The 115,343-nt window shown below is 69.5% G+C and carries 89 protein-coding genes (2 of these 89 only partly in view); 44 read left to right on the top strand and 45 right to left on the bottom strand.

The genetic code is table 11. From position 1 onward, the window contains the following. Positions 1 to 117: the end of an Hsp70 family protein gene (locus tag GTZ93_RS18455; RefSeq protein ID WP_139923015.1), read on the top strand. The gene continues 2,664 nt to the left of window position 1, outside the view; the window shows 117 of its 2,781 coding nt (coding positions 2,665-2,781); its start codon lies off the left edge, out of view; its stop codon occupies positions 115 to 117. 150 nt (positions 118 to 267) lie between these two features. On the opposite strand, the gene GTZ93_RS18450 is transcribed toward GTZ93_RS18455, so the two are convergent. The 3 genes from GTZ93_RS18450 to GTZ93_RS18440 all read right to left on the bottom strand — a co-directional run bounded on the left by GTZ93_RS18450 (position 268) and on the right by GTZ93_RS18440 (position 4,035). After that, entirely contained in the window at positions 268 to 690 is a 423-nt protein-coding gene (locus tag GTZ93_RS18450; RefSeq protein WP_139923017.1) for a hypothetical protein, read from the bottom strand. A 231-nt stretch (positions 691 to 921) separates the two neighbouring features. After that, entirely contained in the window at positions 922 to 2,718 is a 1,797-nt protein-coding gene (locus GTZ93_RS18445) for a bifunctional metallophosphatase/5'-nucleotidase (RefSeq protein WP_161662900.1), read from the bottom strand. Between the two features lie 51 nt (positions 2,719 to 2,769). After that, positions 2,770 to 4,035, bottom strand: a complete 1,266-nt coding sequence (locus GTZ93_RS18440; protein WP_139923556.1) for a myxosortase-dependent phytase-like phosphatase — start codon at positions 4,033 to 4,035, stop codon at positions 2,770 to 2,772. Between the two features lie 139 nt (positions 4,036 to 4,174). On the opposite strand from GTZ93_RS18440, the gene gmd reads away from it, so the two are divergent. Together gmd and GTZ93_RS18430 are read left to right on the top strand one after the other, a co-directional pair. Continuing rightward, positions 4,175 to 5,146: a GDP-mannose 4,6-dehydratase gene (gene gmd / locus GTZ93_RS18435; protein ID WP_120581034.1), complete on the top strand. Its 972-nt coding sequence runs from the start codon at positions 4,175 to 4,177 to the stop codon at positions 5,144 to 5,146. A gap of 1 nt (position 5,147) precedes the next feature. Beyond that, positions 5,148 to 6,071, top strand: a complete 924-nt coding sequence (locus tag GTZ93_RS18430; RefSeq protein WP_139923555.1) for a GDP-mannose 4,6-dehydratase — start codon at positions 5,148 to 5,150, stop codon at positions 6,069 to 6,071. A 17-nt stretch (positions 6,072 to 6,088) separates the two neighbouring features. Here the strand turns inward: GTZ93_RS18430 and GTZ93_RS18425 are convergent, their stop codons facing one another. Continuing rightward, complete coding sequence (locus GTZ93_RS18425; protein ID WP_257979532.1) at positions 6,089 to 6,823, bottom strand: hypothetical protein; 735 nt, start codon at positions 6,821 to 6,823, stop codon at positions 6,089 to 6,091. Positions 6,824 to 6,917: 94 nt separating this feature from the next. On the opposite strand from GTZ93_RS18425, the gene GTZ93_RS18420 reads away from it, so the two are divergent. After that, positions 6,918 to 7,430, top strand: a complete 513-nt coding sequence (locus GTZ93_RS18420) for an NADAR family protein (RefSeq protein WP_120581037.1) — start codon at positions 6,918 to 6,920, stop codon at positions 7,428 to 7,430. On the opposite strand, the gene GTZ93_RS18415 is transcribed toward GTZ93_RS18420, so the two are convergent. Together GTZ93_RS18415 and GTZ93_RS18410 are read right to left on the bottom strand one after the other, a co-directional pair. Further along, a complete protein-coding gene (locus GTZ93_RS18415) occupies positions 7,420 to 7,980 on the bottom strand; it encodes a hypothetical protein (RefSeq protein WP_161662899.1) in 561 nt (186 codons plus the stop codon). The genes GTZ93_RS18420 and GTZ93_RS18415 overlap by 11 nt on opposite strands. Before the next feature lie 43 nt (positions 7,981 to 8,023). After that, a complete protein-coding gene (locus GTZ93_RS18410; RefSeq protein WP_139921490.1) occupies positions 8,024 to 9,133 on the bottom strand; it encodes a glycosyltransferase family 4 protein in 1,110 nt (369 codons plus the stop codon). 30 nt (positions 9,134 to 9,163) lie between these two features. Between GTZ93_RS18410 and GTZ93_RS18405 the strand changes: the two genes are divergently transcribed. From GTZ93_RS18405 to GTZ93_RS18395, 3 genes are read left to right on the top strand one after another with little or no spacing between them, the layout of a single operon-like run. Next, positions 9,164 to 11,401: a glycosyltransferase family 4 protein gene (locus GTZ93_RS18405; protein WP_139921488.1), complete on the top strand. Its 2,238-nt coding sequence runs from the start codon at positions 9,164 to 9,166 to the stop codon at positions 11,399 to 11,401. Beyond that, the gene (locus GTZ93_RS18400) at positions 11,398 to 12,219 is read left to right on the top strand and encodes a hypothetical protein (protein ID WP_139921486.1); all 822 of its coding nucleotides are present in this window, start codon (positions 11,398 to 11,400) and stop codon (positions 12,217 to 12,219) included. Before GTZ93_RS18405 ends, GTZ93_RS18400 begins: the two co-directional genes overlap by 4 nt. A gap of 42 nt (positions 12,220 to 12,261) precedes the next feature. Further along, positions 12,262 to 13,068 carry a hypothetical protein gene (locus tag GTZ93_RS18395; RefSeq protein WP_139921484.1) on the top strand — a complete coding sequence of 269 codons (807 nt, stop codon included), beginning with the start codon at positions 12,262 to 12,264 and terminating at the stop codon, positions 13,066 to 13,068. A 10-nt stretch (positions 13,069 to 13,078) separates the two neighbouring features. Here GTZ93_RS18395 and GTZ93_RS18390 read toward each other — a convergent pair whose 3' ends face one another. After that, positions 13,079 to 14,971: a hypothetical protein gene (locus tag GTZ93_RS18390; RefSeq protein WP_139921482.1), complete on the bottom strand. Its 1,893-nt coding sequence runs from the start codon at positions 14,969 to 14,971 to the stop codon at positions 13,079 to 13,081. 16 nt (positions 14,972 to 14,987) lie between these two features. Continuing rightward, on the bottom strand, positions 14,988 to 15,923 hold the full coding sequence (locus tag GTZ93_RS18385) for a class I SAM-dependent methyltransferase (protein WP_257979408.1): 936 nt from the start codon (positions 15,921 to 15,923) through the stop codon (positions 14,988 to 14,990). 128 nt (positions 15,924 to 16,051) lie between these two features. On the opposite strand from GTZ93_RS18385, the gene GTZ93_RS18380 reads away from it, so the two are divergent. After that, the gene (locus tag GTZ93_RS18380) at positions 16,052 to 19,831 is read left to right on the top strand and encodes an FAD-dependent oxidoreductase (protein WP_139921480.1); all 3,780 of its coding nucleotides are present in this window, start codon (positions 16,052 to 16,054) and stop codon (positions 19,829 to 19,831) included. On the opposite strand, the gene GTZ93_RS18375 is transcribed toward GTZ93_RS18380, so the two are convergent. Then, entirely contained in the window at positions 19,832 to 20,521 is a 690-nt protein-coding gene (locus GTZ93_RS18375; protein WP_121755474.1) for a hypothetical protein, read from the bottom strand. Positions 20,522 to 20,706: 185 nt separating this feature from the next. Here GTZ93_RS18375 and GTZ93_RS18370 point away from each other — a divergent pair, with 185 nt between their 5' ends. Both GTZ93_RS18370 and cyaY read left to right on the top strand, forming a co-directional pair. After that, a complete protein-coding gene (locus GTZ93_RS18370; RefSeq protein WP_120559234.1) occupies positions 20,707 to 21,249 on the top strand; it encodes a SixA phosphatase family protein in 543 nt (180 codons plus the stop codon). A 19-nt stretch (positions 21,250 to 21,268) separates the two neighbouring features. Next, positions 21,269 to 21,601: an iron donor protein CyaY gene (cyaY, locus tag GTZ93_RS18365; protein ID WP_120598242.1), complete on the top strand. Its 333-nt coding sequence runs from the start codon at positions 21,269 to 21,271 to the stop codon at positions 21,599 to 21,601. Between the two features lie 86 nt (positions 21,602 to 21,687). Here cyaY and frr read toward each other — a convergent pair whose 3' ends face one another. From frr to secA, 5 genes are all read right to left on the bottom strand, one after another. Beyond that, a complete protein-coding gene (gene frr / locus GTZ93_RS18360) occupies positions 21,688 to 22,239 on the bottom strand; it encodes a ribosome recycling factor (RefSeq protein ID WP_120581202.1) in 552 nt (183 codons plus the stop codon). Positions 22,240 to 22,291: 52 nt separating this feature from the next. Further along, the gene (pyrH, locus tag GTZ93_RS18355; protein ID WP_120581203.1) at positions 22,292 to 23,035 is read right to left on the bottom strand and encodes a UMP kinase; all 744 of its coding nucleotides are present in this window, start codon (positions 23,033 to 23,035) and stop codon (positions 22,292 to 22,294) included. A gap of 199 nt (positions 23,036 to 23,234) precedes the next feature. Next, positions 23,235 to 23,888 carry a translation elongation factor Ts gene (tsf, locus tag GTZ93_RS18350; protein WP_120581204.1) on the bottom strand — a complete coding sequence of 218 codons (654 nt, stop codon included), beginning with the start codon at positions 23,886 to 23,888 and terminating at the stop codon, positions 23,235 to 23,237. A 179-nt stretch (positions 23,889 to 24,067) separates the two neighbouring features. Beyond that, positions 24,068 to 25,030, bottom strand: coding sequence for a 30S ribosomal protein S2 (rpsB, locus tag GTZ93_RS18345; protein WP_120581205.1), 963 nt, complete (start codon positions 25,028 to 25,030; stop codon positions 24,068 to 24,070). Between the two features lie 338 nt (positions 25,031 to 25,368). Then, complete coding sequence (gene secA / locus GTZ93_RS18340) at positions 25,369 to 28,191, bottom strand: preprotein translocase subunit SecA (RefSeq protein WP_139922947.1); 2,823 nt, start codon at positions 28,189 to 28,191, stop codon at positions 25,369 to 25,371. 485 nt (positions 28,192 to 28,676) lie between these two features. Between secA and rlmM the strand changes: the two genes are divergently transcribed. Together rlmM and GTZ93_RS18330 are read left to right on the top strand one after the other, a co-directional pair. Further along, positions 28,677 to 29,702 carry a 23S rRNA (cytidine(2498)-2'-O)-methyltransferase RlmM gene (gene rlmM / locus GTZ93_RS18335; RefSeq protein ID WP_120580269.1) on the top strand — a complete coding sequence of 342 codons (1,026 nt, stop codon included), beginning with the start codon at positions 28,677 to 28,679 and terminating at the stop codon, positions 29,700 to 29,702. Positions 29,703 to 29,773: 71 nt separating this feature from the next. Further along, positions 29,774 to 30,478 carry a diguanylate cyclase domain-containing protein gene (locus tag GTZ93_RS18330; protein WP_139923999.1) on the top strand — a complete coding sequence of 235 codons (705 nt, stop codon included), beginning with the start codon at positions 29,774 to 29,776 and terminating at the stop codon, positions 30,476 to 30,478. A gap of 36 nt (positions 30,479 to 30,514) precedes the next feature. Here GTZ93_RS18330 and GTZ93_RS18325 read toward each other — a convergent pair whose 3' ends face one another. From GTZ93_RS18325 to GTZ93_RS18310, 4 genes are all read right to left on the bottom strand, one after another. Then, a complete protein-coding gene (locus GTZ93_RS18325) occupies positions 30,515 to 31,432 on the bottom strand; it encodes a M23 family metallopeptidase (RefSeq protein WP_120580267.1) in 918 nt (305 codons plus the stop codon). A gap of 225 nt (positions 31,433 to 31,657) precedes the next feature. Then, entirely contained in the window at positions 31,658 to 32,458 is an 801-nt protein-coding gene (locus tag GTZ93_RS18320; protein ID WP_120580271.1) for a Stp1/IreP family PP2C-type Ser/Thr phosphatase, read from the bottom strand. A gap of 107 nt (positions 32,459 to 32,565) precedes the next feature. Then, the gene (gene recN / locus GTZ93_RS18315) at positions 32,566 to 34,302 is read right to left on the bottom strand and encodes a DNA repair protein RecN (RefSeq protein WP_120580266.1); all 1,737 of its coding nucleotides are present in this window, start codon (positions 34,300 to 34,302) and stop codon (positions 32,566 to 32,568) included. A gap of 157 nt (positions 34,303 to 34,459) precedes the next feature. Then, positions 34,460 to 37,723 carry a DEAD/DEAH box helicase gene (locus tag GTZ93_RS18310; protein WP_167548174.1) on the bottom strand — a complete coding sequence of 1,088 codons (3,264 nt, stop codon included), beginning with the start codon at positions 37,721 to 37,723 and terminating at the stop codon, positions 34,460 to 34,462. A 310-nt stretch (positions 37,724 to 38,033) separates the two neighbouring features. Between GTZ93_RS18310 and GTZ93_RS18305 the strand changes: the two genes are divergently transcribed. From GTZ93_RS18305 to GTZ93_RS18285, 5 genes are all read left to right on the top strand, one after another. Then, positions 38,034 to 38,570 carry an adenine phosphoribosyltransferase gene (locus tag GTZ93_RS18305; RefSeq protein ID WP_139921553.1) on the top strand — a complete coding sequence of 179 codons (537 nt, stop codon included), beginning with the start codon at positions 38,034 to 38,036 and terminating at the stop codon, positions 38,568 to 38,570. Between the two features lie 95 nt (positions 38,571 to 38,665). Then, the gene (locus GTZ93_RS18300; RefSeq protein WP_139921551.1) at positions 38,666 to 39,286 is read left to right on the top strand and encodes a TetR/AcrR family transcriptional regulator; all 621 of its coding nucleotides are present in this window, start codon (positions 38,666 to 38,668) and stop codon (positions 39,284 to 39,286) included. Then, positions 39,286 to 39,783 (top strand): pantetheine-phosphate adenylyltransferase, encoded by a 498-nt coding sequence (gene coaD / locus GTZ93_RS18295; protein WP_139921549.1) that lies wholly within the window; start codon positions 39,286 to 39,288, stop codon positions 39,781 to 39,783. The genes GTZ93_RS18300 and coaD overlap by 1 nt, the downstream gene beginning before the upstream one ends. Then, positions 39,780 to 40,526, top strand: a complete 747-nt coding sequence (locus tag GTZ93_RS18290) for an MBL fold metallo-hydrolase (protein WP_120580263.1) — start codon at positions 39,780 to 39,782, stop codon at positions 40,524 to 40,526. The genes coaD and GTZ93_RS18290 overlap by 4 nt, the downstream gene beginning before the upstream one ends. A gap of 156 nt (positions 40,527 to 40,682) precedes the next feature. Beyond that, complete coding sequence (locus GTZ93_RS18285; RefSeq protein WP_139921547.1) at positions 40,683 to 42,275, top strand: bifunctional metallophosphatase/5'-nucleotidase; 1,593 nt, start codon at positions 40,683 to 40,685, stop codon at positions 42,273 to 42,275. 3 nt (positions 42,276 to 42,278) lie between these two features. Here GTZ93_RS18285 and GTZ93_RS18280 read toward each other — a convergent pair whose 3' ends face one another. The 3 genes from GTZ93_RS18280 to GTZ93_RS18270 form a co-directional block, all read right to left on the bottom strand. Next, the gene (locus tag GTZ93_RS18280; protein WP_139921545.1) at positions 42,279 to 43,058 is read right to left on the bottom strand and encodes a YdcF family protein; all 780 of its coding nucleotides are present in this window, start codon (positions 43,056 to 43,058) and stop codon (positions 42,279 to 42,281) included. A gap of 10 nt (positions 43,059 to 43,068) precedes the next feature. After that, positions 43,069 to 44,907, bottom strand: coding sequence for a serine/threonine protein kinase (locus GTZ93_RS18275; RefSeq protein WP_161662898.1), 1,839 nt, complete (start codon positions 44,905 to 44,907; stop codon positions 43,069 to 43,071). Positions 44,908 to 44,968: 61 nt separating this feature from the next. Further along, a complete protein-coding gene (locus GTZ93_RS18270) occupies positions 44,969 to 45,814 on the bottom strand; it encodes an NAD(+)/NADH kinase (protein WP_120579723.1) in 846 nt (281 codons plus the stop codon). Positions 45,815 to 45,935: 121 nt separating this feature from the next. Between GTZ93_RS18270 and GTZ93_RS18265 the strand changes: the two genes are divergently transcribed. After that, positions 45,936 to 47,273 carry a replication-associated recombination protein A gene (locus GTZ93_RS18265; protein WP_120579724.1) on the top strand — a complete coding sequence of 446 codons (1,338 nt, stop codon included), beginning with the start codon at positions 45,936 to 45,938 and terminating at the stop codon, positions 47,271 to 47,273. A 27-nt stretch (positions 47,274 to 47,300) separates the two neighbouring features. On the opposite strand, the gene GTZ93_RS18260 is transcribed toward GTZ93_RS18265, so the two are convergent. From GTZ93_RS18260 to GTZ93_RS18250, 3 genes are all read right to left on the bottom strand, one after another. Next, entirely contained in the window at positions 47,301 to 48,773 is a 1,473-nt protein-coding gene (locus GTZ93_RS18260) for a sigma-54-dependent transcriptional regulator (protein ID WP_139923311.1), read from the bottom strand. Beyond that, positions 48,770 to 50,350 (bottom strand): ATP-binding protein, encoded by a 1,581-nt coding sequence (locus tag GTZ93_RS18255; RefSeq protein WP_139923309.1) that lies wholly within the window; start codon positions 50,348 to 50,350, stop codon positions 48,770 to 48,772. The genes GTZ93_RS18260 and GTZ93_RS18255 overlap by 4 nt, the downstream gene beginning before the upstream one ends. 167 nt (positions 50,351 to 50,517) lie before the next feature. Beyond that, on the bottom strand, positions 50,518 to 51,468 hold the full coding sequence (locus GTZ93_RS18250; RefSeq protein WP_161662897.1) for a GGDEF domain-containing response regulator: 951 nt from the start codon (positions 51,466 to 51,468) through the stop codon (positions 50,518 to 50,520). Positions 51,469 to 51,605: 137 nt separating this feature from the next. Here GTZ93_RS18250 and GTZ93_RS18245 point away from each other — a divergent pair, with 137 nt between their 5' ends. Together GTZ93_RS18245 and GTZ93_RS18240 are read left to right on the top strand one after the other, a co-directional pair. After that, a complete protein-coding gene (locus tag GTZ93_RS18245) occupies positions 51,606 to 52,394 on the top strand; it encodes a glycosyltransferase family 2 protein (RefSeq protein WP_139924148.1) in 789 nt (262 codons plus the stop codon). Between the two features lie 7 nt (positions 52,395 to 52,401). Further along, entirely contained in the window at positions 52,402 to 53,238 is an 837-nt protein-coding gene (locus tag GTZ93_RS18240) for a ChbG/HpnK family deacetylase (protein ID WP_161662896.1), read from the top strand. A gap of 69 nt (positions 53,239 to 53,307) precedes the next feature. On the opposite strand, the gene GTZ93_RS18235 is transcribed toward GTZ93_RS18240, so the two are convergent. The 5 genes from GTZ93_RS18235 to hemE form a co-directional block, all read right to left on the bottom strand. Next, on the bottom strand, positions 53,308 to 53,967 hold the full coding sequence (locus GTZ93_RS18235) for a class I SAM-dependent methyltransferase (protein ID WP_139922605.1): 660 nt from the start codon (positions 53,965 to 53,967) through the stop codon (positions 53,308 to 53,310). Between the two features lie 58 nt (positions 53,968 to 54,025). After that, positions 54,026 to 55,165, bottom strand: coding sequence for a mannosyltransferase family protein (locus tag GTZ93_RS18230; RefSeq protein WP_257979480.1), 1,140 nt, complete (start codon positions 55,163 to 55,165; stop codon positions 54,026 to 54,028). A gap of 95 nt (positions 55,166 to 55,260) precedes the next feature. Beyond that, positions 55,261 to 57,498 (bottom strand): fatty acid oxidation complex subunit alpha FadJ, encoded by a 2,238-nt coding sequence (gene fadJ / locus GTZ93_RS18225; RefSeq protein ID WP_139922602.1) that lies wholly within the window; start codon positions 57,496 to 57,498, stop codon positions 55,261 to 55,263. Then, a complete protein-coding gene (gene fadI, locus GTZ93_RS18220; RefSeq protein WP_120563823.1) occupies positions 57,498 to 58,799 on the bottom strand; it encodes an acetyl-CoA C-acyltransferase FadI in 1,302 nt (433 codons plus the stop codon). Before fadI ends, fadJ begins: the two co-directional genes overlap by 1 nt. 117 nt (positions 58,800 to 58,916) lie before the next feature. Next, positions 58,917 to 59,960 (bottom strand): uroporphyrinogen decarboxylase, encoded by a 1,044-nt coding sequence (gene hemE, locus GTZ93_RS18215; protein WP_120563822.1) that lies wholly within the window; start codon positions 59,958 to 59,960, stop codon positions 58,917 to 58,919. A 382-nt stretch (positions 59,961 to 60,342) separates the two neighbouring features. Between hemE and GTZ93_RS18210 the strand changes: the two genes are divergently transcribed. Next, on the top strand, positions 60,343 to 60,675 hold the full coding sequence (locus tag GTZ93_RS18210) for a hypothetical protein (RefSeq protein WP_139922578.1): 333 nt from the start codon (positions 60,343 to 60,345) through the stop codon (positions 60,673 to 60,675). Positions 60,676 to 60,679: 4 nt separating this feature from the next. Here GTZ93_RS18210 and GTZ93_RS18205 read toward each other — a convergent pair whose 3' ends face one another. The 4 genes from GTZ93_RS18205 to GTZ93_RS18190 are packed head-to-tail and all read right to left on the bottom strand — an operon-like array spanning position 60,680 to position 64,447. Further along, entirely contained in the window at positions 60,680 to 61,309 is a 630-nt protein-coding gene (locus GTZ93_RS18205) for a carboxypeptidase-like regulatory domain-containing protein (protein WP_139922575.1), read from the bottom strand. Then, complete coding sequence (locus tag GTZ93_RS18200; protein ID WP_161662895.1) at positions 61,309 to 62,994, bottom strand: caspase family protein; 1,686 nt, start codon at positions 62,992 to 62,994, stop codon at positions 61,309 to 61,311. Before GTZ93_RS18200 ends, GTZ93_RS18205 begins: the two co-directional genes overlap by 1 nt. Next, on the bottom strand, positions 62,981 to 63,778 hold the full coding sequence (locus GTZ93_RS18195) for a hypothetical protein (RefSeq protein WP_139920255.1): 798 nt from the start codon (positions 63,776 to 63,778) through the stop codon (positions 62,981 to 62,983). Before GTZ93_RS18195 ends, GTZ93_RS18200 begins: the two co-directional genes overlap by 14 nt. Positions 63,779 to 63,781: 3 nt before the next feature. Continuing rightward, positions 63,782 to 64,447 carry an RNA polymerase sigma factor gene (locus tag GTZ93_RS18190; RefSeq protein WP_257979341.1) on the bottom strand — a complete coding sequence of 222 codons (666 nt, stop codon included), beginning with the start codon at positions 64,445 to 64,447 and terminating at the stop codon, positions 63,782 to 63,784. Between the two features lie 240 nt (positions 64,448 to 64,687). Between GTZ93_RS18190 and GTZ93_RS18185 the strand changes: the two genes are divergently transcribed. Next, positions 64,688 to 65,458 (top strand): putative periplasmic lipoprotein, encoded by a 771-nt coding sequence (locus tag GTZ93_RS18185; protein WP_139920253.1) that lies wholly within the window; start codon positions 64,688 to 64,690, stop codon positions 65,456 to 65,458. Between the two features lie 27 nt (positions 65,459 to 65,485). Here the strand turns inward: GTZ93_RS18185 and uvrA are convergent, their stop codons facing one another. The 3 genes from uvrA to GTZ93_RS18170 form a co-directional block, all read right to left on the bottom strand. Beyond that, complete coding sequence (uvrA, locus tag GTZ93_RS18180; RefSeq protein ID WP_139920251.1) at positions 65,486 to 68,029, bottom strand: excinuclease ABC subunit UvrA; 2,544 nt, start codon at positions 68,027 to 68,029, stop codon at positions 65,486 to 65,488. Positions 68,030 to 68,148: 119 nt separating this feature from the next. Continuing rightward, positions 68,149 to 69,264, bottom strand: coding sequence for a serine hydrolase domain-containing protein (locus GTZ93_RS18175; protein WP_139920249.1), 1,116 nt, complete (start codon positions 69,262 to 69,264; stop codon positions 68,149 to 68,151). A 68-nt stretch (positions 69,265 to 69,332) separates the two neighbouring features. Continuing rightward, positions 69,333 to 69,764, bottom strand: coding sequence for a YciI family protein (locus GTZ93_RS18170; protein WP_120595156.1), 432 nt, complete (start codon positions 69,762 to 69,764; stop codon positions 69,333 to 69,335). A 234-nt stretch (positions 69,765 to 69,998) separates the two neighbouring features. Between GTZ93_RS18170 and GTZ93_RS18165 the strand changes: the two genes are divergently transcribed. The 5 genes from GTZ93_RS18165 to GTZ93_RS18145 all read left to right on the top strand — a co-directional run bounded on the left by GTZ93_RS18165 (position 69,999) and on the right by GTZ93_RS18145 (position 81,312). Further along, positions 69,999 to 70,496, top strand: coding sequence for a hypothetical protein (locus GTZ93_RS18165; protein ID WP_257979340.1), 498 nt, complete (start codon positions 69,999 to 70,001; stop codon positions 70,494 to 70,496). A 90-nt stretch (positions 70,497 to 70,586) separates the two neighbouring features. Then, positions 70,587 to 72,062: an SDR family oxidoreductase gene (locus GTZ93_RS18160; RefSeq protein WP_139920245.1), complete on the top strand. Its 1,476-nt coding sequence runs from the start codon at positions 70,587 to 70,589 to the stop codon at positions 72,060 to 72,062. A gap of 26 nt (positions 72,063 to 72,088) precedes the next feature. Beyond that, the gene (locus GTZ93_RS18155; RefSeq protein ID WP_161662894.1) at positions 72,089 to 78,748 is read left to right on the top strand and encodes a type I polyketide synthase; all 6,660 of its coding nucleotides are present in this window, start codon (positions 72,089 to 72,091) and stop codon (positions 78,746 to 78,748) included. 26 nt (positions 78,749 to 78,774) lie between these two features. Then, positions 78,775 to 79,848: a fatty acid desaturase family protein gene (locus tag GTZ93_RS18150; protein WP_139914874.1), complete on the top strand. Its 1,074-nt coding sequence runs from the start codon at positions 78,775 to 78,777 to the stop codon at positions 79,846 to 79,848. A gap of 120 nt (positions 79,849 to 79,968) precedes the next feature. Beyond that, complete coding sequence (locus tag GTZ93_RS18145) at positions 79,969 to 81,312, top strand: FAD-binding oxidoreductase (RefSeq protein WP_139914875.1); 1,344 nt, start codon at positions 79,969 to 79,971, stop codon at positions 81,310 to 81,312. A 21-nt stretch (positions 81,313 to 81,333) separates the two neighbouring features. Here GTZ93_RS18145 and GTZ93_RS18140 read toward each other — a convergent pair whose 3' ends face one another. The 6 genes from GTZ93_RS18140 to GTZ93_RS18115 all read right to left on the bottom strand — a co-directional run bounded on the left by GTZ93_RS18140 (position 81,334) and on the right by GTZ93_RS18115 (position 87,569). Further along, complete coding sequence (locus tag GTZ93_RS18140; RefSeq protein WP_139914876.1) at positions 81,334 to 82,428, bottom strand: hypothetical protein; 1,095 nt, start codon at positions 82,426 to 82,428, stop codon at positions 81,334 to 81,336. Positions 82,429 to 82,555: 127 nt separating this feature from the next. Continuing rightward, the gene (locus GTZ93_RS18135) at positions 82,556 to 84,181 is read right to left on the bottom strand and encodes a leucine-rich repeat domain-containing protein (RefSeq protein ID WP_139914877.1); all 1,626 of its coding nucleotides are present in this window, start codon (positions 84,179 to 84,181) and stop codon (positions 82,556 to 82,558) included. Between the two features lie 10 nt (positions 84,182 to 84,191). Continuing rightward, positions 84,192 to 84,557: a DUF6285 domain-containing protein gene (locus GTZ93_RS18130; RefSeq protein WP_139914878.1), complete on the bottom strand. Its 366-nt coding sequence runs from the start codon at positions 84,555 to 84,557 to the stop codon at positions 84,192 to 84,194. Continuing rightward, positions 84,550 to 85,572, bottom strand: coding sequence for a phosphotransferase family protein (locus GTZ93_RS18125; RefSeq protein ID WP_257978891.1), 1,023 nt, complete (start codon positions 85,570 to 85,572; stop codon positions 84,550 to 84,552). Before GTZ93_RS18125 ends, GTZ93_RS18130 begins: the two co-directional genes overlap by 8 nt. Beyond that, the gene (locus GTZ93_RS18120; RefSeq protein WP_139914879.1) at positions 85,569 to 86,771 is read right to left on the bottom strand and encodes an acyl-CoA dehydrogenase family protein; all 1,203 of its coding nucleotides are present in this window, start codon (positions 86,769 to 86,771) and stop codon (positions 85,569 to 85,571) included. The genes GTZ93_RS18125 and GTZ93_RS18120 overlap by 4 nt, the downstream gene beginning before the upstream one ends. A 24-nt stretch (positions 86,772 to 86,795) precedes the next feature. Beyond that, complete coding sequence (locus GTZ93_RS18115) at positions 86,796 to 87,569, bottom strand: SDR family NAD(P)-dependent oxidoreductase (RefSeq protein ID WP_139914880.1); 774 nt, start codon at positions 87,567 to 87,569, stop codon at positions 86,796 to 86,798. A gap of 133 nt (positions 87,570 to 87,702) precedes the next feature. Here GTZ93_RS18115 and GTZ93_RS18110 point away from each other — a divergent pair, with 133 nt between their 5' ends. The 9 genes from GTZ93_RS18110 to GTZ93_RS18070 are packed head-to-tail and all read left to right on the top strand — an operon-like array spanning position 87,703 to position 99,124. Then, the gene (locus GTZ93_RS18110; protein ID WP_121751714.1) at positions 87,703 to 88,545 is read left to right on the top strand and encodes an enoyl-CoA hydratase-related protein; all 843 of its coding nucleotides are present in this window, start codon (positions 87,703 to 87,705) and stop codon (positions 88,543 to 88,545) included. Next, positions 88,542 to 89,204 carry a TetR/AcrR family transcriptional regulator gene (locus tag GTZ93_RS18105; RefSeq protein ID WP_120595143.1) on the top strand — a complete coding sequence of 221 codons (663 nt, stop codon included), beginning with the start codon at positions 88,542 to 88,544 and terminating at the stop codon, positions 89,202 to 89,204. Before GTZ93_RS18110 ends, GTZ93_RS18105 begins: the two co-directional genes overlap by 4 nt. 8 nt (positions 89,205 to 89,212) lie before the next feature. Then, positions 89,213 to 90,043, top strand: coding sequence for an SDR family oxidoreductase (locus tag GTZ93_RS18100; RefSeq protein WP_139914881.1), 831 nt, complete (start codon positions 89,213 to 89,215; stop codon positions 90,041 to 90,043). Positions 90,044 to 90,097: 54 nt separating this feature from the next. Continuing rightward, positions 90,098 to 91,936 carry an AMP-dependent synthetase/ligase gene (locus GTZ93_RS18095; RefSeq protein ID WP_139914882.1) on the top strand — a complete coding sequence of 613 codons (1,839 nt, stop codon included), beginning with the start codon at positions 90,098 to 90,100 and terminating at the stop codon, positions 91,934 to 91,936. Positions 91,937 to 91,956: 20 nt separating this feature from the next. Then, positions 91,957 to 93,096 carry an acyl-CoA dehydrogenase family protein gene (locus GTZ93_RS18090; protein ID WP_120578053.1) on the top strand — a complete coding sequence of 380 codons (1,140 nt, stop codon included), beginning with the start codon at positions 91,957 to 91,959 and terminating at the stop codon, positions 93,094 to 93,096. A gap of 12 nt (positions 93,097 to 93,108) precedes the next feature. After that, positions 93,109 to 94,257, top strand: a complete 1,149-nt coding sequence (locus GTZ93_RS18085) for an acyl-CoA dehydrogenase family protein (RefSeq protein WP_139914883.1) — start codon at positions 93,109 to 93,111, stop codon at positions 94,255 to 94,257. Between the two features lie 28 nt (positions 94,258 to 94,285). Continuing rightward, a complete protein-coding gene (locus GTZ93_RS18080) occupies positions 94,286 to 95,497 on the top strand; it encodes an acetyl-CoA C-acetyltransferase (protein WP_121776216.1) in 1,212 nt (403 codons plus the stop codon). 38 nt (positions 95,498 to 95,535) lie between these two features. Then, positions 95,536 to 97,713: a 3-hydroxyacyl-CoA dehydrogenase NAD-binding domain-containing protein gene (locus GTZ93_RS18075; RefSeq protein ID WP_139914884.1), complete on the top strand. Its 2,178-nt coding sequence runs from the start codon at positions 95,536 to 95,538 to the stop codon at positions 97,711 to 97,713. A gap of 28 nt (positions 97,714 to 97,741) precedes the next feature. Next, positions 97,742 to 99,124: an aldehyde dehydrogenase family protein gene (locus tag GTZ93_RS18070; protein WP_139914885.1), complete on the top strand. Its 1,383-nt coding sequence runs from the start codon at positions 97,742 to 97,744 to the stop codon at positions 99,122 to 99,124. A 44-nt stretch (positions 99,125 to 99,168) separates the two neighbouring features. Here GTZ93_RS18070 and roxA read toward each other — a convergent pair whose 3' ends face one another. After that, positions 99,169 to 101,190 (bottom strand): rubber dioxygenase RoxA, encoded by a 2,022-nt coding sequence (roxA, locus tag GTZ93_RS18065; protein ID WP_139914886.1) that lies wholly within the window; start codon positions 101,188 to 101,190, stop codon positions 99,169 to 99,171. A gap of 162 nt (positions 101,191 to 101,352) precedes the next feature. Further along, positions 101,353 to 101,958, bottom strand: a complete 606-nt coding sequence (locus GTZ93_RS18060) for a hypothetical protein (RefSeq protein ID WP_139914887.1) — start codon at positions 101,956 to 101,958, stop codon at positions 101,353 to 101,355. A 233-nt stretch (positions 101,959 to 102,191) separates the two neighbouring features. Between GTZ93_RS18060 and GTZ93_RS18055 the strand changes: the two genes are divergently transcribed. Next, the gene (locus GTZ93_RS18055) at positions 102,192 to 102,995 is read left to right on the top strand and encodes a LytR/AlgR family response regulator transcription factor (RefSeq protein ID WP_139914888.1); all 804 of its coding nucleotides are present in this window, start codon (positions 102,192 to 102,194) and stop codon (positions 102,993 to 102,995) included. 100 nt (positions 102,996 to 103,095) lie between these two features. Beyond that, positions 103,096 to 104,019, top strand: a complete 924-nt coding sequence (locus GTZ93_RS18050; RefSeq protein WP_139914889.1) for a hypothetical protein — start codon at positions 103,096 to 103,098, stop codon at positions 104,017 to 104,019. A gap of 14 nt (positions 104,020 to 104,033) precedes the next feature. Here the strand turns inward: GTZ93_RS18050 and GTZ93_RS18045 are convergent, their stop codons facing one another. After that, complete coding sequence (locus GTZ93_RS18045; protein ID WP_167548170.1) at positions 104,034 to 106,205, bottom strand: ATP-binding protein; 2,172 nt, start codon at positions 106,203 to 106,205, stop codon at positions 104,034 to 104,036. A 169-nt stretch (positions 106,206 to 106,374) separates the two neighbouring features. Here GTZ93_RS18045 and GTZ93_RS18040 point away from each other — a divergent pair, with 169 nt between their 5' ends. The 6 genes from GTZ93_RS18040 to GTZ93_RS18015 form a co-directional block, all read left to right on the top strand. Beyond that, positions 106,375 to 108,246 (top strand): DUF4091 domain-containing protein, encoded by a 1,872-nt coding sequence (locus GTZ93_RS18040; protein WP_139914890.1) that lies wholly within the window; start codon positions 106,375 to 106,377, stop codon positions 108,244 to 108,246. A gap of 81 nt (positions 108,247 to 108,327) precedes the next feature. After that, positions 108,328 to 108,588 (top strand): hypothetical protein, encoded by a 261-nt coding sequence (locus GTZ93_RS18035; RefSeq protein WP_139914891.1) that lies wholly within the window; start codon positions 108,328 to 108,330, stop codon positions 108,586 to 108,588. Between the two features lie 4 nt (positions 108,589 to 108,592). Then, positions 108,593 to 109,369: a hypothetical protein gene (locus GTZ93_RS18030; protein WP_139914892.1), complete on the top strand. Its 777-nt coding sequence runs from the start codon at positions 108,593 to 108,595 to the stop codon at positions 109,367 to 109,369. 110 nt (positions 109,370 to 109,479) lie between these two features. Further along, positions 109,480 to 113,151, top strand: coding sequence for a hypothetical protein (locus tag GTZ93_RS18025; protein ID WP_139914893.1), 3,672 nt, complete (start codon positions 109,480 to 109,482; stop codon positions 113,149 to 113,151). Continuing rightward, the gene (locus GTZ93_RS18020) at positions 113,148 to 113,687 is read left to right on the top strand and encodes a DUF1318 domain-containing protein (protein ID WP_120575226.1); all 540 of its coding nucleotides are present in this window, start codon (positions 113,148 to 113,150) and stop codon (positions 113,685 to 113,687) included. The genes GTZ93_RS18025 and GTZ93_RS18020 overlap by 4 nt, the downstream gene beginning before the upstream one ends. Continuing rightward, positions 113,681 to 115,343, top strand: partial view of a PD40 domain-containing protein gene (locus GTZ93_RS18015; RefSeq protein WP_139914894.1) — the 5' end (the start) only. Its footprint extends 1,814 nt past the window's final position; 1,663 of the gene's 3,477 nt are visible here — the first part of the coding sequence; its start codon is at positions 113,681 to 113,683; the stop codon falls past the right edge of the window. The genes GTZ93_RS18020 and GTZ93_RS18015 overlap by 7 nt, the downstream gene beginning before the upstream one ends.

The following is a 115,343-nucleotide window of genomic DNA, read 5'->3' as shown; positions in this document are numbered from 1 at the left end:
GCCGCGAAGGCCTCCGACACCTGGGTGCGGATGGTGCGCGAGGTGGTGGCCCTGGAGGCGGCGGACGAAGCCCGGGCGCTCGGCGATACGCTGCCGGCGGGCCTGCGGCTGTCCTGAAGCAGGAGGCGGGCCGGCCGGGCGGATCATCGCCCGGCGGGAAGAGACCCGCCTGGGTGCTCGAAGCGAGCGGAGGCTCCGGGCGGATCCGTCACATGCGGGGCGCGAACAGTGCGCGCCCCAGCAGGGCGGATCATCCCGGGCGGTGAATCAGACCAGGGTGGTGGGCGTCGCGTCGGCCGCCGGGGCGTCGACGAGCGTCGGAGCCACGGGCGCGGCGTCGAGCGGCACGGCGGCGACGACCTGGAGCACGGGCTCCGCGGCGGCGACGGCGGGCACCTGGACGGTGGCGGCCTGGGACTCGTCCTTCTTCGGCTTCTTCGTGCCCGCGCCCGAGCGGCAGCCCCGGCACCACGGCTGGTTGCGGATGGCGCCGTCCGCCATCTTCCGCAGCCCGAACTGCGCCAGCGGCTTGAGCGTCTTGCACTTCAGACACATCAGCGAGATCAACACCTCGTGGCCGTCGGCGTCGTAGACGGAGGACTTGCGCCGCTTGCGCGGCTGGCCCGGCTCGCGTGCCTCTTTCTTCTCGGGCACGGCGGGGACCATCATCGGGGTCACTTTGTAGAGCATCTCTTCTGTCCCTCCCACGCACGGGCCCCACCTTGCTCGCGCTGGCTCGGGGCCGCGCCTGCAAGGGAACTCGCGTGCCCTAGAGTAGGGAGGTTTCCCTCCGTTGGAAACTGATCCCAGGCCGAAAATTCGGCCCTGGGCGCCATGTGCTGATCTTCCGCTGGGTTGCGCCGCGATCCAGCCCCAGCGGATCAGCACGGAGGGAAAAATTCCAACGTCGGCCGCGCTTTTTCAGGGCTTCGCGTCCGCGCAGGGCCCCGCCGCCTTCACCAGGTGCACGCGTCCGAGCGCCGGGGGCTTCAGCGCGTTGCCGTGGGCGCGGCCGTACGCGGTGAGCACCTCGCGCAGGTCCTGCGCCTGCAACAGGTGGATACGCTCCTGTGGCAGCGTGGACGTCAGGGGCCCCACCCCGTCACCGCCGCGCAGCAGGAAGTCCGGCACCGCGACCCGGTAGGTCGCCTTCGCCTTCAGCGGCTTGCCTCCTGGCAGCGTCACGCCCTGGAAGCGCTCCGGGCCCGGGCACGCGCGCAGCGTCACCTCCAGCCCGGACACCGCGAAGACGCCCTTGCGGCCGCCGTAGGCCAGCGACAGGAAGCGGCGCAGCTCGTCCGCGCTCAGGTCCAGCACCGCGAGCGTGTTGTCGAAGGGCAGGATTTCGTAGAGCTTCCCGAAGGTGAGCGGCCCCTGTGGCAGGTCCGCCCGGATGCCGCCCGCGTTCATCACCGCCGCGTCGGAGCGGGCCGCCTCCCGCATCGAGTCCGCGATGAGGTTGCCCAGCGCGCTCTCGCCCTCGTACACCAGGGGCATGCGGGCCCGGGTCTCCACGCCCACCGGGCGGCGCTGCTCCTCCTCCACGCGCGCCTCCGCGGGGTCCACCAGCGCCTCCACGCGGGCGTCCGGCGTCACCGGCTGGCCCAGGAACGTGGCCGGCACCAGCCGCACGTCCTTCGCGTCCCGCAGCACCAGCGGATCACAGGACTTCAGCGTGGCGTCCACGGCGCCGCACACCGGGATGGCGGCGTTGATGCGCGTGCGCTCGGGCAGCACGCGGTGGGTCACCGGATCCACGAAGAGGTCCACCACGCCGAACGAGCGCGCGAGCCCCGTCGTCTCGATGACCGGCACGTCGCCGAAGAAGTGCCCCATGACCTGGTGCGTGTGGCCCGCCACCACCGCGTCCACCGCGCCCTTCGGCAGCGCCTCCAGCACCGCGTAGATTTCGCCGTCGTCGCGCTCGCACCCGGACGTGTCGCGCGGGTTCGACACGTCCGTGCACTTGCCGCCCGCGTGCGCGATGGCGACCACCACCTCCGCGCCCTGCTCGCGCAGCGACTTCGCGGCCTGCTTCGCGGAGTCGGCCAGGGACTCGAACCGCAGGCCCGCGACGTTCGCGGGGTTGGTCGTCTGCGGTGTCGACAGCGTGGACAGGCCCAGCAGGCCCACCTTCACGCCCTTCACGGTGACGACCGTGGTGCCGTCGTTGCCCAGCCATGCAAGGGGGCGTCCGTCCTTCTCGCGTACGTTGGAGGACAGGAAGGGGAACCGGGCCTGCGCCACGCGGGCCTTGAGCGCCCCCAACGGGTCCTCGTCCGGACGCGTGGCCACGGGCCCGGGGCCCACCGGCCCGTAGTCGAACTCGTGGTTGCCGATGGCGACCGCCGTGTAGCCCAGCAGGTTGTACACGTCGACGACGATGGCGCCCTCGCCCAGGTTGGACGCCAGCGTTCCCTGGAACAGGTCGCCGCCGTCCACCAGCAGCACGCCGCCCGGGTTGTCCTCACGCAGCCGCGCCACGTAGGACGCGAACAGCGCCGCGCCCCCCTGCTCCACCTTCTGCCCGTCCGGCAGCGTGGCGCGGTGGGGCATCACCCAACCGTGGAAGTCGTTGGTGCCCACCACCGTGAGCCGCACAGGCTCGGCCGGGGCGGGCGCGGGGGGCGGGGTGTTGGCGGGAGCGGGCGTCGGGCCGCCCTTGCAGGCGGAGGCGAGCACCGCGAGCGCGAGGACGGAGGAACGGAAGGAGCGCATGGGGCGCGCACTTCATCCCGCCCCCCTGTCGCTTTCAACCCGCTTCGAGCGTCAGCTCCGGCGCCGGCGGCCCAGGAGCGACATGGCCAGCAGCCCCAGCGTCGCGATGGCCGGCACCGACGTGCTGGTGCACCCACAGCCGCTGTCGTCGTCGGTCCCGCCGCCACCGCCATTGGGGTTGCCGTCGCCCGGATTGACGATGACGCCGCCACCGCCGTCAGTGCCGGTGCCGCCGTCCACACCGCCGTCCGCTGGCGGCTGCTGCGCGATGATGAGCGGCGGCGAGAACGCCCGCGCCACGTTGCCCCACGAGGTGAGCTTGAGGTTGTCGGTCAACGTGCTGCTGCTGACGCCGTCATGCGCGACGAAGAGCCCCTCCGGGAAGGCCGTGCCCAGCGCACCGGACCAGGCCACCAGCCCGCGCGACTGCTCCACCGCGTCCGTGCCGCCGTCCGGCCCCAGCTGGAACGCACCCACCCGGCCCAGCGTGCGCCGGTCGAAGACGACGAAGGTGTTCGCGCTCGGATCCGTCGCCACGAGGTAGCCGTCCACTCCGGACGCCTCGTACAGCGCGATGCGCCCCACGGACGTCAGGCCGCCGTCCCCCAGGCCCACCACCTGCGTGCCCAGGATGCCGGCGTCCGCGTCCGCGCCATAGCGGTAGAGCCCCTGCCCCTGCTGCGCCACGTAGAGCGCGCGGTACGCCGGGTCCACCACCAGCCCCATCACCCCACCCGCCGGGATGTCCCTCACCGGGGTCGCCGTGACGCCGCCGTCGGTGGGCGTCAGCTCGAACTGCCGCAGGCCGCCGGCCGCGAGTCCCCCGAAGGCCTGGATGGTCCCATCCGCCCCTCGGGCCAGCCGCACCGTCCCGTAGCTGACGCCCACGTCCAGCGGGGCCGTCGTGGGTGACAGGCGGGTGAGCCCGCCACCATCCGCCGTGGCATCCATCACGTAGGGAACGAGCCCCGACAGCGTGGGGTTGGCGCTGAGCACCAGCGCCGCGTTCGTACCGCCCGCCAGCGGGAAGCCGCCCAGCACGTCCACGCTCACGGACGTGCCCTCGGTGTTGCCCTGCACCTCCCCGCCGTCCAGGGCGTAGGTGAACAGGCCGTTGTTCTGGTCCGCCGTGATGAGTCGGCTCGCGGCCGGGTCGGCCGGGTTCACCCACAGGGCCACGTCGTTCACGGTGCCGCCCCCGGAGCGCGCTCCGGGCTGGGTCTGCACGGTGTAGGGCACCGCCACGGGAGCCGTCTGGGCCCCCGCCGCCGTGCTCATGAGCACGACCGTCAATGCAGGGAGGGAGAGGTTGCGCATGGGCGGCTCCTGGGCAGGTCGCTCCCTACCTAGGCATAGGCACGTCACTCTTCAAGTTCCCTGAAACCCTGGAACGGTTGGCAGGAGGCGAAAGCCTCGGGTACAACGAACAGCGTCTCCCAGCGAACAGACAAGGGCCATGGCCAAGCGCGCACTCATTACTGGCATCACGGGGCAGGACGGCAGCTATCTGGCGGAGCTGCTCCTCAAGAAGGGCTACGAGGTGCACGGCATGGTGCGCCGCTCTTCCGAGGAGAAGTTCGAGCGCATCGCGCACCTGCAGGGAAAGGTGACGCTGCACCAGGGCGACCTGCTGGATCAGTTCTCGCTCGCGGCGCTCTTGAACCTCACCCAGCCGGACGAGGTCTACAACCTGGCGGCACAGTCCTTCGTGCCCACCAGCTGGAACCAGCCGGTGCTCACCGGTGAGTTCACCGCGCTGGGCGTGACGAAGATGCTGGAGGCCATCCGCCACACCCGCCCGCAGGTGCGCTTCTACCAAGCGTCCTCCAGCGAGATGTTCGGCAAGGTCCTGGAAGTCCCGCAGTCGGAGGACACGCCCTTCTACCCGCGCAGCCCGTACGGCGTGGCGAAGGCGTACGGCCACCACATCACCGTGAACTACCGCGAGTCCTTCAAGCTCTTCGCGGTGAGCGGCATCCTCTTCAACCACGAGTCGCCCCGCCGTGGCCTGGAGTTCGTCACGCGCAAGGTCACGTACAACGTGGCGCGCATCAAGATGGGCCTCCAGGACACGCTGCCCATGGGCAACCTGGACGCCAAGCGCGACTGGGGCTTCGCGGGCGACTACGTGGACGCCATGTGGCGCATGCTCCAGCAGGAGACGCCGGAGGACTTCGTCGTCGCCACCAACGAGACGCACACCGTGCGGGAGCTGGTGGAGATCGCCTTCTCGCGCGTGGGCCTGGACTACCAGAAGCACGTGAAGATCGACCCCGCGTTCGTGCGCCCCGCGGAGGTGGACCTGCTCATCGGCAAGTACGACAAGGCCAAGGAGAAGCTCGGCTGGGAGCCCACGGTGCGCTTCAAGCAGCTCGTGGAGATGATGGTCGACGCGGACCTGGAGCGAGTGAAGGCAGGACAGCGGTAAGATGCGCGTCCTCGTCACGGGAGCGGATGGATTCGTCGGCCGTCATGCGTGCGCTGCCCTTCGGGCGGCCGGCGATGAAGTGGTGGAGGTGCACGGGCCTCGCGGCGAGGGCATCAGCAGCACCGCGTTGCACTTCGACATCGCCGATGAGGCGAAGGTCAAGGCGGCGGTCTCCGAGGTGAAGCCGGACGCGGTGCTGCACCTGGCCGGCTTCAGCTCGGTGGCCAAGAGCCACCAGAACCCCGCGCGCGTCTTCGCGGTGAACACCATGGGCGTGGTGCACCTGCTCACCGCCCTGCGTGAGAGCGCCCCCAAGGCGCGCGTGCTGCTGGTGGGCTCCGGTGAGGTGTACGGCCCGGTCGCGGAAGGAACGCGCGCCGAGGAGTCCCACCGGCACGTGCCGCTCAGCCCCTACGCGGCGTCGAAGTCCTCGGGGGAGCTGGCCGGCGAGCAGTTCTTCCGCAGCTACGGCATGGAGGTCATCCTCGCCCGGCCCTTCAACCACCTGGGCGCGGGGCAGGACCCCACCTTCGTGGTGCCGTCGTTCGCGGCGCAGATCCGCGCCATCGCGCTGGGCACGGTGGACCCCATCCTGCGCACGGGCAACCTGGACGCCATCCGGGACTTCTCCCACGTGAAGGACGTGGTGGACGCGTACCGGCTGCTGCTGCTCAAGGGCGAGGCCGGCCAGGCCTACAACGTGGGCAGCGGCGAGGGCCGCACCATCCGGAGCCTGCTGGAGGAGATGCTCCAGCTGTCCGGCGTGCAGGCGAGCATCGAGCTGGACCCGGCGCGGCTGCGCCCCTCGGACATCCCCAGCCTCGTGGCGGACCCGGGCAAGCTGCGCGCGCTGGGCTGGGCCCCGAAGCTCACCGTCGCGGATGCGCTGCGTGACGTGCTGGGCCCCCGGGTGGGCTCGCACTGACGTACTGCTGGCGCGCCTTACGAAGGGCGCGCCAGCGACTGCCACGCCTCCAGGCGCCGGTCCAACGCGGTGAGGGCCCACAGGTCCGCCGCGTTGCCCGGCTTCACGGCGGCCAGGTCCCGCTGGAGGTACTCGCGGGCCTTCACCTCGCCCCACTCCGACAGGATGCGCAGGGCCATCAGCGACGGCTTGCGCGCGACGAGCCGCAGGAGCACGTCCTGCACGCGGGGGCTCCTCTCCGCATCCGCCAGCCGCTGCACGGCCTCGTGACGGCCCTCCGGCGTGGAGTCCTCCGCCTCCAGGGGCGCGGCCAGCTCCTCGAAGCGCGCCTCGTCCAACAGCGCCGCGGGACGCCGGCTCTCCCAGTGCTCCACCGTCACGGTGGTGCGGCCCCGGGCCACGCACTCGCGGCGGATGCCGTCGTTCTTGAGCACGTCCAGCACCCGCTCCGGCGAGGGCGTGCCGCCCTCCACCGTGCGCAGCGCGCGCTGGGACAGCATGGGGGACTGGCCCAAGAGGTGCGTGCGCAGCACCGTGGCCTCCACCGTCTTCTCGTTGCCGGGCGGCACCCGGTCCCACTTGAGGAACACCTCCGCGATGCCGCGCTCGCGCACGTACCAGCGGTACTCCAGCCACACCGCGCCACCCCGCTCCGCGAAGCGGGGGTCCGAGGGCTCATGGAGGCGAGGCGCACCCTCCCGCGTACCAGTGAAACAGCGGTCCAACAGCTTCTGGGCTTCTTGAAGTCGCATGGGGAGCGGACGGCCATTGTAGGGCCCCCCGTCAGGTTCCTCCATCGCCGCACGTTCGTGTCATTATTACACGAAGATTTCGAGGAGGCCTGGGATGGGTACGACGACGACGGCGCGGTTCACGTTCTTCTGGAAGGAAGATTCCTTCTTCTCGCAGTGGCACCCGTCCGTCTTCACGGTGGACGGCGTGCGCTACACCTGCGCGGAGCAGTACATGATGGCGGGCAAGGCGCGCCTGTTCGGTGACACGCGCGTGCTGGAGCAGATGCTGCGCGCCGCCACGCCCAAGCAGCACAAGGCGCTGGGCCGCAAGGTGACCCCGTTCGACGCGGCCCTCTGGGAGCGTGAGCGTGAGCGCATCGTCTACGAGGGCAACCACGCGAAGTTCACCCAGCATCCGCACCTCCTGGAGGCGCTGCTCGCCACGGCGGGCACGGAGCTGGTGGAGGCCAGTCCCCTGGACCGCATCTGGGGCGTGGGGCTCTCCGCGGAGGACCCGCGCATCCAGGACCCGTCCACGTGGCGGGGGCTGAACCTGCTGGGCAAGGTGCTGACGCGCCTGCGCGAGGACCTCCTCGCGCAGGGCCATGCACCTGTCAGAACTTGAAGTTGGCGGACTGGTCCGGCACGCCGTTGAAGTCCAGGTGGAGCGTGGCGTGGTCGCCATGGCCCTTCTCGCTCCACTCCTGCTTCAGCGTGGACAAGTCAAAGGCCAGTTCCTTGTAGACCATCGCCTTGCACCGGTCGTTGTTCGCGTCGTGGAGCAGCGTGAGCTCCGCGCGCGGCTCGCCCGCCGCCGTCTTGGTGAAGCGCCCGTCCCACGCGAGGCCGTAGCGGTGCTCCTTGCAGCCGCCGCCGTGGCGGACGTTGAGCGTGAGCACGTTGCCCTTCACGCTCTGCGATTCAATGCCGAGCGGGTCGCGGGGCGCGGGCGTCTCCGTGATCTCCAGGGGCATGACGATGGCCGCCTCCTGGTTCTCCGCCTCCGCCGCGGGCGACTCGGCCTTCTTCTCCGGGGGCGTCACGGGGGTGGGCGGCGCCTCCTCCTGCTGGGCGGTGGGGGCCGGCTCCTGGGCCTCGTCCTTGCGCGCCGCGTTCGACCCCGCGCACCCGAGCAGCATTCCGCAGACGATTCCACTCCACACGAGCAGTCGCATGTTCCTCCAGGAGGCCCTTCACGGGCCGGTTGACCACGGGCGCCTACCGGTGGCGCAGCGCCGCATCGTAAGCGGCCCGCATCCCTTCCGCGGTGCGGGCCCAGGTGAACTTCGCGGCCTGACGCTGGCCCGCCTCCGACAGCGCGCGGCGCTCCTCCGGCGAACGCAGCACCCGGTCGATGACCGCCGCCAGGCCTTCCGCGTCGTCTGGATCCACCGCGGGCGCGGCGTCGCCGCACACCTCCGGCAGCGAGCCCGCCGTGGACACCACCGTGGGCGTGCCCAGGCGCATGGCCTCCAGGGGCGGCAGGCCGAAGCCCTCGTAGCGCGACGGGAAGACGAACAGCGCCGCGCGGCGCATCAGCGCGTAGAAGATGGCGGGGGACTGGTAGCCCAGGGGCCGCACGTCCAGGCCCTCCGAGCGCATCCGCTCGATTCGCGTCTCCACCTTGCCGGAGCCGTACCAGGCCTGCCCCGCGAGCACGAGCGTGAAGGGCCGGCCGCGCGCGTGCAGCCGCTCCTGCGCTTCCAGCACCAGCTCCACGTTCTTGCGCACGTCGAGCGAGCCCGCGTACAGCACGTAGTCCTTCGGCAGGTTGAGCGCGTGGAGGAACTCCTCGTCCGCCTCGTTCAGAGGGGACGCGTTCACGTGGTCCACGCCGTTGTGCACCACCACGGTGCGCGGCTCCACCTGGGGGAAGCGGCGCAGCAGGTCCTGGCGCGTGCTCTCGCTGATGCACACCAGCCGGTCCGCGAGCATCAGGCTGCGCGCGAGCCACAGCCGGAACTGCCAGCGGTACGGCGCGGAGACGGTGTGCGGAAAATCCAACGGCACCAGGTCGTGCACGGTGAGCACGTACGCGGTGCCCGGCGTGCGCCGCAGCGGCAGGTTGAAGTTGCTGAGCGCGTGGTAGACGGGCGGCGGTGACGCCTTGAGCAGCCGGGGCAGCGTCGCCAGCGTCCACGACGTTCGCTTCTGGACGCCGCGCGGATGTTCGCCGGACTTGCGCGCGCCCATCCGGTCCAGCCGGACGCCCTGGGCTTCGAGCGCCTCCGCGAGGCAACGGGTGTACAGGCCGATGCCAGTGGTGGGCTCGTCCCACAGGGTGGCGTCGAAGGCGATGGGTCCGGGGGTCGACACGGGCCGCCTCATACCATGCCCGTGTGGTACACACGGCCCTCCATGGCGGTCCATCAGTTGATCCCAAGCTTCGGCCCCGGCGACGCCTCCGGTCAGGCCGCGCTGCACCTGCAACTCCTGCTGCGCCGCATGGGGCACGTGGGAGACATCTACGCGGAAGAGGTCGCCGGAGGGCTGCAGGGCCTGGCCCGCCACGTCTTCACGCTGAAGCCGAAGCCAGACGACCTGGTGCTGTACCACCACGGCATCGCGTCCCCGCTGAGCGGGCGGCTGATGCACATGGACTGCAAGCGCGGCGTGGTGTTCCACAACATCAGCCCCGCGCGCTTCTACCAGGACACGCCGCTGGAGCACGCGCTGGTGGCGGGCCGCGCGCAGGTGGCCGCGATGGCGCCCTTCCTGGACGTGTCCATCGGGGACTCGGACTACAACAGCGCGGAGCTGCGCGTCGCGGGCCACCGCAATGTACACACCGTGCAGCTCTTCATCGAGCAGGAGCGCTTCGCCGCGTCCGTGGCGGATGCGGCGAAGCTCGCGGAGCTGGCCGGGCCCGGCCCCACCCTGGTGTCGGTGAGCCGGGTGATGCCGCACAAGCGCTTCGAGGACCTGCTCGCGCTGCACCGGGAGCTCTTGCGCATCCGGCCCCAGGCGCGCCTGCTGATTGTCGGCGGCTACGAGCCGGGCAGCCGCTACTTCAAGTCGCTCCAGCGCGAGATGAAGGACTTGAGCGGAGTGCACTTCCTGGGGCGCCTGTCGCATCCGGAGCTGGTGGCCGTGTACCGCTCCGCGTCCGTGTTCGTCTCCATGAGCGAGCACGAGGGCTTCAGCGTTCCCATCATCGAGGCCATGGCCTCCGATGTGCCTGTGCTGGCGTACGCGGCGGCGGCGGTGCCGGAGACGCTGGGCGGCGCGGGCATCGCGTTCGACCAGAAGAGCTACGCGTTCCTCGCGGAGCTGGTGGTGGACCTGTGCGAGGACAAGGACCTGCGCAAGTCGGTGCTCGACGGCCAGGCGCGCCGGCTCCAGCACTTCTCCCCCACGGCCGCGCAGGTGTCGCTCACGCGAGCGCTGGAGGGTGTGGTGGCGCCGCCGCCCCGTCCGCGAAAGGCCCCGGCGAAGCGGCCGCGCGTGGCGCTGGTGGTGCAGCGCTTTGGCGAGGTGACGGGCGGAGCGGAGAGCCACGCCGCGCAGGTGGCGGAGCACCTGGCGCCGCACTGGGACGTCACGGTGGTGACGACCTGCGCGAAGAACCACCTGACGTGGGAGAACACCTTCCCGCCCGGCGAGGACCGCTTTGGCCGCACGAAGGTGCTGCGCTTCCCGGTGACGCGCACGCGCAACATCCACGCATTCAACGACATGTCGCGCCACGTGTTCGGGCACGGCAACGAGCGACTGCGTGAAGAGCAGTGGGTGGCCGAGCAGGGCCCGCTGAGCCCCGGGCTGATGGAGCACCTGGCCACCACGCAAGATGCGTACGACGGCTACCTGTTCTTCACGTACCTCTACGCGCCCACGGCGTGGGGGCTGCCGCTGGTGTCGGACCGCGCGCTGCTGGTGCCCACCGCGCATGACGAGCCGCCCATCCGCTTCGGCGTCTACGGCGACGTGTTCAACCGTCCCCGGGTGCTGATGTGCAACACGCCGGAGGAGGTCGAGATGCTCGGGCGCTTCCACCCGAACCATGCGCGGGCGCGCGTGGTGGGCGTGGGCGTGGACGCGCTGCCGGCGGTGCCCGACCGCTTCCGAGCGAAGTACGGCGTGCACGGCCGCTACCTGCTCTACGTGGGCCGGCTGGAGCCGGGCAAGGGCGTGCCGGACCTGCTGAAGTTCCACCGCCAGCTGCGGGAGCGCTACCAGGACGCTCCGGAGCTGGTGCTCGCGGGCGAAGCGCACATGGACGTGAGCGGCGAGGGCGTGCGGCACGTGGGGCGCATCTCCGAGCAGGACAAGCACGACGCGTTGGCGGGAGCGCTGGCGGTGGTGGTGCCGTCGAAGTTCGAGAGCCTGTCGCTCCTGACGCTGGAGGCGTTCGCGCAGGGGACGCCGGTGCTGGTGAACGGGCACTCGGAGGTGCTCGTGGGACAGGTGGAGCGCAGTGGCGCGGGCCGGGTGTACCGGGGGCTTGCGTCGTTCGTGGAAGGGCTGCGCGAGGTGGGCGAGGCCCGGGACGCGATGGGCAAGAGGGCCCGCATCTACGCGCAACGGCACACGTGGCCCCAGGTGGTCGCGGCGTACCGGGAAGAGATGGCGCGCATCGTGGAGGAGACACACCGATGAAGCTGCTCGGACGGGACATTCCCACGAGGGCCCTGGTGGCCCGCATCGAGGAGCGGCTGCGCGTACGCGGGCTGCCCACGTCGGAACCGGCGGAGGTGCCGGAGGACGGCGTGGAGCCGCGCGTGGATCCGCTGAGTTTCAACATGCACGCGCTGGAGGAGAACGCGGACACGACGCGGGCCCTGCCGCTGCACACGCACCGCGCCGGCATGGGGCAGGCGGTGCTGCTGGCCAAGTGGGCCTTCCGCAAGACGTGCCAGGTGTTGATCAACGAGACCCTGGGTCGGCAGCGCGTGTTCAACGGGCTGGTGCGCGACTCCTACGCCCAGCTCTCCGCGGAGGTCCTCCGGCTGCGCAAGGAAGTGGACACGCTGAGGGCCCAGGCCGCGAAGGCACAGCACCCGGAAGCCCCCAGACCGCCGAAGCCGCCGCCACCGGCCATCAGCCACGGCCGGCCCGCGCCCCGGCCTCCTCCCGCCGACGAAGGTGCAGGCCCCGCGTCCAGGGAGAGGCCGCTTCCGACTATCGACTACGGGCGTCCGACGAAGCCGCCGCATGGCGAGCAGGGCCATCCGCCGAAGCCTGCGCGCGAGGAGCACGGGCACCCGCCGAAGCCTTCCCCGGGGCTGCAAGGCCGTCCGTCCAAGCCCGCACCGGCCACTGGCTCCGCGCGTCCGGCGAAGCCCTCCCGGTCCAAGAACGCACGGGCCACGAAGCCCCCACGCGAGCAGGCGCCCCGGCCGGAAGGCACGACTCCCCCCGCCTCCCCTGCCCCGCGCGGCTCACGCCTGAAGCGCGGTGGACCGAAGAAGCATTAGCATCGCGGGCGGTGCGCTCTTGCACCGCGAGGGGGAACCGCCATGCGTTCAAGCATTCTCGTCCTGGGCCTGATGGCCTTCACCGGAGCGCTCCAAGCCGAAGCCGCGGACAAGCCCGTCGCGCTCATCTGGAAGGGCTCCAAGGACAAGGCCGAAGCCGAAGGCCAGGTGTACTCCTGGGGCAAATTCGAGAAGCTGTTCGAGAAGACCGGCCTCACCCTTCCGGAGGGCCACCCCAGGCTCGTCCAGAGCAAGACCGTCCCGGGCCTCAAACCCGGCTTCTGGGTCTGGCTCCTGGGCACCTGCCCGTCCGACGACGCGGGTCCCGTCCTCGAACACCTCAAGCTGCTCGCCCCGGGGACGTACTCCCGCGAGGTGAAGCTCCCCACGAAGAAGCTCGCCTGCCCCAAGGCGCCGGAGTCCCCGCTGCTGGCCCGGGACGAAGTCCTCAAGGTTCCCCCGGACGCGACGTTGCGCGTGTTCACCCAGGAGGAAACAGAGTCCCCCGACGAAGAGGGAAACGGCAACACCGTCTCCCGGACCCGGTTCCACTTCGTCCTCTTTAGCAAAGACGGCGAGGTCCTCGACACGGCGGACACCGAGGGAGACATGGACGTCAGCGGAAACGACTCATCAGGGCCCATCGCCTACCGCTGCACGAACACGCGACTCGAAACGTCGAAGAACAAGGGCAAGGTGGTCCTCACCCGCCAGTGCGGCGCCAGCGGCTTCGCTGAGTGTGGCTCCATGGTGTCCGCGGACGAGAGCGTCACCGTGACCGGGACCGACCTCGCCGTGTCCGCGAGCGCCATGGAGCGCACGAACATCGAGCACGCCGAATGCGAATGAGCGCGTCCGCTCAAGGGAAGCGGTACACGGTGACGTAGCCGTCCTGGTGCACCATCTCGCCGCCCAGTTCGTCCGTGATGAACTGGTGGCGGATGGGGTGGAAGTAGTGCGTCACGTACCACTTGAAGTGGTGCTCCTTCAGGTAGCGCCGCATCTCGTCGCGCTCCTCCGGCGTGACGGTGCCGAACGCGTTGCGCATCCCTTCCGCCGCGCGGATGAGCCGCGAGTTCACCAGCGCCGACTCCCGCACTGGCAACCGGGACAGCCGGGCGTAGGACACCGGCTTGCCGTGGAACATCTGCTCCCACTGCCCCTGCACGTTGTCCGTCAGCACCGCCGCGGGCATGGGCGCGTCGCGAATCTCATCGAACACCGGCGGCAACCGGGGAGTGGAGGGCACCACCATCTGGAGGCCCCGGTACTCCACGTTCGGAATCAGCGCCACCGCGAGCGCCACCGCCACGCCCAGCCGCGCATCCCGCCGGGACGCCCACGCGCCCGCGTGCGCCGCGGCGAACGCCACCAGCACCGACAGCGACAGGAGCGTGAGCAGGATGAAGCGCACCGGCATGCCCCCGCGCGAGAACAGCGGCACCACGTGCTTGAACACCACGTACGGCATCGGAATCTGGACCTTGAGCGGCACGTTGAACGCCGTCAGCGGCTCCGACAGCGCCAGGTAGACGGCCAACGCCAGCAGCAGCAGCACGTCCCGCCGCCACACCCGCTGCCGCCACGCGGGCACCAGCGCCACCGCGAGCGCCACGGCGAAGAGCAGCACCACCGGCGACACCCGGTCCTCCAGGCCGATGTTGAGCACCGTGCCCATGGACAGCACCGCGAAGCCCAACCCCAGCCCCAACCAACGGCGCCCCTCCGGCACGCCCCGCCACAGCGCGAAGACGGCCAAGAGCGGCGTCAACCAGCCCAGGAACGTGCCGGTCTCCTCCAGGTTGGTCGACATCTTCATGCGCATGACGTTCAGGGAGAACTCACGCGCCTTCGCGGGCAGATCCGCCATCCAGGCCGAGCGCGTGTCCGGAATGAAGAACGCGTACAGGTCCGTGAAGTAGTCGGAGTCGCCGTGATGGATCTGCAGCGGTGCGGGGAACGCATGCAGGAGCAGCGGCACCATGGGCGGCACGCACGCGAGCCCCGCCGCGATTCCCGCCACCGCCGCCCGGCGCACGAACGGATCCTTCCACGTGTCCAGGGACAGCAGCGGCCCCCGCTTCCACCGCTCCGCCACCACCCACAGGAGTGAGAAGAGCGCGATGTAGACGAGGTAGTAGTAGTCACACAACAACACGTACAACGCGCACAGCGACAGCCCCACCAGCCACTTGCGCTTGCCCTCGTCCAGCCAGCGGAAGAAGCAGAGCAGGTAGAGCGGCAGTCCCTCCAGCGCGGTGAGGTTCAGGTGCGCCGTCGCGTGGGTCAGGTGGTAGCGCGAGAAGTTGAACACGCACGCGCCTGCCAGCGCCGCCGCCGCCGCGAGCCACGGCCCATGGCCCGCGCGCTCCAGCAGGTAGCGCAGGAGCAGCCACGACGTGTAGCCCGTCAGCACGAACGAGCCGAACAGCACCACGTTGTACGCCGTCTCCACGGACATGAACGGCAGCAGCACCACGCCCCACAGCGTCTTGGCGGGCGCCAGCGTGTGCCAGTACAGCTCGGCGCCCAGGGGCCAGTGGAGGAAGGGCACGAAGAAGGGGTTCTGCGGCTGCACCCAGAGGGCCTGCCGCATCCACCACAGGTGCCACATGTTCATGTAGACGTCTTCGCGTCCGCCCATCACGTATCCCTTCATCTGGGACACGAGCGGCCAGGTGTGGAACGCCGACAGCGCGAAGAACGTGAGCAACACCAGCGGGTGCAGCACCCGCCGCATCAAGGGGGACATAGGCGCGAGGGAAGGCTCAGAGGGGCCGCTCGGCGGCCATCAGCATGTTGTCGCCCAGGTTGAACGGGATGGACCAGTTGGACGGCACACCTCGCCGCACCAACTCCAGCACCGGCGCCGAGGGCGTGAAGCTCGCGCCCACCTTCCGCAGCAGGTAGTCCGCGGAGATGATGTGCGTGTACGTCCGGACGTCCGTGACGCGGAAGCCCACTTCCTCCAGCATCATCGCCAGGGTGCGGCGGCCGAAATAGAAGAGGTGCATGTCCATCAGCCACGGCCACTGCCCGCCCATGAGGCGCGCCAGCAGACTGCCCGCGTCGATGGTGGACAGGTAGATGCGTCCGCCGGGGCGCACCAGCTTGAGCGCCGCCTTCAGCTCCTCGCGCGGATCCGCGAAGTGCTCCACCACGTCCCACAGCGTCACCACGTCGTACTGAAGGCCCTTCGCCGCCAGCTCCCGCAAGGGGAGTCCGTGCACCGTGAAGCCCAGGCTCCGAGCGTTGCCGGCCGCCCAGCGCGACAGCTCCAGCCCCTCCGGGCGGAAGCCCGCCTCGCGCGCCACATCCAGGAAGTAGCCGCAGTAGGCGCCCACATCCAACAGCGTGCGGTTCTGGGCCGGGCCCAGCTCGCGCAGCACGCGGCGGAAGGTGTGGTAGCGGTTGTCCTTCTCCGCGACGTAGAGCGGGTCCTCCACGTCCTGGTACGCCTGGAGCAGCGTGTCCGGGGACACGAGGGGCCACTGGAACATCATCCCGCAGTCCTCGCAGCCCCAGATGGGCGGGTGGCTCCGGTGGCCAAAGGACGTGCAGTTGTAGGCCGCCGCGCCCTGGGCCTGGGTGCCGCCGCGCGCCCGGTGACGCAGCCGCAGGCGCCCTCCCTTGCACAGGTAACAGGCATCCGGCACGGGGGCCAGGTGCGGTTCGGAGGCACGACGTGCGGCGTTGTCCATCATGGCGGCGCACCGTAGCCGTTGGGGCCCACCGCCTCAACACGTCGGGCGGAGCAAATCCGGCCCATGACGTCCATCGCACCCGCCAGCCTCCAGGCCCTAAGCTGCCTGCCTCCCCGAAGTCCCGTGACATGCGCGCCTTGAACGACCTCGCCTCCGACCCTGCCCCGGCGCTCCAGTTGGGCCTCCCGGGATTCATTTTCGAAGACCTGTACCGCCCCAGTGGCCTGCGCCGGCTGGCGGAGCGCTTCGACGCGCGACTCCAGGGCGACGCGCCCGACCTGTTCCAGACCTTCGACGCCTACCGTAAGTCCGGAGGCGCCAGCCTCTCCGGTCCGGCGGAGTCCGAGCTGCTCATCCAGGTGGCCCGCCACGTCTCGCGCTTCGTCGCCACGCTCTTCGGCATCACACCGGAGACCGAGCGACTGGCCAGCCACTTGCGCGGAGAGCTGCCCCTCTTCGACTTCAAGCGTGAGTTCATCACACGCCGCGTCTTCAAGAAGGGCGCGCAGGACCGTCCGACGCTCGCGGAGTTCCCGTCGCTGGACGCGCGCATGCGCCTGCTCATGCAGCTTGGCTTCCCGGACGCGCTCGCGCACGGCGACCAGGAGCGAGGCCTCGCGGAGTCCATCCTCACGCTGCTCGACCTGGAGCGGCTCTACTCCGGCAACCTGCCTCCCGCGCACCAGGAGCGCGCCCCCGCCCTGCGCGAGCGGTGGGCCGCCCTGCGCGCCAGGCTCACCGCCACGCCCGAGGGCGAGGACGCGTTCGGCTCCAGCCTGGTGACGAAGGGCGACGACGCGGCGGAGCTCCAGTCCGTGCGCGCGCTGCTGTCGCTGGCGGACCGGTGGACGTACGCCCGCGCGCTGCACCCGGAGACCAAGGCCCTCTTCCACACCTGGCCCACGCTGCGGCTGCCGAAGCCACTGGTGTTCGACCAACTGGTGCAGTTGCAGCGCCCGGACGCCCAGATGGAGGAGAAGACGGAGGGCCTGGAGCACCACCTGCGCCACCGCGACGGCTTCAAGCTCACCGACCGCCGGGGCACCCCGCGCGACGTGATGAACGAGGTGGACTACTGCGTCATCTGCCACGAGCGACAGAAGGACTCGTGCAGCAAGGGCTTCCCCGCGAAGGACCCGGTGGCGGAGGGGCACTCGTTCAAGAAGAACCCGCTGGGCATCCCGCTCACCGGCTGTCCGCTGGACGAGCGCATCTCCGAAGCACACGCGCTCAAGCGCGAGGGTGACTCCGTGGCCGCGCTGGCCATGGTGACGCTGGACAACCCCATGTGCGCGGGCACCGGCCACCGCATCTGCAACGACTGCATGAAGGCCTGCATCTTCCAGAAGCAGGAGCCGGTGAACATCCCGCTGGCGGAGACGGCCACGCTCACGGACGTGCTGGCCCTGCCATGGGGCTTCGAAATCCACGGCCTGCTCACGCGCTGGAACCCACTCAACATCCGCCGTCCGTACGCGCTGCCCTACGTGGGCCGCAACGTGATGGTGGTGGGCCTGGGCCCCGCCGGCTACACGCTGTCGCACTACCTGCTCAACGAAGGGTTCGCCGTCACCGGCGTGGACGGCCTCAAGATTGAACCGTTCCCCGACGAGCTGGTGGGGCGCACCGGCCACGAGCTCCAGCCCATCCACGACTGGAGCAAGCTGACGCGCGAACTGGACGAGCGCGTGCTGGAGGGCTTCGGCGGCGTCTCCGAGTACGGAATCACCGTGCGTTGGGACAAGAACTTCCTCACGCTCATCCATCTGACGCTCGCGCGCCGCGAAGGCATGCGCATCTACGGCGGCATCCGCTTCGGCGGCACGCTGACGGTGGAGGACGCGTGGGCGCTGGGCTTCGACCATGTGGCCATCGCCGCGGGCGCGGGCCGCCCCACCATCATCGGGATGAAGAACAACCTCATCCGGGGCATCCGCAAGGCGTCCGACTTCCTGATGGCGCTGCAGCTCACGGGTGCCTTCAAGCGCGACTCGCTGGCGAACCTCCAGGTACAGCTGCCCGCCATCGTCATCGGCGGAGGCCTCACCGGCATCGACACCGCCACGGAGCTGATGGCGTACTACCCGGTGCAGGTGGAGAAGACGCTGGAGCGCCACGAGAAGCTGGTGGCGGACCTGGGTGACGCCACCTTCCTCGCGCGCCTGGACGCCGAGGAGCGCGCCACCTACCAGACCTTCCTGGAGCACGGCCGCGCCGTCCGAGCCGAGCGACACAAGGCCCAGGCGGAAGGCCGCGCGCCGGACTTCATCCACCTGGTGCGCGCGTGGGGCGGCGTGAGCCTGGCGTACCGCCGGGGCCTCACGGAGTCCCCTGCCTACCGCCTCAACCACGAAGAGGTCTCCAAGGCGCTGGAGGAAGGCATCCGCTTCATCGAACGGATGAGTCCCACGGAGGCGCTGCAGGACGACTCGGGCGCGGTGCGCGCCATCCGCTTCGAGCGCATGGTGACAGTGGACGGCAAGCTCAAGGGAAGCGGCCAGTTCTTCGAGCTGCCCGCGAAGACGGTCTGCGTGGCCGCGGGCACATCCCCCAACGTCACCTACGAGAAGGAGTACCCGGGCACCTTCCAGCTCGACGAGGCGAAGGAGTACTTCCAGGGCCACGAGCTGGTGGAGGACGGCAGCGGCTTCAAGCTCCAGCCGGTGGAGGCCCAGGAGGATCCCGAGGCGAAGGTGGGCTTCTTCACGTCCTACCAACGCGACGGCCGCTTCGTGTCCTTCTACGGTGACAACCACCCGACCTACGCGGGCAACGTGGTGAAGGCCATGGCCAGCGCGAAGGATGGCCACCCGCAGGTGGCGCGCCTGTTCGCGAAGGAGGTCGCGGGCATGGACTTCAACGACACGGCCGCGCAGGACGCGCGCGAGTCGAAGCGCGCCGCCCACTTCGCGAAGCTGGACGAAGCCTTCCTCGCCACCGTCGTCGGAGTGAACCGGCTCACGCCGACCATCGTGGAGGTGGTGGTGAGGGCGCCCTTCGCCGCCAGCCACTTCTCCCCCGGCCAGTTCTACCGGCTCCAGAACTTCGAGCGGAACGCGCCGCTCGTGGACGGCGTGCGCCTCACCATGGAGGGCCTGGCCCTCACGGGCGCGTGGGTGGACAAGGAGAAGGGCCTGATGGGCACCATCGTGCTGGAGATGGGCTCCTCGTCCCGACTGTGCGCGGCGCTCAAGCCCGGCGAGCCCGTCGTGCTGATGGGCCCCACGGGCGCGCCCACGGAGATTGGCCACAACGAGACGGTGGTGCTGGTGGGCGGCGGTCTGGGCAACGCGGTGCTCTTCTCCATCGCGCGCTCGCTCAAGGCTGCGGGCTGCCGCGTGGTGTACTTCGCGGGCTACCGGCTGAAGGCGGACTCGTTCAAGCAGGATGAGATTGAAGCCGGCACCGACCAGGTCATCTGGTCCGTGGACTCAGGCGACCTGCTGGACGTACGCCGCGCACAGGACGCGGCCTTCCGGGGCAACGTGGTGCAGGCCATGGTGGCCTACGCCGAAGGGAAGCTGGGCGTGAAGCCCGTCATCCCCTTGAGCGAGGTGGACCGCATCATCGCCATCGGCTCGGACCGGATGATGCGCGCGGTGGCGGAGGCGCGGCACGGCGTGCTCCAGCCGTTCCTCAAGCCGGGGCACGAGGCCCTCGGGTCCATCAATTCCCCCATGCAGTGCATGATGAAGGAGATCTGCGCCCAGTGCCTCCAGCGGCACGTGGACCCCGTCACCGGCAAGGAGACGTGGGTCTTCTCCTGCTACAACCAGGACCAGCGGCTGGACCACGTGGACTTCGTCAACCTGAACCAGCGCCTGCGAGGCAACACGGTGCTGGAGAAGCAGGGCGACGCCTTCCTCGCGCAGCTCCTGAAGAAGGCGCCCCAGCTCAAGCGGGTGTAGCTACCGCCGTATGCCCGCGAAGGCCTTGAGCATGTCCTGGTAGTTCTTCGTCAGGTCGGCCTCGCGGGCCAGCACCACGTCCACGTTGGCGTCGCCGAACTCCCGGCGCGCCTCCGGGAGCTTCTGGAAGGTCTCCACCTGGAGCCGCATGGACTCCACCTGCGGCGCCAGCTCCTTCTGCTGTTCCTCCGGCATGCGGGCCTGGAGCGCCTCCAGCTTCTTGAGCTCCTCCTCGTACTGGAGCGTGCGCCCCATCTGCCGCTGGCTGATGACGGCGGTGACGACCTCCGCGATGCGGTTGACCTCGTCCGTGGACAGCCCCGCCGCCTGGCGCGCGTCAACCTCCGCCTGCGCCTTGCGCTCGATGAGCTTCAGGCCGCTCCTGGCCTTTTCCATCGCCTGGGGGGTGCCCGCGTCCAGGAGCGGCCCCATGTCCTGGAGGCTGCGCATCAGCGACCCGTACACCTCCAGCATCTTGCGCTGGTAGCCGACGTACGCCTCCAGCTTCTCCTTCGTCAGGGCGTAGGGGCCGGACGGCGCGTCATCTCCAGCCTCCCTGGCCTCCCCACCCTCCAGGCGGGCGACCGTGCCCCTGGCGTCACCCGCGCCCTCCGGCCCCCCCTCCGCCGCGTCCTTGCGACAGGCGGACAGGGCCAGGACGACGGCCAGACACCCCAACAACTTGCGCATGCCACCTCCCGTGAACGCCAGTGGGTGGCCAGTGTATGCTCGGGTTGGCCCCCCGCGAACGGCGGTTCCCGAACGCCCGCAATGCGCAGGCTGTTCCGGGCACTGAACATTCGACTCATTACCTTTGACCAACCGGGCCACGGTCATGTACGAACCGCGGTCTTGTCGCGACCGGTGGAGGGACTTTGAGGATTTTCCTGGTAAGGCACGGCGATGCGGACGCAGAGATCCCCGAGGGGCTCGGCGACGAGGCGCGCGCGCTGACCGCGAAGGCCCGTACGAATGTCGCCGCGCATTTCGCGTCGCTGTCTGAGCGCATGGGGCCCATCAGCCTCATCCTCACCAGCCCGCTGGTGCGTACGGTGCAGACGGCGCAGATCCTCTCCAACTCCGTGAAGCATGAAGGCCTCCTGCGCGTGCATCGCTGCCTGCTGCCGGACATGCCGGTGGGAGCGGTGGAGCCCGTGCTCAAGGAGTACTCCGACGAGAACCTCGTCCTGGTGGGCCACCAGCCCTCCATGGGCGCGCTCGCGGCGCACCTGCTGGGGATGCAGTCCTTCCCCAAGCCGGTGAACCCGGGCACGGTCATCGCCATGGAGTGGCCGGACACGCCCACCAGCACGGAAGACCAGGTGCCCGGCGAGAAGGGGGAGAACCCCCCGGCGCAGCACCTGAAGTTCCTGTTCTACTCCGCCCCCGGCCAGCAGGTCCTCGACGTCATCCAGTGACGTCCGGGAGCGCGCGGCCATGATGGACGAAGCCCGCTACCATTCCCTCGTGGCCGCCGCGTTCAAGCGCATCCTGGCGGCCGCGGACACCTTCGACCCGGACGTGCTGGAAGCCGAAGCCACCGGTGACAAGGTGACGCTCACGGCCGCGTCCGGCGAGAAGTGCATCATCAACACCCAGCGCGCCGTCTGGCAGATCTGGGTGGCCGGCCAGGGCCAGGGCATCCACTTCAGCCACGACGATGCCTCGCGCGCCTGGAAGGACGACAAGGGCAAGGGGCTGGAGCTGTTCGCCTTCGTCTCGGACGTGGTGCGGCACCTCACCGGCGAAGCGCTCGTCTATCCAGCCTGAGGCCGTCCTGAAGGCCCGGCTGGGTTCCTGCTGAAGCCCGGAAGGAGGCCCGTGGCGACTGGCCACGGGCTTCCAGGCGTGACGACTCAAACCGTCATCACTTCCTTCTCCTTCTTGGCGACCAGGTCGTCCACCGCCTTGATGCCGGCGTCGGTCGCCTTCTGGACCTCCTCGGTGCGGCGCTTGAGGTCGTCCTCGGTGATCTTCTTGTCCTTCAGCTGAGTCTTGAGGGCCTCGTTCGCGTCGCGGCGGATGTTCCGGATGGCGACCTTGTGCTCCTCGCCCTTCTCCTTCACCTGCTTCGCGATCTTCTTGCGGGTCTCCTCGGTGAGCGGAGGAAAGGGCAGGCGGATCATCTCGCCGTCGTTCATCGGGTTGACGTCGAGGTTCGCCTCACGGAGGGCCTTCTCGATGTCCTTCAGCACGCCCTTGTCCCAGGGCTTGATGACGATGAGGCGGGGCTCCGGCGCGCTGATGCTGGCAACGCCGTTGAGCGGCGTGGGCGTCCCGTACTGGTTCACCTTGATGCCGTCCAGGATGTTGGTGTTCGCCCGGCCGGTGCGCGCCTTGGCCAGTTCCCGCTTGAGGTCTTCCACCGACTTGTCGATACGGCCCTTCAGATCCGCCGTGTCAGCCATTGTGCGTCTCCTGTGAGAAGTGGGGGTGTTGTCAGTCCCGTCCGTGGCGTCCCTAAGCCCAGACGGTCTCGGCCGCGCCGACGATGGTGCCGAACTCGCCGTGGCCCGTGACGGCGCGCTGGATGTTCCCGCGCGTGCCCAGGTCGAACACGATGATGGGCAGCTTGTTGTCCATGCACAGCGAGATGGCCGTGGAGTCCATCACGTTGAGGTTCTGCTTGAGGACGTCCATGTACGTGAGCGACCGGTAGCGCTTCGCGGTCGGGTCCTTCTTCGGGTCCGCGTTGTAGACGCCGTCCACCTTGGTGGCCTTGAGGATGACCTGCGCGTTGATTTCCATCGCGCGCAGCGACGCGGCCGTGTCGGTGGTGAAGTAGGGGTTGCCCGTGCCCGCGGCGAAGATGACCACGCGGCCCTTCTCCAGGTGCCGCACGGCGCGCCGGCGGATGTAGGGCTCGGCGATCTGCTCCATCTTGATGGCGGACTGCACGCGCGTCTTCAGCCCCTGCTTCTCCAGCGAGTCCTGCAGCGCCATGGAGTTGATGCAGGTGGCGAGCATGCCCATGTAGTCCGCGCTCGCGCGGTCCATGCCCTCCGTGGCGCCAGCGACGCCGCGGAAGATGTTGCCGCCGCCAATCACGAGGGCGATTTCCAGGCCCGTTCTGGAGAGTTCCGCGACTTCCTCCGCGATGCGCGTGAGGGTGGGCGGGTGGATGCCGTACTTCCCCTCGCCCATCAGGGCTTCGCCCGACAGTTTGAGGAGGATGCGCTTGTAGGGAGAGGTGGATTCGGACATACGCGACCGCTTCTATCCCCCGCCCCGCGCCCAGGCAACGACGGAAGTCGTGACGCGCGCCGCACCGTCCAATGCCGGGCGGACGGACATGAAGAAAACGGGGCCTGGAATACCAAGGGCCGCGTTCCCGGCGCCCTTCCCCTGTGAGGAAGAGCCCCAGGCACGCGGCCCCAGGGAGCTGCGGTGCGGCGAAAGGCGCTTAGGCCTGGCCCAGCGTCTTGGCGACCTCGGCGGCCAGGTCATCCTTCTTCTTCTCGATGCCCTCACCCACCTCGTAGCGGACGAAGCGGCGCACGGAGACCTTCTCGCCAATCTTGGCGGCGCGCTCGTTGATCATCTCGCCGACCTTCTTCTTGTCGTCCTTCACCCAGAGCTGGTCCACCAGGCAGACGCCCTCGTAGTACTTCTCCATCTTGCCCACGAGGATCTTCTCCAGCATCGCCTCGGGCTTGCCCTGCTGCTTGAGCAGCTCGCGCTGGATCTCCTTCTCCTTGTCCATCGCGTCGGTGGGGACCTCCTCGCGGCGGACGAACTTGGGGCCGGCCGCGGCGATCTGCATGGCCACTTCCTTCGCCAGGTCCTGGAAGTCCGGGTTGCGAGCGACGAAGTCCGTCTCGCAGTTGACCTCCACGATGACGCCGATGCGGCCGCCGTGGATGTAGGAGGTCACGATGCCTTCGGCGGCGACGCGGCCGGCCTTGCCCTCGGCCTTGGAGATGCCCTTCTTGCGCAGCCACTCCGCAGCCTTCTCGAAGTCGCCACCGGACTCGGCCAGCGCCTTCTTGCAGTCCATCATGCCGGCGTTGGTGCGCTCGCGGAGGTCCTTCACCATCTGGGCGGTGATCTCAGCCATGTCGTATCTCTTTCTTCATCGGCTCCGAGCCTGGCGGCGTGCGCTGGGGGCGGAGGACTGGGGTTCTGGGTACTGACGCCAAGGACGTAGAAAATGGAGACGGCCGGACAGCGGGCCTTGAGAGGTGCCGCCCGGCCGAACTCCGGAGACCGCGTTGGGAAAGCGATGAGGCCGGGCGGTTACTCCGCCGCCGGCGTGCTCTCGCCGCCAGCCTCGGGCGCCTGCTCCGTGGTGGCCGCGGTGGCCTTCATCTCCACGACGGGGCCGCGGCGCTCACCGCCACGGTCACCGCCGCCACGGCGGTCGTCACGGTCGCGGCGGTCGCCACGGCGCGGGCCACGGCGGTCGTCACGGCGGTCATCACGGCCCTCGCGCTCCTCCTGCTCGTCGCGCTCGGCGGCGCCGGACGCACGGTAGCGAGCCGCACCCTCGAGGCACGCGTCGGCGATCTTGGACGTGAAGAGCTTGATGGAGCGGATGGCGTCGTCGTTGCCCGGGATGACGAAGTCGATGCCGTCCGGATCGCAGTTGGTGTCCACCAGACCAATCACCGGGATGCCCAGGCGGGTGGCCTCGTGGATGGCGATGTGCTCCTTCTTCGGGTCGATGACGAAGACGCAGCGGGGCAGCTTCGCCATGTCCTTCACGCCGCCCAGGTTCTTCTCCAGCTTCTCGCGCTCACGGTCGAGCTGGGCGACTTCCTTCTTGGGCAGGCGCTCGAAGGTGCCGTCCTCGGCCATCTTCTCCAGCGTCTTCAGGCGGTCGATGCCCTGCTTGATGGTCTTGAAGTTCGTCAGCGTGCCACCCAGCCAGCGGCTGGTGACGTGGAACTGACCGCCGCGGGCGGCCTCCTCCTGGATGACGTCCTGCGCCTGCTTCTTGGTGCCGACGAAGAGCACCGACCCGCCGCGCGCCGTGATGTCCGCCACGAAGCGGAAGGCCGCGCGGGCCATGGTCACGGTCTTCTGCAGGTCGATGATGTAGATGCCGTTACGGGCACCGAAGATGTAGGGCTTCATCTTCGGGTTCCAGCGCTTGGTCTGGTGGCCGAAGTGAACGCCGGCCTCGAGGAGCTGGCGCATCGTGATGCCGCTGGCAGCGGCCATCGCCTGGGCCTGCGTCTGCGTATCCTGCTGATCCATGGTGCGAGTACCTCTTCCGGTTGTTCCGCCACGCGCGTTGAGACCGCTGCCAGTCCTGGCCCTTCCACCGTGGAGGGGCACCGGGGACCGGTGACACGCGTGTGAGTAGTGGGTGCTGCTGACTGCCTCGGGCGGTGAAGCCCGGCCCCTACATAACAGGGCGCGGCGTCCTTAGCAGAACGCTCAAGAGGGGCGCAAGCTTCGGCACACCCTCCGTCCGACTCCTACCTCCCCGAGGCCGCTCCCCTCCCCTCCAGGAAGGCGACCGGCGCGGCCCCGCTCCCCTTTCCAGGGAGGGCGACCGCGCCGGAGGGCGCTTCCATCAGGTGTTCAGCGGCCTACGGGTTCGCTTCGTTGGCGCCGTGGCACTTCTTGTACTTACGGCCGCTGCCGCAGGGGCAGGGCTCGTTGCGGCCCACGGGCTTGGGGCCGGCGGCGGCTTCGCGCTGGGCGACCGGGGTGGCGGTGGCCTCCTCGATCTTCCCCTCGGCGTCCGCGCGGCCCTCCACGGCCTTCTTCTGCTGCTGGGCCAGCTGGCGCTGGATGCGGGCGGTCTCCTCCGCGGCGCTGGAGGCGGAGCGGGCCTGGACACGCATCATCTGGCTGACGAACTGCGTCTTGATGGCGTCCAGCATCTGCATGAAGCCCGTGTAGCCTTCCTTCTTGTACTCCTGCTTCGGGTCCTTCTGGCCGTAGCCGCGCAGGCCGATGCCCTGGCGCAGGTGGTCCATGGCCAGCAGGTGGTCCTTCCACAGCTGGTCGATGGTGGCCAGGTACCGGTACTGCAGGAAGCGCATGAAGTCTTCGCCGAACTCCTGCTCGCGGGCGGTGAAGACCTTCTCCGCCGCCGCGTAGATCTGCTCCTGGAGCTCGTCGCGGTTGCCGACGCCCTCGAAGCCCATCTCCAGGTTGAGCGACTCCTTCACGGAGTTGGCCAGCGAGGCGATGTCCCAGGTGTCGGAGCTGCGCGTGGGGGCGTAGGTGTCCGTCATGGACACGACGACGTCCTCCACGGCATCCAGCACCATCTCCCGGAAGTCCGCCCAGGAGATGACGCGCTCGGAGCGCGTCTTCACGCGCGTCTTCACGTCCTCCTCGTACTCCACGAGCGGAATGCCCGCGCCCGACGCGAGCACCTGACGGCGCAGCTTGTAGATGGTGCGCCGCTGCTGGTTCATCACGTCGTCGTACTCGAGCAGGTTCTTGCGGATGTCGAAGTTGTGGCCTTCGACCCGCTTCTGCGCGCCCTCGATGGCGCGAGAGAGCCAGATGTGCTCGATGACCTCGCCCTCCTCCATGCCCAGGCGCTCCATCAGCATCTGGATGCGCTCCGACCCGAAGATGCGCATCAGGTCGTCTTCCAGGGACAGGAAGAAGCGGCTGGCGCCCGGGTCACCCTGGCGGCCGGCGCGGCCGCGCAGCTGGTTGTCCACGCGGCGGGACTCGTGGCGCTCCGTGCCGATGATGAAGAGGCCGCCGGCGGCCATGACCTCTTCACGCTCGCGCTTGGTGAGCTGCTCGTTGTTCGCCTTCGTCTCCTCGAAGCGCTTCTCGTAGTCCGCCAGCGCCGCCTGGTAGGCGGTGAGGTCCGGGGGCTGCCCGTCCACGGACTCCGGCGGCTCCGGCGGCGCGCCCATCTCGCTCTTGGTCATGACCTCCGCGTTGCCGCCGAGGAGGATGTCCGTGCCGCGGCCGGCCATGTTGGTGGAGATGGTGACCGCGCCCTTGCGGCCCGCCTGCGCGACGATGTCCGCCTCGCGCTGGTGCGCCTTGGCGTTGAGGACGTTGTGGGCCACGCCGCGCTTCTTGAGGAAGTTGGACACCACCTCGCTCTTGGCGATGGACACCGTGCCCACGAGCACCGGCTGGCCGGCCTTGTTCAGCTCTTCAATCTGGGCGGCGACGGCCTCGAACTTCTCGCGCTCCGTCTTGTAGACCACGTCCTGTTCGTCGCGGCGCTGCGCGTTGCGGTTCGTCGGGATGACGCGCACGTCCAGGTTGTAGATCTTCGCGAACTCTTCGGCTTCCGTGTCCGCGGTGCCCGTCATGCCGGACAGCTTGGAGTACATGCGGAAGTAGTTCTGGAACGAGACCGTGGCGAGCGTCTGGTTCTCGTTCTCAATCTTCACGCCCTCCTTGGCCTCGATGGCCTGGTGGAGGCCGTCGGACCAGCGGCGGCCCGGCATGAGGCGGCCGGTGAACTCGTCGACGATCTGCACCTCGCCGTCCTTCACCACGTAGTCCTTGTCGCGCTTGTAGAGCGTGTGCGCGCGCAGGGCCTGCTCGACGTGGTGGAGGGTCTCGATTTCGCCCGGGTCGTAGAGGTTGCCGACGCTGAGGCGCTTCTGGAGCTTGTCGATGCCGTCGTCGGTGAGGGCCACCGAGCGGTGCTTCTCGTCCAGGGTGTAGTCCTGGTCCGGCACGAGGCCCGGGATGACCTGGTCCACCCGGTAGTACTTGTCGGTGCTGTCCTCGGTGGGGCCGGAGATGATGAGCGGCGTGCGGGCCTCGTCGATGAGGATGGAGTCCACCTCGTCGACGATGGCGTAGTTCAGCTCGCGCTGGACGTAGTCCTGCAGACGGAACTTCATGTTGTCGCGCAGGTAGTCGAAGCCGAACTCGTTGTTCTGGCCGTACGTGATGTCCGAGCGGTACGCGTCCTGGCGCTGCTTGTCGGACAGCTCGTGGAGCACGCAGCCCGTCGACATGCCCAGGAACTTGTAGACGCGGCCCATCCACTCCGCGTCGCGGCGGGCCAGGTAGTCGTTCACGGTGACGACGTGCACGCCGCGGCCAGACAGGGCGTTGAGGTAGGAGGGCAGCGTCGCGGTGAGCGTCTTGCCTTCACCGGTGCGCATCTCCGCGATGCAGCCCTCGTGCAGGAACATGCCGCCGATGAGCTGCACGTCGTAGTGGCGCTGGCCGATGACCCGGCTCGCCGCCTCACGGGTGAGGGCGAAGGCCTCGAAGAGCAGGTCGTCGAGCGGCTTGCCGTTCGCGATCTCCTGCTTCATCCGGGCGGTTTCGCGCGCGAAGTCCTCGTTCTGGAGGGCCTTCATGCGGCCTTCCAGTTCGTTGATGCGGGCGACCTTCAGGCGGGCTTTCTTGAGCTCGCGCTCATTCTTGGTCCCGATGAGCTTCTTTAGCGTCCATTCAATCATGTTGGCTCTCTCGCCGGAGGATCCTCGAAGGAGCGCGGCGAGTGAAGGGAATTCCCAGGAGATGTAAGGGAGAACCAGACCAAAACCACGCGCGCCCCCCGAAACTTCCTCTCGGCTGGCCGCCCGGCGCGCGGTGGCCCAGAGTAAAGCGGAACCGAGTCCACGCAATGTCCCCTAAGCAGATTCACCGTCCCCGCGCCGCGAAGAGTTCTTCCGGCCGCTCCTCCCCGGGCCCCCGCCGACCAGGCGCCCCCTCCCGACCCGGCAAGGCTTCACGCTCGGGCCCCCCCTCTCAAGGCAAGCCCGGCCAGAAGCCCGGCCCCCGTCCAGGAGGCAAGCCGGGCCCCAAGTCCGGCGGCAAGCCAGGCCCCAAGTCCGGCGGCAAGCCCGCCCCCACGCCCCGTGCCGGTGGCCCCGGACGCTCCGCCCCGGCTCCCATCGCCTCGCCCGCGCCGCGCATCCCACCTCGGGCGCGCGTGCCGTCCATGCCCGCACAGACGCTGGCGGCCCAACCGGGCCGGTGGCTGTGGACCTGCCGGGAGGGCTTCGAGTCGCACCTGTTCGAGGAGCTGACCTGGGCTGGAGCAGGTCCCCGCCTCCTGGGGCCGGCCCTGGTGGAGTCCGAGCAGCGGCCTGAAGTCCCCCCCGCCTTTGGCCGGGCGGTGGAGCGGGTCGTCGCCACCTGGGCGCCCCCGGGTGGAGGACAGGTGCCGGTGGAGGAGCTCGTGGCTGCGATGTCCGGGCTGCCCTCGCGCGTGCCCTGGCTCCTGCGGGCCTACACGCCGGACAGCGCGAAGGGCAACACGCAGGCGGGCCGTGCCGAGGCGCTGGAAGCCACGGTCCGCGCGGCGCTCCCCTCGGGGCGCGTGCTGGAGGACGACGGACGGGCGCGCGAGGCGGGGGCCCTGCTGGTGGGCCTGTGCGTCGCGCCGGACGGGGTGCTGACCCTGGGCGCGGTGAGCGCCCGTGAGGCCCTGTCGCTCGCGCCGGGCGGGCGGCGGCGGATGAAGCGTGCGGGCGAGTCCCCTTCCCGCGCGGCGATGAAGCTGGAGGAGGCGCTGGACGGGCTGGCGCACGAGCCCGGGCGCGGCGACGTCTGCGTGGACCTGGGCGCGGCGCCGGGCGGCTGGACGCAGCGGCTGGTGGCGCGAGGGGCGCGGGTGGTGGCGGTGGACCCGGCGAAGCTGATGCCGGAGCTGGCGAAGAACCCGCGCGTCCAGCACGTGCAGGAGAGCGCCTTCGCCTACGCCCCGGAGGAGTCCGCGGACTGGCTCTTCTGCGACATGGCGTGGCGGCCCCTGGAGGTGGCGCAGCTGCTGGCCAAGTGGGGCCGGCGCCGCTGGGCGCGCAACCTGGTGGCCAACATCAAGCTGCCCATGAAGGACAAGAACCCGCTGCTCCTGCGGGTGCGCCAGACGCTCGTGGACGACGGGGGCTGGGAGGGCCTCACCGTCCGCCAGCTCTACCATGACCGGGATGAGGTGACGGTCACGGCGCGTCGCATGCGCTGAGGGCGACGGAGCGGGCGCGGGGAGAAGCTTTCCTGCGCCCGGGGCGGGTCCGCGCTACACACGCGGACACGATGCCCTACGCACTCGACGACGCCACCGCCACCGCCCTCGTCGCCCTCCACCCCCGGGCCGCGCGCCCGGGGCACGCCCAGGAGGCGCCGCAGGCCGCCGCCCAGGAGCTCATCGCCGCCGAGCAGCGCCGGCGAGGCCAACCGGACGCCACCGGGGCCCTGCACGTGCTGGCGCTCACCCAGGGCACGCTCCTCAAGGAGGAGTTCGACCTGTCCACGCACGCGCACCACGACGGCTGGCGCGTGGGCGCGCTGATGGTGGACGTGAAGGAGATGATCCACTTCAACGCGCGCTTCGGCTTCCCCGCCGGGGACGCGCTGCTCAAGGCCGTCGTGGCGTCGCTGGCCGCGCAGTACCCGGGCGCGCGCATCGTGCGCTTCCAGCCGGACGGCTTCGCGGTGCTGCTCGTGCCCACGTCCCAGCTCACCGTGCGCGAGGACAGCGCGGAGACGACTCGCGCGAAGCTGGCGGAGGACCTGCGCCCCGCGCTGCCTCCGGGAGCCTCCGACACCGACGTGCCGGGCTTCACCGTGGCGCTGCTGGAGCTGACGGTGCACCAGCCGTCACACTGGCAGGTGCTGGGGCCGCTCCTGTGGGCAGAGGTGGAGCGGGCCTACATCATGGAGCGAACCGGGCGGACTCACGGCCTGCAGCGGCGGCGCCTGCGCCTGGATGCGTTCCTTCCGGAGCCGGAAGGAACCTGAGGCGCGTCCCCGAGCTACTCGGCTCCTACTCGTCTCCTACTCTTCAAGGATGAACTTGCGCGGGTTCTGCGGCACGCCGTTCACGCGCACCTCGTAGTGCAGGTGCGGTCCGGTGGAGCGGCCGGTGTTGCCCACGTTCGCGATGGCCGAGCCGCGCTTCACCCGGTCGCCGGCCTTCACGAGAATCTTGGACAGGTGGCCGTAGCGCGTCTTGATGCCGTAGCCGTGGTCGATGACGAGCACGTTGCCGTACCCGCCCTCCAGGCCCGCGAACACCACCGTGCCGTCCGACGGCGCGGAGACTTCCTTGCCGTGCGGCGCCGCGATGTCCAGGCCCGCGTGCGTCACGCGGTCCGCCGTGTACGGGTCCAGGCGCTGACCGAAATCGCTGGTCACCCAGCCGCGCGCCGGCCACACCGACGGCGTGGAGGCGAGCAGCGACTTCTGGTCCTGGAAGTAGGCCTGCAGGTCCTGGAGGCTCAGCTCCTGGCGGGTGGCCTCCGCGGAGAGCCGGTCCAGCCGGCCCAGCAGCACCTTCGGGGTGTCCGTGGTGGTCAGCTGGGTGAACTGCGTGTCCGTCGTGGGCGCCGTGGTGCCGGCCTCAGGCTCCGTGGGGCCCATGGCCAGGTTGCGCTGCGGGTCCGACAGCAACGTCACCGCGCGCAGCTTCTGGTCGAAACGCTCCACGCGGTCCAGCGTCGAACCGATGTGCTCGATGCGCTCACGCACCGACTTCAGCTGGGAACGCAGCGTGAGGTTCTCCTCACGCAGGATGCGGTTCTCCGACGCGTCCGCCGCCACCTGGAGGTAGTGGATGCTCGCACCGGCGCCCAGTCCCGCCACCAGCATCAGGCCCATGCCCACCTGCACCAGCCAGGAGCGCTGGATGGTGTAGCGCTTCACCGGAGCGTCGTGGTCCGGGATGACCATCAGCGTGAAGGACTTTTTGGCCACGGACCACTCCTGGGGAAACTCTTTCGCAACGTGGGACTTCCGGCGCCAGAAGCTAAGTCGCTCCCCGCGCTCGCAACACCTCCCCCACCCGCCGCCCCTCCCGCACCGTCACCCACTGGCGATTCTCAGTAAGTGGAAAGGTTGGGGCAGCTATCATCCGCATTTGAAGAGTGTCAAGGTCAACAGACTCCAGGGCGCGCCCCAATCGCGCCCCGAGTCCGGGCCCTACCCGCCCTGCATGCGCACGACGATGACGCTGATGTTGTCGTCGCCGCCGCGGTCGTTGGCCAGGTCGATGAGGTGCTTGGGCACTTCATCCAGGTTCGCGTGGCGCGCGACGGCGTCGTGGATCTCCCGGTCCTCCAGCATGTTGGCGAGGCCGTCCGAGCAGAGCAGGAACACGTCACCGGGCTCGGAGACGAGCCCCATGACATCCACCTGGACCTCCTCCTCGAAGCCAACGGAGCGGGTGATGATGTTCTTGTACCGGGAGTGCTTGGCCTCTTCCGGTGTGATCATCCCCGCTTTGATCTGCTCGTTGACCAGCGAGTGGTCCTCGGAGATCTGCTGAATGAGGTCCCCGCGGATGAGGTACGCGCGACTGTCGCCCACGTGGGCGAAGAAGGCGTGCTCGTCGCGGACCACCAGGGAGATGACTGTCGTGCCCATGCCGGACAGGCGCGCGTCATCCTGGGCGGTGAGGTAGATGGCCTGACAGGCCTTCTCCACCGCGCCCCGGAGCGCTTCCGGAATGGGCGAATCCTGGAGGTTGGGAACGCTGACGAAGGGGTTTTCCCGCCCTTCACGCGCGCGCCTCAGCTCTTTGTCGATGGTCTCGACGGCGATGCGCGACGCGGTACCACCACCCGCGTGCCCACCCATGCCGTCCGCCACGACGTAGAGCTGGAGCTCATCGTCAATGAGGAAGCTGTCCTCGTTGTGATTGCGCTTGCGCCCGACGTCCGTCAGGCCAGCGGAGATGACTTTATGGCGGGGGGCCGCGGTCTGCCCTGCGGTGCTGGACACGCGCCGGATGCTATGTGAGCCCATAAGTGGGGGCAAGGACGCGGACGAAAACTCCCGGTGCGTCATGCCCCTCCCCCTGGGTCACCCCTACCTTGTAGGCCCCCATTTCAGGCCGTCCGGCGCAGCCGACCCCGGGGGCTGTTGCCTTCCGGACCCGACTCCCGGCGCGCGCGGGGCGTGGCCCGGTGGGCCGAACGCACCAGCGCTTCCGCCGCGCCCAGCGCCTCGCGAGTCACCTCCACGCCCGACATCATGCGGGCCAGTTCCTGGGTGCGCTCGGCGCCGGCCGAGAGCGAAAGCACCTGGGACACGGTGCGCTCGCCCTTCACGCTCTTGCGGATGAGCAGGTGCGCGTCCGCGTAGGCCGCCACCTGGGGAAGGTGCGTGATGCACAGCACCTGACGGTGGGAGCTGACCTCGCGAATCATCCGGCCCACCACGTCCGCGATGGCGCCGCTGACGCCCGCGTCCGCCTCATCCAGGATGTAGCAGCCGCACGCGTCACTGTCCGCCAGTGCACGTTTGAGCGCGAGCAGCAGCCGGCTCGCCTCACCACCCGAGGCCACCTTGGCCAGGGGCCGCGCCGGCTCACCCGGGTTGGCGCTGAAGAAGAACTCCACTTCATCCATGCCGTCCGGACGCAGCGACTCCCCGGCGGTGACGCGCACCTCGAAGGCGGCCTTGCCCATGGCCAGTCCGCCCAGGCCCTCGCGCACCTGCTGGGAGAAGGCCCCGGCGGAGGCCTTGCGCGCGCGGGACAGCGTCAGCGCCGCCTTGCGCGCCCGCTCCTCCACGCGTTTGCGCTCCTGGTTCAGCTCCTCCAGGATTTCGCGCCGGTTCTCCAGCGTGCCCAGCTCCGTCTCCAGCTCGCCGCGCTTCTTGAGGACGCCGTCCAGCGTCGCGCCGTGCTTGCGGCACAGCCGCTTGAGCGCGTCCAGCCGCTCCTCCACCTCGCCCAGCCGCCCGGGGTCGGACTCCAGCCCCTCCACGTAGCGGTTGAGCAGGCGCGCGGCCTCCTCCAGCTCCGACAGCGCCGTGCTGAGCGACTGAGCCACCGGCGCGAGCGTCGCGTCGCACTTGACGCCCTCGTGCACGAGCCCCAGCGCGCGCCCGACAATCTCCACCGCGGACGGCGCCTCGCCCGACACCAGCAACTCCGCCTCCGCGCCCTGACGCTTGAGCTTCTGGGCGCTGCCCAGCCGCCGGCGCTCCGCGTCCAGCTTCACGTCCTCGCCGGTTTCCGGGTCCAGGCGCGTGATTTCGTCCAGTTGGAAGCGAAGGAACTCCGCGCGCTCGCGCACCTTGGCGTCGTCTCCGCCCAGCGCGTCCATGCGGCCATCCACTTCGCGCAGGTTCGCCCACTCGCGGCCGTACGCGGCCAGCGCTTCCTCCAGGCGACCGTACTTGTCGAGCAGCACCCGGTGCAGCCCGGAGTCGAAGAGGCTCACGTGCTCATGCTGGCCGGCGATGTCCACCGCGCCCCGGGTGAGCTTCCCCAGCACGCCCAGCGTCACCAGCGCGCCGTTGACGTAGACCTTTCCGCGCCCGGTGCGCCCGAGCACGCGGCGCACGAGCACCTCCTCTCCCAGGTCCGGGAGGCCCAGTTCCTCCAGGCGCGCGGCCAGCACCGGTGTCCGGGCGAATACGCCCTCCACCGCCGCGTCCTCGCAGCCCGCACGGATGACGTCCGCATCCGCCCTGCCCCCGAGCAGAAGGCCCAGCGCGTCCACCAGAATGGACTTGCCGGCACCCGTCTCACCCGTGAGGACGGTGAGGCCCGCGCCAAACGCGACCTCCACCTCCTCAATCACCGCTACGTTCGAAATCCGAAGACCCAGCAGCACTCGCGCCCTCCGCGATCCGTACGACGCCCCAACACCTGAACACCCTAGCAGGTCTTGATGACACTGCACAGGTGTTCGGGTCGGGTGGATGGCGGGAGGGCGAGTGGGAGGGCGTGGCATGTTGGCGCCACAACCATCTCCCACTCCCCGAGTCGCATCAGATTTCGGTGAACAGCTCCTGGATGTCCTGTTCGGTGAGCGTGCGGCCCATGTCGTCCCCATCCGTGCCCAGCACGCCGGCGGCGAGTTCGCGCTTGCGGCGCTGGAGGCTGAGAATCTTCTCCTCCACCGTGCCGCGCGTAATGAGCTTGTAGCTGATGACCGCGCGCGTCTGGCCGATGCGGTGCGTACGGTCCGTGGCCTGGTCTTCCACCGCGGGGTTCCACCACGGGTCGAAGTGGATGACGTAGTCCGCGGCGGTGAGGTTCAAGCCGGTGCCGCCCGCCTTGAGGCTGATGAAGAAGAGCGGCGGGCCGTCAGGGCGGTTGTACTCGTCCACCTTGCCCATGCGGTCCTTGGTGCGGCCGTCCAGGTAGAGGTAGCGCAGGCCCTTCTTGTCCGCCTCCTGCTTGAGCAGCTCCAGCATCTCCGTGAACTGGCTGAAGACGAGCGCGCGGTGGCCTTCCGCCACCAGGTCCGCCACCAGTTCCATGAAGCGCTCGAGCTTCGCGCTGGACGGCAAGAGCGTGCCGGGCGGCATCTTGAGCAGACGCGGATCGCAGCAGACCTGACGCAGGCGCATCAGCGCGGCGAGGATGGAGACGCGGCTCCGCTTGAAGCCCACCTTCTCGATGGACTCGTTCACCTTGCGGCGGCTCTCCTCCAGCACCTCGCGGTAGAGCGCGGCCTGGCCGGGCTCCATCTCGCACCACGCGACGCTCTCTGTCTTCGGCGGCAGGTCCTTGGCCACCTCCGTCTTGAGGCGGCGCATGATGAAGGGCTGGATGCGGCGGCGCAGCCGGTCCTTCGCGGTGGCGTCGTTGGCCACCTGGATGGGCTGCTCGTAGCGGTCGCTGAAGCCTTCCGCGCTGCCCAGGAAGCCGGGCATCAGGAAGTCGAAGATGCTCCAGAGCTCCGACAGGCGGTTCTCCAGCGGCGTACCGGTGAGCGCCAGGCGCGTCTCGCTGGGCAGCGACTTGCACGCCTGCGCGGTGGCGCTGTCCGCGTTCTTGATGTTCTGCGCCTCGTCCAGGATGACGTAGCGGAAGCCCACCTGGGACAGCTGCTCCAGGTCGCGGCGCACCAGCGCGTATGACGTGAGCACCAGGTCCATGTCCTTCAGGTCCTCCGCGCGCTCGCGGCGGTCCTGCCCGTGCCACACCATGGCCTTGAGGCCCGGCGTGAAGCGCTCCGCCTCGCGCTCCCAGTTGGCGAGCACGCTCGTGGGCGCGACCACCAGGGACGGCTTGCGGCCCTCGTCGTTGGCCACCTTCTGCATCAGGCTCAGGGACTGGATGGTCTTTCCCAGACCCATGTCGTCCGCGAGGATGCCGGACAGCCCGTGGCGCCGGAGGAACCAGAGCCAGGACAGGCCCGCCTCCTGGTAGTGGCGCAGCGTGGCCTGGAGTCCTTCCGGCACGGCCACCTTCGGCACGCCGGCCGACTCGCGCAGCGCGAGCATGGCCTGACGGGCCTTGGCCTCCACCTCGGTGAACTCGCTCAGGTCCGCGAGCAGGTCCAGGGCGACCGCCTGGTGCAGCGGCAGCCGCGTGCGAGTGCGGCCCGGCATGGCGCCGGCCTCCTCCAGGAGGTCCGCCACGCGCTTGATCTCCGCGACGTCCGCCTCCGCGAAGGAGCCGTCCTTCAGCGGCACGAACTTGCGGCCGGAGTCCAGCCACATTCGCACGGCGCCCAGGTCCACGGCCTGGTCGTCGGTGACGAACTCCGCGTCCAGGTCGAACCACTGCACGCCGCTCATGCCCACGCGGATGCGCGGCTTGAGCTTCGGGCGCAGCCGCACCTTGGGCGCCTGCACGCCGTAGCGCTCCCACTCCTCAGGCAGGCCCGCCAGGCCCCGCGCCCAGAACTCCAGGGCCACGTCGCCCGTCGCGTCGAACGCCTGCGAGGCCTGATCAAAGCGCAGCCCCTGGTCGAGCAGCACCTTGCCCGCGGCGCGCTCCACCTCGTCGCGGCGGCGGTACAGCTTGCGCGAGTCCTCGCCCACGCCGCTGGCGTAGCCCAGGTGCGTGGCCGTGGGGGACACCGCCACCGTCGTCTGGCCGTATCTCGCGGCCAGTTGCACCTTCACGCGCTCGGCGGCGCCTTCCAGTGTGACGACGAAGCGCGGCTCCACCGACTCGTCCACTTCGATGTCGTCCGCCTTCAACGACATGCGGAAGCGCGGCAGGTGCGCGGCGAAGAACGTCAGGACCCGGTCCAGTTGCCCGGACGGGAAGGCCATGGTCGGTTCCAGCAGCCACTTGCGCAGCAAGCGCGGCGGGAAGTCCGGCTCCACGGCGTGGAGGTTCTGCGCCTGGATGACGTACGTGCGCCGGCCCGCGAGCACGATGACGTCCTTGAGCGGGTAGCCCACGCCGTCCGGGAACAGCAGCTCGATCTGCGCGGTGGCACCGTCTGGACGCGACTCCAGATGGATTTGCGGCCGCACGGGCTGCTCCATGTAGACGAGCGGCGTGCCCCGGTAGATGACCCGGCGCTGGCGCAACAGCTCCAGCACCTCGCACAGGTCCTCGTCCGAGAGGACGATGCGCGAGTCGTAGCGGTGCTCATGGCGCGACAGCACCATGAAGATGCGCTCGTCCGGGGGCGCGATGCGGCTGCCCGCCTGGAGCAGACGCTTCACGTGCACGGGGCCCTTGGTCTGCGCGTCCTGACGGCGCACGTCCACGACCCAGTGGCGGTTGTTGGAGCCGCCCGCCCCCGTGCTCGCGGGGGTGAGCCGGTAGAGGAACTCGTAGTCGGGCAGCGACGACAGGCCCAGCCAGCTCTCCACCTTGGCGAGCGCGGGCAGGCTGACGCCTTCCATCCCCGGCGCTCCGCCTCCGGGAATCTCCTCCTCGTCGTCCGGCCCCATGTCCTCGGGTTCGGGCGGCGGAGGAGGCGCCGCCGCTTTCTGCGGTGGCGGCGGTGGCCGGAAGCGGGCCGCGTAGATGAGTGCCACGGCGACCACGTGCTCGCAATGCGGGCCCGTGGTGTTCCACACCGGGCAGGTGCAGGAGGAAACGACTTTTCCCTCTCCGGGAATCAGGGCCACGTCGTAGCGCTCGCCGGACGGACCCGCGACCTGCGCGCGGATGCGTTCGGGTTCACGCGTGAGGCCGAAGACGCGGCGGCCTTCGGCCACCTCGCGGCCTTTCTTGAACGTGACGGGCTCGACCTCGGCCTTGAGGGCGCGGAGCCAGATTCCGTCCTGGGGGGAGAGAGGGTCTCGGGTGTCAGCGGTGGTTTGCACGGCTTGCAAGGGCCCCAGACTCCTTGGTCGGGGGGAACCGCCTCGCTTAACACAGTGAGGGGATCCCCGCGCGCGGGAAAAAATACGGCGTCCGCCAGCCGATGCGGCCGGGCGGCGCGAAGCTGTGAGATCATCAACGTCCGCCATGCCCCGGTCCCGTCCCAGTCCGCCCATCCTCCGGCCGTTGGCCCTGGGACTCTGCGTCCGGGGGCCCGCCAGGCTGGCTGTCACCCGGGCCGGGTACCCTGGGTCCCAGGTCCACCCCGGGTGTCATCCACCGGGCTGAAACGCCGCCGTCCTCCTTTCGGAGCCCCACCCCATGTCCCTCGACCCCACGCTCGTCTCCGACCTCCAGGCCGTCCTGAGAGATGTGCCGGACTTCCCCAAGCCCGGCATCGTCTTCAAGGACATCACCCCCATGCTGGCGGACCCGCGCCTCTTCGGCCGGGTGGTCACCGCCATGTCCGCCCCCTTCCGGGGCCAGCACATCACCAAGGTGGTGGGCGTGGAGTCTCGAGGCTTCCTGCTGGGTGCCCCCATCGCGCTGGCGCTGGAGGCGGGCTTCGTGCCCGCGCGCAAGCCCGGCAAGCTCCCGCACAAGCGCATCGTGGAGCGCTACTCGCTGGAGTACGGCGCGGACGGCGTGGAGATGCACGAGGACGCCATCCTCAAGGACGAGCGCATCCTCGTGGTGGATGACGTGCTCGCCACCGGCGGCACCGCCGACGCCACGGGCCGCCTCATCGGCCGACTGGGCGGGCAGATTGTCGGCTACAGCTTCCTCATCACGCTCGACTTCCTCGAAGGCGCGAAGCGGCTGGGGCCGGACAAGGTGACGTCCGTCCTCCGCTTCTAGCCTTCCGCCTGGCGTCACCGGACCTCTCGTCCGGTTGACGCCCACGCTGGCCCTGTTTATAAGTTGGTCACACAACCTAGAAACCAAATCGCGCCATGCCTCGTCCCTCCAATACCGAAGCGCGCCGGGAACAGATCGTCGCTGGACTGCTCAAGGCCATGGCCGAGCGCGGCTACGAGGGCGCGTCCGTGGCGGAGATTGCCCGTGCGGCGGGCCTGAGCGCGGGGTTGGTGCACTACCACTTCGAGGACAAGCAGGAGATCCTCCTGACCCTGGTGCGCTCGTTGGCCGCTCGCGCCCGGCAACGCTTCAGCACGCGGGCGACGAAGCTCGCCGCGGACGATGCACACGGTCGGGTGGAGGCGTTCGTGGACGCGTTCCTCGCCACCGGGCCGGACTCAGACGTAGCGGCGGTGGCGGGCTGGGTCACCATCAGCGCGGAGGCCATCCGCCAGCCGGAGGTGCGCGTCGCCTACGAAGAGGTGGTGCGCGCGGACCTGGAGCAGTTGGAGGCGCTGGTCGCGGCGGTGGTGGGCAAGCGCCGCGCGCGTCCGCTGGCCGCAGGGCTCTTCGCCGCCATCCAGGGGTACTTCGTGCTGTCCGCGAGCGCGCCCGGGCTCGTGCCCCCGGGCTCCGCGGCGGGCACCGTGAAGCGCATGGCCGCGGGGCTGTTGGACGCGGCGACTTCTTCTTCTCCGGACCGTGAGGTGTCGTGATGACCATCGCCATCTACGCAGGCAGCTTCGACCCCGTGACGGCGGGACACCTGTCGGTGGTGCGACAGGCGGCGCGCCTCTTCAGCCATGTCGTCGTGGTGGTCGCGGTCAACCCGAACAAGCTCACGCTGCTCACCGCCGAGGAGCGCATGGCGCTCATCCGGGAGGCCGTGGCCCGGCATCCCAACGTCTCCGTCACCTTCACCGAAGGGCTCATCGTGGAGCTGGCGCGGGAGATTGGCGCGAGCGTCCTGTTGCGCGGCGTGCGCGGCGCCACCGATGCGCAGTTCGAGACGGAGCTGGCGCAGATGAACCGCGCGCTCGCGCCGGAGCTGTCCACCCTCTTCCTTCCCGCGGAGGCGCACCTGGCGGAGGTGTCCAGCAGCGCCCTCAAGGAGCGCCTCACGCGCGGCGAGGACGTGTCCGCCTTCTGCCCTCCCGCCGTCGCCGCGAAGCTGCGCGAGCGGCTGTCCCCTTCCCTCCGGAGCCATCCATGAGCCTGTCCTTCATTCCCCTGGGCGTTGGTGATGCCTTCTCCGCGCTCTACTACTCGTCGTGCCTGGCGCTGGAGGCGGAGGACCAGGTGCTGCTGCTCGACTGTCCGCACCCCATCCGCAAGATGATGCGCGAGGCGTCCGAGTCCTCCGGCGTGCACCTGGACGTGGAGCGCGTCAGCGCCGTGGCCCTCACGCACCTGCACGCGGACCACGCCTCCGGCCTGGAGGGCCTGGGGTACTTCTCCTTCTTCGTGCTGCAGCGGAAGATGGAGCTGCTCGCGCACCCGAGCGTCACGCGCCGCCTCTGGGAGGGCCACCTGGCCGCGGGCATGGAGTGCCTCATCGAGCAGCAGGGCGCGGGGCCCAGCCACAAGCACTTCGAGGACTACTTCACGCACACGCCGCTGCACCTGGAGCGCTCGGTGCGCCACGGCCCGTTCGAAATCGAGTGCCGCTTCACCTACCACCACGTGCCCACCACCGCGTTCCGCATCCGTGCCGGGGGCCGGTGCCTGGGCTACAGCGCGGACACCGCGTTCGACGAGGGGCTCATCTCCTGGCTGTCCGAGGCGGACCTGGTCATCCACGAGACGAACTACGGCGTGCACACGCCCTACGAGAAGCTGGCGGCGCTGCCGGAGGCGACTCGCGCGAAGATGCGCCTCATCCACTATCCGGACCTGTTCGACACGAGCGGCAGCGTCATCGAGCCGCTGGTGCAGGGCCGGCGCTACACCGTCTGAGGACGGAGCGCATGGTGGGCCGGATGCCCTTCATCCTCCGGGAAGAAGGGCTTGCGCGTTGCGCCATATCCGGTCCGCTCGCCTTCACGTGCCGAGTGCGCTACGCCGAGACGGGTTGGCGCTCCCCCTGTGCCCCCGCAAGAGAACGACTGTCCGATGATGAAGAAGACCGTGAGCACCTGGGCGGTGCTGCTGCCGCTCGCGCTGGTGCTGGCCACCCGTTCCGCCGGGGCCGCGGAGCCGACGCCTCCCGCCGACACCGTCCGCCTCACGATCCTCCACCTCAACGACGTCTACCAATTCCAGCCCACCGCCCAGAACCGGGGCGGCCTGTCGCGCGTGGCCACGCTCAAGCAGCAGGCGCTGAAGGAGTCGCCTCACGTCCTCACGCTGCTGGCGGGTGACACGATTTCGCCTTCGGTGGAGTCGTCCGCGGAGGTGGCGGGCGAGGCGCTCAAGGGTAAGCAGATGATCGACGCGTGGAACGCGCTCGGTCTGGACTACTCCACGGTGGGCAACCACGAGTTCGACTTCGGGGACGACGTGCTGCGCGCGCGCCTCCAGCAGTCGCGCTTCCCGTGGCTGGGCGCCAACGTGATGAGCGTGAAGTCCGGGCAGGTGTTCGACGGGCTCAGGGCGTGGGACCTCCGCGACGTGGGCGGCGTGAAGGTGGGCATCTTCGGCGTGGTGCTGCCGGAGACGCAGACCTCGTCCAAGCCGGGCAAGGACACGCGCATCACGCCGTACTGCGAGGCCGCGAAGCGCTCCGTGGAGGAGCTGCGGGCCGCGGGCGCGCAGTTCGTGCTGGGGCTCACGCACCTGGCGGTGGAGCAGGACCGCGAGCTGGCGAAGTGCGTGCGCGTGGACCTCATCATCGGCGGGCATGACCACGACCGCGTGGAGGAGACCGTCGCGGGCACGCCCATCTTCAAGCTGGACGAGGACGCCATCGACCTGGGCCGCGTCACGCTGGACCTGGACGCGAAGACGGGCGCGGTGAAGAAGCTGGCGTGGAAGGTGATTCCCATCACCTCGAAGACTCCGGACGACGCGGCGTTCAACGAGCAGATGAAGCCCTACGCGCCGCTGATGGCCACGCTGGCGGAGCGCATTGGCCGCTCGCCGGTGGCGCTGGATGCGCGCAGTGCGCCGAACCGGCTGGGGGAGACGAACCTGGGCTCGTTCCTGGCGGATGCGTTCCGCGAGGCGACGGGCGCGGACGTGGCTCTCGTGAACGGGGGCGCCATCCGCGCGGACCGGGTGCTGCCCGCGGGGAAGATGACCCGGCGCGAGATGTACTCGCTCATGCCCTACCGCAACGAGCTGGTCGTCCTGGAGGTGACGGGGGCGACGCTGCGCGCGGCGCTGGAGAACGGCGTCAGCCTGAGCAGCGTGGATGGCAAGCCGCCCGGTCGCTACCCGCAGGTGTCCGGCCTGCGATTCACCTATGACTTGCGCAAGGCGCCAGGCTCGCGGGTGACGAAGGTGGACGTGAAGGGCAAGCCGCTGGACGACGCGGCGAAGTACCGGCTGGCCACCTTCAGCTTCGTGGCACAGGGCAACGACGGCTACGCGATGTTCAAGGACCTGCCTGTCCTGCCCCCGAGCCCTGAGCACACGTCGCCATGGGACGCGCTCAGCACCGCGTTCCGCACCGGCAAGCCCGCGCCCCGCGCGAAGCCCCAGGGCCGCATCACCGTCCTCGGCGTGCCCAAGGGCGGACTGCACGCGCCGCCGTCGATGAAGTAGCGCCTACCGCCAGGGCGCGGTCCAGCCTCGCGCCCGGTAGACAATCCGCCCCGCCAACTCCCGCAGCATGTCCGTGCTCTGGTTGAGCGCTCCCGAGCGCGGCAGCCAGCTCAGCTTCGCCGGGGGAATCGTCGAGGAGCGGAGGTCCACCGCGAGGGTGTCCGCCTTCAGCCCCACCGCCGCGAAGCAGCCGGCCGCTCGGGGCAGGTGCGCGGCGCTCGTCACCAGGAGCAGTGACTTCCAGCCGTGCGCGCGCACCAGCGGCTCCGACTCCAGCGCGTTCTCGCGGGTGTTGCGGCTGCGCCCTTCCTTCACGATGCGCTCGGGTGCGATGCCCCAGTGCTCCAGCTGCGCGGCCAGCACGTCCGCCTCCACCACCGCCTCCGGCCTCGCGTCCAGGTTGCCAGCGGTAATCAACACCTGCCGGGCCCTGCCGTCGTGCAGCAGCTCGAAGGTGCGCATCATCCGCTCCGGCGCGGCGTTGTACTCCGGCTGCCCCGAGCGCTCCGTGGCCGCCGCGTCCAGCCCTCCGCCCAGCAGGATGACCGCGTCGTAGACGGTGTCCGGCCGGTACGTGCTCACCGCGTCCGCCTCCGTCGCGCGCGTCAGCAGCGCCACCGTCGGCTCGATGGAGAACACGTACAGCACGGCCAACGCCGCGAGCTGGGACGCCAGCGACAGGCGCTTCCACCGGCGCAGCAGCAGCCCCGCCACGCCGAACAACAGCGCCCAGGTGAGCGGCGACAGCAGCAGGTCCAGCACCTTCGAAAGGACGAGGAACATCGCGGCGCCGCTACCGACCCGACCGGGACTTGAGGTACTGCCGGGCCTCCGCCGCGCCGGTCCCTCGCGGCCGCAACTGCAGGTAGCGCCGGTAGTGCTCCACGGCCACCCCCGCGCGGGCCGTCCGCGCTCCCACCCGCCCCATCCCCAGGTGGCACTCCGCGGCCGTCTCCACCAGCCTCAGGCACGTCCCGAACTTCTCACTGGCCTGCCCCGGCTTGCCCGCCAGGAGCAACTCCAAGCCCAGCGTGTACTCCGCCCCCGCGCTCGGGGACCCCACGATCCAATCCAGGGCCTCGCGCGATTCGCCCTGGGCGTTGATGCTCGGCACGCCCTTCCGGGCGCCCGCCTTCTGCGGCTCCGGCACCCGTGCGTCCACCACCGGCTCGGGGGGCGGCGGCGGGGGTGGCAGGCGCTCCAGCGTCACCTGCACGCGCTCCGGCACCGCCGCCTGCGACACGGTGGTCGACCACGGATGGTGGCCCACGTAGCGCAGCTCCAACTGGTGCGAGTCCTCCCCTGGAGCGACCTTCAGGGCCGTCGGCGTCACCCCGACATACTTGCCGTCCCAGCGCACCTCCGCGCCCGGAGGCACCGACACCACCTGGAGATTGCGCCCCGGCGTTTCCGACATGTCGGGCAGCACCGCCCGCCCCACGAAGAAAATCACCGCCGCCGCGATGACGGTCGCCCAGACCCAGCCAGGCACTCCCGCGCCCATGTCCGCCGCGGGACTGCCGCCCACCAGCGCCCCGGGCACGTGCTCCTCAGGGAACGCCTCGGCGTGCGCGCGGTGCACCGCGGACGCCCGCTCCGGCTCGTCCATTCCCCCCGGGCCACCCTCCCCCGTCCACACCGCCACCTGACGCAGGAAGGACTCCGGAATCCGCGGCGGCTGGCCCGCGAGCTTCAGCTCCTCCTCGAACAGCCAGCCCATCAGGTGTCGCAGCGTGGACGCGGGGAACAGTGGCGCCCGGTACGCGAGCCACTCCGCCAACGCGCGCTGGAAGTCCTCCGCGCTCGTGAAGCGGTCATCCCGCCTCAGCGCCAACGCCCGCGTCACCAGGGCCCCCAGCGACGGATCCAGGTCCGGCACGTGCGCGTGCGGGGGCGTCAGGTCGCCCGTGGCGATGCGCTCCATCACCGAGGCCTGGTCTCCCTCCGCGGGCCTGCGGCCGGTGAGCAGTTCGAAGAGCACCACGCCGGCCGTGTACACGTCCGAGCGCGCGTCCAACGCCTCCGCTCGCGTCTGCTCCGGTGACAGGTAGAGGAACTTGCCGCGCACCACGCCCGCGTCCGTGTCCTGCCGCCCGGCCCACTGCGCCTTCGCGATGCCGAAGTCGGTGAGCTTCACCTCGCCCTCGTAGCTCACCAGGACGTTGTCCGGGGACACGTCGCGGTGCACCAGCCCCAGCGAGCGGCCCTCCTCGTCGCGGCGCGTGTGCGCGTGGTGCAGGCCCTTGCAGACCTCCACCATCAGCTGCACGGCCAGCGGCGCCGGCAGGTGCGCCATCCCCTTCAGCTTCAGGCGCTTGAGCACCTTGGACAGGGGCTGCCCGTCCACCCACTCCATGGCGAGGAAGTACTCCCCCTCCTCCTGCCCGAAGTCGAAGACCTGGACGATGTTGCCGTGCGACAGCCCCATGGAGATACGCGCTTCGTTGAGGAACATCCGCACGAAGGCGGGATCCAACGCGTACGGGTCCCTCACGCGCTTGATGACCACGGACCGGGACACGCCCTCCGCCACGGTGTAGCGCGCGCGGTGCACCACGGCCATGCCACCCGCGCCCAGGCGCTCCTGCAGCTCGTACTTGCCGAAACGCGTCCTGTGCCCACCCGTCGTCACGGGCCGGACGCTACCCCACCGCTCACCCCCGAGGGGAGCCCCACCCGAAGGGCCCGGAGGCTCAGCGCTCGCCCCAGTGGAGCTTCTGCCGGAGGATGGTGAAGAAGGCCACGCGCGGGTTGCGCACCAGGCCCACGCGGTTGGGCGAGCGCACCACTTCAATGCAGTCCCCGCCCTGGAGCGAGTGGCCCGTCTGCCCGTCCAGCGTGAGGTACGTGTCCGCTGTCTCGCTCTTCAGCGTCACGCGAATGGTGCGGTCCGCCGGCACCACGATGGCCCGCTGGGTCAGCGCGTGGGAGCAGATGGGCGACAGGATGGTGCAGTCCACCGACGGGTGCACGATGGGGCCGCCCGCGGACAGCGAGTACGCCGTGGAGCCGGTGGGCGTGGCCAGGATGACGCCGTCCGACTTGTACGTGGTGATGGGCACCCCGTCGATGGACGTCTCGTGGTCCGCGATGCGCGCGAGCGCGCCCTTGTTGATGACCACGTCGTTGAGGATTTCGTCCTCGATGAGGACCTTGCCCCCGCGCAACAGCCGGCAGGACAGCTTCATCCGCGAGTCCACGTGGAAGTTCCCCGCCAGCACGTCATCCAGCCGGATGAAGAGCTCCTCCACGGAGATTTCCGTCATGAAGCCCAGGCTGCCCAGGTTGACACCGATGATGGGCACGTTGCGTCCGCCCAACAGGCGCGCCGCGTAGATGAGCGTGCCGTCACCGCCCAGCACCACCACCAGGTCCGCTCGGGCCGCCAGCTCGCGGTCTTCAATTCGTGGCCAGTTCAGCGCATGCGCCAGGGCACGGTCCGCCAGCACCGTCAGGTTCGGGTGGCGCTGCTGGATTTCCGCCGCCAGGGCGACAGCCTGCGGGGTGTCACGCTTCGCGACGATGACGAGGGTCTGCACGCCCCCCGGGTTCTAGTCCAGCCGGCCAACCGTCCTCCGCAGGAAAATGACGCACCTGCCCGGCGCCGGACATCACAAGGGGGCGCGGCAGGGCGGCCGGGACGCTAGGTTTGGGGGCCCCATGGACCTCTTCGACCACGCCAGCCAGAAGGAACAGGCCGTCCTGGCGCCGCTCGCCGAGCGCATGCGCCCCACCTCGCTCAGCGAGTACCTGGGACAGGAACACCTCACCGGAGAGGGCCGCTTCCTGCGCCGCGCGCTGGAGAGCGACCAGGTGCCCAGCCTCATCCTCTGGGGCCCGCCCGGCACCGGCAAGACGACGCTCGCCCAGCTCGTCGCGCGCTCCACCGGCGCCTCCTTCGAGACCATGTCCGCCGTGCTCGCGGGCGTGAAGGACATCCGCGAGACGGTGGCTCGGGCGCAGGACCGCTGGAAGCTGAACCGCCAGCGCACGCTGCTCTTCATCGACGAAATCCACCGCTTCAACAAGTCGCAGCAGGACGCGCTCCTGCCCCACGTGGAGAAGGGCACCGTCACGCTGATTGGCGCCACCACGGAGAACCCGTCCTTCGAGGTGAACGCCGCGCTCCTGTCGCGCTGCCGCGTCATCACCCTGCGCGGGCTGGAGCAGGAGGAGCTCATCGCCGTCATGCGCCACGCCGTCGCGGACCCTCGGGGGCTGGGCGGCAAGGTGGCCGTGGACGACGCGGCGCTGGAGTTCATCGCGGACGCGGCGGGCGGCGACGCGCGCAAGGCCCTCACCGCGCTGGAGGCCGCGGCGGCGTACGGCCGCACGGCGGTGGACCGCAAGGTGGCGGAGGAGGCGCTCCAGCAGAAGATGCTGCTCTACGACAAGGGCGGCGAGGAGCACTACAACGTCGTCAGCGCGTTCATCAAATCCATGCGCGGCAGCGACGTGGACGCCGCGCTGTACTGGATGACGCGCATGCTGGAGGCGGGCGAGGACCCCGTCTTCATCTTCCGCCGCATGGTCATCTTCGCGTCGGAAGACGTGGGCAACGCGGACCCGCGCGCGCTCGGCGTGGCGGTGGACGCGCTGAGGGCCTTCCAGCTCATGGGACTTCCGGAGGGCACCCTGCCCCTCACCCAGGCCGTGACGTACCTGGCGCTCGCGCCCAAGTCGAACGCCGTCATCGCCGCGTACGCGGCCGTGCGCGAGGCCGTGACGAAGGAAGGCGCGCTGCCGGTGCCCATGCACCTGCGCAACGCGCCCACCAAGCTGATGAAGTCGCTGGGCTACGGCGGCGGGTACAAGTACCCGCACAACTTCGAGGGCAACTACGTCCCGGAGGACTACCTGCCCGAAGCGCTGCGCTCCCGCTGCTTCTACACCCCGACGCGCAACGGCTTCGAGGCGGAGCTGTCCGAGCGCTACGAAACCATCCAGCAGCAGCTCGCCGCGCGTCGCAGCGAGCGCGAGCCCGGGGAGGACGGCTGAAGCGCCGTCACTCCCCGAAGGGCCCCGTCAGGACACCGCTTCCAGGACGGGGCCCGGGCCGCTGTCCGAGTCCGGGCCCTTGGGCGAGCGTGGCTTCATGCTGCGGCCGGCCACTTCGTACTGCTTGAGCAGACGACGGAAGTTGGAGCGGTCCACGCCGGCCGCGCGCGCCGCGCTGGACACGTTGTGGTTGTTCTTCTCCAGCAGCGCGGACAGGTAGCGGCGCTCGAAGGCGCGCATGGCCAGGCGCTTGGCCTGGGCGTACGGCAGGTGCGCCAGGCTGAACACCTCCACCGCCGAGTCGGCCTGGGGCGCGGCCTGGAAGCCGGGCGGCAGGTCCTCCACGTCGATGACGTCGTTGGCCGTCAGCACCACCGCGCGCTCGATGACGTTCTCCAGTTCGCGCACGTTGCCCGTCCACCGGTTGCAGGTGAGCGCCTCCATGGCGCGCGGGCTGATGCCGGAGACCTTCTTGTCCGCCTTGGAGGCGTAGACCTTGAGGAAGTGGTGCGCGAGCAGCGGCACGTCCTCCGGGCGGTCGCGCAGGGGTGGCAGGTCGATGGTGATGACGTTGAGGCGATAGAAGAGGTCCTCGCGGAACTTGCCCTGCTCCTTCGCGCGGGACAGGTCCACGTGCGTGGCGGCGATGACGCGCACGTCCACCTTCACGGGCTCGTTGGCGCCCACGCGCTTGACTTCACCCTCCTGCAGGACGCGCAAGAGGCGCACCTGGGTGGCCGGGGGCACGTCGCCAATTTCATCCAGGAAGATGGTGCCGCCGTCGGCCGCCTCGAAGAGGCCCTTCTTGTTGCCGGTGGCGCCGGTGAAGCTGCCCTTCACGTGGCCGAAGAGCTCACTTTCCAGCAGCGTCTCCGTCAGGGCCGAACAGTTGACGGCCACGAAGGGCTTGTCGCGGCGCGCGCTGCGGTAGTGGATGGCGCGGGCAACCAGCTCCTTGCCCGTGCCGCTCTCACCCTGGATGAGCACCGTGGCGGTGGAGTGGCTGACCGTCTCCACCAGCTTGAACACGGCGCGCATCTGCGAGGACTGGCCGATGAGGTCCTCGAACTGGCTGCGCGCGGTGAGCGCCTCCTCCAGCGCGCGGGTGCGGTCCTTCAGCGCCTTGCGCTCGGCGGCCTTGGCCACCGTGAGGCTGACCTCGTCGATGTTCTCGAAGGGCTTGGTGAGGTAGTCGTACGCGCCCGCCTTCACCGCCTCCACCGCCGTCTCCACGGTGGCGAAGGCCGTCATCATGATGACCTCCACGTCCGGGCGGTCCGCCTTGATGGCGCGCAGCAGGTCCATGCCGGACAGGTGCGGCATCTTGATGTCGAGCACGACCACGTCGATGGACGGATCCTTCGCCGCCGCGAGCCCCTCCACCGCGTCGTCGATGGCGACGACCGGGTGTCCTTCCCGCTGGAGGATCTGGGTGACGGCCTTGAGGACGACGGAGTCGTCATCCACAACGAGGACCTTGGCGCGCTTGACTTGGTTCACGGCAACCTCTCGAGCTGCAGGGGAATAGGCAGGTAGACGATGAAGCGGGAGCCCTGACCCACGTGGGTGTCCACGTGGAAGGTGCCCCCGTGGTCCTGGACGATGCGATAGGCGATGGACAGCCCCAGGCCGGTGCCCTCGCCGGGCGGCTTGGTGGTGAAGGACGGCTCGAAGATGCGCGGCAGGTGACGCTCTTCGATGCCCGAGCCGGTGTCCCTCACCGCGAAGAACGTCCGGTCGCCCTCGCGCCCCGTCTCCAGGGACAGGCGCCCTTCGGCGTGGGGAAGCGCTTGCAGGCCGTTCTGCAGCAGGTTGAGCACCACCTGCGCGAGCGTCCCAGGGTCGCCGTACACCTTGGGCAGCCCGTCCTTGAGGCCCAGCTTCAGCTCCACCTTGGGCATGGACTTGAGCTGCGCGCGGAAGAGCACCGCGGCGTCCTCCACGCACTTGGACAAATCAAAGAGGCGGCGGTCCTCCACGCGGCTGTGCCGGCTGAACTTCAGCAGGCTCTCCACGATGCGCTTGCAGCGCAGCGCGCTCTCTTCAATCAGCTTCAGCGACTCCAGGTCGCTCTCGCTGCGGCCCGCGTCGCGGGACATCAGCTGCGCGAAGGCGAGGATGCCGCCCAGCGGGTTGTTGATTTCGTGCGCCACGCCGCCCGCGAGCTGGCCCACCGCGGCCATCTTCTCCGTCTCGATGAGCCGGCGCGTCATGGCCTGCTCCTCCGTGACGTCTCGGTAGGTGCACACCGCGCGGTCGTCACCGGCGAAGGGATACGCGGCCACCACGTAGCTGCGCCCGCCCTGCTGCACTTCCCCGCGCGCGCCCTTGCCCGTCTCCATGGCGGAGGGCAGCGGGCAACCCGTGCACGGCGTGTCCCGGCCGAAGAGGTACTGGTGGCAGGGGACGTCGGAAGGCACTTCTTCGATGGAGCGGCGGGCCACCTGCGCGTAGGCCACGTTGGCCCGGCGCACCGCGAAGTCCCGCGCGCGCACCACCGCGAGCGGCGTCTCCATGCAGTCGAAGGACAGCTCCCACTCGCGCTTGGCCGTGGAGAGCAGGCGCGTGCGCAGCGCGACGCGCTCCTCCAGGTCCGCGTTGAGGTGCTTGAGCTCCGCGTTCTGCTCCTGGGTGACGCGGTAGAGCCGGTCGTTCTCCGCGTGGAGCGCGTACTGCTCGAAGGCGCTCTTCACCGTGAGGACCAGGTGGCTGTCGTTCCAGGGCTTGGAGATGAAGCGGAAGATTTCGGAGCGGTTGATGGCCTCTTCGATGGCCTGCTGATCCGCCTGCCCCGTCAGCATGATGCGCTGGGCGCGCGGCGCCTGGAGCTTCACCTGGGTGAGGAACTCCACCCCGTTCATCCCCGGCATGCGGAAGTCGGAGATGACGACCTCCGGCTGGAACCGCTCCAGCGTGCGCAGGCCCGCTTCGGCGTCCGTCGCCGTCTCGATGTCCCACTCACCGCGGCGCAGCACCCGCCGGATGGACTTGAGGATGTTCTCCTCGTCGTCCACGAGCAGCAGCCGCCCACGGGCGACCGGGTCCTGCGCCTGCGCTTGAGCTCCGAGGGTTCCCATGGACTTTCCGGAGTTCGACATTTGCAATGGCCTTGCCAAACCGGAGATTTGGATAAACCCCGGCAATCACGCCCTTTTTCAGTGACATGACAAAAAGGGGCAAGGTCATCATAGACCCATGACACCCAATGGGGTCAAACCCGACTCAGGGTTTTTGACCCGCTGGGTCAGCCAGCGCGGGAGGGCGGCGCGGAAAACAGGGGGGCGGGAGGGTGCAGACAGATGCGGTCGCGACCCTCCCGCTTGGCGCGGTAGAGGGCCTCGTCGGCGGTGAGCAGCAGCTGCTCCGGGGCGAGGATGGCGCGGTGGGGGAAGCTGGAGACGCCCAGGGACGCGGTGACGCGCAGGGCACCCTCCGGACCGGCGTGCAACTCGTTGATTCCCTTGCGGATTCTCTCCGCCACGGTGAGGGCGCCGGGCAGGTGGGTGCACGGCAGGAGGATGGCGAACTCCTCTCCTCCGTAGCGGGCCACCAGGTCCGTCTCACGGACGCTGTGCTGGAGGGAGGCGGCCACCTCTCTCAGGACGCGGTCTCCGGCGCCGTGGCCGTGGGCGTCGTTGATGTTCTTGAAGTGGTCCAGGTCCACCAGGATGAGAGAGAGGCTCTCGTCGTAGCGCTGCGAGCGGCGGAACTCCTCGCGCAGGCGCTCCTGGAAGTAACGGTGGTTGTGCACCTGGGTCAGGCCGTCCGTCACCGCCAGGCGCCGCAGTTCCTCGACCTGGGAGTGAAGTGACCTCAACCGGGAGTGCGCTTCCAGGCTCCGGTAGAGCCTCAAACGCAGCTCTTCGTCGTCCCATGGGGTCAGAATTACCTCAGCCCCCCTGCGCAGCGCGGCCAGGCGCAAGGCCCGGTCTTCCGGGGGGGCCAGGACCACCACGGCGGGTTGGGGCCCCGGTTGCGGTGGGGAGAGGGCCTCCAGGAGGCCCTGAGCCTGGGCCTCGTCGAGGCCGCCGGAGCAGAGCAAGACGCCGTCTACCTCCTGGGTCAGCCCGAGCGCCTCCGGCCCGGAGCGAGCCACACGGAGCGCGAAGTCCTCCGGGCCGAGCGTGCGCACCAACTGAGGCAGCAGTGCCTGCGAATCGTCCACGACCAGAAGCGTGTAGGGCTGGGTTTTCACCGTGTCCCCATAAAATGATGACTAGGCGGTACTATAGGGGTTTCCCACAAGAAGGGCCAATGGGTTTGCCTGTGGGTAGGGGCTCTGCTAGCGAGCGCGCGTTTCCTTCCGGACGGAACGCGCGCGACATGACGACCGTGGCCAAGTACCCGAGCATCAGCCTCTTCTTCCCCGCTTGGAACGAAGAGGACTACGTGGAGCGCGCGGTGAGCCGCGCACTGGAAGTGCTACCGAAGCTCACCGACGACTTCGAAATCATCGTGGTCAATGACGCCTCCACGGACCGGACCCAGGAGGTCTGCGACGCGCTGGCGGCGAAGGTGCCTCAGCTAAGGGTCATCACCCACCCCGTGAACCTGAAGCTGGGCGGAGCGATGCGCACGGGGCTGGCGGCGAGCACGAAGGACCTGGTGCTGTACTCGGACATCGACCTGCCGTGGGACATGCGCGAGTTGGAGCGGGCGCTGCACCTGATGAACTACCTGGAGGCGGACATGATCTGCGCCTTCCGGTTCGACCGCACGAGCGAGGGCGCGAAGCGCATCGTGTACTCGTTCGTCTACAACGTGCTCATCCGGGCGCTGTTCGACATCCAGATCAAGGACGTGAACTTCAGCTTCAAGCTGATGCGCCGCCAGGTGCTGGAGTCGATGGAGCTCCGGAGCCAGGGCTCGTTCATCGACGCGGAGCTGGTGGTGAAGGCCATCCGCAAGGGCTTCCGCGTGTTCCAGATGGGCGTGGACTACTTCCCGCGCACGCGCGGCATCTCCACGCTGGCGTCGCCGTCGGTCATCTTGAAGATGGTGAAGGAGCTGGTGGCGCTGTACCCGGAGACGCGCTCGCCGTCACCGCCGGTCAAGCCGGTGCGCCTGCCTCCGTCCGTGCAGCAATTGCGTTCGGTGCCGGGCCACGCGGGGCGTGGGTAGGCCGCACATGGCGTCGCGCACCCGCCTCATCGTCAACGCGGACGACCTGGGCCTGCATCCGTCACTGGACGCGGGCATCCTCAAGGCGCACCGCGAGGGCATCGTGACCAGCGCGACGCTGCTGGCCATGGGGCCCTCCGCCGCGGAGGCCGTGGGATTGGCGAAGGCGCAGGGGCTGGCGGTGGGTGTGCACCTGGCGCTGTCCACGCGGCTTCCCTGCGCGGCTCCCGCTGAGGCCGTGCGGACGGTGGCGCCGGGCGGGCGGCTGCGGGGCAACTGGGCGGGGTTCGCGAAGGCGTGGGTGACGGGGCGGGTACGGAGAGAAGAGCTGGAGCGGGAGCTGTCCGCGCAGCTCTCCCGCGCTCGGGAGCTGGGCGCGCAGGTGGATCACCTGGACGGGCACCAGCACCTGCACCTGTTGCCGGGGGTGCGGTCGGTGGTGGAGGGCATCGCCGCGCGCGAGGGCCTTCCCCTGCGGTGGCCGGATGCGCTGCCGCGCGCGTCGTGGCTTCGGGCTCCCGGGCCGGCGTTGAAGACGACGGTGCTCGCGGTGCTGGCGCGGACGGCTCCTCGGGCCCGGCCGGGCGTGCGGCGGGTGAGCGCGGGCGGCGTATTCGAGGCGGGCCGGCTGGATGAGTCCGCGCTGCTCTCGGTGCTGGACTCGCTGCCGGCGGGAGACTTCGAGCTGGGGTGCCACCCCGGTGAGGGTGCTCCGCATGTGCCGGAGGATCCGGCGTGGACCTATGGCTGGGAGGCGGAGCTGGCCGCGCTCACCAGTCCCCGCGTGAAGGCGAAGCTCGTGGAGCGGGGCATCACGCTCGCGAACTACGGCGAGCTGGGCTGACGAGCCGCGGAAACCTGTCCGACTGTCGGACAGGCTTGGAGGTGGCCCGCCACGCACGCGTGGGCTTCTTCAGCGGGCCTCGGCGTCGTAGAGCAGGTGCGGCGTCGTGTAGCCCGCGCCCAGGCCCACGACTTCACGCACCTCGAAGCCTGCGTCGCGCAGGAGCCGCACGCCGTCGACTCGCGGCTTGAGCACCATGCCGCCGCTGGCCTTGGTGCGCCCCAGGAGCGAGACCATCACCCACTCCTGCGCGAGCGCCTTCGCGTGCTTCCAGGAGCGGTCGCCTTCGACTTCCTTCAGGAGGAAGCGGCCTCCGGGCTTGAGCAGGCCGCGCACGGACCGGAGGAAGCCGGGCCACCGCTCATCGGGCAGCAGGTACAGCACGTCGCAGACCACCACCGCGTCGAGGGTATGCGGCTGCGTCCTCGCGAGCTCTTCCACGGAGCCCACGTCCAGCGACACGTTGGGCAGCCCCGACAGGGCCTGCTTCGCCCAGTGCACCTTGCGCTCGTCCAGGTCCACTCCGAGGACCCGTCGCTCCGGCACCGCGAGCGCCATCACCGCGGACAGGAGGCCGTGCCCGCAGCCGATGTCCGCCACCGTCCCGGCGGGCAGACGCGACGCCACCGCGAGCAAGGGAGCCGAGGACGCCCGCGCGTGCACGTGGAAGCGCTCGCCCGAGGGTAGGTGCGCATAGAGCTCCAGCGCCTGGGACATGAGCCCGCTCATGACGCGGCCTCCGCGCTCGGGGCTGCGGCTCGCGCCAGCGCTCGCCCCATCCGTCCGCTCATGACACGTACTCCGCCGCTCCGAAGGCCGCCGTCAGCGCCAGCATCACGCAGGCGCTCGTGGCGAGCACTCCCCACCTCAAGCGCGGTCTCTCCCGCAGCAGCAACGCCAACGTGAGGAACAGCGGGAAGGCGGCCAGCAGGTAGCGCCCCATGCCCATGAAGTCCTTGCTGGACAGTGCGGGCAATCCCACGATGGCCAGCGTGTACACGCCATAGCCCCACCCCAACCGCTTCACCGTGGGCCACACCAGCGCGAGCGCCCCCACCGTGACGGCCGCGTGCCCCATCAGCCTGAAGCCGTCCGACAGCGACATCTCCCGGCTGAAGCCCTGGAACCAGCGCAGCTTCGCCCACGTGCGCCAGCCCGGCTTCTGGTCCCACCCCGGCGCGGACTGCACCTTCACGAACGCGAACGGTTCGCCGAACGCCTTCCACTGGTAGAGCACGTACAGCACGAAGCCCGCCGCCGCGAACACCGGCAGCAGGTCCATCAGGCTCCACTTCAGGCCGCGCTCGTGCTTCCACTCCAGCCGCCGCGCCAGCAGGCCCACCACCAGCGCGGGCGCCACCGGCCGCGCCGCCGTGGCCACCGCCGCGAGCAACACCGCCCACCCCAGCTGCCCCCGCTCCAGGAGCAGGAACGCCCCGATGATCAGCAGGAGGAACAGCGCGTCCGAATACATGGCCCCGTAGAGGAAGAACGCGAACGGATAGAACGCCAAGAGCAGCCCCGCGTTCCTCGCCGCCTCCTCATCCGCCCGCGTGCGCGCCCACAGCGTGAAGACGTACAGCGCGCCCAGGCCGCACAGCATGGTGACGAGCACGCCCGCGAGGAACGTGTCCATGGACAGCAGGCCCAGCCCGCGCAGCACCAGGGGGTACAGCGGGAAGAACGCCACCGGGCTCTGCTGGCCGGGCGTGTAGCTGTAGCCCGCCGTCGCGATGTGCGCGTACCAACCGGCGTCGAAGTGCGTCCAGCCCAGGAGGATGGGGGCGCCCGGCCACGTCAGCCTCGCGGGGCTGTAGCCCTGCGGGAACACCATTGAGGACACCGCTACCAACGCGGTGCACACCACCAGGGCCGCGAGCCCGGCGGTCAGAACAACACGAGGAGCGGAACGGACCATGTAGGGCATGCCCCTTGGTCCAGAACCGCCCCTCGCGTCAAGTCAGGCCCGGAAACAGGGAGAAAACCGTTTGAGGTCCCCTCACCGCCCGGTGCGTCACGTGCTCAGGACTCGTAGAAGCCCTTGTTGGCGCGCACCTTCTCCACCAGCAGCGGCGCGGGCGTGAAGCGCTCTCCGTACTTGTCCTGGTAGTGCTCCAGCTTGCGCAGCAGGTTGGCCGGGCCCAGGGCGTCCGCGTACCGGAACGGGCCGCCCAGGAACGGCGGGAAGCCCAGGCCGAAGATGGCGCCCACGTCGCCGTCGCGCGGGCTGCGCAGGATGCCTTCACCCAGGCAGCGGATGGCCTCGTTCACCATCTGCAGCGCGACGCGTTCCGCCATCTCCGCGGGGTCCAGGGACTTGCGGTCCTTGCCGTGCGGCAGGAGCAGGTAGACCTGCGGGTCCACCTCCTTCTTCTTCCCGTTCTCGTACAGGTAGAAGCCCTTGTTCGTCTTGCGGCCCAGGCGGCCGTCGGACACCACTCCCGCCAGCGCCTTGGGCGCCACCATGCGCTTGCCGAACGCGGCCTCCATGATGGGCCCCACCTTCTGGGCCACGTCGATGCCCACCTCGTCCAAGAGCGTGATGGGCCCCACCGGGAAGCCGAAGTCCACCAGCGCCTTGTCCAGCTGGACGATGTCCGCGCCTTCCGCCAGCAGGTACGCCGCCTCGTTCATGTACGGCGCGAGGATGCGCGACGTGTAGAAGCCCGGCCCGTCGTTGACGACGATGACCGTCTTGCCCTGCTTCTTGCCCACGTCCACGCAGGTGGCCGTCACCCACTCCGCCGTGCCCGGGTGCGTGATGATCTCCAGCAGCGGCATTTTGTGGACCGGGCTGAAGTAGTGCATGCCAATCACCTGCGAGGGGCGATTGCTGCCCTTCGCCAGCTCGCCAATGGGCAGGCTGGAGGTGTTGGACGCGAAGATGGTGTTCTCGCCGGTGACGGCCTCCACCTCCGCGATGACCTGGTGCTTGAGCTTCAGGTCCTCGAAGACCGCTTCGATGATCAGGTCCACCGACTTGAAGCCGCTGTAGTCCGTGCCCGCGGTGATGTTGGACAGCTTCGCGTTCGACTCGAGCCGCGTGAGCGAGCGGCGCTTCACGCGCTCATCCAGCACCGTCTGCACCTGCTTGAGCGCGCGGCCCGCGCCCGCGTCGTCCCGGTCCTTCACGCGCACGGGTACGCCCTGGAGCACGCCAGCCACGTAGGCGATGCCGCCACCCATGAGGCCGCCGCCCAGCACGCCCACCTTCTTCACCTCGCGCGGCTTCAGGTTGGGGTTGGAGGTGCCGTTCTCCTTCTTCAGCGCCGTGGTGGCGAAGAAGATTTCCACCAGGCGCCGCGACACGTCCGTGAACACCAGCTCGCCAAAGGCCTTCGCCTCCGCCTCCAGGCCCGCCTTGCGGCCGGACTCCAGGCCCACGCGGATGACCTGCAGCGCCTTCTCCTGCGCGGGGTACTTGCCGCGCGTCTTCTTCAGGAGCTGCTTCTTCGCCTGGTCGAACATCACCTTGCGGCCGAGCGGGTTGTCCTCCAGCGCAGCTTCCTTCCAGAGGTCCTTGTTGATGAGCCCCTGGAAGAGGCCGGCGATGCCCTTCTTCTTGCTGCTCTGGGCCACGGCCTTGAAGCCCTGGTGCGAACGCTCCACCTTCAGCGTGCCCGCGGCCAGCTCCGCCGCGCGCTTGAGCGCGAGGTCCTTGAGCATGGGCACCGGCACGACTTCATCCACGACGCCCAGCTTCTTCGCCTTGGACGGCTTGACGTTCTTGCCAGTGAGGATGAGGTCCAGCGCGGCCTCCGCGCCAATCAGCGCGGGCAGCCGCTGCGTGCCGCCGGCCCCGGGGATGAGGCCCAGCTGCGTCTCCGGCAGGCCCACCACCGACTTGGGGCTGTCCGTGACGATGCGGTAGTGGCACGCGAGCGCCCACTCCAGACCGCCGCCCAGACACGCGCCGTGGATGGCCGCGACCACGGGCTTGGAGAAGGCCTCCAGCCGGTCGAACTCCGCGTGCGCGGCGCGGCTGATGGCCTCCACGTCCGCCGGGGACTTGAGGGTCTGCAGGAAGTCGATGTTCGCGCCGGCGACGAAGTTGTCCTTCTTGCCGGAGATGAAGACGACGGCCTTCACCTCCGGGTCCCGCTCCGCCTGAAGGAGCAGGTCGGAGAACGCGGCGCCCACGTCTGGGGACAGCGTGTTCACCGGCGCGCCCGGCTGGTCCACGGTGATGACCGCGACGCCGTTCGTGACGTCGTAGCTCAAGCCCTGCTTCGCTTCGACTGCCTCTTGCTTGGTCGCCATCACGCACGCTCCAGGATGACCGCGGCGCCCAGGCCACCCGCGGCGCAGACGGTGCACAACACCGTGTTCTTGTTCCGACGCTTCAGCTCATTCAGGGCCTGCGTGATGATGCGCGCGCCCGTGGCACCGAAGGGGTGCCCGATGGAGATGGAGCCGCCCGTCACGTTCAGGATGGACCGGTCCACCTCGCCCACCGGCGCGTTGAAGCCCGCCTTCTTCGCGAACTCCTTGGACGCCAGCGCCTGGAGGTTGCTCGCCACCTGCGCGGCGAAGGCCTCGTGCATCTCCACCAGGTCGATGTCCGCCAGCTTCATCCCTGCGCGCTTGAGCGCCACGGGCGCTGCGTACGCCGGGCCCTGGAGCAGCTGGTCGCCCGGGTCGGTGGCGGCAAAGGCGTGCGAGCGAAGGAAGCCCAGCGGCTCGTAGCCCAGCGCCTTCGCCTTCTCCTCGCTCATCAGCAGCAGCGCCGCGGCGCCGTCCGTCAGCGGGGACGCGTTGCCGGCGGTGACGCTTCCATAGCGGCGGTCGAACACCGGTTTGAGCTTGGAGAGCGCCTCCAGGCTGGTGTCGTCGCGCACGATGTTGTCCTTCGTGGCGGTCTGCTCGTACTTCGGCGGCACGGTGACGTGCATCACCTCGCCGTCGAACAGGCCCTCCTTCCACGCGCGGGCCGCGTTCTGGTGCGAGTTGAACGCGATGAGGTCCTGCTCCTCGCGGGTGATGCCGTTCTCCTTGGCCATCTTCTCCGCGCTCTCACCCATGGTCTCGCCGGTGGAGTACTCGGCGATGGCGGGGGGCACGGGGATGAGGTCCTTGGCCTTGAGCTTCTGGAAGGGCTTGAGCTTGTCCGGAAGGCTCTTGCCCTTGGACGACGCGGCGAGCGCGTGCGCCAGCGGGCGGCTGGTGAAGATGGGCGCGTCCGACAGGGACTCGGTGCCTCCGGTGATGACGACGTCCGCGTCGCCCAGCGCGATGGCGTTGGCGCCCGCCACCATGGACTGGATGGACGTGGCGCAGGCGCGCGCCACCGTGAAGGCGTCAATGCGCTTGGGCAGGCCCGCCGCCAGCACGACTTCGCGCGCGATGGACGGCGCGGTCAGCGTGGGGATGACCTGTCCGAAGACGACCTGGTTGATTTCGTTGGGGTCCAGGTCGCTGCGCTGCACCAGCTCCTGGACCACCATCCGGCCCAGGTCCAGCGCCGTCAGGTTCGCGAAGACGGTGCCCGCCTTCGCGAACGGCGTCCGCAGTCCGCGAACGATGGCCACCCGCCGGTGGCCGTTGCGCTTCTCGCTTGCCATGTGTGCCTCACCCTCTGTGAAACGAGTGAGGCGCTTCTAACGGCGGGCAATGCACCGCGTCAATGTCGGATTGATTCTTGAGTCAACTGCTCGCCAGTCGGCCGGGCGGGGGATTGTTCAGCCGAGCGTGCCCTGGCGGAGGGCGGCGCCGTGCTTGTGGACGGCCTCCACGAGGAACTTCGCGGCGTCCGGGTCGGTGGGCGGGAGGATGCCGTGGCCCAGGTTGAAGATGTGCCCGGTGGGGCCGGCGCGGCGGAGGATGTCCTTCACACGACCGTCCAGCTCCTCGCGAGGGAGGAAGAGGTGGAGCGGATCCAGGTTGCCCTGGGTCGCCACGTCCGGCCCGAGGATGCGGCGGCCCTCGTCCACGGGGCAGCGCCAGTCCAGGCCGATGACGTCCGCGCCGGTGCGCTTCAGGAGCGGCAGGTGCGGGGTCATGTTCACGCCGAAGAGGATGACGGGGACGCCGGTGGCCTTGAGCTCCGTCACCATCTCGGTGAGGTACGGGAGGCTGAAGCGTTCGAAGTCCCAGGGGGACAGCTCGCCGCCCCAGGAGTCGAAGATTTGAACAATCTTCGCGCCGGCCTCCACCTGCATCTTGAGGTACGGGATGAGGGTGTCGGTGAGCTTCCGGAAGAGGCGGTGGGCGACTTCGGGCTGCTCGAAGAGCAGGCGCTTGATCTGGATGTAGCTCTTGGAGCCGCCGCCCTCGACCATGTACGCGGCCAGGGTGAAGGGCGCGCCCGCGAAGCCGATGACGGGCACGGAGTCGTTGATGGCCTTGCGCGTGCGGCGGATGGCTTCAGCGACGAAGCCGGTGCCTTCCACGGGGTCGGGGACGCCGAGCTTGTCGATGTCCGCGGGCGTGCGCAGCGGGTTGGGGAAGTGGGGGCCCTTGTCGCCCAGCTCCAGGTGGATGCCCATGGCCTCCACGGGGATGAGGATGTCGGAGAAGATGATGGCGGCGTCCACGCCCAGGCGGGTGATGGGCTGGACGGTCACTTCCGCGGCCAGGTCCGGGTTCTTGCAGAGGTCCAGGAACGCGATGTTGCCGCGGATGGCGCGGTACTCGGGCAGGTAGCGGCCCGCCTGACGCATCAGCCACACGGGGGTGGTGTCGGTGGGCTGGCGGCGCGCCGTGCGCAGGAGTCGGTCGTTCACGTCATCACCTTCGAGGGGCGAGAGGGAGGCAGGGACTTCACGGACCGGGGTGTACCCTATCTTCATGACCCGGTTGAACCGCTACGTTCCGAGTCTGCTCGCGCTCGCATGCATGGCCTGTGCGACGGGGCGGACGGCTGCTCCTGCCCGGCCGCAGTGGCCGCTGCCTCAGGAGCTGGTCCGCTGGGAGCCGGCTCCCGGGGTGAGCGTCGTGGCGCCTCGGGTGCCGCAGGGCGAGACGGAACCGCCCCGCACAGGGCCAAATGCCAGGTGCTGGAACTACAAGGCCGGCGACGACCTCCTCCTCAAATTTGATGAGCCCCGACCCTTGATCGGCGTCCATTGCTCGTGGAGCCACACGAACTCGGGCAGGCATTTCCATATGGACTGGAGCACCGATGTCTACGCTCCCGAAACCTCGCCCGAAGACAAGCGCGAGCAACTCCGGATGGCGCTGATCCAGCGCTATGGCGTCCCAGAGAACGAGCTCACCCGGCTACCCGCGCCCTGGTACGGATGGGAGTGGCGCATGGTCGGCGCAGAGTGGATTGGCCCGCCCGAGGAGATGCCGGACGGCATCGGAGAAAGACTCTGCGATCGTTGGCTCGTCGCGGGGACAAGCCTCGTCTTCCTTCAGGTCGTTTCCCCCGAGGACGACCCGTTCCCCGAGGGCGAAGCCTTCCTCGATTCGCTGCGGGTCACTGACCTGAAGTGACGATTCAGCCGCCGTCCCGCCCGCCGCCGTGGTCGTCGCTGCCGCCGTCGTCGTCTCCGCCGCCATCGTCATCCGCAGGCAGCGTGATGGGCTGAACACGCTCCTCGCCCTCACGGACGCAGACCTCCGTCTCCACGTCCTCCAGGTCGTCGGCCTTGACCTCCAGCGCGTAGCAGCCCGCAGGCAGCGGTCCCAGGCGGACCTCGCCGCTGCTCGTGTCGACCTTCGCGCGGTCTTCTCCCGTGCCTCGCAGTTCCACCTCGACGTCGGGCGGGATGGCGCCCTGCTCGTCCCGCACCCTCACGGTGAGGAAGGCCCCGGGCCTCGCCTGGATGTCGCCCACGTCGGTGACCCGAGCGCCCTGTGCCATCACGGGCGTCCTCGCTGCCTGCGTGCGTGAGGCGACCACGTACAGCTCCAGCGACACCGCCGGCACGCCGCTCAGTTCGAAGCGGCCGTCCGCGGCCACCGTCGCTCGCAGCTCCGAATGGCCCATCACGCTGACGCGCGCCACGCCGGACTCCGCGCCCAGCACGCGGCCTCGCACGGTGCCCGTGCGCAGGTCCCCGTTGTCGAAACCGCCACAGCCCACGAGCGCCAACACCAGCGCCCTGCCGCATGTCCTGGCTCGCATCAGAAGCGGTACCCTCCGGCCAGCATCAGGCCTCCAAAGCCCACCGTGCGCGTCTGTCCGTCCACCGGGACGTAGGCCCACAACGCCTGTGCGCGCGCTTCCACCATCCACGCCGGGCTGAAGCGGAATGACAGCGCGGCCATCCATCCCGGCCAGGCCGTGACGTACTGCTCGTTCCGGTCCAGCAGCTCCAACTGGAAGGAGCGCTGCAACCACAGTCCGGCCACGCGAGGACCGGTGGACAGGCCCAGTCGGCCCCACGTCCACGTGGGCCCCACCGCCACGCCCACGAGTAGCGTGCGGTGCCGCACCGGCACGTCGCCGCCTGGATCCAACCGCAGCGACTGACGCCCCTGCCCCGCCGCCACGTCCACCCAGAGGTCCAGCTTCCCGTCCAGGAGCACACCCTCCCAGCCCAGTCCCACGCCCCCCTGCGCCGACGCCGGCAGCACCTGCTCGCGGCTCTGTCCATCCAGGAAGCCGAGCACGCCTCCGCCCAGCGTCACCGTGCGCTTGGGCCCGTCCGCCATGGGACGCAGGAACGCCTCCAGTTCGCGCCGCTCGCCGGAGCGCAGCGCCACGGTGTCCTCCCACAACACCTGGCCGCCCTTGCGCAGCTCCAGCTTCCGCCGGCCCTCTGGCACCACCACGCCACCGGGCAGCTCGCCCGCGTCGTGGCCATCCACCTTGAGCGTGAAGCCCTCCAGCCTCGCGCTGTAGGAGAAGACCTCTGGCTGCCCTGGCCGCTGCAAGGAGCCGGACAGCAGCACCGGATCCGCGCCCACTTCCAGAATCTGCGCGCTGGGACGCTGGCGCCCTTCCGTATAGGCCCAGGTGTTGCGGCGGGCCCAGTCGTGGGCTTCGGTGGCGCTCACCGCGCCGTCGCGATTGCGGTCGCCACTTCCGTCGAGCGCCTGGATGAGGAAGTGCGTGTAGATGTCATTGGCCAGCGCGTCGTCCTCTCGCGCGGCCTCACCCCAATCGCTGGCGGACAACACCAGCGAGGCGCGGCTCGCGGCCTCCAATGGCTGCGGCAGGAAGGACGCCTTGGTGTGCGCGAGCTCGTCGCGGACCTCCGGCGGCAGCAGCGACTTGCCCGTGCCGCTGTGACAGGTGGCCAGCACCAGCACTCGCCGCCGCGAGCCCAACCGCTCCAGCGACTGTTCCAGCGTGGCCATGTCCAGGCCCGTGCCGGCCACGTCGCGGTAGCGGGTGTCGGACGTCACCAGATAGCGCTGCAGTTCGCCCCTCGCGTCGCGCGCCAGCGAGCCGTGCCCAGACACGTACACGACCACCGTGTCCTGGGGCCGCCAGGGACGCGCCTCCAGCGCCTGGAGCGCGGCGAGCACCGACGTGCGCGTCGTCTGCTCCGGCCTCGTGAGCACCGTCACGGAGCGGAAGCCTCCGCGCGCCGGATCCGCCAGCACTCGGCCCAGGTCGTCCGCGTCTTTCGCCGCGTAGCGCAGCCCGTTCCATGCGGGGTCCGTGTACGCGGAGATGCCGATGAGCAGCGCGTGCCGCTCACCCTCCTGCGCCGACGCCAGCACGCCATCGTCCAGGCGCACCCGCACCGCACGGCCCTTCTCCCGCGACTCCACGGAGCGGCACGCGCCGAGCACCACCAGCGCCAGCACCACGGGGATGAACAGCAGGCGGGACACGCGCGGCTCCTCAGGGAGCAGCATGCCCCGACTCCACCTTCAAGCGAAGGCGGGCCTGGGCCGCGTCCGGTGGCACCTGTCCGCTGACGCGCACCGCCTCCAGTGCGGCGTTCCCCTGTTCACCGTGCGGCCAGGCGACCAACACCAGCGTCACGGGTCCACGCTCGTCCTCCAGGGACACGCCCGCCAGGTCCTCGCCATCACGCAGGTCGTGCGTTCCCGGCGTCAACACATGGCGGCCCAGCACCTGCGGCGGCACACCAGGGGCTTCGCGCACCAGCAGTGCGTCCGCGGACTCACTGGCGTGGTAGCGCAGGAGCACCACGGCTTCGGGCGGAAGCAGCGCGTCCGCGGCGACCGCGCGCACTTCACCATCCGGCAATCGCGCAGCACCGGTGATCTCCAGCGCGAGCGGCGCGGTGCCCTTGATGCGCTGCGAGGGCGGCTCCACACTGCCCGGCCCTCCGGTCCCCGGACGCACCAAGAGCGCAAGGAGGACCGCGGCGGCCACCGCTCCCAGTCCGCCGGTCAGCCATGCCCGCTGGGGCGCGCGCTGCTTCCGGCGCACGCGTGCCCAACCGACCGCATCCTCCCGGACGGGACGGTCCGAGGCCGCGACGAGCGCTTCGTCCGCCAGCGCGTTCAAACCCGGAAGCGCACCGGGCTCCGCGTCGTCGCGCGCGAGGAACGCCTCGCACGTCTCACACGGATGCGAGAGGTGCTCGGCGAAGTAGCGCACCGCTTCGGGCTCGCGTCGTTCGAGCTGCTTCGCGGACTCCACGTCCAGATGTCTGTCGCTCGCGCCCATGGTTCAGCCCACCTCCGCGGCCAGCAGCCGCGCCAGCAGCTCGCGTTTCACGCGGGCCCGGAAGCGCTCCAGTCGCATCGTCACCGCGCTCTTGCCCAGCCCCAGCCGGTCGGCGATCTCCCGCGCGCTCAGCTCGCCCTCCAAATAGAAGAGGCGGACGGTCTCCTTCTCCGGGCCCTCGGGCAGTCCTTCGATGAGCGCGCGCACCACGGCCACGCGGCGCTCCAGCGTCAACGACGGAGGCAGCGCGGGCGCGACGGTGTCCAGTTCGCGCGCCAGGTCCTCCTCCACGCGGGCCCGGGCCTTCGCGCCACGGCTGAGCGCGTAGGCGTGATGCCGCGCGATGGTCAGCAGCCAGCCGCTGAACGCGCGCGGATGCTGGAGCCGGGGCAGCTCGCGGAAGGCGCGCACGAACGTCTCCTGCACGGCGTCCTCCACCTCCGCGGTGCCCAGGACGCCCGAGCCCTGGGCCACGCGGCGCACGGCCCCGTGGAAGCGATGGTAGAGCTGACCGCACGCGGACTGATCACCCCTCGCAGCCCGGCGGATGCAGTCCGCCAGCTCCTGCTCCGTCACGACGCCCTCCCCGCCCGCTCCGCGCACGCGCGCGACGACCGCGTGCCGGGGCAGGGCCCCCGAGGCGATGCCGGTCCAGGTGAGAGGATGCAAGCCATGACCCCTGTTCAGTAACCGTCCCTGAGGAAGGAGTCACGGGGGGCTTTTCCGGCCACGTACGCCCGGCCGATTCCCCAGGCCTCCCTCCGGAAATCCGCGCGGAAAACCCCGGCCCGTGGCCGTTTTTCGCGGCCGGACTCCTTTCCTTCAGCGGAAGGGATGACGGGCGGACATCGCACGGCCGGTGCGAGTCCACGGGCCCGTCATCCCCCACGGAACCAGGAGACACACGTCATGCGTCGTTTCATCGGTCTGTTCGCGTCCCTCATGTGGCTGTCCGCGTGCGGCAACAGCACGTCCTCGGTGGGGTTGAGCACGCGGATGGGGAGCGCGGTCACGGGCTCGGCCCTGACGCGCACGTCCAGCCAGCGGCTGGCGCTCTCCAATGGCATCACCGTAGAGCGCGTGCGGCTGTCGGTGCGCGAGCTGGAGCTCAAGCGCGAAGGCCACCATGACGACCGCTCCGACGACGACTCCGACGCCGGGAGCGATGACGACAAGTCCGAGTTCAAGCAGCGCACGGGGCCCTTCCTCATCGACCTGTCCGGCACGGCGCTGGACGGCCAGATGGTGCGCCTGCAGGACATCTCCGTGGACGTCGGCACCTACGACGAGATCGAATTCGACATCGGCAAGGTCGACCCCGCGACCGCCCCGACCGCGTTGAAGGAGCTGGCTGAGCAGGGCGCGTCCCTCATCATCGACGGCCACATCGACGGCGAGCCCTTCCAGTTCGTCTCCAGCCTCCGCGTGGAGCAGGAGCGCGAGGTGAGCTTCGAAATCGCCGAGGGCGACGACCAGAACGTGACCTTCAACATCGACCCGAGCGGCTGGTTCACCGACAAGGACGGCAAGCGCCTTGACCCGCGCGAGTCCAGCGCCCGGTCGCAGCTGGAGAACAACCTCCAGAAGTCCATCGACGCGTTCGACGACCACGACCGCAACGGCGGCGAGGACGACGACGACCACGACCGTCACGGCGGCCGGAGCGGCGGCGAGGACTGAACCCATCCCCGCCGTCCCACCGCTCCGTCACCCGAGCGTTCGCGCCAGGTACGGAGCGGTGCGGCTCTCCTTCACCTTCGCCACCTGCTCCGGCGTGCCCTGCGCCACCACGCGGCCTCCGGCGTTGCCCGCGCCGGGCCCCACGTCGATGACGTGGTCGCTGGCGGCGACGACGCGCAGGTCGTGCTCCACGACGATGACCGTGTTGCCCGCATCCACCAGTCCTTCCAGCTGCGTCATCAGCTTGTCCACGTCCGCCGGGTGCAGGCCCGTGGTGGGTTCGTCCAGCACGTAGAGCGTGTCGCCGTGTTGGGTGCGCTGCAGCTCCGTGGCCAGCTTGATGCGCTGGGCTTCACCTCCGGAGAGCTCCGTCGCGGGCTGGCCCAGGCGCAGGTAGCCCAGGCCCACGTCGCGCAGCACCTTGAGCGCTCGCTGGAGCGGCGGCTCCTCGGTGAAGAAGTCTAAGGCGCCGTCCACCGTCAGCCCCAGCACGTCCGCGATGTTCTTCTCGCGGTAGCGCACCTCCAGCGTCTTCGCGTTGTAGCGGGTGCCGTGGCACGTGGGGCACGGCGCGTACACGCTGGGCAGGAAGAGCAGCTCCACGCTCACGAAGCCCTCGCCCTCGCACGTGTCGCAGCGGCCTCCCGCCGTGTTGAAGGAGAAGCGCCCCGCTCCGTACTTGCGCGACTTCGAAAGGGGCGTCGCCGCGAACAGCTTGCGCACGTGGTCGAAGAGGCCCGTGTACGTCGCCAGGTTGGAGCGCGGCGTGCGGCCGATGGGCTTCTGGTCCACCGTCACCAGCCGGCGGATGGCATCCATCCCTTCCTTGATATGTCCCTCGCTCGCCATCACCGGCTCGCGGTCCAGCGGCTCGCCCTCCTCCTCTTCCGGCGCAAGCGTCTGGCCCAGTCTTCCCGCCACCAGTTCCACCAGCGCCTGGCTCACCAGGCTGGACTTGCCGGAGCCAGACACGCCCGTCACCGTGGTGAAGACGCCCAGGGGGAAGTCCACGTCCAGGCCGCGCAGGTTGTTGCGCCTCACGCCTTCCAGGCGCAGCCGCCCCGTGGGCTTCCGGGGTTCGCGGCGGCGCAGGGCCTCCTCCTCGAAGAGGTAGCGCCGCGTCCGGGACGCCTCCACCTTCGCCAGTCCCTCCGGCACCCCGCTGTAGAGCACGCGTCCGCCGTGCTCACCGGCGGCGGGGCCCACGTCGACGATCCAATCCGCGTGGCGGATGACGTCCACCTCGTGCTCCACCACGAACAGCGAGTTGCCCGCCTCCTTCAGCCGATCCAACGCCGTGAGCAGCGACTCCGTGTCCGCGGGGTGCAGGCCGGCGGACGGTTCGTCCATCACGTACACCACGCCGAAGAGGTTGGAGCGCACCTGCGTGGCCAGCCGCAGCCGCTGCAACTCACCCGGTGACAGCGTGGGCGTGCTGCGCTCCAGCGACAGGTAGCCCAGGCCCAGGTCCGTCAGCACCTGGATGCGCGCGAGCAGGTCCTTGGTGATGCGCTGGGCGACGATGAGCTTCTCCGGGTGTTCGCGGGCCATGACGTCCGCGTCCTTCCCCTTCCCTTCCGCCGTGGGTTTGATCAGCTCCGCGACCTGCTCCAGCGGCATGCGGGACAGCTCGCCGATGTCGCGGCCCGCGAACGTCACCGACAGGGACTCGCGCTTCAGGCGCTTGCCCTCGCACAGCGAGCAGTCGCTGGCGACCATGTACCGGGCGACGCGCTTCTTCATCATCGCGCTCTGCGTTGTCGCGAAGGTGGTCATCACGTAGCGCTTCGCGCCCGTGAAGGTGCCCATGTAGCTGGGGGTCTCCTTGCGGGCCATGGCCCGCTTTACCTCCGCGGAGGTGAAGCCCGCGTAGACGGGGACCGTGGGCTGCTCGTCGGTGAAGAGGATCCACTGGCGGTCCTTCTTCGGCAGGTCGCGCCAGGGCTTGTCGATGTCGTACCCGAGCGTCACCAGGATGTCGCGCAGGTTCTGGCCATGCCACGCGGGCGGCCATGCGGCGACGGCGCGCTCGCGGATGCTCAAGGAGTCATCCGGCACCATGGAGCGCTCGGTGACCTCGAACACGCGGCCGATGCCGTGGCACTTGGGGCACGCACCCGCGGGTGTGTTCGGGGAGAACGCATCCGAGTCCAGCCGCTCCAGCTTCGGCGGGTAGTTGCCCGCGCGCGAGTACAGCATGCGCACGGAGTTCGACAGGGTCGTCACGCTGCCCACCGACGAGCGCGATGTCGGCGCGCCCCGGTGCTGCTGGAGCGCCACCGCCGGGGGCAGCCCGTCGATGGAGTCCACTTCCGGCACGCCCACCTGATCAATCAGGCGCCGGGCGTACGGGGCCACGGATTCGAAGTAGCGCCGCTGCGCCTCCGCGTAGAGCGTCCCGAACGCCAGCGACGACTTGCCGGAGCCGGACACGCCGGTGAAGACCACCAGCGCGTCGCGAGGGATGTCCACGTCCACGTGCTTCAGGTTGTGTTCGCGGGCGCCCCGAACGCGGACGAAGCCGGAGGGGTCGGGAGGCTTGCGGGTGCGAGGTGCTTTCGGAGTGGCCATGCCGGGGCGGACGTTGCCCACCCGTCAGCGCGCGGTCATCCAAGAAGCGAACCGCCTCGTCGGAATCCAGATGAGTTCCGGACCTCCACAGTCTGGCGGAGGACACGAGACCTGGCGGCTCAGCCGCCCCGAGCCCCCGGCCGCTCCAGCCCGAGCGCCGCCGGCAGCACGTACTGTCCGAACAGGGCCAGGGGGAGCGCCGAGCCCGCATCATTATAGTAGCTGCCGGTGAAGGCCGCGGTGACGCCCAGCGAAGGGGCGACGAAGACGTACTGCCCGCCATTGCCCCGCGCGAAGGACACCTCCACCGGCGTGCCCTGGATGACGAAGCGGGCGCTCCACCACAGGAGCCCGTAGTTCGCGTCGCCCAGCGGCCCCAGCGCCTTGCCGGACTCCGCCACCCACGCCTCGGAGACGCGGCGCTCGCCCTGCCACACGCCGCCGTCGAGCATGAGCTGCCCCACCTTGAGGAAGTCGCGCGGACGCAGGCGCAGGTGGCCTCCAGTGTCCGTGCCCTTCTTGCCCGCGGGCTGCCAGGTGACGTCCTGGACCTGCATCGGCGTGAACAGCCACTCGCGCGACAGGTCCGTGATGGAGCGTCCGCTGACGTGCTCCAGCACGGCGCCCAGCAGCACCACGCCGCCCGTGCAGTAGCGCGTCACGGTGCCGGGCTCGTCCCGCATGGGCACGTCCACGATGAAGCGGGCCCAGTCATCCGTGTCGTACATCCGCTCTTCGTTGCCGGGGGACTCGGGGTCCCAGTCGTCGCACGACAGCCCGGAGCGCATCTGGAGCAGGTGGCGCAGCGTGATGCGCTCCTTGCGCGGATCCGCGTTCTTCACCGGCGCCAGGTGCGGCAGGAGCGGGAGCACGGGCGCGTCCAGGTCCGGCAGCAGGCCGCGCTCGTGCGCCATGCCCACCAGCAGCGACGTGACGCTCTTCGTGGCGGACCTCAGGTCGTGCGCCTTCTCCCGCGTGAAGTCGTTCCAGTAGCGCTCGTAAACGAGCTGGCCCCCGCGCGCGACGAGCACCGCGTCCGGCGCCTCCACCGTGCCTTCGGACACGTCGTGCTCCAGCGCGTCGAACCACGGGCGCTGAATGCCAGTGTCCTCGAAGGAGGCCACGGCCCAGCCGTCATCGAGCCGGGCCGGAGGCGAGCCCGGCCCCGTGGGCATCCGCTTGCCTCCGCACGCCATGAGACACACCGCGCACAGCAGCACCATCCGCTGGAACATCGCTGCACCTGCCTTCGCTCCGGCCCTGGAAGCGCGGCAGCCTATGTCACGCGGAGGCGCCATCGCGACTAGCGGATGTTCTTCGCGGCCTGCTCGCGGATGCGCGCTTCCTGCTCTCGCAGCTCGGGCGTGAACTCGGCGCCGAAGTCGTCGTCCTCGAAGACCTGCCGCAGCTCCAGCTCCACGTTGCCGCCCGCGTCCATGGACGGCCAGCGCTTGAGCCACTCCAGGGCCTCCGCCCGCGACTTCACCTGGATGAGGGTGAAGCCGGCGATGAGCTCCTTCGTCTCCGTGAAGGGACCGTCGACGATGGCCGGTTTGCCGTTCGTGAACTTCACGCGGGCGCCCTTGCTGCTGGGGTGCAGGCCCTCGCCCTGGAGCATCACGCCCGCCTTCACCATCTCCTCGTTGTAGGCGCCCATGGCGGCCAGCAGCTTCTCGTCCGGGAGCACGCCGGCTTCCGTGTCCTTGTCCGCCCTGCGGATGATCATGAAGCGCACAATCGTGTCTCCTGCCGCGCGCCGTCGGGCCGCGGGGGGTGTTCTTCTGTTGCCTTCAGGGACGCAACGAATGGGGCTGGGGGAAATCGACACGGCCTTTTTATTTTCCCACCGCGACTTCCAAACCCTCGCAATCACGGGACTTCCCATGTCCCGGCCGCGAATGTGACAGTGCCCCCCATGCACGCGGGCGTGACATCCACCGGCACGAAGCCCTTTCCGGCCAGCGGTCTCATGCACCCCGTGGTCCTGGTGGCCGTGGTGCTGCTCGTGCTGAACGACCACGTGTTCAAGGCGCGCTGGCCGTCGTGGTGGACGGGGAAGCTCTCCGACGTCGCCGGGCTCGCGATGTTCCCGGTGCTCCTCCAGGCGCTGTGGGAGCAGGCGTTCCAGCGGCGAGCACGGGAATTCCGTCCGTCGTTCCCGGTGCTCGTGGGAGCGGTCGTGCTGACGGGGCTGTGCTTCGGCGCGACGAAGATTTCCTCGGACGCCGGGGATGCGTGGCGCTGGGCGCTGGGCGCGCTGCAGTGGCCCTTCTACGCGCTGCGCGCATGGCTCGGGGGAGCGCGCATTCCCGCGGTCCGTCCCACGGTGCACACGGTGGACATCACGGATCTGCTCACGCTGCCGTCGCTGATCATTCCCCTGTGGCTGGGATGGCGACGTGCTCGCGTGGCTCGCGAACAGGGCGTGCGTATTCCCGCGCACGAGGAGTCTTCGCTGCCTCCTTGATTGCTGCGAGCTGTGCACGTCGCTTCGCGGCACGTGTCAGACCCCCAATTACAGTCGGCCCCGTCACGCATTGAACCGACAGGGGCCATCATGTCCGCGCGTTCTTCTCAATCCCATACATCCACGCCTTCAAACATCCTGGAGCAGGTGCGGCAGTGCGCCGCGTCCGTCACGCGGTATCCGCTCGACATCCTGACGGAGCATGCGCAGCTCGAGGACGAACTGGGCATCGACTCCGTGAAGCTCGCGGAGATCGCCGCGGTCATCGCGCGTGAGTTCCAGCTGCCGCCGGACCGGCTGCCGCGAAACGGGAAGGCGCGCACGCTCGGCGCCATCGCCGGGGCGGTGACGGAGGCGCTGGGCACGGAGCCCGGACCATCGCTCCATGTCGCCACGTCCGTAGTCCCCGCTGTCGTCGAAGCGAAGGCGAGCATCGGTGATGCGAAGGCGGGCGCCGGTGCTCTGGCCACGCAGGACCTCCTGCCCCGCGTGCGCGCCGTGTTCGCGCGGGTGACGCGCTACCCAGAGGAGTTGCTCACGCCGCACGCGGATCTGGAGGACGAGCTGGGCATCGACTCCGTGAAGCAGGCGGAGGTGATGGCCGTGCTCATGAAGGAACTGGGGCTGAGCGACGCGCCGAAGCCCTCGCAGCGCCTGCGCACCATGGCCGCCATCGCCGACGCGGCCCGTGCGCTGCTGCCGGCCGCGCCGCCCGCCGTGGAAGCCAGGCCTCGCGCTCCCGTCCACTTGGCGCCCACGCCTGTTCCGTCGCGCACGGAGCTGCCGTTCGAGGGGAAGGTCGCGCTCGTCACGGGTTCGGGGAAGGGCATCGGCCGGGTCATCGCGACGCGGCTGGCTCGCGCGGGCGCGACGGTGGTCGTCAACTCGTTCCACTCCCGTGAGGACGGAGAGAAGACGGCGCGGGACATCGTCGACGCGGGTGGCAAGGCGGTCCACCTGTGGGGCTCCGTCGCGCAGGAGGATCACCTGGAGCGGATGTTCGCGGCGATCCGCGAGCAGTTGGGTGGGCTCGATCTGCTCGTGTGCAACGCGTCCAACGGGCTCATCGGTCCGTTCGACAGCATCGCGCCCCGGGATTGGGACAAGGCGTTCCGCACCTGCATCACCGGCACCTACGAGTGCGCGATGCGCGCCCGTCCGCTGATGGCCGCGCGTGGGGGCGGGAGCATCGTCACCATGTCCACGTCCATGTCGCAGCGGTACATGCACGACCTGGGTTGCCAGGGCGTGGTGAAGGCGGGCGTGGAGTCCCTCACGCGTTACCTGGCCGCGGAGCTGGCGCCAGAGGGCATCCGCACCAACTGCGTGTCCGCGGGCCCCGTGCACGGTGACCTGCTGGGGATGTTCCCGGACGCGCCGGAGCGCGTGGCGCGATGGGAGTCCGCGACGCCCGGTGGACGGCTGTGCACCGCGGACGACGTCGCGGATGTGACCGAGCTGCTGCTCGGGCCGAAGACGCAGCGAGTGAATGGCGCCATCTGGGTGGTGGACGCCGGCCTCTCCGGAACCGTGGACGGCCTGCTGCCGGCCGCGCGCGCGTCCTGACCCCCTCACCTCCAGGAGCCATCACCATGGACTTCTTCGCTGTCCCGTACGACATCCACTTCGACGACACGATGGCCTACGGGAGCCATCACTTCCTCACCAACTTCAAGTTCCAGTGCGCCGGCCGGGAGCACCTGCTCTTCAGCCCGCACGCCTTCGAAGAGCCCGACTTCCGGCGCGACTTCGACCAGGTGCTCCTGCTCACCTACGAGGGCTATTCGCGCAACCTCGCCCCGGCGGCGCTGGGGGACCGGCTGATCATCCTGACGTCACTGGAGGAGCGCGGCGAGGTGTCCCTGCGCTTCTGCTTCCGCACGTTGAAGAGCGACGGCACGCCGGTGGCCTGCGGCTACCAGACCGTGCTCTGCGCGGACCGGCAGGGAACGCTGCGCGCGTTTCCGGAGTCATTCCAGCGCAGCTTCGAATCGCTGGCGGCACTACATGAACCGACGGGCCCGAAGAGCTTCCGCGACCTCGCCTTGCAGGGAGGTGGAGGCGTGCAGGCCTTGTTCCCGGAGGCCGTGCGAGCACTGGCGCGGACGCTGCTGGCGGACACCGCTCCACGCGGCGTCTCGCGGATGGTCCGCATTCCCGAGTCGGTGCCCGCGCCCGGCCTTCAGCTGCCAGCCAACGCCACCGCCTTCCTGTTCGCGGGACAGGGCACGTTCGAGCCCGCCCTCTTCCTTCAGTTGAAGGCGCTCCAGCCGGATCTGCGTGATGAGCTGCTGGCGGTGAAGGAGGCCTGCCGCTCGCAGGGCATCGACGTGGGCCCGCTGCTCGCGGCGGAGGACGTCGCACAGGTGGGCCGGGCGTTGGACGCGGCGCCGCTGTTGGATCAACTCGGCATCTTCCTGTCCGGGGTGCTGGGGGCGCGGTGGATGGAGCGTCAGGGAACCCGGCCGGATGTGTTCGTGGGGCACAGCTTCGGGGAGATCGCGGCGATGACCGCGGCCGGAGCCATGGACCTGCGCACGGGCGCGGAGGTGGTGTGCCGTCGCATCCGAGCGCTCCAGACCGTGCCGGAGGATCTGGGCACGCTCGCGGCGGTCGCCCTGTCTGAGGCGGAGACCGTCCAGGCCGTGGCGGAGAGTGGAGCCAGGTCGCTGGAGATCGCGGGCCGCAATCATTCGCGGCAGACCGTGGTCGCGGGGGCTCGTGAGGAACTGGAGCGGTTGCGCGCGTTCCTGGAGCGGCAGGGCAAGGGCTTCACGTTCATCTCCAGCCGCTACCCGTTCCACCACCCGAGCCTGGCGCCCGCGGTCACCGCGTTCCGCGCGAGCCTCGCGGACCTGGCCGTGCATCCGGCGCGAGGGCCCATTTATTCGCCCATCGAGCGGCGGATTTACGGACGTGACGGGTCCGAGCTGGCGGGGGCGCTCGCGTCCCACCTGGTGCGTCCCTTCGACTTCCCAGGCGCGGTGGAGACGTTGGTGGACGCGGGCTGCACGCGGTTCGTGGACTGCGGCACGGGGGGACGGCTGACGCGCATCGTCCAGCGGATCCTTCCCAAGGACACCTCCGTGGCGATGACGTCCGTGGACCGTTCGCGGCCCGTGGGTCCTCCGGCCGTGACGCCTGTCGCTCGGGATGCAGCGCCCGTGGTTCCGGCCATCGCGGTGGTGTCGTTGGGCTGCATGCTTCCTGGCGGCGCGAAGGATCCGGAGACGTACTGGCGGAACATCCAGCGGGGAATCAGCGGCATCGTCGACACGGGTGTGAGCCATCCGGACCAGGTCGTGGATTTCGTGGGTCCTGCGGTGACTCCGGACCGCACGTACACGCTGCTCACCGGACGGGTCCTGGACAGCGACCTCGTTCCGCCTCCGGGAATCACGCCGGACCGATTCCAGCGCTATGGCCGTGAGCAGCGGTTGCTGGCCATCGCGCTCAGTCAGGCGATGGAGTCCTTGCGGTCCACCGCGCCGCGCGCGCCTGGGCGCATCCAGTGCCTGCTCGGATCCACCGCGGACGGTTCGCCCGAGTACGACGACGCGCTGTGCGTGGAAGCGGGAGAGGCCCTGCTGCGTGCTCGTGGAGAGACGGCACGGGAGTTCTCCGCGCTGATGCGTGAGGCGCTGGGTGTCACCGCGACGTCCTCCGAACTGGCGCCGCACCCCACCCTCCAGTCGGTGGTGACGGACGTGGTGGGTCCAAGCGTGTCCACGATGCTGTTGGACGCGGCGTGTGCCTCTTCGCTCTACGCCATCGCGCTGGGGATGAAGGCACTGGAGCGCGGCGAGGCCGACCTTGTGCTCGCTGGAGGAGTGTTCTCTCCGGGACCGGGCAACAGCTGCCTGTTCTCCCAGTTCAAGGGGCTCTCCGCGACGGGGAGCCGGCCGTTCGACGAGCGCGCGGATGGCGTCATCTTCGGCGAGGGCGCGGGAGTAGTCGGCCTGATGCGTCTGGAGGATGCAGTCTCCGCGGGGCTGAAGGTCCGCGCGGTCATCCGCGGCGCGGGGCTGTCCAGCGACGGACGCAGCAGCTCCGCCAACGTCCCGCGAGCGGACGGACAGGTGGCCGCGATGGAGGCGTGCTACGCGGCGGCGGGCGTTGAACCGGCGTCCATCCAGTACATCGAGGCGCACGGAACGGCCACGCCGGCTGGAGACACCACCGAGTTGCAGTCGATTGGCCGTGTCTTCGGAGGCAAGCGGAAGGGCCTCCAGCTCGCCAGCGTGAAGGCGTTGATCGGCCATGTCGGGTGGGCCGCGGGTGCGGCATCGGTCATCAAGCTGTGCAAGGCGCTGGAGCACCGAAGCTTCCCGCCGCAGTCCCACTTCGACCGTCCAGGTGCGGGGCTGCGAGCGCTCGGGCCGGACTTCGAGGTGAGCACGCGGGAGCAGCCGTGGCCGGAGAACGGAGACCATCCGCGCCGTGCGGCCACGAACGGCTTCGGCTTCGGCGGCACGAACGCGCACCTGGTGTTGGAGGAGTACCAGGGAGGCCCGCTCGCGCCGCGCGCCAAGTCCACGCAGCTTCCGAGCGAAGAACTGGTGGTGGTGGCCGCGGAGGGAATGTTCCCGGAGGCGCGATTCGACGCCAAGGGGATGCGTCTGCCCGCATCCGTGCGGCTGCTGCCGGACATCACCGAGGACATGGACCTCACGCAGCACCTGGGGCTCATCGTCGCGAGCGACGTCGTGAAGAAGCTCGGGGCGTTCGATTCGCTGCGGACGGGGACGGCCATCGTCCTGGGGTTGGAGGGCAAGACGCGCCGGGGCGTGGAGGCCACGCAGCGAGTGCTGGCGGACTCCACTCGGCGAAGGCTGCGTGAGCACATCCAGCGAGCGCCGGACTCCACGCGGCTCCTGCCGCTGGTGGACCGGCTCCATGCGGCGGTGGGCGCGCTGCGGCCGTCCGGTCCGTACACGCTCCAGGGGATGATGCCCAACGTCACGCCGGGGCGGGTGGCAGGGGTGCTCGACACCAAGGGACCGAACTTCGTGGTGGACGCGGGGGCCGGCACGCTGGCCGCGTCACTGCGCGCTTCACGGGCCTTGTTGGACAGCGGCTTCGAACTGGTGCTCGTGGGCAGCGCTCACGTGAAGAGGCCCGGAGAAGGCGCCGCTGTGTCCGCGCCTGAAGAGGGCATGACGATGCTGGCGGTGACCACGGCCGCGAAGGCTGAAGCGCGGGGCTTGAAGCCGCTGTGCCACGTGCGGCTGTTCGAAGAGGCGGGCTCCGGCGCAGGGCCGGGCGTCACGTTGCCGCCGCACTCCGCTCGGGAAGCACAAGACGTGCTGAGCGCGGTGCGGGCCGCCACCGAAGGAGAGGCCATCACGCTGCGCTTCCATCCGGATGCCGCGACCGGCACACGGCTGATGCTCCAGCTTCAACCAGGCCTCAACGCCCGGTCTGGAGCACCGGAGGAACAAGCGGTGGCGGCAGGATCTCCGTCCGCGGAGCGCCACGGTCTGGAGACGTCCGCCAGGCCCTCGGACATGACCACCATCTCTGATGCTGAGAATCGAGAACTCCGACGGAACGCCCCGTCGGCGGCGGACCGCACAAACCTGTCCGACAGTCGGACAGGTTTGGACAGCCCGGTCGGCCGGGAGGGGCTCCCCCTTCAGCCGGGCGGCGAAAACCTGTCGGACAGTCGGACAGGTTTGGGCCGCACCGGGCCGGAGGTGGGCAGCATGGGTGTCCGCGTGTCTGGCGCTCCGTTTGCACCAGGAACCACCGCACCGGTCGCCGCATCCGCCACTTCCATCCCGGAGGCATCCGACGGCTTCGACCACTCGGCGCCCATCCGCTACCACGCGCCAGTGCTGGTCGAGCGTCCGGCCCTGACGACCGGAGCGTCGCAGCTGCGTGGCCGGCGAGTGCTGTTCATCGCTCAAGACGAGGCCGTGGCCCGGGAGCTCTCGGCCCAGGCACACGACATCTGCGGCCCTGAGTTCCGCATCCTCCACTCGGGCGCCTCCGATGAGGGAGCGCGGATCCACGGCATCGACCTGACACGGGAGGAGACCGCGGAGGCGAACCTGGCTGCGCTCGGCTTCGAGCCACAGGTCATCATCTCGGTGTGCCGCATGTCCTCAGAGGAGAGCGAGTCCTCCGTCGTCGCGGACACGGCCCTGCGCCATGAGGCGCTGGAGTTGCTCTTCCTGTCCGCTCGTCGCGCTTATGAGGGACTGTCCGCTGGCACCGTGACGCTGGCGAGTCTGTGCATCGGCGGCGTCGGTGCACGCCGGACGCTGCACCCCGTCACCGGCCTCTTCGCCGGCCTGCTCAAGTCCCTGGGCCGCGAGGTCCCGGCGCGTGGCATCCGTGCCATCGCCACGGGTCCGCTTCCGCTTCGCACGGCGCTCGACCATGTCGCTGCCGAGCTGGGCACCGGTGACGACACCGCGCCCGTGGAGGTCTGCTTCGACGGATCCGTTCGATGCGTCCGGCTGCTCCAGCCCACGGACGTCCCGGCACGGCCCGCCGTCACGCTCGACTCCAACTCGGTGGTCCTGCTGACGGGCGGTGGACGTGGCGTGACGGCCGTCCTCGCCGGAGCGCTGCTCAAGCGGTACGGATGCAAGGTCGTCCTCCTGGGCCGCAGCGATCCTTCCGACGCTCCCGCACGCGTGCTCCAGGCGCGCGACGAGGAACTGGGCGCCGTGGAGCGCGAGTTCTACGCCTCGGAGCTCGCCCGTGACAGCACGGTGCGCATGCCCGCGCTGCGAGCACGCTTCGAGCGCCACCTGGCCGTGCGTGAGCTGCGGGCCACGCTCGACGGACTCATGCGGCTTCCCGGCCAGATGACCTACCGCGCCTCGGACGTCACCCGCCCCGAGGACGTGGACCGCGTGGTGGAGGAGCTGCTCCGTGAACACGGACGGCTCGACCTGGTGGTCCATGGCGCGGGCACGCAGGTCTCCAAGAAGCTCCACCGCCGTCGGCTCACGGAGCTTCGGAGCACGCTGGACACCAAGCTGCTGGGACTGCGCAACCTGCGCGAGTCCTGCGCACGCCGTCTCCCCGCCCCTGTTCCATTCCACGTCCTGACATCCGCGTTCAGCTACATCGGCAATGACGGACAGGCGGACTACGGCGCGGCGAACGAAGCGCTGGACCGGCTCTGCGCCTGGGTCAGCGACTCACGCCAGGACGTGCAGTGGTGCAGCGTGGGCTGGCTCGCCTGGGACGGCATCGGCATGACGCGCGGATCTGAGTACCGCGTGCTCGGAGCCAGCCGCCGGCTGCGCGGCATCCGCGCCGACGAGGGCGAGGCGCTCTTCCTCCAACTGGTGGACGGCCAGCCCGTCCAACCCATCAACGTCCAGCTCACCGAGAGCGAGCGCGGCTTCTACGGCCTGGAGGTGATCGCCCCGCCCGCGCCCACCCCAGAACCTCCGCGCCCCACACGAAGGGACCTCACGGTCGACGCGGCGAGCGTCCCGTGCCTGGAGGACCACCTCGTCCGAGGCACGCCCACCCTGCCCGGCGCCTGGGCCCTGGACCTGATGTTCCAGGCGGCCCTGGACGACACGCGCCCCGAGCTGCGCACCGTCACCATCGAGGACGTGCGGTTCTCCCGCTTCATCCGCGTGAAGCCCGGAGGCCAGCAGGCCCTGCGCGCCGAGTGCACTCCACTCACCGATGCCCCGGGCCAGCACAGCGTGCAGGTGAAACTCACGGGCGACATCGTCCATGCCTCCGGCGTGGTGCTGGAGCGTGACCTTGTCTACGCCGAGGCCCGGTTCACGCTGACGGCGGAACCGCCCCGGTCCCCACACCGACTGGAGGCCGCCCACGCCTCGGGCCAGGGCATGGCCGTGCACGACCCGCACTGCGCCACGGGCTCCCCCATCGAGCTGCGCAGGATGTTCGACTGCCTGGAGGAGATCCGCCTGGAGGAAGACGCCCGCTTCGCGCGGCTCGGGCTGCCGGAAGTGCCACGGCAAGCGGGCCACGGCGTGCCGGCGCTCGTGCTGGACGCGGCCCTGCGCCTGAGCGCGATGCACGTGGAGGGCGTGTCGAATGACGTGTTCGCTCCCGTGGGCGTCCAGCGGGCCACGTTCGACCGGGACCTGGTCGCGCACGACGCCAGGGCTCCTCGCCGGCTCACGCTGAAGTCGCTCGCGCCTCGCGTGGAGGGCGACCTGCTCCAGTGCGGCACCGTGGCGGCCCATGACGAAGCCGGCCGACTTCGGATGCTCATTGAAGGCGGCATCGCCCGCCCCATGGCTTGAACCTCATTCCCGCTCAGGCAACAGCCATGAACGACTTCTCTTCGTCCAGTCCCCTGCCCCCGGATGACGCCAAACGGCTCCGCTCGGAGTTGCGCCGCGTGCTGCCCCCGGAGGCCTTCGAACGACAACCCCTGCGCGGCATCGTCGCGCTCTGCCTGGTGCCCGTGGAGGCGGCGCTCATCTGGGTGCTCGGAACCTGGACGCTGCCCCACTGGGCATGTCTGATCATCGCCTTCGCGCTGGGACAGCTCGTCACCGCCGTGGGGCTCGCCGCGCATGAAGCCCTGCACCACTCGGTGTTCCACAGCCGCAAGTGGGAGAGCCTGCTGGGCTGGGTGGGCTTCGCGCCCTTCCTGGTGACACCGGGCAACTGGAGGGCCTGGCACGTCCAGGCCCACCACAGCGCCGCCAACGTCCTCGTGAGGGATCCGGACATCCTCCCGCGCAGGACGGACTGGCACACCCAGGGGTTCGCGAAGCTGTTCCACGCCATGTCCCCCGGGTCCGGACACTGGCTGAGCTTCATCAGCTTCAGCGTCTTCTTCACCGCGCAGGGCCAGGCCTTCCTCTGGCACCACTGCCGGCTGCCCGCGTTCCAGCACGTGCACCTGCACCGGGCCCGGGAGCGCGTGCTCACGGTGTTCGTCACAGCCGGTTGGGTGGCGCTCGGGTGGGTCCTGGGGCCCCGCGCGGCGTTCTACGCGCTGGTGCTCCCGCTGCTCATTGGGAACGTCTCGCTGATGATCTACATCGCCACCAACCACTGGATGCAGCCCGCGGCGGAGGAGACGGACAACCCCTTCGTGAACACCGCCAGCGTGGAGACCCACCCGCTGATGAACTGGATGCACTTCAACTTCAGCTACCACCAGGAGCACCACATCTTCCCGGCGCAGAGCCCGAAGTACGCCCCGCTCCTGCGCAAGCACCTGCGGGAGCTGAGCCCCAAGTCCTCCATCGTCTACCCGCACCTGCATGCCCTGCGCACGCTGTACCGGCGCCCGGCGCTCTACTCCGCGGATGGCCAGTCGCTGATGGGCCGGGACGGCACGGGAGAGGTGAGCACCACGGAGCTGCGCCGTCGGCTCGAAGCCACCTGAGCGGTATCATCTGCTCGGACGCCCGGTCGGTGGGCGGGCGTCCGGGTTGGCCCCGCTCCGACAGGCAAGGGCTCACCACGCGCCGCGGCATCCCCACCCTTCCGCCAACGGAGGAAATGGATGCTCACGGAGTCGGTGTCAGGCGGTCCCCGGACGGTGTCGCTTCACGAAGCAAAGGTGGAGGCCATCGCCCGGCAGCTACGGCAGCGAAAGGGAACGGGGCCCGCGTCCTTCAAGAAGAAGTCCCCGCCCCACAGCGTGCCCAAGCGGTTCGACTCGCGGCGCCGCGACGAGAAGGTGGACCTGGGGGACCTGGACGCCATCCTCGACATCGACCCCGTGGGGATGACCTGCACCGCCGAGCCCGCCGCCACCTTCGACGCGGTGGTGCGCGCGACACTGCCGCACGGGCTCGTCCCGTTCATCGTCCCCGAGCACAAGACCATCACGCTCGGGGGCGCCATCGCGGGGTGCTCCATCGAGTCCATGTCCTTCCGCCAGGGCGGCTTCCACGACACGTGTCTGGAGTACGAGGTCATCACCGCGAAGGGGGACGTGCTGCGCTGCTCACCGAAGGAAGAGCCACTCCTCTTCCAGATGATGCACGGCTCGTTCGGGACGCTGGGCATCCTGTCCAAGGTGCGCTTCAAGCTCACGCGAGCAGCGCCCTACGTGCGGGTGACGAACGAAACGCATTCCACGCTGGAGTCCTTCCAGCAGGCCATCTGGCACCACTTCCAGGAGCCAGGCGCGGACTACCTCGACGGGCAGATCTTCTCCCCCACGAAGCACGTGCTGTGCGTGGGCCACTTCGTGGACCGGGCGCCGTACGTGAGCCGCTACGAATGGCTCACCGCGTACTGCGAGACCATCCCGCGCCGGAGCGAGGACTACCTCACGACGTATGACTACCTCTTCCGCTACAACCGGGGCGTCACGCACGCGCGGCCGCAGAACCTGGTCGCGAGGGCGCTGTTCGGAAAGTTCATCCACTCCGACAGCGTGCTGAGGACCGCCAACCGCTTCACCCAGCTGCTGCCGAAGAAGGACCCGCCGGTCATCGTGGACGTGTTCATCCCCTTCTCGCGCTCAGCGGACTTCATGGACTGGTACCACCGCGAGATGCGCCACTACCCCGTCTGGTGCGTGCCCTTCCGGCGGACGCGTGACTACGAATGGCTGACACCCCAGTGGTGGGCCGGAATGAACGACCCACTGTTCCTGGACCTGGCCGTGTACGGCATGCCGCAACCACCGGGCCGCAACGTCTACAAGGAGCTGGAGGACGAGCTCCAGCGCGTGAACGGAACCAAGACGCTCATCTCGTACAACTACTACGACGAGCAGACCTTCTGGAGCATCTGGAACCGCGAGACCTACCAAGCCGTGAAGCAGCGCACGGACCCGGACAACCTCTTCCGGGACCTGTATGTGAAGACGTGCAAGGCGGCGCTCGGCCTGTAGTCAGCGCGGGCCGGCCAGGCCTCAGCCAATCTCCGTGCGCAGGTTCAGCGGACCGGCGGGGACGCCCACGTCGTGGAGCGCGGGGTCGTCCTTCTCGGTCTGCCAGGCGTTGGCTTCCGTCACGGTCTTGCCGGTCGCCTCGTTGGAGATGGACATCTTGCCGTTGTGGCCCGCGGGGGCAATCTGGCTGGTGTCGAAGCCGCTCCAACCCGTGCCGGAGTTCGCGAACGTGGCCTCGCCCCAGGTCTGACCGGAGTTCGCGCCGGGCTTCGCCGTGCCGTCCTTCGACGCGGCCCACGCCACGCTGGTGTTGCTGTCGAACGCCACCACCTGCGACTGGCCGGGCTGGAGCGTGAACGTCTTGGGCGTGCTCTTGTCGAAGTTCTGCCCGTCGTTCGGGTTCCCGTTCTCGCCCGTCTTGTTCCAGAGCGTGATGGTCTGCGGCTCGCGGGTCTTGTTGGTGAAGGTGTTCGTGTACTTGAACTGGCCCTTCTGGCTCTCGTCGATGAGCTGCATGTTGCTGTTGTAGGGCGACCCGACGTTGTTCTTCGCGAGCCACGGCGCGTTCGCGGGCGCGGGCTCCGTGGAGCCGGCGGACGGAGGACCGAAGCCAGGGCCCGCGTCACTGTTGTACGTGGGGTGCGCCGGAGCCGCCGCGCTGGAGGCCGGAGCCGCGCTCTGGGCCGAGGGAGCCGAAGGAGCCGCCGCCGAAGGAGCCGGGGGAGCCGCCGACGCGGGAGCCTCGAAGGTGGAGGCCGAAGACGCGGGAGCCGCCTGCTGCGCCGGAGCCGCACCGCCAACGCCGCCCACCGCGGACGCGGCACCCTCGGCGCCCTGGCCCAGGCCCGCGGGCGACTGCGTCTGGAGGAGCTTCACCAGCTGCGTGAGCTGGGCCACGATCTCCGACAACTGCTTCTGGAAGTCCCCGGAGGCGCCGCCCAGCTTGCTCGGACCCGCCTCGAAGGAGTCGGCCATGAACATCCGGCGCAGGTCGTTCCGGGGCTGCTGCGCCTGGGAACCCACCACACCCTGGGTCGGCGCGGCGGCCGGCTTGAGCTGGGAGATGCTCGAGGAAGGCTGGAAGGAGGACGCGCGGTTCAGGGAGGAGATGGACATGCCGGGACCCAAGAGCAGGACGCATGCCAGCCCTCGGGCTCCGTGAAATCAGTCACTTGGGCCGCGCGATCCCCGCCCATAGCGATGACGCCATTCACCAGCTGATGTCTTGCGTCACCAGGGAGCTTCAGCCAGCGCGGGCCGCGAAGACGTCCCGCAGGCCCGCGATGAGCGCGTCGCCGGGATACGGCTCGCCCAGCAGCCCCATGGCGTCGCGCAGCGCTCCGAAGAGCGCGTGGACGTGCCGGGGCTTGTCGCCGTCCCAGTCCAGGTGCCGGGCGATCGACTCGCTCTGCACACGGAACTTCTCCAGCGATTCCTCGTAGGGCGCCGCCGTGGGGATGTTGATGCGCAGCAGCAGCGCCAGCAGCGCGAGGACCTCCGCGAAGTCGTAGCGGTCCGCCTTGGCGTCGTAGAAGGACTCCAGGCGCACGGTCTCCGGTTTGAACCAGTAGCCGATATAGGCCGCCGCCTTCTCGCGGCTGCGCTCCACGTCCACCTGGAGCTGGCCGTGCAGCTCCGGATCCACGTGCGTCACCAGCGACCTGAGGACCGTGGCCTTGCTCAAGGTCGTGCTGTCGAAGCGCCGCGTCGGCAGCGTGCGCAGCGGCGTTCCCTCGAAGGTGAGCACCTCCAGCTTCGGCAGCCGCGTGAGGACCTCCGGGAAGTCGAACATGAGCTGGACCTTCCGCCAGCTCCCGAAGGCCCACCGGACGTAGGCGTAGGGGTTGTTGACCAGGTTCACCCGCCGCAGCTCGACGCATCCGGCCAGTGACTCCGGCAGCCGCCAGAGGCAGTTGGCCTCCAGGTCCAGGACCCGCAGCTTCTTGAGCTCGCCGATGGACTCCGGCAGCTCCAACAGGCCATTGCTCCGCAGGTCCAGCTCGCGCAGCTCCGTGAGCTGCCCCAGCTCTTCCGGGAGCGTGCGGAGGTTGTTGCGGCGGAGGTTGAGCTTCTCCAGCTTGCGGAACAGGAAGAGCTCCTCCGGAAGGGACGTGAGCCCCTTGTCCTCCAGCGTCAGGCTCTTGACCTTGTCGGGCTCCGCGATCTTCTTCGCGACGAGCTGACGGAACGCCTCCCGGATGCTGGTGAACGCGTCGCGAGCGACGGGCTTGCCCGCCGCCAGCCGGGCCCGCACCTTCTCCAGATCGACGCGGCCGTCCCTCACCACCGACGGGACGAAGACGCCCTTCCCTTCGTAGGGGTCCTTCACGTCCTCCACCCCGCCGGCCACCGCGAACACCTTCGAGTCCTGGCCCAGGTAGCGATGCGCGTCGACAGCGCCCGCCACCTTGAAGGAGTAATGCGAGGCAAGGGTGCGGGCCTTGAGGTTGCCGCCCACGGAGACGCTGCCGTGGTTGTAGACCGCCACCAGGTCTTCGGTCGTCAAGTCGCCGGTGACATGGATCCGGGCACCGCCAATGGCGATGCGCTTCGCGACGAGGTTGCCGTGCACCTGGAGGAACGGGCCGAAGTCGTTCTCCCAGTTGAGCACGCAGCCTTCGACGGTGAGGTTGCCTCGCACGATGAGGCCGGTGAACGGAGGCTCATCGTCGTCGTCCTGCGCGAAGATTCCCTGGTGGAAGTCCAGCCCCAGGTCGTAGGGCATGACGACATTCCCGGTGAGGACGAGCACGCGGTCCGAGTCATCCTCGCGATTGCCAGGGGCCTTCACCTCGTCGCGAACCTGGGACCAGGTGAAGATTTCGAACGGCAGGTCGCGGGCGGGAGACGGGGACGCCTTCTTCTTCATGGCCCGACCTCTACCCCATCCGGTCGGAGGCCGGCAGGGCCTTCGGTGCGCTCTCCCGGACCCGCTGAAGAGTGGAGTCCCAGAGCAGCGACCAGGCCTCGCGGTTTCCGTCGAACCCACCCTGGCGGATCCGCGCCGCCAGTTCGTGGTTCAGCTCCGCGAGCCCCCCTTCGCGCTGGAGCAGGACCACCAGCGCCCCGCGTTCTTCCCGCTGGGGCTCCTCACCCGCGCGCAATTGCCGCTCGGCAATGCTCATCGCGTTGGCGATCATCCGCGCCGCGTAGACCTTGTCCTCCGGCAGCCCGGGCAGCAGCTCCCGGAGCAGCACCTCGCGAGCAATCGCCAGCAGCGCGGCCCCGTCCGGCTGTTCACGCATTCCGTCCTCCCGTCATCGAAAGAAGTTCCAGCTCCAGCTCCGGCACGACATGCGCCGTCAGCGCCAGCTCCAGCGAGGGCTCGCGGCCGGAGACGTGACGCTCGCCCTGCTGCAGGGCAATCACCGCCCATCGCGCGTGGGCGAAGACCTCCCAGTAGCGCACCGCCTCCCAATCCAGCGTGCGGCCGCTCACGCGCGCATAGCCCCGCGCCAGCGCCTCACGGGAGCCGATGCCTCCGGCCTCCTTGTCGAACTGGCCGAAGCGCCAGCACCGCGCGCAGAACCACCCGAGGTCCTCCAGCGGGTCCGACCACGCCGCGAACTCCCAATCCAGCACAGCCGTGAGGCCGGCTTCGTCCAGCATGTAATTGCCGGTGCGGAAATCCCGGTGCGTCAGCACCAGCTCGGGCGTCCGGGGCGCATGCCGCTCCAGCCAGCGGATCCCCCACTCCAGCGCGGGAAACGCCGTGTGGTGGCCGTCCAGGAAGGATTGGAACTCCTTCACGCCCCGCAGCGCGGGCGACAGCGCGGGCACCGGGAGGAAGGACAGGGCTTCCATGGGAGGGCGAATGGCATGCAGCCGCGCCAGCTCCGCTCCCAGCCGCTCGGTCAGCGCCTCACGGTCTCCGCCCAGCCCCAGGTCCTTCACGATGCGATGGCCGGCGGCGGTCCCCCGGGCCTTGCGCATCACGAAGAACGCGCGCCCGAGCACGGAGCCATCTCCCAGCCACAGCGGCTCCGGCACCGTCACGCCCGCGCGAAAGGCCTCTCGCAGCAGGGCGAACTCCTGGGCACGGTCGTGCGACACGGAGACGCCCGAGGCCGCATCGGAGCGCAGCACGCACTCCAGCACGCCTTCATGCGGCCCTCCGCTCACCACAGCCGTGAGCAGCCAGTTCTCCTGGATGGCGCCCCCGGAGAGCAGGCGCGCATCGACGAGCCGCACCTCGCGGGCCTCCGCCTTCGTGGACAGGAAGGACTCCAGCGCGCGCCTGTGTTCCTCGCGCATCGTCATCCCACGCCCCACCGGAAGAAGTCCGCGCCCTCCGACAGGTATGCACGCGACAGCACCATCTTGTGGATCTCACTGGCCCCATCCACCAACCGCGCCTGGCGCGCATAGCGGTAGATCCATTCGACGAGCGTGTCCTTGGAGTATCCGCGCGCGCCCATCAACTGGATGGCCGTATCCGCGGCCTTGTGCAGCGCATCCGCCACGTGGATCTTCGCGATGGAGATGTCCGTGCGCGCGAAGTCCCCCTGGTCCAGCTTCCAGGCGGCGCTCATGGTGAGCAGCCGCCCGATGTGGATGTCCTTGGCCGCGTCGCCCAACATCCACTGCACGCCCTCATGCTGAGCCAGGGTCTCTCCGAAGCTCATCCGCCGCGAGACGTAACCGCCCGCCTCCTCCAGGCACCGCTTCGCCAATCCCAGCCAGCGCATGCAGTGCGTGAGGCGCGCCGTGCCCAGACGGATCTGCGTCACCTTGAGGCCATCACCCACGCCCAGCAGGCGATGTTCGTCCGGAATGCGCAGCCCCTCGAAGACGAGTTCGCAATGACCGCCATGCTCCTCGGGCCCCATGATGGGAATGCGCCGCTCGATACGCCATCCAGGCTGACTGGCGTCGAAGAGGAACGCAGTGAGCCCCTTGCGCTCGTCGTCGGAGGTCCGAGCCACCACGATGAAGTGCTGCGCGCCCTGGGCACCGGTGATGAACCACTTGCGGCCCGTGAGCACCCATTCGTCGCCCTGCATCTCCGCCCGCGTATAGGTGAGGGACGGGTCCGAGCCGCAGCCGTCGGGCTCCGTCATCGCGAAGGCGGAGCGCACCCGTCCGTCGATGAGGGGCTGCAACCAGCGCTGCTTCAGCGCCTCCGTCGCGAGCACCTTCTCCAGGACGATCATGTTGCCGTCATCCGGAGGCGCGGCGTTGAACATCACGGGCCCGAAGGGCGAACGCGCCGCCTCCTCGTAACAGGCCGCCATGCCCACCGCGCCCAGCCCCTGCCCTCCGCGAGCCTTCGGCATCTGGAAGGCCCAGAGCCCCTGCGCGCGGGCCAGCTCCCGCACCCGAGCCACCACCTCCTCGCGGAGGTTCTCGTGCGCGTCGAACGCATCCGGCTGCTTCTCCAGCGGCAGCACGTGCGTGGCCACGAACTCACGCACGCGCAGCCGGTACGCTTCGATTTCAGGGGACAGCGAGAAGTCCATTGGGTCACCGGGCCGAAGGGAGGACTACAGGGTGGAGCAGAGGTGGCCACCATCCACTTCAACGACAGAACCACTCATGTAGCTGCCGGCCTCTGACGCCAGCAGCAGCAGCGGCCCATCCAGTTCCCGCATGTGCCCCAGCCGGCGGAAGGGAATGCGAGCGAGCAGCTTCTGTCCCGCGTCCTTCCCGAAGAAGGTCCGGTTGAAGTCCGTCTCGATGTAGCCAGGGGCCAGCGCGTTCACTCGGATCCGATGCCGCGCCAGCTCGAACGCCATCGCCTTCGTGAGATGGATCAACCCGGCCTTGGAGGCACAGTAGGGCGCCACCCCGCCGCCCACCCGCAGGCCCAGGATGGACGCGATGTGGATGATGCTGCCCGGCATCTCGCGCTCCACCAGACGGCGCGCCACGGCCTTCGACACGAGATACGAACCCTTGAGGTTGGTGTCGATGACGGCGTCCCACTGCGCCTCCTCCACCTGGAGGAAGAAGCCATCGCCGGACACGCCCGCGTTGTTCACCAGCACGTCCAGCACCCCGCCCGCCAGCGCCTCCGCCTCGGCCACGGCCTCCTGCACGGACGCCGCGAGCGTCACGTCCATGGACACAGCATGGGCGCGCAGCCCCAGCTCCCGCAGCCGCTCCACCTCCGCGGCCAACCGGTCCGAGCGCCGCGCCGCCAACACCACCTCCGCGCCCGCCCGGGCCAGCACCTCCGCGAAGTGCAAACCCAACCCTCCGGAGGCGCCCGTCACCAGCGCACGGCGGCCCTCCAGGCCAAACGCATCCACACTCATGAACGGGCTCCAGGGCAGGCAATCGATGACGCGAAACGTCGAAGACTCCGGGATGGTGGCCAATGACTCTTGTTGTTGACGCCGCGCCAACAAGTCTCCACTATACCCAGCACATGAGCCAGGATTTCCAACCATGAGCTACCAACACATCCGCGTTTCCTACGCGGACCGGGTCGCCAATGTGGAACTGCACCGGCCCGAAGCGCGCAATGGCTTCACCGTGCTCATGGCGGATGAACTGGCCTCCGCGCTCGCCGCGGCGGACGCGGATGAAGCGGTGCGGGTGGTCATCCTCTCTGGCGCGGGCAAGGACTTCTGCGTGGGAGCGGACCTCAGCGGCCAGTCCCTGGAGGTCACGAACACAGACATCCCCGGCGGTGCCTGGGTCGAACCCGCGACGCGCGTGGCCCGCCAGCTGTTCATGTTGAGAAAGCCAGTCATCGCCGCCATCCAGGGCGCGGCGGTGGGCGTGGGCTCCACGATGATCCTCCCCGCGGACTTCCGGCTCGCGGCCAGGAACAGCCGTTTCGGGTTTGTCTTCAGCCGGCGAGGCATCTACCCGGAAGCGGGCTCCTGCTGGTTCCTGCCTCGGCTGGTCGGCCTGGGCCGCGCCATGGATTGGATGGTGAGCGGGCGGCTCGTCCCCGCGGAGGAGGCGCTCAACGCGGGGCTGGTCCAATCCCTCCATGAACCCGAAGCCCTGGCCACCGCGGCGCAGACGCTCGCTCGGGAGCTGGTGGAATCAACCGCGCCGGTATCCGTGGCCGTCATCCGTCAGGCGCTCTACCGGATGAGCGCCCTCCCCTCGCCGGAGCCCGCGTTCGCCCTGGACAGTCAGCTCATCGCGAGCCTCGGAGAGAGCCCGGACGCGCTAGAAGGTGTCATGGCCTTCATGCAGAAGCGACCCGCGCGATTCTCCCGGACGGTGACCCAAGACCTGCCTGTGTTCCTCCCCTGGCAGGAGACCCGGCGATGAGCGCCCTGGCCCCCCGCTGGAAGCGGCTGGAACCGGACGAGCGCCGGAAGCAGATCCTCGAGTGCGCCATGCGCCTGTTCGGCGAGCGCCCCTACGCGGACGTCTCCACCACTGACATCGCCAAGGAGGCGGGCGTCGCGCGGGGACTCCTCAATCACTACTTCGGGCAGAAGCGGGACCTCTACCTGAAGGTCGTGAAGCGAATGCTGCTCATGCCCGGCATCGAAAAGAGCGTCCCCATGACCGGAACCCTGCGAGAGCGCGTGGAGCGCAGCGTCGAGTGGTACCTGGACACCGTGGCGACCCACGGCAAGACGTACCTGGCCGTCATCGGGAGCGGCAGCATCGGCGCGGATCCGGACGTGGACCGCATCATCGCCGAGGCGGACGACGTGGCCGCGTCGCGAACGCTCGAGTTCCTGGGGCTCAAGGCCGAGGTCGGCAACGATTCGCGGCAGCGGGCGATGATCCGCTCCTACAGCGGGCTGGTGAAGGCCTCCATCCGCGAGTGGCTCCGCGACGGGACGCTCACCCGCGAGGAGACGCACCTGCTCCTGAGTGAATCGCTCCTGCTCATCGTGCGCGACCTGCTCCCCCAGCTCGCCCAGACGGCCACGCCCGGACGTGCCACCCCGGCGAAGCCGAAGGCCCAGAAGTGACGCGGCCGATGGCCGGTCCGGGCCCGCTCAGCGGACGCACGCTGCTCATGTCCGGCGGAAGCCGTGGCATCGGGCTGGCCATCGGTGTCGCGGCCGGACGGCTGGGCGCCAACGTCGCGCTCCTGGCGAAGACGGGCACGCCGGACCCGCGTCTGCCGGGCACGGTCCACACGGCCGCCGCGGAGATTGAAGCCGCGGGCGGCAAGGCGCTCGCGGTGGTGGGCGATGTGCGGGACGAAGCGGACGTGCAGCGCGCCGTGGACGAAACAGTGGCGCGCTTCGGCGGCATCGACTTCTGCCTCAACAACGCGAGCGCCCTGGCCCCGCTCAAGACCGAAGAGCTCCCGCTCAAGCGCTTCGACCTGATGCAGCAGATTCAACTGCGCGGGACATTCCTGCTGACGCGCACGGCGCTGCCGCACCTGCGGCGCTCGTCCCACGCGCACATCCTTTCGTTGTCCCCACCTGTGAACCTGGCGCCCCACTGGATGGGACTGCACCCGGCGTACACGATGGCCAAGTACGGCATGACGCTGCTCACGCTCGGCTGGGCGGCGGAGCTGGCGGACGCCGGCATTGGCGCGAACGCGCTCTGGCCTCGCACGCTCATCGCCACCGCCGCCGTGAAGAACCTGCTCGGCGGGGACGCTTCCATGGAGCGGGCCCGCTCGCCGGAAATCATGGCGGACGCGGCCGTGGCCATCCTCCAGCGCCCGCCGCGCGAGTGCACCGGACAGACCTTCATCGACGAGGACGTCCTGCGCGCGGAAGGCGTCACTGATTTCAGCCGCTACGGCGGCGGCCCGGATGTAGCGCTCGACCTGTACGTCGATCCCTGAAGAGGAAGCACGACAGACAACCTGATTGTCCTTTGACCTGGCGGAGGTGTGTCCATGGGTGCGTTTGACGCGAACCTGGAAGCGCAGTGCCTGTCCCTCGCGGCCCAGCTCACGCTGCCGCGCCTCCTTCAGCGCAACGCCACGGAATACGCGGACGCGCCCGCCCTCACCTCCGGGAACAGCACCCTCACCTGGAGCCAGCTGCGTCAGCGCACCGCCGCGATGACCCGCGGGCTCTGCGTGCTGGGGCTGAAGCGGGGCGAGCGGATGATGATCATGATGTCCGGCCGGCCGGAGCATTGGATCATCGACTATGCGGCGGCCCACCTGGGCGCCATCTCCTGTACCGCGTACCAGACCCTGAGCACCGAACAGGTGGGCTACGTCGCCCGGCACAGCGCGGCCACGGTGGTGGTGCTGGAGGGCGCGGACGAGCTGTCCCGGTGGTGGCCGGTGCTCGAATCGCTCCCCGCCCTCAAGCGCATCGTCGTCGTGGACGCCTCCGCCCTTCCACGCGGGGACTCGCGGTTCATCTCCTTCGCGGAGCTCGAGGCCGAAGGCCGCGCCCTCCACGAGGCCAACCCCCAGTCCTTCGAGGACGCCTGGAAGGACATCCGCCCGGAGGATCCGCTGGCGATGATGTACACCTCCGGCACCACCGGCGACCCCAAGGGCGTGGTGCTGAGCCACCTCAACGCCTTCTATGAAGCCGTCGCGGTGGACCAGTGCGTCCCCGTGCCGATGCGCGTCCCCTCCATCGCCTATCTCCCGCTGGCGCATGTGGCGGAGCGCGAGCTGGGGCTGTACCGAGCGCTCTACAAAGCACTGCACATGCACCTGTGCACGGACCCCACGGGCGTGGTGCCGCTGTTGGCCCGCTCGCGAGCGCCCGCGTTCTTCGGCGTGCCGCGCCTCTGGGAGAAGCTCGCGTCGAGCCTGCGCTTGAAGGTGGACGCGCTCCCCTCCGCCCAGCGTGAGCCCCTGCTCGCCGCCCACGCCGCCGCGCTGGAGTCCTTCCGGCTGCGCGGCTCTGGCAGGGCCGTGCCGCCGGAGGTCCAGCAAAAGGCCGCGGACGCCGAAGCGCGCGTGCTCGAACCGCTGCGCAAGTCCATGGGCCTGGATGCGTTGCATTGGACGAGCAGCGGCTCCGCGCCCATCCCCGTGGACATCCTCGAATACCTGGGCGGCTTCGGCATCCAGGTGCTGGAGGTCTGGGGCATGAGCGAGACCACCGGCTGCGCCACCATCAACACTCCCACCGACTTCCGAGTCGGCTCCGTGGGGCGGCCCATCCCCGGGCTCCAACTCAAGCTGGCGTTGGACGGGGAAATCTTCGTGCGCGGTCCGGTGGTGTTCATGGGCTACCTCGCGGCGGACGGCCAGATTGCCCGCGCGACGGACGCGGACGGCTGGCTCGCCACTGGCGACATCGGCACGCTCGACGCGGACGGATTCCTCAGCATCACCGACCGCAAGAAGGAGCTGATCATCACGTCGAGCGGGAAGAACATCGCCCCCTCCAAGCTCGAAGGCATGCTGCGCGCCCACCCGCTGGTGGCCCAGGCCATCGCGATTGGCGACGGCCACCCCTACGTGACGGCGCTCGTCTCCTTGGATCCGGAGGCCGCGCCGCTCTGGGCCAAGGCCCGGGGCCTGTCCTCGGTGTCGCTGGAGGAGCTCGCGCGAGACCCCACCGTCCAGGCCGAGCTGGAATCCCTCGTCGCCGCGGCCAACGTCCGCCTCTCCCGTTCCGAGCAGATCAAACGCTTCCACGTCGTCCCGGAAGCATGGTCCCCGGTGACGGGAGAGCTGACGGTCACCCTCAAGCTCAAGCGCCGCGTGCTGCTCGCGCAGTACGCCGAACGCATCGCCGCGCTCTACGCGAACGCCTGACGCCCCTTCGGAGAACCGCCATGCATGTGAGAACCCCGGAGCAAGCCTCGTTCGCGGATGCCATCGACGCGTTCTGCCGCGCCAGGACGGGCACGCGCGCGCAGCGGGACGCGCTGACCCATAACGGCACGGAGGCCCACGCCCCCGGCCTCTACGCCCAAATGGCCGAGCTGGGCTGGCTGGGCGTGGGCATCCCCACGGAGTACGGCGGCTCCGGCGGAGGCATGTCCGACATGTGCCTCTTCGCGGAGCGGACCGCGTACGGGCTCGCGCCGGTAGGCGGCTACATCACCACCGCGGTGGCGGCAGGCCCCTACGCGAAGTTCGGGACCCCGGTGCAGAAGGAGACAATCCTCGGAGGCATCGCACGCGGCCGGGTGGAGGCCATCTCCATCTCCGAACCCGGGGCCGGCTCGGACGCCGCAGCCATCACCTGCCGCGCGGTCCGGACGCACGGGGGCTTCGTGGTCAACGGACAGAAGACCTGGTGCTCCAACGCGCACTTCGCGGACCACGTGCTGCTCGTGGCACGCACGAACTCCGTGGGTTCGCGGCATGAAGGCCTCACCATGTTCTGCGTCTCCGCGGGCACGCCCGGCATGGAGATCCGCGGCATCCCCACGATGGGCGGCAAGGAGGTCAACGACGTCTTCTTCACGGACTGCTTCCTGCCGGAGTCCTCCGTGGTCGGCCTCGTGGACCAGGCGTGGCCCCAGCTGATGGCGGGGCTCAACAGCGAGCGGCTCCTGCTCGCCGCGTCCATGCTGGGCCGGGGCCGGCGCGCGTTCGACGACGCCGTCGCCTACGTGAAGGAGCGCAAGCAGTTCGGCCGCGCCGTCGGCTCCTTCCAGGCGCTCAAGCACCGCATCGCGGACCTGGCCACGGAGCTGGATTGCTGCGAGCTGCTCGTCTACCGCGTGGCGGCCATGGCGGACGAGCACCCGGACCGGATGCTCCCCCGCGAGGCCTCCATGGCGAAGCTCAAGACGACGGAGACCGCCAAGCGCGTGGCCCTGGAGGGCATGCAGATGATGGGCGGCTACGGCTACGCCACCGAATACGACATGGAGTCGCACCTGCGCGCCACGGTCATCTCCACCGTCTACGGCGGCACCAGCGAAATCCAGCGCGACATCATCGGCAAGACCTTCGGACTCTAGGAGACAGACATCATGACGACGGCACGTCCCCGGTGGAGCACGGATGACGTCGAGCAGGTGCGCACGCTCGCGGCCACCTACTTCACGAAGGAGGTCCTCCCCAACCTGCCCAAGCACGTGGAGCAGGGCTACCCGGACAAGGCGCTCTACCGCCGCGCCGGAGAGCTGGGCCTCCTGTGCATGTCCATCCCGGAGGCCTACGGCGGCGTGGGCGGCACGTTCGCGCACGAGGCGGTCCTCATCGAGGAGCAGATCCGCGCCGGGGACCCATCCATGGGCTTCCCCGTCCACTGCGCCATCGTCGCGCACTACCTGCTCGCCTACGCGTCGGAGGCCCAGAAGGAGAAATGGCTGCCCCGTCTGGCCAGCGGCGAGTGGGTGGGCGCCATCGCCATGACCGAGCCGGGGACGGGCTCCGACCTCCAGGCCATCTCCACCCGCGCGGTGCGTGAAGGCGACTTCTACCGGGTGAGCGGCGCGAAGACGTTCATCTCCAACGGCCACGTGTGCGACTTCATCATCATCGTCGTGCGCACCGGGCAGCCGGGCCACGCGGGCATCTCCCTCTTGTGCGCGGAGGTCTCCGACACGACGCCCGGCTTCCAGCGCGGCCGCATCCTCGACAAGCTGGGGGGCAAGGGACAGGACACCACCGAGCTCTTCTTCGACGACCTGCGCGTCCCCGCCGTCAACCTGCTGGGAGGCGAGGAGGGCCGGGGCTTCGCCCAGCTCATGCAGCAGCTGCCCCAGGAGCGGCTGACCACGGCCATCATCGCGGTGGCGAGCCTGGAGCGCGCGGTCCAGCTCACGGTCGATTACACGAAGCAGCGCCACGTCTTCGGCAAGCCGCTCTTCGCCCTGCAGAACACGCGCTTCGAGCTGGCGGAGTGCGCCACCCTCCAGCGGGTCTGCCGCACCTTCGTGGATGACTGCGTCGCGTCCCACCTGGAAGGCAGACTCGATGTGACAACGGCGGCCATGGCGAAATACTGGGTGTCCGACCAGGCCTGCCTGGTAGTGGACCGCTGCCTCCAGCTGTTCGGCGGGTACGGGTATATGAAGGAATACCCCATCGCCCATCTGTTCGCGGACACCCGCGTCCTGCGAATCTTCGCCGGCGCGAACGAGGTCATGAAGGAGCTCGTCGCCCGGTCCCTGTAGCCCCTCCCTTCTCACAAGGAGGCTCCCCGTGAGCCAGGAAGCATTCATCTTCGACGCCGTCCGTACCCCTCGCGGCAAGGGCAAGAAGGGCGCCCTGCACGGCACCAAGCCGGTGTCGCTGCTCGTCGGCCTGGTGGACGCGCTCAAGCAGCGCAACCCGAACCTGGACCCGAAGCACATCGACGACGTGGTGCTGGGCGTCGTGTCCCCCGTGGGCGACCAGGGCGCGGACATCGCGCGCACGCTGGTGCTGGCCGCGGGCCTGCCGGACACCACCGGCGGCGTGCAGCTCAACCGCTTCTGTGCCTCCGGCCTGACGGCGGTGAACATGGCCGCGCAGCAGGTGCGCTCCGGCTGGGAGCACCTGGTCATCGCCGGCGGCGTGGAGAGCATGTCCCGCGTCGCCATGGGCTCGGACGGCGGCGCGTGGGCCATGGACCCCGCCACCAACTACGACACCTACTTCGTGCCGCAGGGCATCTCCGCGGACCTCATCGCGACCATGGAGGGCTTCACCCGCGAGGACGTGGACCGCTACGCCGTGCGCTCGCAGGAGCGCGCCGCCCACGCGTGGAAGAACGGCTACTTCCAGAAGTCCGTCGTCCCCGTGGTGGACCAGAACGGGCTCATCATCCTGGACCGCGATGAGCACATGCGCCCGGACTCCACCGTGGCCTCGCTGGGCCAGCTGAGCGCGTCCTTCACCACCATGGGTGAGATGGGCGGCTTCGACGCGGTGGCGCTCCAGAAGTACCACGCGGTGGAGCGCATCCATCACGTGCACACGCCGGGCAACTCCTCCGGCATCGTGGACGGCGCGGCGCTGGTGCTGGTGGGCTCGGAGAAGGTGGGCAAGACGCTGGGCCTCAAGCCTCGCGCGCGCATCGCCGCCGTGGCCACCTCCGGCGCGGAGCCGACCATCATGCTCACCGGCCCGCTGCCGGCCACCCGCAAGCTGCTGGACATCGCCGGCCTGTCGGTGAAGGACATCGACCTCTTCGAGCTCAACGAGGCCTTCGCCTCCGTGGTCCTCAAGTACCAGAAGGACCTGGACATCCCGGACGAGAAGCTCAACGTCAACGGCGGCGCCATCGCCATGGGGCACCCGCTGGGTGCCACCGGCGCCATGATTCTTGGAACCGTGGTGGATGAACTGGAGCGGCGCAATGCACGCCGCGCGGTCGTCACCCTGTGCGTCGGCGGCGGCATGGGTGTGGCCACCCTCGTCGAGCGCGTCTGACCCTTCCCTCCCCTTTCAAAGACTTTCGAGCGAACACCATGAGCGAACAGAACACCCTGCGCTGGGAACAGGACGCGGACGGCATCGTCGTCTTGACGATGGACGACCCCTCCCAGTCCGCCAACACCATGAACGCCGCCTACGTGAAGTCCATGCGCGCGGCGGTGGACCGGCTGGTGAAGGAGAAGGACAGCATCACCGGCGTCGTCATCACCTCCGCGAAGAAGACCTTCTTCGCGGGCGGCGACCTCAACGACCTGCGCAACGTCAAGAAGAGCGAAGCGAAGCAGGTCTTCGACCTGGGCCAGGAGATCAAGGCGCAGCTGCGCGCGCTGGAGACCCTGGGCAAGCCCGTGGTCGCGGCCATCAACGGCGCGGCGCTGGGCGGCGGGCTGGAGATCGCCCTCGCGTGTCACCACCGCATCCTCGCGGACGTGAAGGGCGCGGTGGTGGGCCTGCCGGAGGTGACGCTGGGCCTGCTGCCCGGCGGCGGCGGCGTGGTGCGCACGGTGCGCATGCTGGGCATCACGGACGCGCTGATGAAGGTGCTGCTCCAGGGCCAGCGCTACCGCCCACAGGAGGCGAAGGAGCTGGGGCTGGTGCATGAGGTGGTGCCTTCCGTGGACGCGCTCCTGCCCGCGGCGAAGGCGTGGGTGAAGGCGAACCCGAAGGCGCAGCAGCCGTGGGACCAGAAGGGCTACAAGATTCCCGGCGGCACGCCTTCCCACCCGGCGTTCGCGGCGAACCTGCCCGCCTTCCCCGCCAACCTGCGCAAGCAGCTCAAGGGCACGAACATGCCCGCGCCGCGCGCCATCATGGCGGTGGCGGTGGAGAGCACGCAGGTGGACGTGGACACCGCGTTCACCATCGAGTCGCGCTACTTCACGGAGCTCGTCGTCGGTCAGGTCGCGAAGAACATGATGCAGGCGTTCTTCTTCGACATGCAGCACATCAACTCCGGCGGCGGCCGCCCCAAGGGCTTCCCGCAGCACACCGCGAAGAAGGTGGGCGTGCTGGGCGCGGGCATGATGGGCGCGGGCATCGCCTACGTGTGCGCCAAGGCCGGCATCGACGTGGTGCTCAAGGACGTGACCCTGGCCGCCGCGGAGAAGGGCAAGGGCTACTCCGTCAAGCTGGTGGAGAAGGCCGTCTCCAAGGGCTCCGTCACGAAGGAGAAGGGCGACGCGCTGCTGGCGCGCATCACCCCCGCGGAGGACCCGGCCGCGCTCGCGGGCTGCGACCTGGTCATCGAAGCGGTGTTCGAGGACGTGAAGCTCAAGCACAAGGTCTTCCAGGAGATTCAAGGCGTGGTGGCGCCGGACGCGGTGCTGGGGTCCAACACCTCCACCCTGCCCATCAGCCTGCTCGCGGAGGGCGTGACGCGGCCGCCGGACTTCGTCGGCATGCACTTCTTCTCCCCCGTGGACAAGATGCCGCTGCTGGAGCTCATCGCCGGGAAGCAGACGAGTGACGCGACGCTGGCGAAGGCCATCGACATCGCGGTGCAGATTGGCAAGACGCCCATCGTCGTCAATGACAGCCGGGGCTTCTTCACCAGCCGCGTCATCGGCACGTTCCTCAACGAGGCCATCGCCATGGTGGGCGAGGGCATCGCGCCCGCGTCCATCGAGCAGGCGGGACTCCAGGCGGGCTACCCCGCCGCCCCGCTCCAGCTGGTGGACGAATTGACGCTGACGCTGCCCCGGAAGATCCGCCAGGAGACGAAGGCGGCCGTGGTGGCCGCGGGCCAGCCGTGGGTGGACCACGGCAGCTACGCGGTGATGGACGCGCTCATCGATCAGCACGGGCGCAAGGGCCGCTCCACGGGCGGCGGGTTCTACGACTACGCGGACGGCAAGCGGACGAACCTCTGGCCGGGGCTGGCGCAGCACTACACGAAGCCCGGGCACACCATCCCCTTCGAGGACATGAAGGAGCGGATGCTCTTCGCGGAGGCCATCGACACGGTGCGCTGCTTCGACGAGGGCGTGCTGCGCTCGGCCGCGGACGCGAACGTGGGCTCCATCCTGGGCATCGGCTTCCCGCCGTGGACGGGCGGCGTGGTGCAGTACATCAACGGCTACGAAGGCCCCTCCGGCACGGGGCCGCGCGGCTTTGTCACCCGCGCGCGCCAGTTGGCGGAGCGCTACGGGAAGCACTTCCTGCCGCCCGCGTCCCTGGTCGCGAAGGCGGAGCGCGGAGAGCTGCTCGAGTAAACCCCTCACCCACACAAGAGGTCGCCCCATGAGGAATCAGCGGGAGCATGACGTGAAGGAACTCGTTTCAAGGCAGCGCGCCTGTTTCGAAACCCGCGTCACGCTCCCGCTGAAATGGCGGCAGGAGCAGCTGCGGGCGCTCGAAACGGCGGCTCGCAGGCATGAGGAGGCCATCCTGGCAGCCCTCAAGGCAGACCTCTCGAAGAGCCCGGAGGAGGCCTACCTGACGGAGGTGGGCAGCATCTATGGCGAGCTGAAGACGGCCCTCAAGCACGTGAAGGCCTGGATGGAGCCCCGCAAGGGCTCCGCGCCGCTCGTCATCCAACCGGCGAAGGCCTGGCAGTACGCGGAGCCCCTGGGCGTGACGCTCATCATCGCGCCCTGGAACTATCCCTATCAGCTGTCGCTGGCGCCGCTCATCGGGGCGCTCGCCGCGGGCTGCACCGCAGTGTTGAAGCCCAGTGAGCACGCGCCAGCGACCTCGCGCGTGCTCGCGAAGATGCTGGGCGAGGCGTTCCCGCCCGAGGTCGTCTCCGTCGTGGAGGGCGGCGTGGAGGAGAGCCGCGCGCTGCTCGACGAGCGGTGGGACCTCATCTTCTTCACCGGAGGCCCGCAGGTGGGCCGGACCGTCGCTGAAGCGGCGGCCCGGCACCTGACGCCCACCGTCCTGGAATTGGGCGGCAAGAGCCCCTGCATCGTCGACCGGAGCGCGGACCTGGAGGTCACCGCGCGCCGCATCGCCTGGGGCAAGTACGTCAACGCCGGGCAGACCTGCATCGCGCCGGACTACGTGCTCATCCCTTCCGACCTCCAGGACCGCTTCACGGCGCTGGTCCAGAAGGCCGTGCGGAGCTTCTACGGCGACGACGCGAGCGCGAGCGCCGACTACGGCCGCATCGTCAACGCCCGTCACTTCGAGCGCGTCAGCTCACTCGCGTCCCATGGGACGATTGCCTTCGGTGGAGAGCGCGACGCAGCCAGCCGCTTCTTCGCCCCTACCGTCATCACCGACGCGCCGCTGACAAGCCCGCTGATGCAGGAGGAGATCTTCGGCCCCCTGCTCCCGCTGGTCGACTGCGCGAACGTCGACGACGCCATCCGCTTCGTGCGCGCCCGCCCGAAACCTCTCGCGCTCTACACCTTCGCGCGGGACGCCGCGGTGAACGAGCGCGTGCTCGCGGAGACGTCCAGCGGCGGCGCCGTCACCAACGACGTGTGCGTCCACTTCGCCGCGGAAGGGATGCCCTTCGGCGGCGTGGGCGAGTCTGGCCTGGGCGGCTACCACGGCCAGTCCAGCTTCGACGCCTTCAGCCACAAGAAGAGCGTGGTGAAGCGGCCGTTCATCCTGGACATGAAGCTGCGCTACCCGCCCTACACGGGGAAGCTGGACCTCTTCCGCCGCTTCCTGTGACGGGCCAGGGGGCGCGGACCCTTTCCGCGCCCCCTCCCCTCTGATTACAGCGTCTTCATGTATTCGATGAGGGCCCAGCGCTCCGGGTCGGTGAGCGACTGGGTGAAGTCATGCCCCTCGTTGCCCATGCCGTAGAAGTGGGTGTTGAAGATCATCCGGGAGCGGATCTGCTTCTGGGTGATGGGCGGTGGCGACTGGTAGGCGAGCGAGTTGTAGTTGGCGACCAGGTTCGCGATGTTCGCGAAGAGCACGTCAGCCGTCGCCATCTCCTCGCTGCACGGGATGAACGGGTCGTTGGACGGGGAGTTGGCGCAGGGCAGCGACGACACCTTCCACCCCAGCTTCCCGAAGTCATAGGACGCGTAGCTCGCGTCGTAGCCCGCGTTGGTCCCCAGGATGTTGGCGGAGGTCTGCAGGCGCTTCCACACCGACGGCCGGTCCGCCGGCTTCAGCACGTCCCAGAGGGTGGGCACGCTGCCGTTGTGGAAGAACGGCGCGGAGGCCCACGCGCCATAGAGCGGCGGCGCGATGTAGCCGAACGGGCTGAGCCACTCGTTGGGCCCCAGGGGTGAATAGACGGGGCCCAGGCCGTTGTCATACGCGCTGCGCGGCACGCGCCGCAGGGCGCTGGTGATGATGTCGTCGTAGAAGGGGCCGTGGTTGGGGGCCTCGTCGTTGTAGGCCAGGAAGGACGAGTTCCAGGCCTTGCGCTTGCGGATGTCCGCCATCAGGTCCTTGCGCGCGGGGTCCGTGCGGATGGTCTCAATGGGCGTAATCACGCCCGCCACGCCCTTGAGGCGCGGGTCGGGCAGGTACGCCGGGTCCGCGGCATGGCGCGGCGAATAGACGCCGTGGCAGGACGCGCAGGAGCCGTTGCCCGGCGCCTTGGGGATGTTGGCGTTGGCGCCGTTGGCCCACAGGTCCCTCTCGTGGAAGAGCACCGCGCCCTGCTCGGCGAGCGCGGTGTTGACCGTCTTGGGGTACGTGGGGGGTGACATCGAGATGAAGAAGTTGTCGTTGTCCTCGAACTCGACGGTCATCGCCCGGCGCTGCGCGGGCGTGCGCCCCAGGTTCGCGATGCTGAAGGCCATCTCCGAGCGGACGTTGTCGGACGTGAGGGCGCCATCCCAGAACTGCCGCGTCTTGAAGGCGCGGTGCCACCAGCTGGGCGCGCGGGACTGGCCGCCCGCGTGGGAGGGGAAGTATTCGAGCAGGCTGGGCGCCAGCGCGAGCGAGTCCATGTCGAAGAGCGCGGGCAGCAGGTCCACGATTCCGATGGCGTCACTGGTGCCGCGCCCCACGCTCCACGGCACGGGCGCCAGCTGCAGCACGGTGCCCACGCCCGTCGAGCGGAAGAAGTCGGACTGGATCAACCCCGCGTCCAGCGCGTCGTTCGTGCGCCCCCACACGAAGCCGGCCTCCTGTTCGGTCCCCAGCCGCGAGTCGTGGCACCCCGAGCAACTGGAGCTGATGGCGCCCGTATAGCGCCCGTTCGAGTCCTTCTCCTGCACGAGCCCCAGGGGGAGCTGGCCGCTGCCGCCGTTGGTGAGGTTGGGGTTCTCCCACGGCAGCGGATAGGGATTGCGGAACGGCGCCTTCGCCATGCCGTAACGCTTGATGACCTGCTCGTCGAAATCCGAGGGGCGGATGAGGAAGCCCCAGAGCAGGTAGAGGTTGTAGTAGGCGAGCGAGGTGGTGAACGGCTGGAAGTAGGCGCGCGTCTCGATGTTGTTGCGCCCCCGGGCCACGCTCGCGCGGAACTCACCGCACGTCGTGGGATTGGGCGGCAGCGTGGAGACGAACGGCGCCGGGGGATTGTGCAGGTCCACCCAGTACGCGTTGAACTGGACCGCGGCCCCTGGCTTGTTGACGCCCGGCACCACCAGCGTGCGCGGATCCACCGGCAACGGCGTTGAGTCCGGCTTCCCATTGCAGGCCGCCACGAATGGCGACCGCACCGCCGTGGTCTCCAGCAGCGGCAGGGGATTGGCGGCAGCCCCGGCACTGATCAGGAAGAGGACCAGGGAACTCGGACACGCCCACGTACGGCTCCATCGCAGTCTCATGCACGGCCTCCAGCGCCTATTGGCACTTTGACAACAAGGAACCTTGTAGGCCCCGGATTCCGGGGTCTCAATACGCAGCGCGTTAGCGTGTCTGGGAAAAACAAAGGGCCCGGAACGGTTGGTTCCGGGCCCTCAGGTGTTCGTTGATGTTGGCGCTTGGGGTCAGAGCACGCCCGGGGACGCCTTCGCCTGGGCCTTGGCGAAGACCTCACGCAGGCGCGTGGCGACCTTGGGCATCACGTCCTCGAAGGCGAACGCGGCGGACTGCCCCAGGGTTTCCTCGCCGCTGGCGCCCCCGCGCAGCCACGCGGAGGCCCCCTTGCTCTTCTGGGACGCGCCCTCGAACAGGTCGCGCATCGAGACGGAGTCCTGGCCTCCCTTGGAGTGGACCGTCAGCTTCAGCTCCGACACGAAGCCACCGGCGTGGACGCTGAAGAATTGGATCTCCGGGATGATGAGCACATCCGCGTCACCCAGGTCGTCGGGGCTGGACGCCTCCTGGACGGACTGGAAGACGGTGCCCATCATCTGCGGGAAGCTTCGGGTGAGGGCCTCGCCGATGTAGATGTCCCAGGTTTGCGTGAAGCCCAGGGCGAAGTATTTGCCCGAATCGATGAGCGCCTTCTGCTCGGGCGAGATGAAGTAGCGCGCGCGAAGCGCCAGAGGCGTCCCCGCGTTGGACATGGGCGCGGGGCTCGGCCGCACCTGGTGGGTACAGCCGACGAACGCGAGCAGCGCGAACAAAGGCAGAACAAGGTTTCTGGGCATGGCGACTTCCTAGCCCACCCCTCCAGTCCTGCCCAATCCCACCCAGGTACAAGCCGCCGGAACGGGCAGGTGTGTCCAGACCCGGGAGTCTGGACACCCGTCACGCCGCGGTCACGCCTGCCATCAGAAGCTGCTGGTCAGGTCATACCACCGCCCTGCCGTGAGCCGCTCCCTGCATGGGACGAAGCGCTCCAGGGCAGGGGTGAGCTGGCATTGAGGAGTGGGGGAAGACGATGGAGCTTCAAGAAGCGTTGTTCGAGTCCGTGCCCATCCGGGTGGGGGTGGTGGAAGGCGCATCCGAAACGCGGCGGCTCGTGCTGCCGCTGCTGGAGGCGGATGCGGACGTGCATGTCGCGGCGGTCCACTCGGAGGGAAGCGCCGCCGTGGAATCGCTGCGGCGCGAGCCCGTGGACATCCTCTTCCTGGACGTGGACCTGGAGGACCTGGACGGCTTCCAGGTATTGCACGAGGCGGGAAGCGCGTGTGCCGGCGCCGTCGTCCTGATGACCGCGAAGGAGGAACACGCGCTGCGCGCCTTCGAGGCCGGCGCGCTGGACTGCCTCCTCAAGCCCCGGGTCCCCGAGCGCTTCGCCCAGGTGCTGGGCCGGGCGAAGGAGCACGTGCGCAGGGGGCGCCTCCAGCAACTCGTGCGTCAGCTGGCGGGCCTCGTGAGGACCTTGCCCGTCCCCTCCCCTGCCCCGCGCTACCTGGACCGGCTGGTCATCCGCGAGGTGGGACGGGTGACGCTGCTCGCCGTGGACGACGTGGACTGGATGGCGGCGGAGGACAACTACGTCCAGGTGCACGTGGGCGAGCGCAGCCACCTCCTGCGCCAGCCCATGCGGGAGCTGGAGGCCCGGTTGGATCCAGAGCGCTTCGTGCGCATCCACCGCTCCACGCTCGTCAACCTCCAGCGGGTCCAGGAGCTGCGCCCGCTGCTCCATGGCGAATACCAGGTCATCCTGCGCGACCGCACCACGCTGAAGCTCAGCCGCGGCTACCGCGAGCGCCTGGGCCTGTTGCTGGCCCAGGGGTGAACACTCCCACCCAATCCCAGGCAGGAATGACCCGCCGCGGTGAGTAGGATTGAAGTCCCAACCATTGACCCAAGGCTGGGAAAACCCGTTTGATTCATCAATGCTCAATCAAACCCCGGAGTACCAGTCCTGTATCCAGAGTTCCGAACGGGTGTCCTGGCGTCTGGATGAGCTGTTGCCCAAGGACACCGTGCTCGACTTCAGCCACCGGTTCCTTTCGGATGCGCTGACCGGCACGGAAGACATTCCCTTCCTGAGCGCGGAGGAGCGGCTGATGTTGAATCACATCCGCTCCAACAGCTACGCGCACCTGTTCCTGTTCCTGGAGGAGTACGCCGTCGCCCTGGCCGCCCAGCGCGCCGGCCTGGAGCTTCACGGGAACGCGACGCACATGCGGGCGCTGTTGCGCTTCACCGAGGAGGAGCTGAAGCACCAGCAGCTCTTCGCGCGCTTCACCGGCGCGTTCGCGAAGGGCTTCAAGGTCGCCCCTGCCCTGCTCGACAACCAGGTGGAGGTGGCCCGGGCCATCATGGCGAAGTCGAACCTGGGCGTGCTGATCTTCAACCTGCACATGGAGCTGATGACGCAGCAGCACTACCAGGAGACGGTTCGCGGAAACAAAGACGAGACGCTGGATCCGCTGTTCTGCAACCTGCTCAAGCACCACTGGCTGGAAGAGGCACAGCACACCCGGCTGGACTTCCTGGAGGCCCAGAAGATCCTCGCCCAGGCGCCCGAAACCCTGGACGCGGCCCTGACTGAATACTCGGAGCTGCTCCAGGCGCTGCGTGGCACCCTGAACGCGCAGCTCGCGCTGGACCTCCAGACGCTGGAGAAGGCGGTGGGGCGCACGTTCACGCCCACCGAACGCCAGCAGTTGTCCGAGTCCCAGGAGCGTTCGTATGTCTGGGGTTTCATCGGGATGGGAATGAAGGCCCCCCTCTTCCTCTCCCGCCTGCGCGCGCTCTCTCCCCTCGCGGAGCAGCGCGTGCTGGAGCTGGCCCCGACGTACTACTGCGCCTGAGCCGGATTTGAAGCTCAGCCGCGGCGACCGCGAGCGCCTGGGCCTGCTGCTGGCCCAGGGGTGAGGACTCCCGCGGAGGTGGCCTGGAGCCGGCAGCGCGCCTCGGCGGCCCGCGCCTGCACGGCGTCCTCGTGCTGTCCCAGCGACAGCATGAGGGACGCGGCGCGCGCGTAATGCTCCGCCGCCAGTTCGGGCGGCAGGACCTGTTCATCGGAGCGAGCGGACGCCAGCAGGTGAGGCAGTGCTCGCTCCGTCCGTCCAGCTCCGAGCCAGTGATGCGCCAGGAGGATGGAAGGGGCGCCGTCCTCCTCGAACACCGTGGCGAGCCGGGCGTGCAGCACGCGCTCCTCGCCGGGGCCCATTCCAGCCAGGACCGCCTCCATCACCAGGTCGTGGCTGAAGCGCTCGCCCATCAGCACCTGGGCCGCCTCCAGCTCCGCGAGCGCCTCATGCGCCTCCGCCTGCATCACCTGGAGTCCCCCGGCCACGAGCGAGGTCCGGAAGAAGGCCCCCGCCAGCGCCGCGAGCCGCGCGCACTGGAGCGCCAGCGGGGACAGCCCCTCCAGGCGCCGCTGGATGAGGGGGCCCACGCGCCCTGGAGGCGGCAGCCGTTGGGGCCATTCACGGTGCAACGAGTCCGTCTCCAGCAGGTGCTTCAGCGTCTCCACGACGTACAGGGGATTGCCGCCCGTGTAGCGGGCCAGGGCATCCAGGTGCGCCTCCGCGCCCGGCAGTCCCATGCCCGCCACCATGCGCTTCACGTCCTCGTCCGTCAGCGCGTCCACCTCCACGACGCGCGCCAGTCCCGCCTCGACGAGCCCTGCCACGTGCATCCGCGTCTCGGGCGACAATTCGCCCCGGCGATAGCAGTCGATGAAGCGCAGGCTGCGTGCGCCTGGAGGGGCCGTGTCGGCCAGCCGGGAGAGCGCGAAGGTGAAGGCCCTGGCGCTGGCCGCGTCCCAGTACTGCACGTCGTCCGCGACGCTGATGTCCTCGTGCTCGTGAAGCAGTTGGAGCGCCGCCACGATGGCGTCGTAGAAGCGCAACGTGCCGGCCTCGGAGGCCAGGGGCGGCAGCAGCCGCGCGTCTCCCAGCTCCGGGAGGATGCGCGACAGCTCGGTGCGCACCCAGTCCGGCAGCTTCACGTCCGGCCAGCGCCGCAGCTGCGTGCGGAAGGCGCGCGCCTGGGAGGCGAACGGCACGTCCCGGTCTCCCGCTCGCGCCTCGATGCGCCCCCAGCGGCCCTGCGTGGCCGCGAACTCCTCCGCGAGCCGCGTCTTGCCGCTGCCGGGCTCACCGGAGATGAACAGCAACTGGCCTGCCTCCCAGCCGGCTTCCAACTGCCGCCACGCCGTGTCCCGGCCCACCAGCACCGGAGGACGCAGCACTGAAAGAGGCAGCGAAGGCCGAGCGCCCGGAACGGAGCGTGAGCGCGGCGGGGACTGCTCCACCTCCCGCACCAGCGCGAGCGTCTCCGGCATGGGGGTGACGCCCAGCTCCCGGTCCAGCACGTCGCGCAGGTGTTCGAAGGTCGCGAGCGCGGCGCCCCGGTCACCCTGCAGGTAGTGCAGCCGGATGAGGTGGCGGCCGGCCTGTTCGGATTCGGGCTCCTGCCGCGCCCACGCCTGCGCGAGCCCCAGGGCGGCGGCCCAATCGCCCGCGGCGGTGAGCTGGGCGATGCGGGCCTCGCGCGCCTCGCGAACCCATCCTTCGATGCCCGCGCGGGCGCCGTCCAGCCAGCGCGCGAGCTCCGGACAGTCATCGAAGTCGAAGCCCGCCAGCAACGTGTTGCCTTCGGCGTCCACACACGCCAGGGCCTCCGCATGGGCACGGGCCTCCGTGGCGGCCTTGAGGCCCGCGGCGTCCACGGACGAGGGCGAGACCAATGCCAGCCGTTCGGCGTCGCCCTCCACCAGGGGCGCATCCTCCGTGGCGACTCGCAGGCGGCGCAGCAACTGCCGCAGGTTGCTTCGCACGGTCGTGGGCGGCGAATCCGGCCACAGGAGGGACGCGAGCGCGAACTTGGGCGAGGGACCCTGCAATGCCAGCCACGCCAGCAGCGCCGCGGTGCGCCGCTCCAACCTCACGCGTTGACCGTCGGGGCCGCACAGCTGCGCCAGCCCCAGGACCCGCACCCGCCATTCCCTGCCATCCACCGGAAGTCTCCCCAGGCCTCGCGCCGTCATGCGAAGCGCGCACCTTACTCGACCAGACGTGGAAGCAAGCCGTCGATGGCCGCTCGTGTCTGCCCATGGCGCCGCCCTCCGGCATCCGAGCCTGGGAGCGCTGGTGGGCCCGGATGACGGGACAGCCGGGAGGCTGGAGCCGCACACGGCCCGTGCGCATCCATTCCCCATGCTGGCACTTCGACAGTGTGGCCTCGGCTGGCTGGCGTTGTCCGCGGCCTGGCCGGTGTTCGCGGCGGAGCCGGTGGTGTGGGGCGAAGGGATGATGGTGAAGGTCCGTCCCGACAACACCGTGCCAGGAAGCAGCACCGAGGTACGACTCACCGCCGCGCGCAATGAGTTCGTCTCCTTCCAGGTGGCGTTGCACGGCGGGGACCGGGGCCTGCGAGGCGTGCGAGCCCGCCTGCCCGCGCTGGAGGGGCCCGCGACGCTGACGGGGCCGGACGTGACGCTGTACCGGCAGGCGTACATCACCACGCGGCAGGGTTCCGAGCCCGGGCAGCCAGTGGGGCGCTGGCCGGACGGGCTGGTGCCGGACACGGACGAAATCGCCAGGGAGCAACGCAATGCCTTCCCCTTCGATGTGCCCGCGCGCGAGGCGCGAGCCGTCTGGGTGGACGTGCACGTGCCCGGGGACGCGCCCCCCGGCGACTACACGGGCACGGTGACGGTGGAGGCGGAAGGCGGCTTCCAGCGGCAGGTGACCGCGAGGCTGACGGTGGTGGAAGCGGTGATGCCGAGCACTTCCTCACTGGCCTCGGCGTTTTCGCTGTCGCCGGCCCAGGTGTGCCTCGCGCATCTGGGCCGGGCGGACTGCTCGCACGAGGAACTGCAACCGTTCCTCGTGCGCTACCAGCAGATGGCGCTGGAGCACCGCATCACGCAGCCCCGGCTCTACCTGCGCGGGTCCGGACCCAAGGCATGGAGCGACTTCGACGCGACGTGGGGGTCCAGCCTGGATGGCACCGCGCCCACGCGGCTGCCCGGCGCGCGGATGACGAGCCTGGAATACACAGGGCCCCTCACCGCTGGCGGCCTGTCGGCCTTCACCGGGCACATGCGCGAGCGCGGCTGGCTGAACCGGGCCTTCGCGCTGATTGGCGACGAGCCGCCCATCTGGATCAGCTACGAGCAGGTGCAAGCCGCCGGAACGCTGGTGCGGCAGGCCGCGCCCGGCCTTCGCACCATGCTGACGACGAACGCCAGCCAACTGAAGCCCACCGGCCTGGTGCCCCTGGTGGACATCATGGTTCCGATGGTGAACCACCTGGAGGGCACGGATCCAGGCTTCGTGGGGAACCAGACCGGGACGTACGTGGAGTTCCTCTCGCGGCCCGGAACGGAGTTGTGGATGTATCAAAGTTGTATGATCCACGGCTGCTCGCCCAGCGTCTCCGTGCCGCAGAACCAGCCGGGGGCGGGCTGGCCGTCGTACATGGTGGACCGCCCCGCGACGAAGGCCCGCGCGATGGAGTGGCTGTCCTTCCTCTTCGGCTGCAAGGGCGAGCTGTACTACGAGACCGCGGGCATGCTCCCCTCTGCGTGGACGGACCAGTACCACTTCGATGGCAACGGGGACGGGACGCTGTTCTACCCGGGCACGCCCGCGATCATCGGCGGACGGACGGACGTGCCGGTGGCCTCCCTGCGCCTGAAGCTCATCCGTCAGGGCATGCAGGACTATGAGTGGCTCAAGGCGGTGAGCGACGCGGGCGACCCGGCCTTCGCGCACCAGGTGGCGCGGGAGCTGATTCCCAATGCATGGCAGGTGCCGGATGACGGCGCCGCGTTCGATGCCGCGCGGCTGCGGCTCATCCAGCGCTACGGGGAACTGACCTTGGGCAACCCGACCGCCCCGCGCATGGGCGGGGCGCCTGTCTCCATGCCCTTGGAGCCGCAGGTTCCAGGCGGTCCAGGGGAGCCGGGCGGACAAGGCAACGCGGGCGGCTGCGGCGCGGCCCCTGGCGTCTCCGTGGCGGGAGTCCTGCTATGGGCGGCCTGGGCGCTGGGCAGGACACGCCGGGCGCGCGTCGCGAGGTAGTCCGAGGGCATGTCCCTTTTCTCCCGGATGCGGACTCCACCCACGAGCGCAGGGCCTGGGCATACCGACTAGACTCCAGGCATGAACCTCGTCCGTGGCATCACCCTCTTCGCGGCCGCCCTGTCCCTGCTGACCAGCTGCGCGACGCTCGACACGTCGAACATGACGCCGTCCTGCCGTGCCCAGTACGACGCGTGTCTCAACAGTTGCCAGCCGCGCGGCCGGCCCGCATCGAGGCAGCCGCCGGACTCCGTGCAGGGCAACGCGGAGCGGCTCGCCCTCGATACGCAGACGCCGGCCTGCACCGACTCCTGCAAGCAGCAGGCGAAGACCTGCTCCTGAGCCCATGACCCCGGAGCGCTACGAGACACTGGACGGCTCCACGCCGGACGTCACCCCACTGGCGGCGGAGGTCGGGCTCAAACAACCGTTGAGCGCCTTCCCCCTGCTGGAGGGAGGCGACGTCTTCGAGTCACGCGGAGGCCGTCCCCCCGCGGAAGGCCCCGCGCGCGCCCGCGCGTATGTGAGCGCGAAGCTGGAGCTCAAGCCGTACGGCGCCTCGGCGACGCAGGTGAAGCGAGTGCAGGAGGAGATCATCCGGCAGCTCGCCGGGAACCTCCAGCTCATCGCCCGCCTGGAGGCCGCGCGGCCCCTGACGCTGGAGCTGATTCCCCCCGGGCACACGCTGGCGAAGTACGGCTATCCCCGCGCCGTGTCCCCCCAGGCCGCGGGCCTGTTCTGGGATCATCCGGACTGGCCCCGAGCACGAATCGCGCTGAAGCAGGACCGGCTGGAGTCGGAGCAGTACCTGGTCTTCCACGAGATGGCGCACGCCATCCAGGGGCTGGCCTTCACCCAGAAGGAGAGCGAGCTCATCTACCGCACGATGCTCCGCACCTACCGAAGCCGCGCGGCGGTGGACGAGGTCTTCGCCATCTACAGCGAACGCGAGTTCGTCACCGGCGTCTCCGCGCACGACCTGCGCGCCCCCGGCGTGTACGGCATGGCCCGCCAGCGGTGGAACGAGGAGCACCTGTTCACCCGCTTCGTGCGAAACCTCTATTTCCCCTACAAACCCCTCGCGGGTGGCACCGCGGGAATGACTCCGTCCAGCTTCGGTTGAAGCGTTTTTCCGGGTGCACGGCGCCGCCCGGCTCGCGAGGCATGCGTGGATTGAAGCCCGCTTCCGTCGCATGGTAGGAGGAGGCGGGCCGGTCGCCTCGACGGAACATCATGGACTCCCCCGGTGCTGAACGGCCTCGTCGGCGGTTGACGCGAATCATCGCGGGCGCAGGCCTGATCCTCCTCGCGACAATCGTCCTCCTGCTCATCGCGGTCGTGACCGCGCTTCACAACCTCGACCACCCCTGGCTGAAGCCGCACGTCGTCTCGCAGGTGGAAGAAGCCTCGGGCGTGCGGCTGGACTACCAGACCGCGCGGATCGACGTGCTCTCCGGGCTGCGCCTGGAAGGACTGGTGGTGCGGACCCCACCGCCATTCCAGGACGTCGCGCCCGAGTTCCTGCGCGTCGGCACGCTGGAGGCGGCGTGGTCGTTCGGAGCCCTGCTGAAGGGACCGGTCCGGGTGGAGCGGGTGGCGGTGCGCGACGCGAACGTCGTCCTGGTCGCGGATGAAAAAGGGACCACGTCGCTCACGAACCTGACCGGACCGCCGGAGCCCGAACCGGTGGATGAGGCGTCCCCTGGAACCTCCCAGCAGGTCGCGGCCCTCTTCGCCTCCCCGTTCCCCGTCTCGAGCATCGAGCTGTCGAACGTGTCGCTGACCTATGTCCGCGTCCAGAACAGCGCGGTGGTGGACCGCTGGTCGCTGCGCGGGCTCGAAGCCGGCATCGAAGCGAAGCCCCAGGACAAGAGCTGGAAGCTACTCGTGGACCTAGGCAAGGCCGGGAAGCCGCTGGCCCTGACGCTGAACCGTGAAGCGCCCGCCGCCGAAGCCCTGCTGGAACTGGTCCTGTCAGTGGAAGCGAGCACGGACGCCGCGCACGTGAAGGTGGACCTGGACGTCGCGAAGCAGACCTTCGATCCGCGCTTCACGCTCCGCTCGCTGCTGCACGGCGCGGTGACCGCGAAGTTCGACGCCAGCAAGCAACACACCACCGTCGACTTGGAACGCACGAAGCTGACCGACAGCGCCGAGGTGCAGGCCCAGCTGGTGCTTCCGGATGCGTCGGAAGTCCCGCCCGTGCTGACACAAGCCCTGGCGGACGTGGACCTCGGACGGCTGCTGCGATGGATCCCCGACGACCTGCGCCCGTTCTCCCTGGAGCGCGGCAAGGTGCACCTGGAGGCCCGGGAGGTCACGCTCAGCGATATGCCCCAGCTGGGAGCCCAGGGTCGGCTCGGGCTGGACGTCGACGTGGCGAAGCTCCTCCTCGTACAGGAGGCGCTCAAGGTGGAGCTTGGCGATGGACGCATCTCGCTGACGGCGACTCCGGATGCCCCCCAGGGACTGGCCGCCAAGCTCGTGTTCGCGCTCCACGGGCTCGACGTCGGGGGCGCTACACCGCTCCGCGTTCCGAAGGCCTCCGGTGAGCTGACGGGGCATCAGCTGCGGCCCGACCTCTCCTCGCCCTTCAGGGTCGCGGGGGATGCGGCCCTGTCCGCCAAGGTGGAAGCACTGGATGTCCGTGCCTCCGGATACCGAGCGATGGCGGAGCGCCTGGGCTTCAACCTCCAGGTGCCCCTCACGGCGAAGCCCCCGTTCGCGCTGAAGGCGGACGTACCCGTGGAAGCGCTGCGAGTCACCGCCGAAGACCGGGAGGTGCTGAAGGGTCCCGCGCGAGTGCAGCTCCACGTGACGGACGCATTCCCCACGATGGAGGAGCCACGGCTGAGCAAGGCCCGCGCACGGCTGGAGCTGGACGTGGGCACGCTGCACGCATCGCTGGACGCCACGAAGGGCACCGACGACGTGGCGTACTCGCTGGACGCCCAACTGCCGGACCTCGTCATGGCACGGCCCTTCATCCCGGATGACGTCGCCGCGCGATTCCCCTGGAAGCACCTGGCCGTGACGCTGGCCTCCAAAGGCAGGCTGACGACCCTCTTCGCGCCCTCGCCGCGCGTGGACCACCAGACGGAGCTGAGCCTGAAGAAGGCGGGCTGGGACGACATCTCGGCCGCCAGCACCACACTCGCGCTGCGCTCCCAGGGAGACGAGTGGAAGCACAAGGGAGACCTTGCCCTGAAGGTCGAAGGGCTGCGCATCGGAGAGACCGACGCGGGCACCCAACACCAGACGCTGACGTTCGACGTCGACCGCCGCAAGCTCTCGCTCAAGTTGGGGCTCACCGGCCAGGAGGGCCTGAAGGTCGCCGCCGACGCGGCGCTGGCGTTCAACCCGAAGGCCCGCGCGCTCCGCATGGACGTGAAGGGCGACTTCCCGCCGCTGGGCCCCCTGTCGCCGCTCCTGGCGAAGGCGCGGGTGCCCCCGGAGGTGGATCCGTCCAAGCTCGCGATGAGCGGCGAACTGCACGGCACCCTGACCGGACTCATCACGCACCTGGGCTCCGACGGAAGCTTCCGCCTGGCCCCCATGCCTCCGCGCGCCGCCAGCTTCGAGGGCAAGGCCCACATGGACCTGCGCGGCGTGCGCTGGAAGCAGGCGGATCAGACCATCAACGTCCCCGCCCTGCGCTGGGAGGGCGAGTCGCACGCCGACGGCGCCCAGCGAAACGTCCGCACGACCCTGGCGGTGGAGAAGCTCACCGTCAGCATGAACGACCGCCGGTTCACCTTCGCGGACCTGTCCAGTGACAGCACCGCCACCTTCACCGACCAATGGGAGAAGGGGGACATCGAGCTGAAGCAGCTCGTGAAGGTCCGCTCGATGGAACAGAAGCCGGCGCTGCCCTACCCCGTCCAGGACGTGGAGGCGTCATTCTCCGTCGTGCGCAAACCCACCGGCGTCATCCGCATCCCGGACCTGCGGCTGTCCAATGGCGGCACGCAGACGCTGTTGAAGGTCCGGGGGCGGCTCGACCTGAGCAATGATCAGCAGCGCATGGGGCTCCGCGGCTCGCTGGAGCAGGACCTGGCCCACCTCGCGCGGCCCGGTCAGGTCGAAGGCAGCGGCAAGGTCACGGTGGACTTCCGCGTGGCGTCGCCGGACCTGGTGGTCTTCCGCACCACGTCCAGCCTCAAGCTCCAGGACGTGAACGTGCGGATGCCCGAGTCCGGCATCGTCGTGGAGGCGCTCAACGGCGACGTGCCGCTGACGGAGAACGTGGAAGTCTCCCAGGACGGCGTGCGGCTGCTGAACGACCTGGACGTGAATCCATACTCGATGCTGCGCTTCGCGGATCAACACCCGCTGCTCACGCGCAGTGGCTTCATGTCCGCGGACCGCATCACCACGCCGTGGGTGACCATCGCGCCGCTGGCCGGCAACCTGGCCATCAACCAGAACGTGTTCTCCATGAGCCAGCTGGAGATGGGCGTCCGCGGAGGGCGCATCACCGGCCAGTGCATGCTGAACTGGCAGGGCAAGCACTCCACGATGGAGGCCCACGTGCGGGCCACGGGCGTGAAGTCCTCCCGGGGTGAGCCCTTCGACGGCAACGCCGCCATGGTCATCTCCGCCAGGGACCGCAGCATCAACGGGCGCGCGGAGATTCTGCGCATCGGCAACCGCCACCTGTTGGACCTGCTGGACGTGGAGGATCCGCACCACACGGACCCCGCCACCAACCGCGTCCGCTACGCACTGGGCCTGGGGTATCCGGAGCACGTGCGCGTGAGCTTCAAGCAGGGCTTCGGCAGCCTGCTCATCACCATGGGCGGCCTGGCCAAGCTGGTCAGCATCGATGAAATCCGGGGCATCCCCCTGGGCCCCATCGTCGACCGCCTCATCACCACCATGTTCCCTCCGGAGGCTCTGCCATGACACATCGTGGGTTGCTGCTCGTGGCCGCCCTCGCGGCTTCCGGGTGCATCAGCGCGCCGGAGATCGTCATGGTGGACCGGGCGACGGCGCTCGAGGAGCAGGCCGCGGGCTCGTACAAGGACGTGGAGCAGCGGCTGGCGCGCGCGGGCATGAACCCCACGCCGGTGCCGCTAACGCCCAACCAGCTGGAGGACCTGGGCATCCAGCCACCGCCGCTGGTGGAGAACCTGGGCAAGACGCAGGCGGACCGCGTGGACGACCTGGTGCGGCGCCACTGCGTGGGCGAGGGCAAGGACGGGCTGCTGGTGCTCACGCGGAAGCAGTGTACGGCCGGGCGCGTGTCCGCGGATGACGCCGCCCTGGTGGAGCGGGTGAACCGGGCCCGGCGCCAGCTGTGGCAGTGGATGAAGACCGTGCGCCCCGGTGTGCCAGAGGCGACGCTGCGCCAGAACTGGCGTCTGGCGCACGCGGAGGGCGTCGTCTGCGGCGGCTGGGTGGAGGCCGAGGACGGCACCTGGGGAGAGAAGAAGTGCTGACGCGCCAAGGCCCCTGGTTCCTGGCCCTGGCCGTCCTCCTCTCGAGCGGAGCCTGGGCCCAGGACGACGAGAACGACGGAGGCATGGTCCTGCCCGAGCGGCTCACCGTGGGCATGGGCGACCAGTTCCTGGGGCAGCTGGGGCCCGACGAGAACTCGCTGCTGTTCGTGTCCAATCGGGACATCGCCACGGAGATCTTCGTCCAGGACCTGGAGAAGGGCCGCGAGCGCCGCCTCTTCGACGAAGGCGCGGACGTGACGTGGCCGCGCATCAGCCCCGATGGCAAGCAGCTGCTCTACATCTCGTTCCGCACCCAGGCCGGCGGGCAGCTCTGCGTGAGGGACCTGCCAGAGGCGAAGGAGCGCCGCTGTCTGGAAGAGGACCTCAGCGCGCTGCAAGCGGAGTGGATTGACGACACGCACATCGCGCTGGTGAGTCGCGTGACCATCCAGGGAGACCTGCGGCTGTCGAAGGTGGCGCTGGGGGCCGGCTGGCACGTGACGCCACTGCTCGACCGCAACCTGACCAGCCCCACCATCTCTCCGGATGGACGCTGGCTGGTGTACGTCCCGGTCCAACGCTCCGTGCAGGAGGTGGGGCCGGGCTTCGCCGCGCGAGCGTCGCCGCACCTGGAGGCCATCCGGCTGGATGTCCCCGGCGCGGCCCCCGTCCCGCTGACGCTCGACATCCCGGGGAAGACGGGCCAGCCGGTGTTCGCTCGCGACGGACGCTCGCTGTACGTGGTGCAGTTCTTCACCGACTCTAACGGGGACGGGGTGATTGACGCGAGCGACAGCGGGGTGCTGTTCCGCGTGCCCTTCGCCTCCGAGCGCGACGACGCGCCCGCCCAGGCCACCGCCGCCAGCCCGGACCAGCTCACCAGCGAGTCGTGGAACTGCGAGTACCCGTCCCCCACCGCCGCGTCGCTCATCACGACCTGTTCCCGGGGCCAGTCGCTGGACGTGTATCAGCTGCCGCTGGGTGGCCAGGTGCCCGGTGAATGGGACGTGAAGCGCCTCAGCGAGGAGCTGGGCATGGTGGGCCGGCGCGCGGATCAGCTCATCCTCTACCGCCAGCGGCTGCTGCTCGAGACCCGGCCCAAGCTCCGCCGGTTGTTGATGATGCGCCTGAGCCAGCTCCACCTGGCCTACGGCGACTTCGACGCCGCGGACTTCTACGCCCGACAGATGACGAAGGTGGACGACCCTGTCACCGCCGGATTGTCAGAGCCGCTGCGCATCCTCATCGCCCACCGGAAAGCCCTGAAGGAGCGCGACCGGGGCCGCATGGTGGACGAGCTGCAGGAGGGCGAACGCCAACGCATGGCGGCCCTGGACCCCGCCGCCGCGCCCAGCCCGCCCTCCGCCGTCTACCGTCACGTCGTGCGCAGCGAGCTGGCGCAGTCGTCCGGCGACTTCACGCTCGCCCGGCAGGAGTTGGAGGCGGCCGAGCTGACGGACACCACGCCGCGCGCGGTGCTGGAGGGCTGGTACGAACAGGCGGATGCGCTGTACCGCGAGCTGGACGACCGGAACGCATTGGTCACCGCCGGCCGCAAGCTCTCCCAGAACAAGGTCTTCAAGCAGGACGACCAGTTGGACTTCGCGCGCGGCGCGGTCCGCGCGCTGTACCGGGGACGACCCTACGCGGAAGCGG

Source organism: Corallococcus exiguus, from assembly GCF_009909105.1.
GTDB classification, from domain to species: domain Bacteria; phylum Myxococcota; class Myxococcia; order Myxococcales; family Myxococcaceae; genus Corallococcus; species Corallococcus exiguus.
The sequence above is the reverse complement of the archived record's forward strand: the minus strand, read 5'-3'. Positions and strand labels throughout refer to the sequence as shown.

Bases quoted from the DNA above. Each gene is read 5' to 3' on its own strand.
- GTZ93_RS18450 (WP_139923017.1), bottom strand. From the start codon at position 690: ATGCTCTACAAAGTGACCCCGATGATGGTCCCCGCCGTGCCCGAGAAG.
- GTZ93_RS18445 (WP_161662900.1), bottom strand. From the start codon at position 2,718: ATGCGCTCCTTCCGTTCCTCCGTCCTCGCGCTCGCGGTGCTCGCCTCC.
- GTZ93_RS18440 (WP_139923556.1), bottom strand. From the start codon at position 4,035: ATGCGCAACCTCTCCCTCCCTGCATTGACGGTCGTGCTCATGAGCACG.
- gmd (WP_120581034.1), top strand. From the start codon at position 4,175: ATGGCCAAGCGCGCACTCATTACTGGCATCACGGGGCAGGACGGCAGC.
- GTZ93_RS18430 (WP_139923555.1), top strand. From the start codon at position 5,148: ATGCGCGTCCTCGTCACGGGAGCGGATGGATTCGTCGGCCGTCATGCG.
- GTZ93_RS18425 (WP_257979532.1), bottom strand. From the start codon at position 6,823: ATGCGACTTCAAGAAGCCCAGAAGCTGTTGGACCGCTGTTTCACTGGT.
- GTZ93_RS18420 (WP_120581037.1), top strand. From the start codon at position 6,918: ATGGGTACGACGACGACGGCGCGGTTCACGTTCTTCTGGAAGGAAGAT.
- GTZ93_RS18415 (WP_161662899.1), bottom strand. From the start codon at position 7,980: ATGCGACTGCTCGTGTGGAGTGGAATCGTCTGCGGAATGCTGCTCGGG.
- GTZ93_RS18410 (WP_139921490.1), bottom strand. From the start codon at position 9,133: ATGAGGCGGCCCGTGTCGACCCCCGGACCCATCGCCTTCGACGCCACC.
- GTZ93_RS18405 (WP_139921488.1), top strand. From the start codon at position 9,164: ATGGCGGTCCATCAGTTGATCCCAAGCTTCGGCCCCGGCGACGCCTCC.
- GTZ93_RS18400 (WP_139921486.1), top strand. From the start codon at position 11,398: ATGAAGCTGCTCGGACGGGACATTCCCACGAGGGCCCTGGTGGCCCGC.
- GTZ93_RS18395 (WP_139921484.1), top strand. From the start codon at position 12,262: ATGCGTTCAAGCATTCTCGTCCTGGGCCTGATGGCCTTCACCGGAGCG.
- GTZ93_RS18390 (WP_139921482.1), bottom strand. From the start codon at position 14,971: ATGTCCCCCTTGATGCGGCGGGTGCTGCACCCGCTGGTGTTGCTCACG.
- GTZ93_RS18385 (WP_257979408.1), bottom strand. From the start codon at position 15,923: ATGATGGACAACGCCGCACGTCGTGCCTCCGAACCGCACCTGGCCCCC.
- GTZ93_RS18380 (WP_139921480.1), top strand. From the start codon at position 16,052: ATGCGCGCCTTGAACGACCTCGCCTCCGACCCTGCCCCGGCGCTCCAG.
- GTZ93_RS18375 (WP_121755474.1), bottom strand. From the start codon at position 20,521: ATGCGCAAGTTGTTGGGGTGTCTGGCCGTCGTCCTGGCCCTGTCCGCC.
- cyaY (WP_120598242.1), top strand. From the start codon at position 21,269: ATGATGGACGAAGCCCGCTACCATTCCCTCGTGGCCGCCGCGTTCAAG.
- frr (WP_120581202.1), bottom strand. From the start codon at position 22,239: ATGGCTGACACGGCGGATCTGAAGGGCCGTATCGACAAGTCGGTGGAA.
- pyrH (WP_120581203.1), bottom strand. From the start codon at position 23,035: ATGTCCGAATCCACCTCTCCCTACAAGCGCATCCTCCTCAAACTGTCG.
- tsf (WP_120581204.1), bottom strand. From the start codon at position 23,888: ATGGCTGAGATCACCGCCCAGATGGTGAAGGACCTCCGCGAGCGCACC.
- rpsB (WP_120581205.1), bottom strand. From the start codon at position 25,030: ATGGATCAGCAGGATACGCAGACGCAGGCCCAGGCGATGGCCGCTGCC.
- secA (WP_139922947.1), bottom strand. From the start codon at position 28,191: ATGATTGAATGGACGCTAAAGAAGCTCATCGGGACCAAGAATGAGCGC.
- rlmM (WP_120580269.1), top strand. From the start codon at position 28,677: ATGCCCGCACAGACGCTGGCGGCCCAACCGGGCCGGTGGCTGTGGACC.
- GTZ93_RS18330 (WP_139923999.1), top strand. From the start codon at position 29,774: ATGCCCTACGCACTCGACGACGCCACCGCCACCGCCCTCGTCGCCCTC.
- GTZ93_RS18305 (WP_139921553.1), top strand. From the start codon at position 38,034: ATGTCCCTCGACCCCACGCTCGTCTCCGACCTCCAGGCCGTCCTGAGA.
- GTZ93_RS18300 (WP_139921551.1), top strand. From the start codon at position 38,666: ATGCCTCGTCCCTCCAATACCGAAGCGCGCCGGGAACAGATCGTCGCT.
- coaD (WP_139921549.1), top strand. From the start codon at position 39,286: ATGACCATCGCCATCTACGCAGGCAGCTTCGACCCCGTGACGGCGGGA.
- GTZ93_RS18290 (WP_120580263.1), top strand. From the start codon at position 39,780: ATGAGCCTGTCCTTCATTCCCCTGGGCGTTGGTGATGCCTTCTCCGCG.
- GTZ93_RS18285 (WP_139921547.1), top strand. From the start codon at position 40,683: ATGATGAAGAAGACCGTGAGCACCTGGGCGGTGCTGCTGCCGCTCGCG.
- GTZ93_RS18280 (WP_139921545.1), bottom strand. From the start codon at position 43,058: ATGTTCCTCGTCCTTTCGAAGGTGCTGGACCTGCTGCTGTCGCCGCTC.
- GTZ93_RS18265 (WP_120579724.1), top strand. From the start codon at position 45,936: ATGGACCTCTTCGACCACGCCAGCCAGAAGGAACAGGCCGTCCTGGCG.
- GTZ93_RS18255 (WP_139923309.1), bottom strand. From the start codon at position 50,350: ATGGGAACCCTCGGAGCTCAAGCGCAGGCGCAGGACCCGGTCGCCCGT.
- GTZ93_RS18240 (WP_161662896.1), top strand. From the start codon at position 52,402: ATGGCGTCGCGCACCCGCCTCATCGTCAACGCGGACGACCTGGGCCTG.
- GTZ93_RS18235 (WP_139922605.1), bottom strand. From the start codon at position 53,967: ATGAGCGGGCTCATGTCCCAGGCGCTGGAGCTCTATGCGCACCTACCC.
- GTZ93_RS18230 (WP_257979480.1), bottom strand. From the start codon at position 55,165: ATGCCCTACATGGTCCGTTCCGCTCCTCGTGTTGTTCTGACCGCCGGG.
- fadJ (WP_139922602.1), bottom strand. From the start codon at position 57,498: ATGGCGACCAAGCAAGAGGCAGTCGAAGCGAAGCAGGGCTTGAGCTAC.
- fadI (WP_120563823.1), bottom strand. From the start codon at position 58,799: ATGGCAAGCGAGAAGCGCAACGGCCACCGGCGGGTGGCCATCGTTCGC.
- GTZ93_RS18210 (WP_139922578.1), top strand. From the start codon at position 60,343: ATGGACTGGAGCACCGATGTCTACGCTCCCGAAACCTCGCCCGAAGAC.
- GTZ93_RS18205 (WP_139922575.1), bottom strand. From the start codon at position 61,309: ATGCGAGCCAGGACATGCGGCAGGGCGCTGGTGTTGGCGCTCGTGGGC.
- GTZ93_RS18200 (WP_161662895.1), bottom strand. From the start codon at position 62,994: ATGCTGCTCCCTGAGGAGCCGCGCGTGTCCCGCCTGCTGTTCATCCCC.
- GTZ93_RS18195 (WP_139920255.1), bottom strand. From the start codon at position 63,778: ATGGGCGCGAGCGACAGACATCTGGACGTGGAGTCCGCGAAGCAGCTC.
- GTZ93_RS18185 (WP_139920253.1), top strand. From the start codon at position 64,688: ATGCGTCGTTTCATCGGTCTGTTCGCGTCCCTCATGTGGCTGTCCGCG.
- uvrA (WP_139920251.1), bottom strand. From the start codon at position 68,029: ATGGCCACTCCGAAAGCACCTCGCACCCGCAAGCCTCCCGACCCCTCC.
- GTZ93_RS18175 (WP_139920249.1), bottom strand. From the start codon at position 69,264: ATGTTCCAGCGGATGGTGCTGCTGTGCGCGGTGTGTCTCATGGCGTGC.
- GTZ93_RS18165 (WP_257979340.1), top strand. From the start codon at position 69,999: ATGCACCCCGTGGTCCTGGTGGCCGTGGTGCTGCTCGTGCTGAACGAC.
- GTZ93_RS18160 (WP_139920245.1), top strand. From the start codon at position 70,587: ATGTCCGCGCGTTCTTCTCAATCCCATACATCCACGCCTTCAAACATC.
- GTZ93_RS18155 (WP_161662894.1), top strand. From the start codon at position 72,089: ATGGACTTCTTCGCTGTCCCGTACGACATCCACTTCGACGACACGATG.
- GTZ93_RS18150 (WP_139914874.1), top strand. From the start codon at position 78,775: ATGAACGACTTCTCTTCGTCCAGTCCCCTGCCCCCGGATGACGCCAAA.
- GTZ93_RS18145 (WP_139914875.1), top strand. From the start codon at position 79,969: ATGCTCACGGAGTCGGTGTCAGGCGGTCCCCGGACGGTGTCGCTTCAC.
- GTZ93_RS18140 (WP_139914876.1), bottom strand. From the start codon at position 82,428: ATGTCCATCTCCTCCCTGAACCGCGCGTCCTCCTTCCAGCCTTCCTCG.
- GTZ93_RS18135 (WP_139914877.1), bottom strand. From the start codon at position 84,181: ATGAAGAAGAAGGCGTCCCCGTCTCCCGCCCGCGACCTGCCGTTCGAA.
- GTZ93_RS18130 (WP_139914878.1), bottom strand. From the start codon at position 84,557: ATGCGTGAACAGCCGGACGGGGCCGCGCTGCTGGCGATTGCTCGCGAG.
- GTZ93_RS18125 (WP_257978891.1), bottom strand. From the start codon at position 85,572: ATGACGATGCGCGAGGAACACAGGCGCGCGCTGGAGTCCTTCCTGTCC.
- GTZ93_RS18120 (WP_139914879.1), bottom strand. From the start codon at position 86,771: ATGGACTTCTCGCTGTCCCCTGAAATCGAAGCGTACCGGCTGCGCGTG.
- GTZ93_RS18115 (WP_139914880.1), bottom strand. From the start codon at position 87,569: ATGAGTGTGGATGCGTTTGGCCTGGAGGGCCGCCGTGCGCTGGTGACG.
- GTZ93_RS18110 (WP_121751714.1), top strand. From the start codon at position 87,703: ATGAGCTACCAACACATCCGCGTTTCCTACGCGGACCGGGTCGCCAAT.
- GTZ93_RS18105 (WP_120595143.1), top strand. From the start codon at position 88,542: ATGAGCGCCCTGGCCCCCCGCTGGAAGCGGCTGGAACCGGACGAGCGC.
- GTZ93_RS18100 (WP_139914881.1), top strand. From the start codon at position 89,213: ATGGCCGGTCCGGGCCCGCTCAGCGGACGCACGCTGCTCATGTCCGGC.
- GTZ93_RS18095 (WP_139914882.1), top strand. From the start codon at position 90,098: ATGGGTGCGTTTGACGCGAACCTGGAAGCGCAGTGCCTGTCCCTCGCG.
- GTZ93_RS18090 (WP_120578053.1), top strand. From the start codon at position 91,957: ATGCATGTGAGAACCCCGGAGCAAGCCTCGTTCGCGGATGCCATCGAC.
- GTZ93_RS18085 (WP_139914883.1), top strand. From the start codon at position 93,109: ATGACGACGGCACGTCCCCGGTGGAGCACGGATGACGTCGAGCAGGTG.
- GTZ93_RS18075 (WP_139914884.1), top strand. From the start codon at position 95,536: ATGAGCGAACAGAACACCCTGCGCTGGGAACAGGACGCGGACGGCATC.
- GTZ93_RS18070 (WP_139914885.1), top strand. From the start codon at position 97,742: ATGAGGAATCAGCGGGAGCATGACGTGAAGGAACTCGTTTCAAGGCAG.
- roxA (WP_139914886.1), bottom strand. From the start codon at position 101,190: ATGAGACTGCGATGGAGCCGTACGTGGGCGTGTCCGAGTTCCCTGGTC.
- GTZ93_RS18060 (WP_139914887.1), bottom strand. From the start codon at position 101,958: ATGCCCAGAAACCTTGTTCTGCCTTTGTTCGCGCTGCTCGCGTTCGTC.
- GTZ93_RS18055 (WP_139914888.1), top strand. From the start codon at position 102,192: ATGGAGCTTCAAGAAGCGTTGTTCGAGTCCGTGCCCATCCGGGTGGGG.
- GTZ93_RS18050 (WP_139914889.1), top strand. From the start codon at position 103,096: ATGCTCAATCAAACCCCGGAGTACCAGTCCTGTATCCAGAGTTCCGAA.
- GTZ93_RS18045 (WP_167548170.1), bottom strand. From the start codon at position 106,205: ATGACGGCGCGAGGCCTGGGGAGACTTCCGGTGGATGGCAGGGAATGG.
- GTZ93_RS18040 (WP_139914890.1), top strand. From the start codon at position 106,375: ATGCTGGCACTTCGACAGTGTGGCCTCGGCTGGCTGGCGTTGTCCGCG.
- GTZ93_RS18035 (WP_139914891.1), top strand. From the start codon at position 108,328: ATGAACCTCGTCCGTGGCATCACCCTCTTCGCGGCCGCCCTGTCCCTG.
- GTZ93_RS18030 (WP_139914892.1), top strand. From the start codon at position 108,593: ATGACCCCGGAGCGCTACGAGACACTGGACGGCTCCACGCCGGACGTC.
- GTZ93_RS18025 (WP_139914893.1), top strand. From the start codon at position 109,480: ATGGACTCCCCCGGTGCTGAACGGCCTCGTCGGCGGTTGACGCGAATC.
- GTZ93_RS18020 (WP_120575226.1), top strand. From the start codon at position 113,148: ATGACACATCGTGGGTTGCTGCTCGTGGCCGCCCTCGCGGCTTCCGGG.